Below are 110853 nucleotides of genomic sequence, written 5' to 3'. Positions count from 1 at the left end.
GACGCCTATCCGCACCAGCTCTCCGGCGGCCAGCGTCAGCGGATCATGATCGCGGCCGCGCTGATACTCGACCCTGCACTGCTGATTGCGGACGAGCCGACCACGGCGCTCGACGTCACCACGCAGGCTCAGATCCTCAAGCTCGTACGGGAAATGCAGGGGCGCACGAAAACCGGCGTACTGTTCATCACCCACGATTTCGGCGTCGTTTCCGAGATCGCCGACCGTGTCGTGGTGATGCAGATGGGCCGGATCGTGGAGCAGGGTCCCTGCGAGGAAGTGCTGCGGGCCCCGCGCGAGGAATATACCAGGATGCTGTTGCGCGCGGTGCCGAGCATGACGCCGCCGAAGCGATCTCCGGTGACCGGTCCGGTGGTCCTGCAGACCGAGAATCTCTTCAAGACCTATGGCAAGCGATCGCTGTTCCAGCCGAAAGCGCGCGTCGTGGCCGCGGTCAAGGACGTCTCGCTGACGGTCCGTCGCGGTGAAACGCTCGGCATTGTCGGCGAGTCCGGTTCAGGCAAGTCGACAGTGGCGCGTTGCGTCGCGCGGCTGGTCGATACCTCAAGCGGCGGCATCAAGATCGACGGCATCGATATCGCGGCAATGCGGGAGGCGAAATTTCGTCCGATGCGCCGGCGCGTTCAGTTCATCTTCCAGGATCCATATCGATCGCTCAATCCGCGCCGGACGGTCGGAGAGGCGATCATCGAGGGGCCGATGAATTTTGGCGTCAGCCGCAAGGAGGCGTTGCAGCGTGCGCGCGACCTGATGGCGATCGTGCACCTGCCTCCGGCCGCGATCGATCGCTTCCCGCACCAGTTCTCCGGCGGCCAGCGCCAAAGGATCTGCATTGCGCGGGCGCTGGCGATGGAGCCTGAATTGCTGATTGGCGACGAGCCGGTGTCGGCGCTCGACGTTTCCGTGCAGGATCAGGTGCTGAAGCTGCTGGACGAGGTGCGCCGAAAGTTTAACCTGGCGGTGCTGTTCATCACCCACGATTTGCGGGTCGCAGCCCAGGTCTGTGACCGGATCGCGGTCATGCAGCGCGGGGTAATCGTCGAACAGGGCACCACGGCGGAAGTCTTCGCCGCGCCCCAGCACGAATATACAAGGGCATTGTTCGACGCCGCGCCTGGCAGGCATCAGGAATTCGCCGCCAGCGCTTGATGGCTCTCCTAGCAGTTGCTGTCGCGCAGCAGTTCTGGCCCGTCGTTCGAGAGCGGAGACGGGATTTGCGGCCGTGGCGAAGGCGAGTGCGGATCCCTGGCCGGCTTGCACCCCGTGGCATCAGATTTTTCGGCAGGTTGTTCGCTGGCCATGTCGTCATGCTCCAATTGCTGCAGGACAACATTTTAGCGGGCATCAGGTTCCGTCAATCCGGGTGCGCTGCGATATGCGCCAGCAATAATTCGCTGACCCGTTCCGGCGCCTGATCGGCCGCGAAATGCCCGACGCCGGGCAGGACTTCGAATTGATAGGGCGCGGCGACGAAATCGCGGGTGCCTTCGGCGGCGATACGGCCGACGGTGTCGTCGGCGTCGCCCCAGATGTAGAGCGTGGGCACACGGATCGGACCGAGCGGCCCGCGGACCGCGCCGCGCGCGCGGTACCAGGCCAGCGCCGCTTCCATCGCGTCCTTGTTGCCAAGCACGTCCAGATGCCGTTCGATCGCCTCATTGGGAACGCCGTTGGCAATGAGCCGATCGCGCAGCCATTTGGCGTTGTCGGCGAGCACGATGTCGGCCGCGTCAGGTTCGAGGAACGCCTTGTGGTGTCGCGAGCGACTAGCCTGTTCGCCGTCGGGCATGTGCAGCGCGCGATTGAACGCGTTCGGATGGGGCCGCGAAAGAATGGTGAGCGAGGCCAGCCGCTCGTGGCAACGGTCGGCCAATCCCCAGGCGATGCTGCCGCCCCAGTCATGGCCGACCAGGTGAAAGCGCGCCTCGCCATAGCCCGAGGCCGCGGCGATGGCCAGCGCGTCGTCGATCAGGCGGTCGATCAGGTAGTGCGAGAACTCGCGGGGGTCAGGCCGCGCGCCCGGAGAGTAACCGCGCTGGCTCGGCGCAATCGCGCGGTAGCCCATATCGCCGAGCGCCGTGACCTGGGCGCGCCAGCAATGCATCGATTCGGCAAAGCCGTGCAGCAGCAACACCAGCGGCGCGCCTGTCTCGCCCGCGACGAGGGCGTCGAAGGTCAGGCGCGGGGAGATGGTGATCTGTTCCAGGGCGGGCACGCGACAATCCTAGATTGACAATGCCGGCCGGTCCACGGCGAAACGATTTTTCTTTGGGGCAGGTGGTCGTCTGGGCCCGTCCGGAATTATGCAAGGGCCGAAAAGTACTGTATTTGGGGCCCGTCAATCGCAGAAGCCTCAAGGGATATTATCGTTGCATTATCTGAGATCGGTCGCATTCGATACGTTGGTGGTGCTGTGGACGCTGGTGCTGTCGCCGGCGATACCCCTGTTGTGGGCTTTCGATGCGAGCAGCGCAAAGGTTCGCGCGGTGTCCCAATTGTGGTCGCACGGCATCGTGTTTCTTCTGAAATACGTGGTGGGGCTGGATTACAGGGAGCTAGGCCGCGACAACATTCCAGTTGGCCCGTGCATCATCGCCTGCAATCACCAATCGCTGTGGGAGACCGTCGCGCTCTGCGTGATTTTTCCCGATGCCAGCATCGTCGCCAAGAAAGAACTGCTCAACATCCCGGTCGTCGGCTGGTTCCTACACCGCTATCCGATGATCCTGGTCGACCGGTCAGCCGGCCGGCAGGCGCTCAAGCAGATGATCGCGGAAGCAAGGGCCGCGATCGGCGAAGGCCGCAAAGTCTTGATATTTCCGCAAGGCACGCGGCAGGCGGTCGGCGAGCCCATGACATTCCATGCGGCCGGCATCGCCGCGCTGTACACCAATCTCGATATCCCGGTGTTGCCGACGGCGCATAATTCCGGATTGTTCTGGGGCAAGAAGACGCTGATGATTCACAGCGGCAACATTTCGCTGTCCTATCTGCCGCCGATTCCGCCGGGCCTCGATCGGAAAGAGTTTCAAGCGAAAGTCGAGCAGGCGATTGCGGACGAGGCGGGCAGATTGCTCAAGGCAACCGGCGCCAACTAAAGCGTTTTCAAGCGAAGTGGATCCGGTTCGCGTAAAGAAAACGCGTCAAAACAAGAGTCTGGAGCTTCGGTTCTGATTTAATCAGAACCGAAGCTCTAATCGGCATCGACAACTCGGCCGTCGAAATCGGATTCTAATTCACCGCTGCGGGTTTCACACCCACAACCAGTCGGAGGCGAAGACCTGCACGGCCGGAAGCACGTCTGTCTGCACGGCGGGCAGGAAGTTGGTCTGCACCGCTGGCAGGGCGTTTACCTGCACCGCAGGAAGGAACTTCTGCACAGCCGGGAGGAGGTCGACGTGAGATGCATCGGCGTTGGCGAACGCCCGGGGCTCGAACGGATTGGGGATGTCCTCGCGGGCAAAAAGGAAATCAAAGTCCGGCATCGCGGACTGGCCGTCCAGACCGGCCGCGGTCTGGGAATCCTGCATCGTGAAATTGAAGTCGTGCATTGCCGGCGCGCCGGTTTCCGGCGTGCGGCCCAGGAAGCTGTTGAATTGGTCGAACACGAAGCCGCCATCCTGCGGCCCGAGGACCGGCGAGATTTCGGTACCTGACGTGGCGGTATGGGTTTGGGCGCCATTGAGGTCGGCTGAGTTCACACCGCCGGATGGTTGTCCGGATCGCGGCCCAAATAGCCACCGAACAGGCTCGAGACGAGCCCACCTTTGGGCAGCGCAGGAAGCTCCGACGCGATTAGGCTATCCGCGGTGTCGATGTTGGCTTGGAAATTGGTGGTAGCAGGCGTGCGGCCATAGGTGCTGATCATTCGCATGACATTGTTTCCTTCGCGCGGCGCCCCGGAGCTATTCCCTGGGCCGCGCCGGCGCGCGTTCACAGCCTTGGTCGCGGCGAGGCGGCGCCGGGAGGATGCTGGAACGACGAACCGTGTCTGCTGGAGCGACAGAATCCTCGTCTTGCGGGCTTTGAACCGAAAGGTACTCAGCTGCGACCAAGTCCAGTTGAGGATGCTGATAGCAGGTAGGGGACATGGATCACGCAACGGTCGCGCCAAACGGCGACCTGGCATTTCGCTTTCTGACCGACGAATGGCCGGAGCGGGATCGCATCGCTGTTATCCGGGACCTCTTCGCCCGCGCCATCTGTCGATTCGAGCTCGAGCCGTCGCCGGACCACCGCGTGTTCGGCGAAGCGAAGTTGCGCGCCATGCCGGGGCTGGGGCTGGCCCATCTGACTTCATCGCCCGCGCAAGTCTGGCGTGCGCCCACCGACAATGATCTGATATTCACCGTCTGGTTCGCCGGCGCGAACAGCCTGAAACATTGTGGCCGTGAAACCGCAATTGGCGAAGGCGACGCGTTCCTGACAATGTCGACCGAGCGGTCGGCGTGGACGTTTTCGGACGCGCAGTTCCTGTCGTTCCGCCTTCCCGCCAGGGAAATCGCGGCGCGGGTTCCTGACGTCGAAAACCGGGTGGGACGCAAAATTCGGCGCGACACTGCAGCCCTCAAGCTGCTCACCAGTTATGCCGCCACGCTGCAGGACGCGAGCGCGACCGCGACGCCGGAACTGCGGCAGCTGGCAGTGACGCACATATACGACCTCGTGTCGCTGACCCTCGGCGCGACGGGCGATGCCGCTGATGTCGCCAGGGAGCGCGGGGCGCGCGCGGCGCGGCTGAGCGCTATCAAGGCCGACATCGTCGAAAATATTTCCCGCGCGGATCTGTCGGTGGCCAGCATTGCGGCGCGCCATCGCCTACCGGTGCGCTACGTGCAGCGGCTGTTCGAAACCGAGGGCACCAGCTTCACGCAGTTCGTGCTGGAGCAGCGGCTCGCCCGAGCGCGGCAGATTCTAATCAATCCGCAGCTTGCCCATTTCAAGATGAGCATGGTCGCGATCGAGGCGGGGTTCTCCAACATGTCCTATTTCTACGAGACGTTCCGCCGCCGCTATGGCGCCTCGCCGTCGGACGTCCGGGCCGAGGCGCGGCGAGACAACTGAATATTCCTCGCGATGATTGCGAAAGCCGGGCGGCTGCTCGAAGCAGTAAATATTGAAGCGAACATCGGCAGCTGCGAACGAAGAGAGAGCACGCTAGCTCGCGCGTCGTCCGGCGAGCCAGCCTGCGACCGGCGAGAGAAAGGCCAGGCACCAGATGAACTGCGACACCTTCGGGGAGAAGGTGGCGACGGCTGTTCCGATCACGAACACCAAAATCGGGAATAGGACCGTCACCCGCAATGGCATGTCGCGGCGGCCCCTGAGGGCGATAACCCACAGCAGCCCGTTCAGCGTGGCGATCGTGGCGAGATGAAGTCCGTAGATCACGGCGACCACGCCGTCGAGCCGCCAGCTGCCGTAGAGGCCGTTGGTCACCGGCAGGATGATGATCGACAGAAGAAACAGCAGATTGAGGAACACGACGCCGCGGCTGGCTTCCGGCGCGACGGCGAGCCGCCGGTGATGGCTGAACCAGAACAGGCCGGCGACCACGAAGCTGATCGCCAGCGCGATGACCGGTTGCGCATAGACGCGAACGAGGTCGATCCAACCCGGCGCGCTCGCGAAACTGGCGGCCTTCGGCAGGTCGTAGGCGAGCAGCGTCATGGCAACGCCGAAGATCGTGTTGCTCAGCATCTCCAGCCGACGCATTTCGAAAAGGCTAGTCTGCTGCAAAGTTGCTCCCCCGCCACGCTTCGCGCCAATGATCGACGTGGCTGCCCCGGTTTTGGCCCATTAGGCTGTCCGTCTTCGCTTTCGCTGCGCTTCAGCTACGCCGGACACGCTTCGCCCCGACGGCCTCCGCGTGGCTGCGCCACGCGTAGCCCGTCAGGGCGAAGCGTGGTGCGGGCGGTGGGACTCGAACCCACACGACGTTGCCATCGAGGGATTTTAAGTCCCTTGCGTCTACCAATTCCGCCACGTCCGCTTTAGTCAGAAGATCAGGTACTTAGCGCGTTTGCCCGCGAAGTGGAAATGGGATAATCCGCCCCCGGAAACCGCGCCTTTCCTTAAGGGAACGCGGGGCCGGACGCAAAGCCTCAATGCGGACATCTGGTCCTGCTTTAGGCAATCTCAACGTTGTAGGCTTATGAAGGTCCGATGCCCGTATCCTCGTCCCATCGCCGGCGAATTTCGCGTGCCGTAGGCGTGTTGGCGCTGCTCGCGGCCGGGGCAGGGCTCTCCGGCTGTGCCAGCGTGGGCGACAACATGTCGACGGCTTTCGCCGATCCCGCCAAATATGACCTCTATGAATGCAAGCAACTCGAGACGGAACGCGCCCGGATTACCGGGCGCAAGGCGGAGCTGAACGGCCTGATGGCGAAGGCTGAAACCGGCGTCGGCGGGTCGGTGGTGTCGGAGCTTGCCTATCGCAACGAACTCATTGCGGTCCAGGGCCAATCGAAATTCGCCGAGGAGGCCTGGCGGCGCAACAAATGCCAAGAGTCGCCGCAATCGCCGCCGGAACCCAAACCTGCCGCGAGCGCTGCGGCGATACCGCCTGCGCCGTCTGCAGGCGTCAAGGGATCGCGTCCATCGTCGCGATGACGCGCCCTGCGGAAGTTCTCCCGCGCCATGCGCTCGCGTCGGATGTTCACACCCGCCAGTCGTAAATCCAGTCCTGCCGCGCCAGCATTCGCCTTGGACCAAGCGACTTGATGGCGAGATCGCGCGCGAGCGCCAATGGTCCGGTCAGATGATAGATTTGTCCCGACCGCCGGGCGGCGCGCTGAACCCTTAACACGCGGGCGCGGCGCAGCCGTCCGTAGCGCTTCAACGCCACCGGGATGCCGGCGGTATTTTCGCCGGCGCATTCGCTCAAGGCTTTCGCCAGTACCGCGGCGTCCTCGATCGCCATTCCCGCGCCTTGGGCTGCGAACGGCAGCATGGCGTGCGCGGCATCGCCGAGCAGCGCGATCGCGCCGTCACTCCAGCCGCCGATATCGGGCACCGTGAACAGCGCCCATCGCCGCCATTCGTCGACGGCGCCGATCAGCATTCGCGCGGTCGCCGGCCATTGCTGCGAGAACGCCGCCTTGATTTCGTTGGCCTCGCCCGGTGCGCTCCAGCCCGGCCTGTTCCACGTCCCCGGCACGATGGCGACGACATTGATGCGCCGCCCGCCCGAGATCGGATAGGCGACGAGATGCGCTCTTGGTCCCATCCAGAGTTGCACCCGGGGCGAGGTATATTCGCGCGGCAGCGCCGTCGCATCGAGCGTGCCGCGCCAGGCGATCAGACCGGAGAATTGCGGCTGGACCTCCGGGAACAAATGATGCCGGACCGCCGACCAGATGCCGTCGGCGCCGATCAGCGCCACCGCCAGTTCCTGTTGCCGCGCATTGCCGCGGCGCCCCACGACCGTCAGTCCCTTGGCGTGCGCGGTGACGTCCTCGAACTGGCAGCCAAGCCGCAATTCGATGTCGGGACTGTGGTCGACCTCGGCCTGCAGCGCCGCCTGCAGGTCGGCGCGATGCACCACCCAATAGGGTGCGCCGGCGCGAAAATTCGCGGCCTCGCCGAGCGGCAGGCGGGCGATCTCGCCGCCCTCCCGGGCGCTCATGATGTTGATGGATTCGGGCGTCACGGCGCGCGGCGCGAGCCGCGGTTGCAGACCGAGTTCAACCAGGATGCGGCTGGCGTTGGGCGACAGCTGCAGGCCGGCGCCGGCTTCCTCCAGCCGCTCGGCCTTCTCCAGAACGACGATGCGAAAGCCTTGCTTGGCGAGCGCCAGCGCCGCGGTCAGTCCTCCGATCCCGGCACCAGCTACAACGATGGTGCGCGTAACCGCCACGGCGGATCTGTCAGGCGACTTTGTCTTTCAGCACGCATTCCGGGGGGCGCGCTTCGCCGGCTTTGAGATCGGCGGCAAACCGGTACAGCGTGGAGCAATAGGGGCAGATGATCTCGTTGTCGTTGCCGAGGTCCAGGAAGACATGCGGATGGTCGAACGGCGGATTGGCGCCCACGCACATGAATTCCTGCGAGCCGATCTCGATTACCGAGACGCCGGCGTCGTTATGAAAGTGCGGGACGACATGATCGGACATCTTGTTTCACCTTGGATAGCAATGACGGACGGGCGCAACCAACGCGATGCGGCGGCCCGAAACGCCGCGCACCATACTGACGGGTTCCGTTGATTCCTATAGCCCAGATTCTTGAAGGTCGCCGCCGCACATTTGCTCATGCAAATTCGACACAATCTTGTCGTCCCAGAGAAGCCCTTCTTTCGTCGGGGACGTTGTGTCGCAAATGCGGCACATTATGTTGAGGGCAGTGAAAACCCGGGTTTTGCAGGATGAAGCGGGCGGGGCTCAGTTTGGCGGTGGCGGGCATGGCGGCAACTATCGCCGTGGGTGCGGCGCTATGGCCACACGCGCGCGACGCTTTTGCGATCCTGGCGGCGCAGGACGAACCGTCCGAACTGGCCGATCTGAGGATCAATTCTGCCCTGCGGAACAACCCGGCGCTGGTCGCAGAAAATATCGAGGCCGCACTGGCCTCAGGCGATGCCGATCTTGCCGGCAGCTTTGCCGAATTGGCGCGCGACAAGAATGTCGCCATTGGCGAAGAGCTGTCGCAGCGCGTGAACGAGGCCGTCACGGACGCGAACTCAACCTCGCATTTTGCTAAACGTTTCGCGGTCGGTCTCGTCACCGGCAACGCCGAGGATGTCGCGAGCCTGTCGGGCACGGTGGCCGGCGATCTCTTCGTGTTCGGCGATATCCGCGACGTGGTGCGCGAGAGCAAGCATCTGGCGATGGGCGAGGATACCGATCATCTGATACTTGGGCTTGCGACGGTGGGCCTGGCGGTGACGGCGGCGACCTATGTGTCGGTCGGTGGCGCGTTACCGGTGCGTGCCGGGCTGACCATGGTCAAGGATGCCCGCAAGGTCGGGCGCCTGGGCGAGGGGCTAACGCTATGGGCCGGCCGCTCGGCGCGCGAGGTCGTCGATGGGCCGATGCTGCAGAAGGCGGTCGCTTCCGGCTCGGTGCTGCGGCCCGGCGCAACCGTAAGCGCGATCAAGGCGGCGTTCCGCGCCGAGAAGGCCGGTGCGCTGGTTCGGCTGGCCAAGGACGTCGGCCGCATCGGAGAGAAGGCCGGTACGCGCGGTGCGCTCGACACGCTGCGCATCGCCGAGGGCCCGAAGGATATCGCACGCGCCGCCCGGCTCGCGGAATCCAAGGGTGGCCAGACGCGGGCGATCCTGAAACTGTTCGGCCGCGGCGCCCTGCTGCTGGCGGCCGGCGCATTCAATCTGTCGCTGTGGGTATTCAGTGCACTGCTGGCGCTGTTCGGCTTCTTGTCGTCGATCAAGGCGATCACCGAACGCGCCACCATCGCGTATCTGCGCCGCAAGAAGGCGAGGCGGCTGCGTGCGCAGGCGGCGGCCGCGGCGTTGCTTCCCGGCCCGGCTCTGGCGGGCGCCGCCGCCTGCGGCTAGAGTTGCGATCTTTCCGATCGCGCCTTTTGAACTCCCCAAAAAATGGAACTAGCGATGCCGAGTTTTCACAACGGCGATATCGAAATTGCCTATCTCGACGAAGGCGAGGGCGATCCGATCGTTCTCGTCCACGGCTTTGCCTCGAGCAAGAACGTCAACTGGGTCTATCCGACCTGGGTGTCCGAACTGAAGAAAGCCGGGCGCCGCGTGATCGCGCTCGACAACCGCGGTCATGGCGATTCCGGCAAGCTCTACGACTCCGCGCAATACGAGATCGCGATCATGGCCGGCGACGTCATCGCGCTGCTGGATCATTTGGCAATCGAGCGGGCCGACGTGATGGGCTATTCGCTGGGATCGCGGATGACCGCGGTAATGGCGCTCAGCCAGCCGCAGCGGCTGCGCTCGGCGATCCTGGGCGGCATCGGGATCGGGATGATCACGGGCGGTGGCCCCGGTGAGAACGTAGCCCTCGCACTCGAGGCGCCGTCGCTGGAGGACGTCACCGATCCGGTCGGGCGGACGTTTCGCGCTTTTGCCGACCAGACCCGTTCCGACCGCCGCGCGCTGGCGGCCTGCCTGCGCGGCTCGCGGCGCCTGATGACGCGGGATGAAGCCGCCGCTATCCGCGTGCCCGTGCTGATCGCGGTCGGCACGTCAGACGAAATCGCAGGTTCGGCGCAGGCGCTGGGCGAGATCATTCCGGACGCCGAGGTGCTGGATATTCCGAACCGCGATCACATGCGCGCGGTCGGCGACAAGGTCTACAAGGCCGGCGTCATCGATTTCCTGTCACGGCGAAGCTGAGCCTTCGCGTGGGTCCTCGGCGAAAAATTGCCGCGCCGTCGCGATCAGCACCACGAAGGTCGCGACCCACGCCATGCGCGCGCCATAGCGGTCATGCGGGCCTGATATCACGGCGCAGATAAAGGCGTTGCCGAGCACGGCGAGTGTAACGGTTCCCGCGAGCAGCGTGAGATCGTCGAACGGACGCCGCCACAGGCCGCGACCGAACACGATTACGGCCAGCAGCATCGAGACAAGCGCCACCGGCACGTGGAGACGGTTGATGGCGGCGAAGTCGAGCCGCCAGCGCTGCTGGTTCGCTGCGCGCATCGCCTTGACCTGCGTTGGGATATAACGCTCGATGATCCCGTAGGTGTGGCCGATCCATTCATTGGTGCCTTCGCCGGTCGCGACATGGACCAGTTGCCGCGCGGTTCCGGTGATCGCCGCCTCGATCTGCCGTGCCGGATATTCGGCCAGCGAACGCAGCACGATGAAGCTCATCTCGTCGCCGAGGCCCTTGAAGCGGCCAAGCGTGTTGAACATGCTGTTGCCCCACAGAAATTGATCGGCCGTTGCAGGCAACTGGTCGCGATAGGGACAGAGCTTCAACTGCTGCTGCGGACAATGCTCGTTCAGGTAACGCGCGACGATGCCGTCCTGCAGCATGCGTCCGAAGGCGACGCCATAGCCGCCGGGCGTCCACGCCACTTTCCCCGACAGTGCGAAATTCGCCGCCAGCAGCATCGCAGCACCCGCGACGAGGGTGAGACTGCCCTGCATCAGTCCGGAAACCGTAATCCGCCCGCGCGAAAACGGACGCACGATCCAGCCCACACAACAGAGCCCGAGCAGCACCGCCAGCGTCGCGCTGTGCGAGGCCGCGGCGAACGCCGTCAGCGCGAACAGCGAACATTTTTCGATTGTCGAAGTCCGCCCACCGAGCGCGACCAGGATGAAGAGCGACAGCACCGACAGGCCTGCGTAGAGGTCGGTCAGAAGCGTACTCGCGAGCCACGGCAGTGCGGTGGCCAGGGCCAGCACCAGGCTCATCGCCAGCAGCCGCAACGGTTGGGCGATTTCGAATGCGCGCAGCGTCAGCTGCAGGATCCACAACGTTGCCAGCGCCTGGATGCCGAGATTGATCCAGAATGCGGAGTCTTCGCCGAAATGCAGATAGAGGCCGAACACCGTGGAGCGGCTTGGCACGAGGTAGCCCTCATACCAGCGTGCCAGATAGCCGCCGGTATCCCATTGGAGCAGCGGATAGCCGTTCCACAGGGCAGGGGCGAGCAACATCAGGGGGATGGCAATGGCGGCGATCCAGACCAGCCGTGAGTCGGCCGTCCGCGCGCGCAAAATCTGCGTGTTGATGTGATTTACCCCCAGTTTCGGCCAGCTTGCCCGGAATGGCCGGGGGGCCGAAATTCACCAATAGTCGGACCTTATCCGGCTTGATTTCCTGAAATCGCCAACCACCTTGAACTGACCCTCACCGATCCTGGGGCGTTCGGCGGGGGTTTACTCTGCCGGCGCCCGCCCCGGGACAGCCATCCGTCCGCCGTGCTATAACGCCGGGCGAAACAAGTCACGAGAACAAGCCGAGAAACCCGAGAGAAGCCCGAGAGAAACCCATGGCAGTGCATCAGGTCAGTCCGCAGGGTTCGAAGCTGGCCGCGCTCGATCCGATCTGGGATCGCGTGCGGAACGAGGCGGAAGACATCGTTCGCCGCGAGCCGGAACTGGCGTCCTTCATCTACTCGACCGTGCTGCATCACGAGCGGCTGGAAGATGCGGTGATCCACCGCCTGGCCGAGCGGCTCGATCATTCGGCGCTGTCGGGCGATCTGATCCGCCAGACCTATGACGAGGCGCTGCGCGACGAACCCGATCTCGGCAATGCGTTCCGCGCCGATCTGGTCGCGGTGTATGACCGCGATCCTGCGACGTCGCGCTTCATCGATCCCTTGCTTTACTTCAAGGGCTTCCACGCCCTGCAGACTCATCGGCTGGCGCACTGGCTGTATAAGCGAGGGCGCAAGGATTTCGCCTACTACCTGCAGAGCCGGGCGTCCGCGGTGTTCCAGACCGACATCAACCCGGCGGCGACCATCGGCCGCGGAATCTTCCTCGATCATGCGACCGGTTTCGTCTGCGGTGAGACGGCTGTCATCGAGGACGACGTTTCGATCCTGCACGGTGTCACGCTCGGCGGCACCGGCAAGGAGAACGAGGATCGCCATCCCAAGATTCGCCACGGCGTGCTGATCGGGGCCGGCGCGAAAATTCTCGGCAATATCGAGATCGGTCACTGCGCGCGCATCGCCGCCGGCTCGGTGGTGGTCAAACCGGTGCCGCATAATGTCACCGTGGCGGGTGTTCCGGCCAAGATCGTTGGCGAAGCCGGCTGCGCCGAGCCATCGCGCACCATGGACCAGATGCTCAACGCGATCGGAATCTGATTTCTATAGCGTTTTCCAGCGAAGTGGACCCGGTTCGCGCTAAGAAAACGCGTCAAAACAAGGAATCTAGAGCCCCGTTTCGATTCAATCGAAACGGGGCTCTAGGGATTTTCTGACCTGTCGATCTCGTGAAGATACGGCTGGCGGTCTGTGCCGTCTCGGCCTAAAACTCCCCGGAAACCCCATATTATCCGATTGGAGACCACCGTGGACGTTCAGGAAGTCAGGAAGCTCGACGCCTATCTCAAGCGCGTATTCGGCAACCAGAAAATTCGCGTGGTGCCGCGCCCGAAAAAGGATGATTCCGCCGAGGTCTATATCGGTGAGGAGTTCATCGGCGTCCTGTTCGTCGACGACGAAGACGACGATCGTTCCTTCCAGTTCCAGATGGCGATCCTCGAGGAAGACCTGGTCGATCAGGGCTGACGCGGATGCGTAGGATGGGCAAAGGCGCGTAGCGCCGTGCCCACCACCTTTGTTCGACGAAAGAAATGGTGGGCACGCTGCGCTTTGCCCACCCTACAAAAGCCGGCGCTTGCGCCGCTATTTGTGTGGCCCCTGCAATTGCGCTGTCAAACGGTTCATCGCATTGGCGACGTCGCGCCATTGCGATAGCCAGCTCCGCGGAAATCTGAATGTCAGGTCGGCGCCGTCGACACGGCGCTCGCTCAGGCACATTCCGGGCGTCACCCCGTCGCGCGTGCAGCGCGCGTTGAGGCCTGGCGCGCCGGCGGTGAACAGATCCTCGTTGGAATAGGGCGAGCCGTCGCGAAACGCGCGCATCGTAAGTCCGTCGTCGATCGGCGTTGCAGCCTGCTCCAGATAGCGCGGATAGATGGTGCGGACGCGGACGTCGGGCGCCAGCGTGTCGTGGTGTGCCGAGATCGACAGGAAGATCCGGTCGATCGGCTGCACCTTTTCTTCGACCGTGTCGGCACTGACGTGCTTCGGCGACTCGGGCGCCTCGAGCGAAGGGAATGTGAAGCTGAGATCGACGCGTTCCTGTGGACCGGAATGGCGCTGGATTTTCCTGCGGATCGCCGACGTCGGCACGTTGAAGAGGGTGCCGCCCACGCTGACCGGTAACCGCGACGGCGCGTTGGCTGCGCCGTTGCCCCAGGTCGGCCACAACAGATAGGCCACGAGTCCGATTGCGCCGGCGGCGATGGTCGCTGCCACCACGATCAGGACCATGTGCGAGCGCGGGTCTTTCCGCGTGTCGCGGGCGATGTGCTGGGCCGTCGAAAGCAATGTCATGAAAGAAGTATCGGTCGAGTTCGAGGCTGAGGCCGAATCACCCGGCGAATATGCCACGGGCGGCGGGATTTCCGTATGATTTCACCGGCATCGGGCAAGCGCGAGCCATGCGCGAACGGGATTGTGGCCTTCAGCTGTTAACCTTTCCTTAAGGATGCTGTGGCGGCGGGTCCCCGATTTTGCGAAAGCAGGGCGCGGTTTGCTCTGTAGCGGATGTGTTCCATGTCGCCCGATGCGTTGAATTCCCTGTTTTCCCTTTGCATCGGTTTTGCGCTCGCGGGCGCGTTGACCAGCGGCTACCAGGCCATGGCGGCGCGGCCCGCCGGCTTCGGGCTGCTCGGCAATGGCGTGGCGCCGAAGACGTTTGCGGCGGTTCCGTTCCTGGTTTTTGCCGCCCCCTTCATCATCATGCGCAATACGCTGCGCGGCGCCAGGATCGAGCGCCGCCGCTTCGAATTCGTGATGATGGCGACCGTGCTCGCTGGCTTCTGGAGCCTGATGTCCGGCACGTTCTTCCTGATGACGCTGCGGGCCGCAGGCCTGTTCGCTTAAAGCCTGTTCGCCTGAGGCGTATCCGGCCGCTTGCTTGATCATGCGCTGGCGGCTGTGCCAAGGTCTCCGCAAATGGAGACCTGATCATCATGGCGATCTACGAACTTGACGGGCAGGGGCCCGATCTTCCCGCGGACGGAAACTATTTCATCGCCGATACCGCCACCGTCATTGGCAAGGTGCGTCTGAAGAACGGGGCCAGCGTGTGGTTCGGCGCCGTGCTCCGCGGCGACAATGAGTGGATCGAGATCGGCGAAGGCTCCAACGTGCAGGACAATTCGACCTGCCACACCGATCCCGGCTTTCCGCTGACGATCGGGAAAAACTGCACCGTCGGCCACAACGTCATCCTGCACGGCTGCACGCTCGAGGACGGCGCGCTGGTCGGGATGGGCTCGATCGTGATGAACGGCGCGAAGATCGGCCGCGGCAGTGTCGTCGGCGCGGGATCCGTTATCACCGAGGGCAAGGAATTTCCCGAGCATTCCCTGATCATCGGCTCGCCCGCGCGCGTGATCCGCACGCTTTCGCCCGAGCAGGCGACGGCGATGGGACGTGCGGCGAAGTCCTACGCCATCAACGGGCCGCGTTTCAAAAAAGGTTTGAAGAAGATCGGCTGAACGCAGCGTCAGGTATCTTCGGATTCGTTTGCCTCAGCCGCGCCGGCTACCTGCTCGTGCCCGGCGGCCCAGAGCGCATGCTGTTCGCTGCCGTCCTGATATGGATTGGCTTCCGCCGGAATGTTCTCGCGCGCGGCGCGCTGACCCTGCTCGAACGGATCGGGATCGGTCGTCATGATGTTGCCTTCCGGGCTTTTGATTTCTTCTGGTTTGCAATTTTCTCTGTTTTGGCGCTGGAAAGTTTTGCGCTCTTGCGAAGTGCGTCCCTGAGATCGATCGGGATGCCGTGCTTCTTCAAGACGTCAGCAAAGGCTTCATCGGCCAGTTCCTGAATCGTCGCCATCCGGTCGCGACCAAGCTGAGTCAGCTTGTCGAACGTGTCGTCGTCGAAAGCGATCAGTTTGCGCACGCGTCCTCGGCTCCGGCAACGTGGCGGATACGTTTGCATAATGGTCCGCGCCCGAAATCGTTCCGGCCGGAACAAGCCTGTTTCGCCGTCGTTGAACCTGGAAAGGAGTTCTCGATGACCAAACCAACCGCATTTGCAGCAATGATCGCGCTCACCATCCTGACCGTGCCTGCCATTTCGTTGGCGCAAAGCGCAGGCGGCGGCAGCGCAAGTGCTGGCGGCACAAGTGCCGGCGGCGCCGCGAGCGGCTCGACGACAGGAAGCAGCAGCGCGGTGGGTACGCCCAATGCGGGATCGGCGGGCGCCGGCTCGACCTCCATCAACGGCGTGCCACCCGGCCCGGCAAACGCGGCAGGTCTGAACAATTCGGGCAACGATCCGAGCGGCACAGGCAACGCGGCCAGGCTTCCCGCTGCGCCCGGCACCAACAGCGCCGGCACCGCCCAATCGTCGGGCCCGGCCGTGAACACCGGGGCCGGGGTCACGACCGGCGCTGCGGGCACAGGGTCGATGGAGCGACCGCATGCAGATGTCGATGCCGCTATCCAGCAGGAAAACAGGACCATCGATCGCAAGGTGAAGAGCATCTGCCGCGGCTGCTAGCTACAGCGGCTGCACGTTGCCCGGTCGCGCAGAAGTGCGAACACAGGCCGAGCGATTGAGCCGGTTCAGGTTGCAACTAATCCCGGTCCGGCGGGTTATCGGGATGATTTCCGCGGCCCCGGTGTTTAATCACCGAGGCCGCGTTTGGTTTGCTGGTAGGTCGTTTGCATCACTTTGGGGGTGCTGAACATGCTCTCAGTCCCGGCTTTGACGTTCGTGCTCCTGGGTATCGTCGTTACTCTGGGAGCGGCCGTCGTCTGGATACTCTGGGAAATCGAGCGGACGGCATCCAGGCCGCATCGCAACAGGGATCGCGCCGGATAGGCCGTCTGTTGGAATAGCGCGCAGCCCTTTGATGCGCGCTGTTGTTCACGTCTGTCGTTTGCCCGCCGGTATTCTTAGCCCAGCACGCCGTATTTCTTGAACCAGGCCTGCATCTGCGCCCACGCGTCGTCGGCCGCTTCCTTGCGATAGCTGGCGCGGTAGTCGGCGTGGAAGCCATGCGGGGCACCCGGATAAATCTTGAACTCGGCGGTCTTCTTGTTCGCCGCCAGGGCGGCCTTCAGGGCTTCGACGGTGGCGACGGGAATGCCGCTATCGGCTTCACCATAGAGGCCCAGCACCGGCGCCTTCATCTCGGGCGCGAGCTGCGTCGGGCTCTTCGGCCAGAGCGGGTTCGGCGGATCGACCGGCGGGCCGTAAAACGCGGCGCCTGCCTTCAGCGTGGGACTATGGGCGGCGTATTCCCAGACCGTCCGCCCGCCGCGGCAGAACCCGATGATGCCGAGCCGGGAAGTATCGCCGCCCTGCGACTTCGCCCACGCCACCGTGCTGTCGAGGTCGGACAGCAATTCGGCGTCCGGTTTCGAATTCACGATCGGCAGCAGTTGCGGGATGTCGGTGACCTTGGTGAGATCGGTGCCCTTGCGGAAATAATAATCCGGCGCCACCGCGAGCACGCCGAGCTTGGCGAGGCGCCGCGTCACGTCCTTGATGTATTCATGCAGCCCGAAAATCTCCATCGCCACCAGCACGACCGGCGGATTGGCGGCGCCTTCGGGACGGGCGAAATAGCCGGGCATCTCGCCGTCGGCCACCTTGATCCTGGCATCGCCGGCGTTGAGGCCGTTGGTGTCGGTCTTGATGACGTCCGCCCGCACCGGCCCGGCGGCGAGCGTATAGCCGGCCGTGACGGCGGCCGTCGCGGTCATGAAGCTGCGGCGGGAAAACGGCCCGACTTTGGTCAGTCCGATGACATCGGCGGTCGGCAGTGCTTCGGTGCTCATTAGGGAGGCCTCCTTGCGTGGCGTCTTCCGGCGCAAGGGGATCCCTCTGCATAGCAATCAAGTTTACGCAGATTGCGTAGACTTATCTGCGCCGAAAACGCATCAAAAACAAACGAGTAGGGCGCGGCTCTCATGTATCAGAACCGCTCGGGCTCAAGCGAAGCGCATTCAGCAAACAATACCGGCCAAAGGCAAATCACCTGCCTGCGAGGTTCAATTTGATCGTGGATTTCGGAAGCGCCGGGGCGAGGGATGAATGGGGGCCCAAAAAACAAGGCCGTCGACGCAGTATACCGTCAACGACCTTGCCAGCCCCGGATATTGAAATCGGCTCACGCCATCCGGTGAACTGCAGCATGCCGGAGATTCCCGCGGTCATATGTGAAGCAGTTCACACTCGGAACACAAAATTGGCGGGAAGGCGGGTTTTTGGTGGCAAGGAGAACTGCCGCGCGGTGGCCTTATAGCCGGGCACGACGTCCCGGGCTGAACGTCACAACCAGCCAAGGGCACTGATCGTGCGGGGAGCACCGCGATGGCGCCTATCCGTTCCTCTGGCTTTGAGGGATGCCCCGACCCCGTCCGGGGCCAGCGTCAGCCGTTCGACCTGCCGCGCTTGAGTTTGGCGCTCTTGCTCGCGCGCGGCTTTGCCGCGCTGGATTTCCTGACCGGCCGTTTGCGGGTAGAGGGCGGGGCGGCCGGTTCGGCCGCCTGCGCGCTCGCGAACGATTGCCGCAAGCCGTCGATCGATTCCGTCAGGGTGCCGACCTGTTCGGAGAGCTTTCTGGTATCGGCCTGCTGCGCGGCGAGCAGGCGGCGCACCGTCAGCAATTGATCCTGCACCACCTGGAGCTGGTCGATCGATTCCTGCTGGGTGGCTTCGAGGCCCTTGGTTTTCTCGACCAATTGTTCGGACGCCTGCGCGGTGCGTGCCTGCAATTGCCTGACCGCGACGACGCGGTCGGTTTCAGGCGCGCTGCCGGTATAGGCCCGCCATAGCGTGATCGAGCCTATTCCCAGTACGACGATGACGAGGGCAACAGCGCCGATTGCAATTGGCTGACCGCCGATACGCGCAAGCGCACTGGTATTCCCGGGGGCGGGCTCGATCATGAGATTCCAAATCCGGACGTAATTTCAATACCATCGCTTACCACAGGCTTGGCGGCCCCGAAACCCGAGATTAACCGAATCGAGGCGGGATTCCGGGTAAAACTTCAATATTTCCGGGGTTTTGCGCCGAAAAATGGTCTCGGACGGCCTCGCACGCTCTACGGCGGCCCTTGCAGATGCGCCCGGACAAATTGCCCCGCCTTGGCCAAGGCGCGGCGGCCATCTTCCAATCTCGCATTCCAGACCGGCCACGCATGGATCATGTGCGGCCAGATCTCGAGGCTCACTTCGACGTTGGCCGATCCGGCTGCGGCGGCCAGCCGTGTGGCGTCCGCCAGCAGCGTTTCCGCCGAGCCGACCTGGATCAGGAGTGGTGGAAAGCCTGCAAGATCCGCAAATAACGGCGAGATCAGCGGATCCCGGCGATCGAGCGGCGACGGCGCATAGGCGTCCGCGAGTTCGGCGAGATAAGCCCGGTGGATCAGCGGGTCGATCGCATCCTTGGTGTCGAGCGTGGCGCCCGACATTGTGAGGTCGGTCCAGGGCGAGACCAGCCAGGCGCAGCCCGGCAGCTGCTCGCCGGCCGCGCGCAACCGGCCGATCAGCCCGAGTGCAAGATTTCCGCCGGCGCTGTCGCCACCGACGGCGATGTTTGCCGCCGGCACGCCTTGCTTGCGCAGGAAGCGCCACGCCGTCAGCGCGTCCTCATGGGCGGCCGGGTAGGGATGCTCGGGCGCGCGGCGGTAATCGATCGCGAGCGAGCGCGACTGCGCCGCGCGGCCGGCCTCCGTCACCATCCGGCGATGGCTCACGATCGAACCGGAGCAATAACCGCCGCCGTGAAAATACAGCAGCACGCGCGACGGGTCGCTGCCTGATACAAGCGACCACTCGCCGGGCACGCCGTCGCAGTCGACGGCGTCACATTTCACATCGGCAGCCACCGGCCAGGTCGATCCGACTTCGTCGAGCCGCTGGCGCCGCTCCGACCATCCGACCGGTCGCGGTTTCGAACCCAGCAAGGCGCGGATAGCGTCGATCTCGTTGTGGGGCACGGTCGGTTCCTCCGAAGGGCGCCATCATCTCATATCTGGCGCGGCACAAAAAGTTGCGGCATGGCTTGGGCGAGGGCGACCGTAGCTCACTTGTAAAGCCGCTCGACGACGCGCAATCTTGCCGGCACCTCTCATGGGTCCGACGTTGCCCGATGGCCGGCATCCATCATGATCAGGAATGGAATCTATCTGGCGACCACAAGGTTTCAGGACGGCGTGGAAGCCTACAACCGACACGTGATGGTGCTGCGCGACGGCACGATGCGCGGTGGCGGTGGATTCTATTATACGGTCGGAAGCTACACCTGTTCTGACGGAAGGTGGAAAGGTGAAATGACCAGCCGGGAGCATACGCCGATTGACGGTACGTTTCCCTGGGCAGGAAAGGAAATCAGCATCGGATTTTCCGGAACCTATTCCGGGGAGGGTGCTGAGTTCGACGCCACTGCATTGGCTGGCAAGCGAAGCTTTCGCTTCAAATCGATCTACCGGCTGCTGCATGCCGATTGAGCGCTAGCTACTTCCTGAAATCAAATGCGGGCTCCCCAAAAAGGTTGCGGCCAGCCATTGGGGGATGGCTGGCCGCGCGCGAACCGGTCTGGGACGGGGAGGGGTGGGGATGTGACCGGGTCGCGGGTTCGTAAATTCCTTTGTCGTTAGCGATCGCGAGAACTGGCGGTGGCGACCGCGGGGCGGTTGTCACCGAGCGACACCCACAGATTAGGGTCGCTCTGCGACTGACGCTTGACGAAGCGGTAGCCGGTCTCCGTCCAGGCGAGGACGCTTTCGTTCTGGTTATCGAGCACGAATTCGCCCTTGTCGGTTTTGACCGTGAGCACCGCGTGGCCTTCGCCCTTCTTGTCGCGCACCACCGTGATCAGCAGCGCCTCGCGCGGCCAGCCGGCGTCGATCAGCATCTTGCGCTTCAACAGCACGTAGTCCTCGCAGTCGCCGTAGCCGTCTGTCGGCAACGACCATTTTTCGATCACACCCCAATGATCTATGTCGGTGATCGGCTTGATGGTCTCGTTGACCCACTTGTTGACTCTCAGCAAATCTCGCCATGCCGTCTGCGACAGCACGATGTCCCGCGGCTGTGATGCGCCGCCGCGGCAGTCGCCGGGATTCTCGGCGCAGAATTCAACCCAGCCGATCGGCGAACGCGTGGTGTCGCCGAGGCTGGCATAGAGCGCGTCGCCGGCTTTCGCCTGGAAACTCGTAGAGACGCTCATCCCCAGCAGGATGGCGGCAACCGCCAATCCCTTCCCCTGTCCCCTGAACAACATTGTGGCCCCCGTTTCTTGTTGGGACCATGTTTCGCACAAAGGATTTGCGCCGCCGCTAAGTCAGCCAAGTACATTTGACGTGAATACAAGTAAAAACAGACGCGAATTCGATCTATACTTGAATCGAATTCGACTAAAATTTGAAACAACTGCAATTGATTCAAATTTTACGCGTTAACGCGCCAGGCGCTGCCGCAGCTGCATTTGTGATTGCAAAAGCTGCTGGCGTTAACCTGCTCTGGCAGGCGCCAGAACGCACAAAGACGGTATCCGGCAACGCGGATACCGCCTCTTGAGGTCGATAAATCGGGGGTTTTGAGCGGCTGGCGCTTTACCGCGCGCTAACCGCGTCTTCGAGCGTTTCGGCGCTTTGTTCGTGGACGAACTCGAGCGCGAAGCCTTCTTCGAGATTTCGCACCACCCGGGACTGGACCTTGCCCAGCATGACGAGCGATTTCAGCGGCGGGCGGTTTTCCGCGGCAATCGCCGCACCCGACGCCGAGAGGTCGATGATCCGGCAGGTCATCTTGCTGCCGTCCTCGAGCGTGAGCAGCGCGATCGGGTTGCGCGGCACGATACGGTCGTGGCGGCGGTCTTCCGGCAGATTGAGGATATCGCGGTTGGCGAGCCAGGTGAGCTGGGCGGCAAGCTTGTCGCGCTTGCGCGCGGTCGCCCCCACGGTCATGGCAAAACCATTATCGATGATGCGGGTGATCTTGCCCTCAACCCGGCCGATATGGTCGAGATAGGCGATCACCCGGTCGCCGACATTGCCGATGCCGGGCGCCAGCAGGGCCAATCCGCCCGGCGACATATTGATGATCTGGCAGGGAAACTCGCGCCGGTCCGGCAGCATGTAGCGGCCGAGCAGGTGGACTTTCACGCGCTGGAAGCGCCGTCGCTCCTGGGCGACCGGTACAGCGGATTTTTTTTGCGCAAACGACATTCTTCGCCACCCGACGTCCGGTCCTTCGGCGTCAGGAAGACCCTAAGGCCGACAGGGTTAATGATGTGTTATCGCCGGTTGCATCAAGTGTGTGCATCAAGCTGTATGTGTCCGTGCCGTCGCGATCCGGTTGAACGTCCACAGCAGCAGCGGGCACAGCAAAACCATTACCGCGCCGAAGTCGAATGCGGTTGCGGCGGTCCCCGTCCATTTGGCGAGGCTGCCGCCGACAAACGGCCCCAGCATCATCGTGGCGTAATGGATGGTGTAGAACAGGCCCATGCCGATCGCGCGGGTGGAAGGCTGCAATACCTGCGCGGGCAGGCTCATGATCGGACCCGCCGGCAGCGCGCAGATGATGCCGAGCGCGACGACCGTCAGCAGCACGGCGCCGGAGCGTGGCAGCATCAGCATCAGCAGCGCGAACACGATGCAGCCGCCGACAAGAATGGTCTGCGGGCGCTTGGTTCGATCCGCCAGAAATCCGCCTGCCGGGCCCGCGAGCGCCGCCAGCCACAGCACGATGCTGATGGTCGATCCGGCTGACGCGATCGACCGGCCGCGTTCGACCAGCAACAACGGTCCGAAGCTGAAGATCATCGCAAAGCCGATATTGTAGATGCCCCAGAGCAGGCCCGCGACGATCACCGCGATCGTTGCCTTGTGGTCGAGGCGTGCGGGAGTGCCGGAGACCGCGGCCGCATTCGGCGGCGATCGATAGCCCGCGGCAAGAAGAACGATCCCCAATCCGATCAAGGCTGCGACCGCAAAATAGACCGCGCTGACACCCCAGGCGGTGCCGATCGCGGGCAAGGTCAACAACGAAATCGCAATGCCGGCCGGCCATGAATTGACAAAGATCGCCATCGCGGTTGCGATCTCGCGACCGGCGAACCAGTCGGCGACCATCTTCGTCATCTGGACGTTGAGCAGCACGCCGCCGGCGCCCGCGATCAGCCGCCCCGCCATCTGCACGTTCCAGGAATCCGACAGCGCCATCGCAAGACCGCCGATCAGCATCAGCGCGAGCGCGGCGAGCACGGTCGTCTTGTCGCCGAACCTTTGCCCGATTGCGCCGCCCGGCAGCGCAATCGCCACGCCCGGCGTGAGATAAAGGCCGATCAGCAGTCCGATATCAGCAAGGCTGACGCCGAAACTGCTGCCGAGCAGCGGCGCGACCGCGGCCACGCTCTGAAACTGGAAGGCCATCGTGAGGCGAACCACGAACAGGATCGCAAGAATGCCCCAGCGATTGCACAATGCCGCACTCCCGGAAAAACGCCTCACCTTCAAAAGTTGTCGCGCAAGCTCGGGCCGCGCGCGGCCTATGTCAATGCGCGCACGGATTTCAGGCTGGGCACGCCGACCGATGCGGTGCAGCTACTTCTGGACCAGCTGATTGAGATCCCGCTTGATCGAGCTCAGCAGCGACTCCAGCCGTTCCTGCCGGAAGGCGGGTTGCTCCGGCAAGACAGTTTGAACGGCCGGCTCCGCGATGGCGGCTTGAACGCGCTTCTCGGTGATGTCTGGCTTCGCGGTGATGACGGGTTTTGCGGGGAAGACGGGTTTTTCGGCGAAATTCTGCCGAGCCGTTTGAACTTTACGGGCAGGCCACTTGGGAAATACCGATCGAACGGGCTCTTCGGCCTGCGCACCGGCTTCGACGAACTCGCCGTGCAAAACGTCCTCGCGCCGTCCCATCAGCCACAGGACCGCCCAATAACAAACCGCCAGCAAAATGACGCAGGAAATAATGATCTCAAACATCGCTCGCGTCCAATCCGGTCAGTATCCCGGTAAAGGCGGTTTTCGGTCAAGACCGCTGAAAGCGATTGTTTGTCAGTGCGTTGTTTCGGTACCATCATGCTTAATGTCGGGCCCGGCAGGGCCGGCCAAATTTCTGGGAGGGATGCGATGCCGGGAGTGAAGCGGGACCGCGACGATACCGTCGGCGTGCTGACATTGGACGAGCCTGCGACGCTGAATGCGATGACGCCTGATCTGCTCGGCGATCTTGCGCTAGCGATCCCTGAGATGACCGAGGATCCCGGGGTACGGGCGCTGGTCCTGACCGGCGCCGGGCGCGGCTTCTGCTCCGGCCAAAATCTCAAGGCCGCCGCCGCCCTCGGCGACGACATTGTCGATGGGGTGATGAGGTTCTACTGGCCGGCCTTCAAGGCGCTGCGCGAATGCAACGTGCCGGTCGTGGTGGCGGTCAATGGTGTTGCGGCCGGCGGCGGCTTCAGCCTCGCGATGGCGGGAGACGTGATTGTCGCGGCGCGCTCGGCGAGCTTCATTCAGGTCTTCAGCCGGATCGCGCTGGTGCCTGATCTCGGTTCGACCTGGCTGTTGCCGCGCCTCGTCGGCCGGCAGCGTGCCCTCGAACTGATGTTGATGAACGAGCCGCTATCGGCCGAGACGGCCCGGGAATGGGGGCTGGTCCGGGAAGTGTTCGATGATGCCGCGCTTCAGGGCGGCGCGCTGGCGCTGGCGCGCAAGCTTGCAAGCGGTCCGACGCGGGCGCTGGTTGCGACGCGCCGCCTGATCGAGGAGAGCGAACACTCAAGCTATGCCGATCAGTTCCGGCGCGAAATCGAGACGCAGGCCGAGATACGAAAGAGTGCGGATGCGCTGGAAGGACGCAACGCGTTTCTGGAAAAACGCGCCGCGCGGTTCAGCGGCCGGTAATTCCTTCGTACACCATGAAGCCGCGCGCGATGGCGAGCTTGCGCAAGGCGCGGGGAACGAGTTTCTCCGGCCGGTGCAGATAGCGCCACGACGTCAGCTTGAAATCCTTCAGCGTGCCGAGATCGTCCTCGAACGGCGCCAGCAGGCCGGTGACGCTGATCGGCGCGTGCGCGCGGTTGTTGAACGGCAGCAGCAGCAATTCCAGATGCGCGGTCCGGCCGTCTTCCGACGTCGCGGTGATGCCGGCGACGGCGGCCAGCATTTCTTCGGCGACGTAAGTCACGATGTCCTGGACCTCGCGGCGGCTCTCTTCGCCGAACAGCGCCGAGAAGCTGCTGTCTTTTGCGTCGCGGCCGAGCAGGGCGCAGACCCGGGTTCCGGCGACGCGGAAGGGGAAGCCGGCTTCGGTTTCGTAACCCAGCACGAAGATGTCGCCGAGCAGCTCGCGTACGGCTGATGGCTCGATCTCGCTGCGGTCAGGTGCCCGCGCGTGGCCGCGTTTTGCGTCCCAATAGGCAAAAAACTGACGGCTCGATGGATGTTTCATACGTTGGCCTCGCCCCCGCCCGTGGCAGGGCGGCACATATCTGTCCCGATTTTGCTCACGTGCTGTCCCTTCTGTGTTGTGCAGGACAGGCTGTGCAGCGTCCATGCCGTGGACGCGGTTTGGCGGCTTTGGCGGCGGCTTTGCGTTGTTAACGTTAAATTTACCAAGGCGGGCCGTACAGGCTTTTAGCGCTAAAGCCACATAGGGTATGTAGTTGATTTTACTAGTTTTTGTTGTCCACGAACGGTGTTAAAGTCTTGCCGCTAAAACAACGTTTGGCGGCCCAAAGGCAAGGATTGCCTTATTGGGACGCCCCAGTCTGGGGAACCGGGCATGCCAACTACGAAGTTAACCCAAACCTTCGTTGACAAGTTACGCGCGCCGCATCCCAGCGGACTGCAGGTGGTCTATTTCGACACGGTCACGAAGGGCTTCGGTGTTCAGGTATCAGGCAAGACCACCGCGAAGGACTACATCGCGCAGCGTGACCTGCCCAACAAGGTTAAGGGCGCAAGGAAGCAGACCCGCCGCGTCAACATTGGACCGGCAGAGGCCTCGCTTCTAACAGTGGAGGTAGCGCGCGAGCGTGCCGAGGAGGCGCTGGACCAGATTCGGCGGGGCATCGATCCCAAGGCCAAGGCCGAGCCCGACCCCCAGGCGACGATGTACACGCTTCGCGAAGTGAAAGAGAAGTATTTCGTTGCCAATAAGAAACTGAGTGCAGGGAGCAAGCGCGCCTACGGTCAGATAGATCGCCACCTTGCAGACTGGATGGACAGACCACTGTCGTCGATTACCCCCGATATGGTCGAGGAGCAGCATCGGAAGATAGCGGCCGCAATCGCTGCGAAGGGCGGTCGGTATGACGGCAGAACGACGGCCAACGCCGCGATGGTGACGCTGCGCGTTCTGTGGCGTTGGGCCGCTAAGCGCATTGCTCTGACGGCATGTCCCGTAGGTCGAATGCAAGATGAGGATGCATGGTTTCCCGTTCAGCGACGGACCAGCCGGGTTCCCGCCGAAAAACTGCCTGCGTTCTACCGGGCGGTTTGCGGGCTTGAAAGCAGGACTCTGCGCGACTTACTGTTGCTGCTCATGTTCACGGGTTTTCGAAAGACCGAAGCATCGCGACTGAAGTGGACCGACATTGATCTTCTCCAGCGCATCATGACGCTTCCCGCGCCCAACACGAAGACGAAAAAGTCCGTCGAGATACCGATGAGTGATTTCATCTACGATCTGATGGTTTCGCGCCGTGCGCTCGGCGACACGTCCGACTACGTCTTTCCTGGCCGCCGCGCGGGAAAGCCGATCCGCGATACGCAGCGGCCGTTTTCGAAGCTGAACGAGTCGACGGGTGTCGCCGTCAGCGCCCACTCGTTACGTCGGGGTTTTCTCAAAGTCGGAGCGTCCGCTCGGGTAAACATCGTGTGGCTGAAAGTGTTGTGCAATCACGCGCTTCCGGCAGATGTTACTGCAGAGCACTATCTGGCTCCCGACATTGAGGATCTTCGCGAGCCCGCGCAGCAAGTGTGCGACAAGATGCTAGGGCTATGCAACGTTCAGCCGGTCGTAAGAGGCAACGTTGCAAAGCTGCGCTAAGCTAGAGGCTTAGGTAGCTGTCGGGGGTACTTAGACGCAGTTCGTACGAGTTATTGGCCAGCGTCGCGCGCAACGGTCGCCGATCGGCGGGCTTGCGCGGTGCCGCCAAGTCACCGGTGACTGCGGGTCAACGCATAAAGCAACGTTAGGTCATGGGGTTACGCACAGTTGCCCCGAAGGGTTACATTGTTGTATAATCAGGGTCACATAAGACTACCTTGCGGATGAGTTCGGCGAGACTCCCACAAGCTGGTGCATCCCATGAGCACACCCTTTGATCGCCGCTGCCAGAGGATCCAACCTCTTGCGGGACGTCAATCGGCCTACACTGCCGAGACGGGCTTTAGCACGGTGGCGCACCACAGCGCCTGATAGCCGCGCCAAAGTGAAGGGGTTCTACCAGAGACGCGTTGGGAGAGCGCGTCGATAGCGGGCTTACGCTCGCAAGGTAGGACCACGTGCATGATCAGACCAGAAGTTACGGGCAGGAAGACCAGCGCACCGCTGGGCAGGTTGCTCATTGATCGCCGCGCTCACCGTTTAATCGACGTCGATTTCCATCCAGAAGAGAGGCTGACGACCAGAGAGGTCGCGGCTTGGCTCGATGTCAGCGTGCAATTTTTGGAGATCGGAAGAACGCGCGGATACGGGCCAATGTTTGAGCGCCTTACGGGAAAGCTGATTCGATACAGAGTCGGCGACGTCCTGGAGTGGCTTAGGTCACGAACATACGCCTGTACGAGCAATTATACGGGGGGCGAGTGAGCCATGGCCCCCAAAAGCAAACAGGCCAAGGCGGTGGCTCGCCCGGCCAGTCCCGAATTCGTTGCACTCGCCAATGCCGCACTAGTGCGTTTACCACGCCAAGGCGGCAGGGGTATCGATGTAATCGAGCTACGTCGCAACCCGACATTCAACAGCGCCCGCTGTTGGGTGGTGAGAATCAATAGCCATCCGTCGTTCTCCATCTCGCATCGGCAGCTGATATCGCCGTCACGGTTTCGCGGGGTCGCTGTTTACCAGCTCTTGCGCCGAGACTTCCAACTTGATCATTTTCTTTGCGATATAGTCGGGCTGCCGGTGATCGGCTGGTGCGATATTGTCGAGCGCCTAATAGCTGCCCTAGAACGGGGGAGCGGCGAATGATGGATGCTCGCAACACCGCTATCCTACCGCCGCTGCTCGAGGTTGATGAAGCGACCGTTCACAAATTCGTATCGTTGATTCACGAGCAGGCGGCACGCGCGCTAAGGGACGTGGCGCGTCCTGGATTCTTGCAACTCACGCGTTTGCATCCGCTGGACAACAAATTGGTCCCGACTCGTTTTCAAATTGGCGACGTCGACGGCATGGTCCAGCAGGCGATCGCGGATGCAAGCGCTGGCCACAACGTCTATATAGAGGGCCGAACGATCGGTGAGCCTACGCCACGGGGCGCGCGAGGTAGGATAGAGCACACCGCGTTCGTCTTTGCGCTTGTCGACGACAGTGACGCCGACAAGGGCAAAGCGGCGAACCGCGATCTTGGCGGTCTCGCTTCGCTCGTCGTCGAGACCTCTCCCGGCAACGGGCACAACTGGTTTTTTCTTAAAGAGGCGGTTTCCGCCGTTGATGCCAAGCCCATCGGCGAGGCTATGCGCGCGTCGCTAGAGTCCGACAGCGATACCGGGACCGTCACGCAGCCTTACCGAGTCGCGGGCACGCCGAATTATCCGAGCAAGGCCAAGCAAAAGCGCGGCCGAACAATGGTCGAGAGAACGTCGATAGTCGATGCCCAACCGGAGCGGAGCTACACACTTGAAGAGTTGGGCTCGCTATTTTCTTCGCCAACGCGAAACGGCGCAAGGGGCAAGAGAGGCAGCAACTCGAAGGCTCCGGAGGACTTCCGTACGCTTCTTGACTGCACGGACGCCGCTGCATATGGGTCGGATCGCAGTCGTTTGCTTTTCGCAGCCCTTCGCGGGGCTATCCTCGCCGGGCTTGACGATACGGCGATCATCAAGAATTTCCTCGATCCGTGCTACACCGGCAAAGCTATCAACCAACACTGCCAAGACCATGGTAAGACCGATAGCGGAGCGCACGAGTATCTGGCGCGCCAGATTGAACGAGCCCGAAAGAAGATATACGAGTTCGAGGAGTACTTCGAGAAAGATGGCAGTATCTTCTGGAAGAAACTTGGCAAGGATGCGGTGCGGCTCAGCAACTTCACCGCTGCCATCATCGAAGATCTGAAGATTGACGATGGTTCGGAGCAGGTCAAGCGACAGTTCACAATCAAGTATACGGTTGCTGGGAGACAGAGCATCGCCAGAATACCGGCGGACCAGTTCGATTCACTGAACTGGGTCACGCGCGAGTTGGGCTCCGATGCGTGCATCACACCGGGGCCGCAGATCCGCTCGCATCTTGCGAATGCCATTAAGTCGATGGATTACGACAGCCGAATGAGGGACACCGCATACGCGCACCTCGGGTGGCGCAAGATCGAAGGCCGGTGGCTCTACCTGCACGCGGACGGCGCGATCGGAACCTCCGGGCCAGTCGAAGGCATCAGAGTCGAACTGAACGGTGAGCTGTCGCGGTTCACGCTGCCCACGGCGCCCGTCGCGGACCCGCTCAGTGCAATTGGCACCTCGCTTCGGATGCTCGATATGGCGCCGGGGCGGATCACGTGGCCGCTGCTGGGGGCCACATATCTCGCGCCTCTGGGCGAGTTCGTGCCGATCACTGTGACCCTGTTCTTTACGGGCGGCACGGGCACGCGCAAGTCCGCGATGCAGGCAATCGCTCAGGGTCACTGGTACTGGGAGCAGGACGGGAAGAAGTCTCCCGCGAACTGGTCGTCGACTGCCAATTCGCTTGAGGCGCTCGCATTCCGCGCCAAGGACGCGCTTCTCGTGATCGACGACTTCTGCCCCAAGGGTGCAGTGTCGGATGTCCAGCGGTATCATCAAACGGCGGAACGAATAATTCGCGCCCAAGGCAATCACGCTGGGCGCGGCCGCATGAATGCCGACGGCAGTCTTCGCACTGAAATGCATCCGCGCGGCCTGCTGGCGGGCTCGGGCGAGGATACACCAAGTGGGCATTCCCTCCGCGCGCGAAACATGATCTGCGAAATATCGGCAAGTGATGTCGATCTTCAAGTGCTCACCGAAATGCAGCGCGCGGCGGGCGAGAGCGTGTTGAAGGTAGCGATGGCGAGCTATGTCAGATTTGTCGCCACACAGGACAAGGGCTCATTCAAGCGGCGATTGAGCGAGCTGCGCGCTGAGGCGACGAAAAAGGTCAGCGGCGGCCACACCCGCACGCCAGAGAACGCCGCACTGCTTATGCTCGGCGTGGAGACCCTCCTTGCACACGCGGTGAGCATTGGTGCCGACATTGACATTGAAAAGATGAGGCGCGAGGCGTGGGAGGCGCTGCTGACGGTCGGGCAGGAGCAGGACCGACACCAAAGAGACGAGCAGCCCGCCGAGAGAGTCATGACTTTGCTTCAGGGCCTGCTATCGTCGGGTCGAGCGCACATCCGCAACGCGCGTTCGGATCACCCGCCCAAGGACGCGCGCATGCTCGGGTGGACCGAGAAGGAGTACAATGACAGATTGGTGTTGCATCCGGGCGGCCATTCAATCGGCTGGATAGATGCGGATGACCTTTTCCTCGATCCGAGTGCTACCTACGCAGAGATACAGCAGTTCGCACAAAAGCAAGGGCAGCCGTTGGCTCTCACCCAGGGGGCGCTGTGGAGGCGTCTCCGCGAGGCCGGGCTGTTGGAGCCGGGTGACGAGGGACGACATACGACAAAGAAAAGCATCGGCGGCCAGAGACTACGGGTGCTTCACTTGAAGATGATCAAGGTTCTCGAAATCGAAACAGCCACCGATGCTAGACGCCATGAGGAAGTCTTGTAGGCGCGCGGTGATCGTTTCGGCGGCGCACGTTGCCCAAGGGGCAGGGGTTAGCCAAACTTTAACTTCCGGAGACGCGATGTGCGCCCCACCTTGGTGGGGCACTGCCCCACCAGCGCCCCAGTTTGCGTTCGGTATTTCTCCCTACTCGAACATCTGCTTGGACCGAAAGTGCCCCAGTTGCCCCGGTTTGAATAATGGGAAGAGCTCAAACAACGACTAACTGGGGCTCGCTAGTGTCGACACTTTCATGTGTTGCAGCTCGGCCCTGTCTTGTTAAGCCGGGGCAAATGGGGCGGTTTTCCACAAGCTATGGCGCCCACTGGCGAATTGCGCCCCCACCCGTTTTATTTGGTTGGTGCATTGCCCCGGTTTGGTGGGGCACCTCGCTCCCTGAGCTAGCCTCACCCCGGAGCGGCGCCGCGCGGCCCCTCTAACGTGCGAAGCGGCGCGTCTCCCTGGCCGAGGGGCCCCAACGGGGCAGCCGTAGCAATTCCCTGCACCGGTGGCGCCCGCAACCGGGCTGACGGGCCTGCGCGGGGCGGGTCTATGTGGAGGCCTGCTTCACGCGGCATACCACCCGCCGCTGTCTTGGGTCACTGGGCAAACCGGCGGCAATGTGCTATCAAATGTGTAGCGCACAATAACCTAAACTAGGAAAAAAGTAGATCGGTCATGCCACGCGGAATGCCTCAGAACTTGCGCCCGATGCGTAAAGGCGAGCGCCGTGTGGGTCGTGCCAAGGGCACACCAAACAAATTCACCCGCGACGTGAAGGAAGCAATAATCAACGCTGCAGCACTCAGCAAGCATTCGAAGACCGATGACCTTGAAGGCTACATGGTGTATCTCGCGGACAACAAGCAGGAGGTCTTCGCAACTTTGCTCGGCAAGTTGATTCCGGTGCAAGCGAAGATACACGCAACAGGTCCGAGCGCGGTGAACCTGAATCTCAGTCTAAAAATGCCGCTGGCCGACATGGTCAGCACATTCGAGCAGCGCATCAAGGGCTCGTACATGCCTGCGCCGCAGCGCGCTCTCCCAATCACGATAGGCCACGACGAAGACAAGAATGCTTGAGCGTACACCAGCAGTGCAGTGGCCTCCGGACTATCAGCATGTAATGCTGGAGCGTGAACGTAAGTACAACATCATGTTCGAGTCCGCCGAGATGGTCGTGGCGGGAGTGAACTACTACAGGACGCACCCCGTCGAGTTCATAGAAGATTGGTGCTACACTTTCGACCCGCGCAATGCAGGCACAGACAAGCCGACCAAGATTCCATTCATACTGTTTACGCGTCAAGGCGAGTTCGTGGAGTTCTTGCACGAGTGCCTCAAGGGTGAGACCCACGGCCTCATCGAGAAGTCCCGCGACATGGGAGCTACTTGGCTGTGTGTTGCGTTTAGCGTCTGGCTGTTCTTGTTTCAGAAGGATGCGACGGTTGGCTGGGGCTCGCGCAAGGCGGCGAGCGTCGATCAGATCGGAGACATGAGTAGCATCTTCGAGAAGATACGTTGGCTCTTGCGAATGATGCCCCCGGCTTTCTGGCCCGTTGGCTTCGACGTCGATAAGACGATGTCTTACATGAAAATCACCTGCGCCGAGGGCGGCGCGAGCATAACCGGCGAATCCGGAGACGACATCGGACGCGGCGGCAGGACCCGCATCTACTTCAAAGACGAATCGGCGCACTACGAACACCCTGAGGCAATCGAAGCTGCTCTCGGCGACACCACGCGCGTGCAGATCGATATCTCCAGCGTCAATGGCCTCGGTAACGTCTTCCATCGCAAACGCGAAGGCGGCGTAGAGTGGGAGCCTGGCAAGCCACCACTGCGCGGCAAGACCAATGTCTTCATCATGGATTGGTCCGACCACCCCGACAAGACCCAGTCGTGGTACGACGAGCGCCGCAACTTGGCCGTCGACACTGGTCTGTTGCACGTGTTCGCGCAGGAAGTAGATCGAAACTATTCCGCATCGGTCGAGGGCGTGGTGATCCCTGCCGAGTGGGTACGGTCCGCGATAGACGCGCACGTGAAGCTAGGCTGGCAGGAAGCGGAAAATGACCCGTGCTACGCCGGACTGGACGTGGCCGACGGTGGCGGAGACAGAAACGCACTTGCGATCCGCGAGGCGACTGTCCTGCGATCCGTTGAGCAGTGGGGTGAGCGAGATACAGGCATTACAACCCGCCGTGCGCTCGACGGAGTTGCTTTTTATGGTCGAAAGCGTCGACGTGTCCGCCTTCAATACGACTCTGTTGGTGTAGGTGCTGGCGTGAAGGCTGAGGGCAATCGCCTGAACGACGACGACTTGATGCCAAAGTTCGTCAACCTCGTTTCTTGGAACGCTGGAGCTGCGGTGCTCAACCCCGACGACCGTGTGATCGCGGACGACGACCAGTCTCCACTTAACAAGGACTTCTATGGAAATTTGAAAGCGCAAGCGTGGTGGCAACTGCGTCTGCGCTTCGAGCGCACGCACCGTGCTGTCCGGGACGGCGTGAAATACGACCGCGACGAACTGATCAGCCTGCCTTCCACGCTTCGCCTGCTCCGCACGCTCGAAAAAGAATTGAGCCAGCCGACCATGAGCAAGAATACCCGGATGAAGTTGATCATCGATAAGCACCCCGAGGGCACGCGCTCGCCGAACCTCGCTGACGCAGTTGTCATGTGCTTCTGGCCCGTGGACGAGCTGGCCTACGACTCGAGTTTTGAGTGGGTGTAGCCGGCAGCCAGAACGGCGGGTCGCGGCAACGGCGTTTTTAAAACCTAACGACTCTAATATTATGCAAGCGCGCGGATGAACAAGTAAGGCTCCTAGGCGGCTACGGCAGCCCGTTTGGCCCCCGCTTGAGCCTGGCGCCCTTTCAGGGCAACCTTCGGATTCTTCGCGCCAGGTGCGCCAGGAACCGGCCTCCCGGCCCCGTCCAATTGGGGACGCCCCGGTGGCCGCCGCTCACGAGGACCCCCTTGTCGGGGCGCCAGCGGGCTGCAGGTGCAATTTTTGGGGCTACCGCTGAAATTTACCACCGAACCTCAAAGGCGTCCCAGCGCCCCCCGCGCCCACTAAATCTTTCACAAAAAATCGTTCATTTACAGTATGTTAAGTAGATTGTAACACGCCAACGCCGGTTGCCGTGTTGTATTTTTTTAGGATTATAGTCTCATGACCAAGACCGCAATTGCATATATCCGCGTATCGACGCAGCGCCAGGGGAAGTCAGGCCTTGGACTCGAGGCCCAGCAAGCGACGCTGGCGAGATTTGCTGAAGCCGAGGGCTACGACCTAATCCAGATCTTCAAGGAGGTTGAAACCGGTAAAGGTGCGGATGCCCTCGATCGACGACCGCAACTCGCGGCGGCGGTGAAGGTGGCCCGGAAGCTTAAATCCCCGATCATTGTTGCCAAACTCGATCGACTGAGCCGAGACGTCCATTTCATTAGCGGGTTGATGTCGCAGAAGACGCCGTTCATCGTCGCAGAGCTTGGCGCTGACGCCGACCCGTTCATGTTGCATTTGTACGCCGCGTTGGCAGAAAAAGAACGGGCTATGATCTCCCGACGCACTCGGGACGCGCTCGCTGCTAAAAAGGCCCAGGGCGTTAAACTGGGTGGGCTCAACGCAAGGGGCATTGCGAACCGCAACGAGGCGATGGAGCGCGCCGAGCAGTTGCGACCGATCCTGACTGAACTCGCGGGCCGGTCCGCGCGGGCCACGGCCGCGGTGCTAAATGAGCGCAAGATACCGACCCCAACCGGCGGGAAATGGCATGCTGCTACTGTAATCCGCGTTCAAAAGCGAATTGGAGAAGGGCACTCAGCCTGTTGCGACGCAGTTTAGTTCGGGCGCTCCGAACCTCGCTGACGACAACAATTGGTGGGCTCCGTGTAGGCGATCGCTGGCGACGGGGCACTTTGGCAACCTGGAGATTCGCAAAGCGCCCGAAGCACGAGCGACCGCCCCCCGAGCGCGCGAACGAAACATCCCGGTGCTTATCGTCCCGTCCTCGGTCACCGCTGAAACCTACTCTCGACTTGGGTTCAAAGCCGGACGCGATGCCGCGATGCCTTTATGGCGACGAACGCACGATCATCATGAAGCGACCGTTGGAGGTCCCTCCTTGCAAAGGCAATACCCTCGGAAATAGGCGTTTGTTGCTGCGGTGCGCCTAAAACACCGAACGTATGAGTTGGACGCATCGGTATATATCCATTGATCGCCACGAGAATTCCTGCATGACAGGAACGGAGCCTCAACAGCTTGCGTTATTCCATTTGTTTCCATTTGTTTGTGAGGCCGTCCATGCGCCTTATTATTGGAATAGTCGCGGTTATCACAGTCCCGGCTTGGTTGTGCATAGATGTCGATTCTGCTTCGGCACAGACCTTTCTTGATCGATGGTCTATCATTCCAAAAGCGCGCGCAGAACCGGCACCCGAGGCACAGGACCAGCCCAGACAGTATCCTCCACTTGAGCAACCTCCGACCGGAGGGGAGACGGCTCGTCGTCCGGAAGAGCGCTCAGCCCCTCGACCTTCAAACCGGGCTTTTTCTGGAAAAGCCTCTTACTATTCATATCCGACAGGAAAAACAGCCAGCGGTGCCCCGTTCATTCGGAATTCAATGACCGCTGCCCATCGCAGCCTACCGTTCGGTACAAGAGTTCTTGTAACTGATCTTGCAAACAGCAAGTCCGTAGTAGTTCGTATTAATGACCGGGGACCTTGGGTTCGCGGCCGCGTCCTCGATCTTTCACTCGGCGCTGCGCGCAGGTTGGGGATTACGGACCGCGGCGTGGCCCAGGTTCGCGCTGAAGTGCTTTAGCTTTTTGTCTGCTGAAGTCCTTCAAGGAATGTAGACATAACCTATCAGGAGGTGAGCCGCGTCGATGCGTCTCCTTCTTACGGTATCCATTTGTTGAGCGCACAGGATCGAGCATGTATCTTAAGGGTCATTCGCGTCGTTCCGGTCTAATCCGAACGGACGGAGCGCAACAAACTTCCAATAAGGGCCAATAAGCGCGACATCACTTGTTCACCTCGTCGGCACGGCCGAGCAGGGTCGGCGGTATGATCAGGGCGTGACTAAGCTCGATCTGGCGCGTTATTTCGAAGCGGTTGGCGAATGGATGATCGTGATCTCATGGGTCGGCCGTGCTCGGTGGTTCACGCGCGTGACGGCGTCAGGGGGCGACGTTGTCTCAGCGTCACAGGATGAAGTCGAGCTGCTCGAACCCGTCATTTTCGGCGTTTACCGAGCATGTCTCTCTGCCCGGGTGATGCAGACATCTACCTGCGGAGTCGCTAGACCCACTGGCGAATGGGGCAAATGAATGCAACAGATTGAAACCTAGGACGAACATGCGGGCGACAAATTCACAGCCCTCAACAGATCCGCAATAGGGCCAGGCCGGCTGCAAGGCTTCACCGGTTCAGATGGTTTGGATCGATCCGCGGCTTGATTGCGTTTGCGGTCGACATTCTGGCTCTTCTTTTTGGATTCGCTCCGTCGCGAATCTTTGAGCGAAGGTGAAAAGGCATGAGGATCGCGCCAATGTCGGCTTATGATTTTGGTTTCCACCGGCGGGCTAGGCGGAATTATGACAGGTGCGGTTGGCTCGATTGGCTGCAAGACAGCTTGGGGCGGGGTTTCCTGACGCGCGTAGTTGATCTCAAGTCGATCGGCCTTGCTGAGTGCGTGTTCAGCGTCAGCAATGCCGACCGTCGCCCCGTCTGCTGACATCTCTGCGGGTGTGGTGCCGGCAGGCGTCCTGAGCACCTGGCCGACAGCCAAGGCGCTGAGCAGCGCTAGACATACAATCGCAAGCCACACCGTCCTGATCATCTGCTACCCTAGACAGTATCAGCGGGTAGCCTCAGTATGGATTTTGGCGCTTAAAGGGCGGAATACACTCAATTGTGAGGAATGTATGGAAATCGCCGGCTAACGCTACGCAGGGCCGTTTGCGGCTGCTCAAGCTTCGGTTGGCATGCTCGGTTCTTACACGCCAAGCACCGAGCATAGCCCGCAAAGTTGAGGGAATACTCAGTTTAGATAGTTGCGAACCGTTTTGGCTTTTCGCTCCGCTATATTTCGTTTTTGGATGTTTTCGCTTGCACCACAATGCGTAATCCATTTCGTCTTCTGTGCAACTTCGATAAACCTGCGCAACGAGTAACGATTGTGGAGAGGTATCGTTGCCGGCGAAAGCTTCAACTACCAAGGCTGAGAGTGCGGGTCTTCTCCTGTTCAGAAAACGTGATAGTGACATCCAGTTCCTGCTCGGCCACCCGGGAGGCCCGTTCTGGAGCCGTAAGGATGCTGGTGCGTGGAGCATACCGAAAGGGTTGATTTCCCCCGGCGAGGAGCCACTTGCAGCCGCGCGGCGTGAGTTTGCCGAGGAGACCGGGCACCATCCGACGGGAGATTTCATCCCGCTCGGCGCGGTGAAGCAAGCGGGCGGGAAGGTGGTTCACGCTTGGGCTATTCAAGGCGACTGGGATCCTGCGGATCTGCGAAGCAATACGTTCGACATGGAATGGCCACCGCGATCCGGGCGGCGCCAGCCATTTCCCGAGCTCGATCGGGCAGCTTGGTTCAACGAGTACGAGGCGCGCCTAAAAATTCTGAAGGGTCAGGTCCTCTTTATCGATCGTCTGTTAGAGGGATTGGTCAGATTGACGAAAGCTGATCACTAGCGAGAGAGCGTGTTTTCCATGCCGCGCCCAGCGGCGTATCGTCAAAAATCACCATGTCCTGCCGCGTCGGCCGACTACTGCGCTCGGCTTCTAGATACGGCAAGGGTTGTCACTGACTACGCCCGCTTCTGTACGCGTCGAGCATTGGGCGTGGGGTCAATACCCGGCAGACGGTCCGCTACTCTTTAGGAACCATCGTACGATCGTTGCACTTAATCGGCATGGCGAAAACTCCCCTCAGTATCGAGATCGTTCAAGAGGGTGAGGAGCGCTTCATCGTCAAGACCTTTGGCGACGGTAGCGAGCAGCGAGTGCCGATTGTAAAGCTGCCGAGGAAGAAACGCTATCCCGACCGCCCTTATTGGACTTGGAAATTCGACAAATTCGACAAGAGTAAGAAAAAGGGGTTTTGAAAGTGGCAGGGGTGCTTAACGTTGCAAAAAAGCCGGCGTACGGGATCAACCCATACGTCCGGCCTCCAACGACCCAGGGTCGATAATTTACTTGTTGAGCACTTCGCGAGCCTTATCCTTGATGCCACCGACAGTATTCTGCACCTTGCCCTCAGCCTTGTCTGCAGTTCCTTCGGCTTCGGTCTTACTGTCGCCCGTCACCTTACCGACAGTTTCTTTAATCGTGCCCTTTGCCTGCTTTGCGGCACCTTCAATGCGGTCCTTATCCATGATCACTCTCCTTTGTGAGCGGATGTAACGAAGGGAGGGCGCCGGAGTTGCTTAACGATTCGGTTACCAGTCGTCGGTCTTGGACCAGTCGTGATGTTCACTCTGACTGTCGATTTTCTTTACGTAAACGGAGCTCGCTCTCTTTGCCGGGGATGTCGGCTCTCGAACACCAGTGCCGATAGTGGACGGTAGAAACGCAAAGCCTCGTGAGCCTCCGCTAGATCACTCGCGGGCTGCCGGAGGGGCAATCGCAACGGCTATGGGGATGAACAGAATTAGCAGGCATCATCTATTAGGCAACGCCATAGGAGGGGTGGGACGCATCGAGTAGCTCACCATCTTCTTCGGATCGAATTTGTCGGCGATGTGGGACCCGCTTGAAGAAAAAAGTAGAAAAAGCACCGCTAGTAAAACGGTTCCACCCATTCCCGCTAGCACTGTCGTACCCAGCCCAAGATCCGGACTAGGATTGCGCGCTTTTTGCATATCTTCTCCAAAACCCTGTACATCCAACATTCGCACTAGGGAGAACGTTCCTGCGTACGGGGCGCGAGACCGCAAGCGGGACGGGGCTATCCTTCAACCCTCTCGCGAGGGTTCGCGGTCGGCTATCCCCGTGCGTGCGCCCTGTTACGACGGATACGACGCACCTCGACTACCGCTCTTGCCGCAGTTGAGGCGTGGACGGCTTGGAGCAACTTTTAGACGATGTCTTAGTTGTCGTGCATGACAGACACCATGCAGGATAAACGAGCGTCCACTGCTTCCCCTCAAACTGGTCACAAGGTCGACCCAAAAAAGCCGATAGAGACTACTGAGCAATTGCGCATTGCAATCGACCAGGGCAGCGGCAAGGTCGACGCGACGGACCCCGCTGCCGCTCCCCTCGGAACCGACGATGAAGCCGGTGGAGCTCCTAACACCGCAGCGCAGGTCCGATTGGCCGCCGCTCACGAGATTCGCCCGACAAAAAAAAGCCAGCGCGCTACAGGGCTGGGGCATGCCTGGTGGCTCATCGGCTCTACTTTGTTCATTGGTATTTCGATCGTCGCTTCTATGCTTTTCGTCGCGCGGTGAGTACAGGACCAAGCCCCTTTCGCTCCGTTAAGCGCCAAAGGAGATACTTATGAGCGATTTTACAGACAGGCGCGGCGGCGCGTACGACCCAGTTACCAAGGCGGGCAATCCTCCACCCCATCAGGTTAAAGAGAACGCCACGCCGAGCCAGAAGGCACAGCGGGGCGCGGACGTACGGCCCAAGCCGATGCCGGGACCGGACGAAGGTAATTACCCGCTGCCTGAAGGACTACGGAAGGAACGCAAAAGCCCGCTCAATAAGGATACGGGACGGCGCTTGAAGACTTAGTTTGGATAACGCTGCCAATGTTCGTGATACACTGCATGAATACGCAGCATCAAAACATGTTCGAGTGGATGCATCAGCAGATCAAACGTTCACGCCTATAACTCTGCTAGGGGCGGTGGCACGAGATTGGCCGCGCAGAGTTCTTCTTTCGGCGAAGAAAAAGCCCGCATCGCTGCGGGCTTCTTATTTCTAGTACCAGCCCGGGCCACCGCCGAACCCGAACGAAACGCTCGGGCCACCATAACCATAGGCTCTGCCATAGTACGGTCCGCCGCCGTATCCGCCACCATAGTAGGGACGGGGGGCGTAATAGCCGTAGCTGTTGCCGTAATACGGACGATAGGCACGATGCCCGTAGTGACGATGATGCCGACGCTGAGAACCGATGTCGGTAGACGGCTGCGTTACGACGGTTGACGCTTTCGCCTTCGCCGTATTGTCCGCAGCATTTGCGGCAGAACCGCCGAGCAGCGCTGCTGCACCGACGGCAAATATGATACCTAACTTATTCATTTGAACACTCCAGTTACATGTGGAGTGCTAATTGATGCGCATATCTTACGTTCCGATGTGCGACATTAAATTGGCGTAAGTTATTGAACAGCCGTTCATATTCACGTCCAGCCGGCCCATTATCACTCTACTGGCATAGTTTTCGGAATCTCACGAGTTCCGGGCCAGGCGACGTCAGTTGAGCCGGTAAAGGGAATAGTTGAGAAGGGAAGCGAAGGCGACCCAACCCGCATAGGGAATAAACAAGGCAGCGGCCACTCGATTCTCATGCCATTGCACCCAGATAAAACTCACAATGACGGCCAATAGGGTCAGGATAATTGCAAGGGCGAACGTCATATGGTGAAGCGTGAAGAAAATTGGCGACCAAAGAAAATTCAAGATCATTTGCGCTAGCCAGAGCTGCATTGGCAGAGCGGTCGCATCGTCTTGCAGATAGGTTCGCCACCCCGCCACCGCGATCATCACATAGAGGACCGTCCAGGTCGGGGCGAAGATCCAATTTGGCGGATTGAAGGGTGGCTTATGCAGCCCGGCATACCATGCACCCGGCAAGTTGGTAGCGCCGACCGCCCAGCCGATACCGACAACCAAAACGATGAAAAGAGCGAGAGATCGGTGCCGTTTTGCCATGCCTCAGCCTTGGCTGCGCCGGAGTTAAAAGTCGATGGCAGAGCGTGGCAATTGCAGCCCAACCATGCAGGCGCCTGCCGATTAGGCGCAAATTTTACGTCCGCGCTTTGAGCAGAGAGTGTCAGATGACCCGAAAGCCACCTTGAAAAACAAGCCAACTCCGAAAGAAGCGGACTCGGTTAGCCATGGAGACAACCCTCCAAGGCCGGGCGGCGTAGGATTGCTCCTGTCCAAACGCCGCCCGGTTACTTTCTAAATCAATCCATCAGATCATCAGCGATTGGACTTCTTCTTCTTCGCCTTTTTTGTCTTCTTGGGCATCATTTTCTTGACAGCCTTCTTTGCCTTTTTAGCCATCGACTTCGCGGCCTTGACTACCTGCTTGGTAACGGATTTCTTAGCCTTCTTAGCCACAGCATTCTCCTTCAGCGTTTTGACTTTTTCGACGTCTTCTTCGTTTTCTTAGTGGCTGATTTCTTACCAGCCTTCTTACCAGCCTTCTTACTAGCCTTCTTGCCGGCTATCTTCGTACCTGATTTCGCTTTGGACCTATTTTTGCTCTTGGCGACCTTTGATGCGCGGGACGACTTTTTTGCCTTCTTCACGACCTTTGTTATGGCTTTTACCGGGGCGGTTTTCGCCGTCGCTTTCCTCACACGTTTGACCACGGCCTCGGCCGCTGTGTGAGCCAACACGGTGGCTCCGCTGACCACCAATTCGCCAACGATCTCGCCGATATCCTTCTTGGGCTCTTCCGTAGTCTGTTCGCTCGATTTCTTCTCGGTGTCCATGACGTACGCCCTCCAGAGTGCGTAGCAGCAACGTAACTGATTCTGACCGCCACGATGGGATCATGCGGTAGCCTAGCAGGGAACAAACGCGGCGGTTCGAGAACGTTTCCCCGACCTAGGACGCCGCACCTCTTTCATCTCTTCTAACGCGCGATTGCCCCTCAGGCACAGGAACGAAGGACAGTTTTGCTCGTTCAACCTGCGCTGCAACATCTCCCTAGTCTTTCAGGATATCGTGCATGCACTGTCGAGCGCCCCGATGACCATAGCCCGCCGCAGAGAGAGCACTTTCTCAACTTTCTTGAATCAAGGCCGGCAATTGGCCCGCATGGCTCACAGTATTCATTGGAGTTCTTGCAACGGACGTATGGTCCATCAAACGACAACCGGCCCAGTAACGTCAGCCATCAAAGACATTGTTCTGGCCGTCTCATCGGAAGAGTTCAGCGGGATAGAAGACGGTCCGAAGCCCGGACCAGTCTTCTGGCGTTAAACAGAGGTCAAGATGGCCAATCAGCCATTCAAAGCGCGCACCTCAGAGGAATTGATTGCACTGCAAAGTGCGGTAGCAACCGCGGTTCTGGCTGTAATCATCGTGATGACGCTCTATTTCGGACGCGACATCGTCATCCCGATTGCGCTGGCAATTCTGCTTAGTTTTGTCCTGGCCCCCCTTGTGGGACTGCTTCAACGAACGCGCGTTCCTCGCGCAATTGCGGTCGTAAGCGTCGTCGTCCTTGCCTTTGCGTTGCTCTTTGCAATAGGCAGCCTCCTTGCATCGCAATTAACGCAACTCGCTAGTGAGTTGCCGCGCTATCAATCTACGATAAGTGAGAAGATACAGCTGTTTCGAGACACCACGGCTGGCCGGGGCACACTCGAACGCGCCTCTGGGATGCTGAAGGACTTGAGCAAAGAACTCGATAAGCCGAAAGACGCCGGGTCCGCACTCGGTGCGAATACGATAGTCAACCCCAAAGCGCCACTTACTCCAGTGCCCGTAGAGGTGCGGCAACCGGATCCAGGCGCTCTGGAAAGTTTGCAGGCGTTAATCTCGCCACTCCTGCACCCACTCGCTACGACGGGTATCATTATCATTTTTGTGATTTTCATCTTGCTTCAACGGGAAGACCTCCGTAACCGGCTCATTCGGCTCGCAGGGTCGCATGACCTCCAACGCACAACGGCAGCACTCGACGACGCGGCCAGGCGCCTCAGTCGGCTTTTCCTAATCCAACTCCTATTGAACGGAGCGTTCGGCGTAGTCATTGGCGCTGGCCTATGGTTCATAGGTGTTCCAAGTGCCATCCTCTGGGGAATCTTAGCGGCTGTTTTGCGATTCGTGCCCTACATCGGCGCAGCTATCGCCGCGGCCTTTCCATTGGCTCTTGCCGTTGCCGTTGATCCGACGTGGTCGATGCTGCTTTGGACTCTTGGCCTCTTTCTAATAGTGGAGCCGATTGTTGGGCACGTGATCGAGCCAATGGTCTATGGTCACAGCACCGGGCTTTCCCCAGTGGCCGTTGTCGCGTCTGCCACGTTTTGGACCGCGCTTTGGGGTCCAATCGGGCTGGTGTTGGCGACTCCCTTAACTGTCTGCCTGGTGGTGCTCGGGCGGCATGTGGAACGCTTAGCATTTCTTGACGTGATGTTTGGTGACCGGCCCGCGCTTTCTCCACCTGAGATTTTCTATCAGCGGATGCTCGCGGGAGATCCAACCGAAGCTTCCGATAAGGCGGAAGAGTTCTTAAAAGAGAGATCACTTAGTTCCTATTACGATGAAGTAGCGTTGAAGGGCTTGCAATTGGCTCAAGCGGATGCAGAGCGCGGCGCTCTCGATCAGGAGCGTTTGACAAAAATTAGAGACGCGGCAATCGAGTTTGCTAACAACCTTGCTGATCAGGACGATCGTCCGGCGCCAAAAGTCCGCTCAACTTCGGACGCAGAAGCGACCTCGGCGGTAGAGAGCGTGGCTGAAGACGGGCCATACGCAGATCTGCCAATCGTCAGCAAGAAGGATCTGCCAGGCGAATGGCAGAGCGAATTGCCGATCTTATGCATAGGTGGGCGTAGTCTAATTGATGAAGCCGCCGCCATCATGCTGGCACAGCTCTCTACGGCACACGGGCTGACAGCTCGCGCCGAGGGACCCGAAGCGCTGACAACCTCCAATATCTTTCGGCTCCAGACCGACGGTGTTTCGATAGTATGCCTAGTCTACTTGGATGGGACTGGAGCCGCTCATATGCGCTATGCCGTTCGACGTCTTCGTCGAAAATTGCCGAAAGCAGCCATAATACTGTGTTGCTGGCTTAAGGACACTGATCAAGCAGAGTTAGAGCGGCTCCGCGAGGCAGCAAAGGCTGATCTGATCGCGAGCAACCTCGGCGAAGCGATCAAATTGGCAATTGAGGCCACTGGCTTGAACGTCGATAGTCTGAAAATGCACGACAAATTGCCTGCAACAACGGCGGCTTAACTCTGGCGACGTCATTCGCGCTTCTAACGGCGCTGTTCGCCGCCATTCACAAGGTCCTGCCCGAGATGTGCACACTGGCGCGCTTCTGACGGCGTTACCGCGGTCAAAGCCTAGTAGTGCCTGAGCACTACAGCGACCAGCCCGGGCCACGGCGCGGCAGGCGCGCTTTGAGCGTAAATTTGCTCCAGACTACTAGGAGTTAGTATTTAGGTTTGGGTAGGAGGACTAAAGCTCGCGACGCGCGGTCGCATAAGACCGAACCCGGGAGAGCTGCTCAGGCGTGAAACAGCGGAGTCCCCGGCGACTAGTCTTGGATTGCTTTGAAGAGGCGCGCTGTCGAGCTTTGCGACTGTGAATCTTCTTGCTGCATTTGGAACGTATGGAGCTTGAGCCTGTTGCGCTCAGACGACATGGACCGGGGTTGTGCATGCCGTTTCCGCAAAGGAGAACGACCATGCGTGCATTGTGTTGGCACGGCAAAGGCGACGTTCGCGTCGACACGGTGCCCGATCCCAAGATACAGCAGCCGCGAGATGCGGTGATCAAGATCACCGCTTGCGCAATTTGCGGCTCCGACCTCCATCTCCTTGATGGCTATCAGCCGACCATGGAAAGTGGGGATATTCTCGGCCACGAGAACATGGGCGAGGTGATTGAACTCGGCCCCGAAGTCAAAAATTTGAAAATCGGCGATCGCGTCGTCGTCCCTTTCACCATCAGCTGCGGCCAGTGCTGGTTTTGTCAGAAGGGCCTGTTCTCGTGCTGCGACCGGACCAACCCCAATGCCGAGATGGCCGCCAAGGCCATGGGCCAATCGCCCGCGGGGCTGTTCGGCTTCAGCCATATGCTGGGCGGATACGCCGGCGGGCAGGCCGAGTATCTTCGGGTTCCTATGGCTGATGTGGGCCCGATCAAGGTACCGGACAACGTGACAGATGAGCAGGCGCTTTTCCTGTCTGATATCTTCCCGACCGGCTATATGGCAGCCGTGAACGCCCAGATTGAGCCGGGCGACACCGTGGCAATCTGGGGCTGCGGTCCTGTAGGGCAGTTCGCGATCCGCTCCGCGCTACTGCTTGGAGCCGGACGCGTGATCGCAATCGACGAAGTCTCTGAGCGGCTGGCCATGGCAGAAGCCGGCGGTGCCGAGATTATCGATTTCTCGAAAACCGATGTCTACGATGAACTCATGAAACGGACCAACAAGCGTGGTCCGGACAGCTGCATCGATGCGGTCGGGTGCGAAGCCTCCGGTCACGGCGCGACCGACGCCGTGCTCGACAAAGTGAAGGCCGCAGCATTCCTGGCGACGGATAGGGTTCACGTTCTCCGCGAAGCAATCATGTGTTGCCGGAAGGCGGGTACGGTCTCAATACCCGGCGTTTACGTAGGCATGGGCGACAAGATACCTCTCGGCGCAGCTATGAACAAGGGACTCACGATCAAGACCGGCCAAACACACGTGCAGGCCTATACGAGGCCGCTTCTGAAGCTCATTGAAGCTGGCGATATCGATCCGAGCTTCGTCGTAACGCATCCTGCGAGCCTCGAAGAGGCGCCGGAAATGTATAAGAAGTTCCGGGACAAGAAGGATGGTGTGATCAAAGTCGTGTTGCGGCCGGGAATATAAGTTCCGGCTGGCGAACTGTACGATTTGAGGTTGGCGAAGTCACATGTTCTTTTTCTTTTCAAATCGGCTGGGCTGCTTCGGCTCGCTCATCCTCTCGGCCGTCGTTACCGTGGTCCTTCTCCTCATTTTCGGAGTTATTCGCATCTGACCCAATGTTGCTTGTGCATGATTGCTTCTATCCGGCCTTCCATGAATGGTCGACTTACGTCAGCTCTCGAACCTTTGTTCGCCCGATTTCCCCGGTCAGCCAAGGCTGCTTCGAGCAAGCGCAAAAATGGAGTTCGACCGAGCCAATCGTTACCGCAGACCTCGAGAATGGCGCAAAAAGTAGCCGTTAGCCAAAAGTTGCTCTGAGCAGATCGGTGACCACCCAAGCCAAAAACGTCGCTATCGCGGCCAAAATCATTGTTGGATGGCGAGTACTGGCAATTTGGCGCCTGACATTATTCCAAAAATTGATCAAGGTCCCTCCGCCCTACGTCAACTGTCCGGCCCGATCTGGAGCTCAAGCAACGCTAACCGCTGCAAAGCGAGTGGATCGCATTCGCCATCCCGGACGAGTCGAAGGATTGTTTCCGCCAAGCGATGGATGATGTGTGAACTGACCGGCTCCGGAAGTGCGTCGATGGCATCCTGGAGCGCGATATCCATCATCTGGATCGCTTCCGGAGAAAATGACGCATCCGCAAAGTCCTTCATTTTTCAGCACGGCAAGGGGTTGAAGCATGCCGGTAACGGGAAAAAATGGCAATCGTTCCAAATCATCGGCGGGACGGTGTGGGGGGCGCAAGACGAGGGGCTTCAAGGTCCTGGACAGGGACGCCGACATGCGACCAGCGCGACGATAGGGTAGTCTGGGCGAGCGGTTCCGATGCCGACAGGACGAAGCGGGGCAGTTGTCTCCGACAAGCTTGCGAACGGTCTTCCGTGCTTCGTCGACCATTTCAGCGAGCTCTTTGAAATGCCTTTCCGTGGAACCTGGGTCGTGTCGAAGGGTTTCTCAACTCTCTTGGACGGGTTGGACCGCTGTCCATGCTGGCGCTGAAGGGACAAAATGGACGCCCCCGTCAACAACCGAGACAAGCTGAAAAGGGGTACTGCTGGCGACTTTGTTCGTGTCTTTGGCGCCCGTGAGCACAATCTAAAGAACGTCTCGCTTGAAGTTCCTCGCAACGCCCTTGTGGTGTTCACAGGCGTTTCAGGATCCGGCAAGTCGTCTTTGGCGTTTGGAACGCTCTATGCGGAAGCGCAGCGCCGCTATCTTGAATCCGTTTCACCTTACGCCCGCCGGCTATTTCACCAGATGGCGGTGCCCGAGGTCGATGAGATTGAGGGCCTGCCCCCGGCGGTGGCGTTGCAGCAACAACGCGGATCGCCCACCACTAGGTCGTCGGTGGGAAGTGTCACGACATTGTCGAACTTGCTGCGAATGCTGTATTCGCGCGCTGGTGACTACCCGCCCAATCAGTCGCTGCTGTATGCGGAGGCGTTCTCGCCGAATACGCTTGAGGGGGCCTGTCCGAATTGCCATGGCATCGGCCGCGTCCACGAGGTCAGTGAGCGCTCGCTGGTGCCTGATGACAGGCTGACCATCCGGGAACGGGCCGTCGCAGCATGGCCGACTGCCTGGCAAGGGCAGAACCTGCGGGACATTCTGGTCACCCTCGGCTACGACGTCGATAGGCCATGGCGAGAGCTTCCGAAGAAGGATCGCAATTGGATCCTCTTTACCGACGAACAACCGACAGTGCCGGTCTACGCCGGATATACTCCAGCTGAGACAAAGCGAGCGCTCAAGCGCAAGGAGGAGCCCAGTTATCAGGGGACCTTCACCGGGGCCCGCAAGTATGTGCTGCAGACCTTCGCCACGACGCAAAGTGCGATGATGAAACGTCGTGTGACGCAGTTTCTGTCCAGTACCGACTGCCCGGTCTGCAACGGCAAGCGGTTACGGCCGGAGGCGCTATCGGTTAGCTTTGCCGGATTGGATATCGCCGAAATCTCACGGCTGACGCTGAAGCGACTTGGCGAACTTCTCAAACCCTATCTGAACAGCAGAAGAAGTGTTTCCCACGCTCATCCTGAGAAGGCTCTCGTCGTCCAGCGTATTACGGAGGACTTGCTCGGGCGTTTGGACGTGCTGCTCGATCTCGGGCTCGGCTATTTGACCCCAGAGCGCAGCACGCCGACGCTGTCTCCGGGCGAACTACAGCGACTTCGTCTAGCGACACAGGTTCGATCCAACCTGTTTGGGGTGGTGTACGTGTTGGACGAACCGTCGGCTGGACTTCATCCGGCCGACACCGAGGCATTGCTCCGCGCGCTGGAGCGTTTGAAAGCTGCCGGAAATTCGCTTTTCGTCGTCGAGCACGAACTCGACATCGTCCGACACGCGGACTGGATTGTCGACGTCGGGCCGCGAGCCGGAGAGCAGGGCGGTCAGATACTGTACAGCGGTCCATTACCTGGTCTCGCCGAAGTGCGAAACTCTCAGACGCGGCACTATTTGTTTGCGGAAGCTCAAGCGGCCGCCAGGTCGCTCCGGCGTCCTCACAAATGGCTCAAGCTTCGGGGAGTTACCCGCAACAACCTCGACCGTCTCGATGTCGACATTCCGCTGGCAGTATTTACCAGCGTCACCGGAATTTCGGGGTCCGGGAAGTCGAGCCTGATCAGTCAGTTTCTGGTGGAGGCCGTTGGCGACAAACTGGGGCAACGTAAGGGGCCCAGCGAAGATGATGACGCACTTGATGCGCGCGTAGAAACGCGAGGTGGCGACATTACCGAAGGTCTCGACAGCATAAAGCGGCTGGTGGTGGTCGATCAGAAGCCGATTGGCCGAACGCCGCGCTCGAACCTTGCGACCTATACCGGTCTCTTCGATCATGTCCGCAAGCTGTTCGCAGCCACGAAGCAGGCTCGCGCAAGGCGCTATGATGCTGGTCGTTTCTCGTTCAATGTTGCGAAGGGACGCTGCGAGACCTGCCAAGGGGAGGGATTCGTTTGCGTTGAACTGCTATTTCTCCCGAGCGTGTACGCACCTTGCCCGACCTGCAAGGGAGCCCGCTACAACGCCAAGACGCTGGAGATCAAGATTCGCGACAAGTCGATTGCTGACGTGCTTGCCATGACTGTGAATTCAGCGTTTGAGTTTTTCGCCGACGACGCATCTCTCCGTCGATCCTTGCGCGTTATTCAAGAGGTCGGGCTGGGATACATTCGGATCGGCCAATCAGCCACGGAACTATCAGGTGGCGAGGCACAGCGCATTAAACTCGCCACCGAACTGCAGCGCTTGCAACGTGGCGAGGTACTCTACGTGCTTGACGAACCCACCACGGGCTTGCACCCGTCGGACGTAGCGAAACTGCTGAAGCAGCTCGACGGCCTCGTCGAGTCTGGGAACACCGTAGTCGTTGTCGAGCATGATATGGGAGTTGCGGCAGCCAGCGACTGGATCATCGACATTGGGCCGGGAGCGGGCGACGAGGGCGGCCGGATCGTTGCATCAGGGCCGCCAGAACGGGTTGCGTCCACGCCTCAAAGTCGGACAGCTAAATATCTCGCCCGAGTTCGGTAAACGACCGTTGCCCGTGACGGCAAGTGGCAAAGGGCTGGTCATCGCAGAGCGTCCGCCACGCCGGTGCCAAGGGCGAGTATCACAGGAGCAGATGCCAAATGCTGAGTCCTTCCTCCAGTTTCATGATGCATCGATGAAAGTGCAATGTTCAGATTTGGTTCCGTTGAGGGTCAGCGGAGGAGCAACGAGGGCACCGACGATTACCACTTCGTCCCGGTGACTATTGCAGGCACCCAACATCTGTGGAGACGCATCGAGACAACGTCTCATGTTGTTGGCTATTGGAACCTTCCAATAGGATTTCCATTAAGTGGCTACGCGGCGCACTCCGTGCCGGGTTGATTCGCGCATCGGTAGATAGAGGTGTTGGTCCCAGCTGGCTTGGCATTTTCAAACTTCTTGATCGGCGCACTTGTCGTCGCCGCCCTCTATTTCACGCGTGAAATCCTCGTCCCGATCGCAGTCGCCATCCTCTTGAGTTTTGTCTTGTCGCCCCTTGTGAGGGCATTCCAGCGCATGAAAGTGCCGCGGTCGATAGCGGTGCTCAGTGCGGTCAGCCTGGCGCTGGCCATCGCCCTCAGTCTTGCGGCGATGGTGATGATCGAGGTCAACCAACTCGCGAGCGACCTGCCGCGCTATCAGTCCACGCTGGGCGAAAAAATCCATAACCTGCGGGACAGGATTGGCAGCGTTGGCGTGCTCAAGAACGCCTCCAGCCTGTTGAAGAACCTGGACAGGGAGCTGAAGTCGCCCGGAAGTGGTGATGCTGAAACCGCGAAGCCATCGTTGTCGGACGGCCCGGCAAAAACGCCTATCCCTGTCGAAGTTCATCAGCCAGACCCGGGTGCGTCTGAGGCACTGATCGCAATGTTGCGACCACTCGCAGCTCCCTTCACCACCACCGGAATCGTGGTGATCTTCCTCATCTTCTTCCTTTTTCAGCGGGAGGATCTGCGCGACCGGTTCATTCGGTTGCTCGGCAGCGAGGATTTGGAGCGCACCACGGCGGCGCTCGATGACGCAGGGCAACGGTTAGGCAGGCTGTTCCTGACGCAACTCATTCTGAATGCGACTTTCGGCGTCGTGATCGGACTGGGCCTGGCCGTCATCGGCGTCCCGAGTTCGCCGCTCTGGGGACTGCTGGCAATGATCCTTCGCTTCGTGCCCTACATCGGCGCGATCCTCGCTGCCGGCTTGCCAATTGCCTTGGCCGCCGCGGTCGGGAGCGACTGGACCATGACCTTGTGGACGATCGCCTTGTTCGCAGTGGTGGAACCGCTGACCGGCCATGTTGTAGAGCCGCTGGTCTGTGGGCGAAGTGCTGGTCTGTCCCCGGTCGCCGTGGTCGTGGCCGCGTCGTTCTGGACCTGGCTCTGGGGACCCTTGGGGCTTTTGCTCTCCACGCCGCTCACGCTGTGTCTGGTCGTCTTTGCCAGGCACGTCGACCGTCTCCAGTTCATCGACGTCATGCTGGGAGACCAGCCGGCGTTGACGCCGCAGCAGACCGCATACCAGCGCATGCTGACGGGCGATCCGATTGACGCGATCGAACAGGCGCGGTCGTTCCTGAAGAAGGGGATCGCTTTGGCCTATTACGAAGAAATCCTGCTGGGCGCCCTGAGATTGGCTGAGGCCGATGCCGCCCAGGGCCGGCTTGACGACGTCAGGCTCGAGAATATCCACGAGACGGTTTCCGAAATCATCGAGGATATCGCCTCGCACGAGACCGCTGAGGGGAGCGCGAGTGCCGAAGCGCCCGCCAGAAAGGGGAAGATTGTCAACATCGACGCTCGCAAGCTGGGCAAGCCGGTTTTCTGCATACCCGGGCTGGGTCGGCTCGACGATTGCGCCGCGCTGATTGTCGCAGATGCGTTGAAACGTGAAGGATTCAACGCCCGTGTTTCCGGTGCCGATACCGAGATTGACGCCGGCAACGCAGAGACGATCTGCGTCTGTTTTCTGGAGGAGGTATCCCAGGCGAGGTCGTCGTTCACGGTTCGCAAGTTCTCCCGACGGGCAGCTTCGGCCAGGATCATCGTTTGCCGGTTGGGAAATTTCGAAGCGGACAAGGAGCAGCGGAGTGATGATGTAGCGCCGCAGTCGCTCGCGACCGTGATCGCCGCCGTAGCCAAGAGTGCCAGCGTCAAAACGCGTCGGGAACAATAGGCAATGTCCGAGAGTTCAGGTTTGGCACAGCAAGGAATCAAGGTCATGCAACAGACGGCCAATCGATCGCTCCGAGAGCTACAGCGCGAGACCGAACAGACGCGCGAAGGTCTGACCCAAACGGTAGATCAGCTCAAAGCGAGCGTAACCGACACCGCGAGCGAAATTCGCCAGCGCATCAGTCCCGAAAACATAAAGGCGGAGGTCACGAGCTACGTCCGCTCCAAAGGCGAAAGCATGTTGGAGGACATAACGGCGGCCGCGCGCCGCAACCCGATGCAGGCGGTGGCCGTGGGCGCAAGCCTCGCCTATCCGCTTTTCAGGTTCGCAAGGGCTATTCCCTTGCCCGTGCTGATGGTCGGCGCGGGAATCTTTTTCGCCGGCACAAAGAGCGGCCAATCGATCACCCAAAAAGCCTCCGACATGGCCTCCGATCTCTCGGACGAACTCGGCCGGCGTGGCCAGGATATGTCGGCACAGGTTGGAGAGGCTGTCAGCTCGGCAACGGGTGCGGTTTCGGATGCCGCCGGACGCGTTAGCGACGTGCTGTCGGCGGGCGCGGACCAGGTTCGCCGCACCGCAACGTCCTCGACGCCAGAGCCCAGTCTGGCAGACCGGCTAAGGGACTCGGCCGCCTCGGCGGGCGACGCGATCAATACGAGTGTCTCCGATATGAAAGACAGTGCGTCTGAAGTGGCTGGTTCCGCGATGGATTCGTCGCGTGATATCGCCGCTGGTGCAGCCGCCGCCACGCGAAGCGCCGCCTCGTCGGCGGCGAATGCGGGGCTGGAAGCGGCCAGGGATGTTCGGGACAGGGCAGCGGATTATTCCAATCGCGCCGGAAAGACCATGTTGGATACGATCCAGCAGAATCCACTTCTGGTCGCCGGCGTCGGCCTGTTGGTCGGAGGTCTGATTGCGAGTGCGCTTCCCAAGAGTGAGTTGGAGGAAGATCTCGTCGGAGACGCAGCCGCGGCCGCCAGAAGGCGGGCGAGCGAGGCGGCTTCCAAAGGCTTCGACGCTGCCAAGGGCGTAGCGGGCGAAATTTTTGAAAACGTGGCGCGGCAGGCCGGCGCGGAAGGCCTGACCCCGGACAAGCTGGACGAGTCGGCAAGCGAGATCCTGCAACGCGTCAGGCGCGTGGCGGAAAGCGCGGTCACGACCGCCTTCGATCCGGACAAGACACCCCATTCACATACCGGCGGAGGAAACTGACATGGCTGACCTCATTGGAACTGCACATCAAGGCACGGCGTCTTCCGGCCAGGACTCCGCAAGAGCGAAGTTTGACGACGCGGTTGCGTCAACGAAAAGTTTGAGCGAGCAGGCCATGTCGGCTGGCCGAGACCTCACCGACAAGGCGAAGGATCTTGCTGAAAGCTCGACCGACGCCATCAAGGGCCAAGCCTCCGATCTCGTCGATGCGGCCAAGGATGTTGCATCTCAGGCTACTGACAAGCTCAAGGACGCGGTCAACAGTCAAAAATCGTCCGGCGCGGAATACGTCGGCAACCTGGCGGATACAATGCGGCGCGCGGCACGGGAGTTCGATACGGATCTCCCGCTCGCGGGCACCTACATCCGGAAGGCGGCCTCCCAGATCGAGGGAGTTTCTGATCACATCCGCAACGGCAACCTGAACGACGTGGTCCGGAAAGCGCAATCCTTTGCGCGCCGTCAACCCACGGCCTTCCTTGGGTTGGCGGTCCTGGCGGGTTTTGGAGCCGTTCGGTTCCTCAAGAGCTCCTCCAGTGACGACGGCCCGAGTTCGCAAGCCCTGAGAACGGACAGTCGCTCCTCCGCAGCAGACAACCGAGGGTACCGCGATGACTTCTCGAACTGATCGTTCGATCCCGGAACTGTTCAGCGATGCGGTCGGTCAGCTTGCAAAGCTGATCGGAAACGAATTCGCGCTGGCTCGCGCCGAACTGTCCGAAAAGGCCGGGCAGGCCGGGAGAGCTGCCGCAATGATGGGTGCTGGGGCAGTCATCATGATTCCAGCGCTTGTCCTGCTGTTGTTTGCCGCGGCGGCTGCCCTCATACAAGGCGGTTTTTCGGAGCCCATCGCATATCTCGTCGCCGGTGGCGGCGCAGCGGCCTTATCGATCGCCCTCATCGTGGTGGGCCTTAACCGCCTGTCGGGCGATGCGCTTGCGCCCACTGTGCTGATTGAAGAAGTCGAGCGAGACAAAGCGGCAGCGAGGGAGATGGTTCGATGACCGACGTTACTGAAAAAGGCTCGGACTTTATCAAGGACCTCGGCAACGCAGCGCGCCGTAATCCAATCTCTGCGGCTCTCATCGGAATGGGACTGGTCTGGCTGTTCGCCGGCAAATCCGGAGGTGCACCTGGCGATATTCTTCAGACGACCGGCCTCGATCGCCTGCCGGACGCGGCAAGGAATGCGATGAGCGCCACACAAGACCGCGTTGTATCTGCTGCCGACACGCTCCGTGAGACGGGCAGCGACGGTATTGAAACCGCGACCCGCATGGCCTCGGAATACGCAAAGGCCCTGCCGGATTCTGCCGATGTTCTTGGCACGGTGCGGGGCAATCTGACCGATCTGTTCAAGGCACAGCCCCTGGCATTGGGCGCCATTGGATTGGCCATCGGCGCCGGCATCGCCGCGGCCTTGCCGAACACCGAGATCGAAAAATCATACCTTGGCGAAACCAGCGACACCCTGAAAAGCAAGGCTGCCGAAATTGCCGGCCAGCAGATCGACAAGGCGGCCACGGTTGCAGCCACCGTCGTCGAAACCGCGTCGGACGAAGCGCGCAGGCAGGGCCTCACGATCGATGACGCAAAGGCGGCGATGGACGCCCTTTCAGGCAAGGTCAGCCGCATGGTCGATGCGGCGGGAAAGAGCGCGTCGCAAAGCGCAACATGAACTGCAAGTGCTCGGTGATCCTCGCGTTCTCCGTCGCCGCGGCTCTGTTGTTGGGTGCTGTCATCGCATGGGCAGCGGCCGGTATAGGCGGACGCCACCGTGACGGTGCGCCGATGCCGCATTGGATGGGCGCTCGCGGGTCTGGAGTTGCGTATCGACGCGAAGCCGTGTGAACGGGCGGGGTGAGGTGGAATCGGATGAGAACCCCCAACCTCGCCCCCGATGCCGTATTGATCCCATGTCCAAAATGCAAGGCGTGGCCGATGGCGTTGAACATCGTCAAGCCGTCCTGGTCGTCTCGGCCGATGATTCAGTTTATGTGTCCGAAATGCCATTTTACCTCCGAGTTAGAAAGGCGCCGATACGCGAGATTGGACTCCGACTAATCCTTGCGCCGCCCATTCTCATATCGCGCGGCGGCAAGGCACGAGACGAGGCACTCGAGAGCAAAGCCATGTCCGAGGTGTGCAAGATTAAGGCTGCCGCCCCCAAGTACACCGCCGAAGTGACGCACTTGCACAAAATGGAAGGTTCCAATTATGTTGCGGATTTAACGCGCTTGGGAAAAATCGGCAATCCGTCCCGTTTCTTGATCGTAACCAGATGGACCAGAAATCATCCTGCCCTTAGCTTTCACCACTATTCTCGGTCTCGGTTGCGGGGCGTAGCGTGAATTTTCAGATCACAGTCTTGAAGGTCTTAGCAGGACACCCTGAAGGGCGCGCCTCGCTTGCGGACCTTAAGAAATACGTTGCGGTTCTCACTTGTAGCGGCGCAGATTGGTCACAAAGGATGAAGAAGCTGGCCGCACGCGCGCCTGGATTGGATATTTTCTCCAGCGGCTACGTGCTACGAGAGCCCAGCGGGTGGCAGATATCGGAGAAAGGCCGTGATTTTCTAATCATGATTGAAACGCCATCGGCCGAACCGCTTATCGCGCCGGTCGCGTTTACGCCGCCGGTGGATTCCGAAGCGACGGACCTTCCGGCGAATGTTGTTCAATTGGTAGGTCATAAGATCCAACGCCGGCGCCGGCGCGCCGCTGCTTGAAATTGGGTAATTAGGTCGCCGCGTTCGGGTCGGTCTATGCGAAAGTGCTCGCGGACGAGTCCGCGACCGGCTCTGTAGAGTGCCTTTTCAATCCCGGTGTGTCGTTTCCCAATCTTTTGCAGCCATCACCGGCTCTTCGAAAGCTGCGCCGCTTTCAAGTAGCGCACGTTTGAGCGCAGGCTCGAGTGGCTGTTCGGCGCCGGTATCGCAGCGGCATCCTGGCCTCACGCGCCGGCGTTCATTAACCGTGCAATCTTGCCTACCGCGTGGGCCGGTGTGTGCATAAGCACCAAGCGGCGCAGCGGCATGAGGTTGTTCGGCCCACCAATTGTTCGGCGCACCGTTGTGTCAGTTCGCTCGGGATGCCGCCCCGCAAAGGGACGCGGCGGCACGCGGCCTGGCTAATGTCCCTTTCGGATGGGCTGAGCGAGGGAATAGATCGTTTTGTCGCCAGCTTCCGCTAGGCCGCTTTCGAACAGCGTCTTGCACCCGCGGAACTCTGGAGCTCTAGCGTTGTTCCCAATGGTTGCGCGGGCGATAGCTAAAGCGAGATGAAATGACTGCCTCTTACAAAGAGATGAATAGGTATTTCGAGATGATCAATCGGCGAGTGCCGGCCAGGATCTCTCGGTTCATTCAGTGGTTGCGTAAGCCGTCCTCATTCGCGGCTCGTCTAACTGTCGCTTTATTGCTGATTCTTGGCGGTGTCTTTAGCTTCTTACCTGTGTTGGGTATCTGGATGCTGCCCCTCGGTCTCCTTTTCATTGCGCAGGATGTCCCATTCTTGCAAAAACCTCTCGTTAGATCTCTGACCTGGATGGAAACAAAGTGGGAGCGGCTAAGGTTGGCATGGCAGAATCGCTAATGCTTTCGCAGCAATAGGTATGGCCGGTCGGCAGGACTGAAACAGTGCTCAGCGAACGTCTCGCCGTGGGCCTTTACGCCATGAAGACCGCCGGTTGGAGCCAGTGCGCCACTAACCCGTGCCCCCAATCTGAAATGAGGCTTTAGCAGGAGTCAAAACTGAAACGGATCAACGGAGACGGAAGTCTGGCCGTCGGACGACTGCTGGACGGTGAAAGTCACTTCTTTCGTCGCTTTAATATCGCCGACGGCGGCCGAAATCCCGCCACTGCATTTCACCGTCAGCTTGTCCTTGCTCGTTGAGGTCGTAACTATTCTCTGACCGAGCTGATACAGAGGCTTTTCGCTTTTTGAATGTTGCGAGGTCGCGTCAGCCGACGCCTTACCGGCCGTTGAATTCTTGGCCGCATAAGTAACCAGTGGATTGTTGCCGTCGCCCAAGACAAATTGGAGCACGGCCTTCCGGGTTTCGAGGGAGTCGCACTCTGGCGCAGCGATGCACTCGCTGGAAACAACAAGAAAGGGAAGAATCCAACAAACGAGTGACCGACTGGTTAGATAGCGCATCAGTATGCTTTCATTGCGTCAACCGTCACGCCAACCAGTCACGAGAAACATGGTTCCGGCTACCGCGTCTGAAAGCGGGCGTAAATTATCGAACCCAGTCAGCTTTACCGCGTGGGAGAGAGCGAACAATGTGTCCCGATTTGCGATTCCCACAAGAGCGAGCTTACAACGCATTGGCGTTTTAAGAGGCCGGCCATTGCCAACAAAACTCAACGAAAGGTTTCGAGGCCTTGGAGTATTTGCTTCCTAACGCCAACGTCTCGGCAGTCGGTGTAGGTGTCAGGTAGGCGGCCACTTCTGGATCGCCGGCATCGTCGAGCCGGTTTCCGTGGCGATCGACTTTTCCACTTGGCGCGCCGTTCGAAAATCGTCGAGATGATCGACGTTCGGGGCGACAGCCGCTTCCTTGGTCAAAAGCAGATAAATTCGCCCGACTGCTCGTTGAAGGCGCTTTGACTTGCCAATCGGCATCCGTCGCGCCTTACAGATGGCTCTTACGGCGTATGCGTGCAGATAGTCGACAGCATCGGACATTATGAAACTCCGGACGGTCAACTGCCCCAATCGGGTTCCGTTCCTAGTATCAGCAACGAAAGCTGGTTTCGCGGGTTGTCGAGCGAACGCTGGCACTCGATCTGAGTGCGTAAAGAGGAGGGCATTATGTCCAAGGAATTCAACCCGGCGCCTCACGACAAGCACGCAGACGATCCAAAGCACGCCGTGCAAGCCGACAAGGAGCAGAGAAAGCTTGAAAAGGGTCTGGAGGATACCTTTCCGGCATCTGATCCGGTCAGCGAAACTCAACCAAAGCCGTCTAAAGATTGACGCTCTTGCGCGCCGCAAGCCCGGCCTTAGGTCCAGCTATTCAGGCGGCAAGCTCAGTCGATTGGCCCGCGACTTTCTTGATCGCTGACATCACCTGATCGGTGGCAGTTGGATCATGTGGCCGTTCGCCGCGACTTTCTGAAACTTGCACTGGGTAACGTCGGAGTGCAGGCGGGCTGACTGAGTGTCGATATCGATGAGCTTGTCTTGCTCGCCAGCAATGATGACAACTAGCATTTTCAGGTCAGCATACTGATTGCGCAGCATGAACGCGTCCGGGATCATTAGCGCCGACTCAGATCGCGGCCAACGCTCCAATCGCAACCGAGGCAGCCGCGATGGAAGTTGAATTGGTCGTGCGCCGGCCTGGAACAGATCGGCGAAGGCGTTTAATAGTCTGGACTGCGGTCATAGATCATTCTCGTTCCGGCGCGTGCACGAAATCCGGATGATCCTAGGAAATGTTGCAGCGCAGAGTGAACCTGCGGTAGCGCGGATCGTTCCGAGGAATTTTTCTGGTCCTCGAGAGCAGTGGGATCGCATGAATTGGTTCACGATGCGGAACCGCGCGAATGGCGCCGAGTAGAGATTGCACGTTTAAGCTTCGCTTTTGGGATGGCGTGGCTGCCAGCTAAGCTGGAGCAACGTCGCCGAGGGGCGGCGCCCGGTCTTGGCGCACCTGCGGCAGCGCAGCCGACTTGCGAGATCGTGCACGAAAGTGGTCGGTGGGTGTCTAAGAGACGCTAGGTCGACATCGTTCCGCGCGCTGCACCTTGAGCAGCGGATTTCCAGCCAGGGAAAGCCGCCATTGATAGCTTGGTCGATGGTGGGTGACGGATCGATCGGCTCGCCATCGCTCCACATCCTTTCGTTCCAGCTTTCGCAGAGCAACCTGTCGGCCTGTTGAATCAGCGCAGCGCCCTTGGAACGCATTTCCAATGACTGCGCAGCCAGGATACCCGTCATCGCGCGCGCCTTGCCGAGCTCCTTTGTCAAAGCCTTTCGGTGACTTCCCGAAAGCGGCGTTGGGTGGTGTTTCGGCGCCATTCGGAAATCCAAGTGCAGACCAAATTGGGTGAAAGGCTAAGTCGCATCGAACGCCGGCCAGCAGCCGTCTTCTTCAAGCCGGCCGGTGCGCTGTTGGCAGATGTTGTCCAGCAGCCGCTGCGCGACATCCTTCCAGACCGCGTTGCCGCCATACGATCGGACCGCATCGGCGGTCTGGATTTCCACAGTCCGCTCGCAACGTCGGCAGGAGGCGCGCAGGACGTGGCGCTGGATTTCCGAGAGATGTCGTTGCGCCAATCGAAGCCCATTTGTCCCTGCTTGAGGATCCTTGAGGATCGCATCCCAGTATTCGGCAGGGGTCGCAAGGTCAGGAGCCGCACCGTGGCTCGCTGCTTTCCGGACCGCCTCTGCGGCCAGTTTTTCCATCTGTTTCGGGGTAGGCATGCGCCAGCTCGCAGGTCGGTCGATCATTCCTGCACTAGAACATAAAGAGAACGAAAGTCGAGTCCGCTTGTGCTGGGGTCTGAGAAAAAATCATCTTCTTGGGAAGCCACCCTGTCGGAACCAAGGCTGCCCGTTCGTCTTGAACCCAGCAACAGTATTTGGAGTTCCCAGCCATGGCCCCCCGCGCTAACTGGAAAGGCTTCTTGCGTCTTTCCCTCGTCACCTGTCCGGTAGCGCTCTATCCCGCCACGTCGGAATCCGAAAAGGTCTCCTTCAACCAGCTCAACCGAAAGACCGGCCACCGGATCAAGTACGCGAAGGTGGACGCGGACACGGGTGAGGAAGTTGAAAACGAAGACATCGTCAAGGGCTACAAGGTCGATACCGATACGTACATCGAGGTGACCAAGGAGGAGCTCGAGAATGTCGCGCTGGAATCGACACGAACCATCGAGATCGACGAGTTCGTCGACCGCAGCGAGATCGATCCGCGATATCTGATCCGTCCCTACTACTTGGTACCGGATGGGAAAGTCGGTCACGACGCCTTCGCCGTCATCCGTGAAACCATCCGTGAGATGAACAAGGTCGCGATCGGTCGCGTGGTGCTAACCAATCGGGAGCACATCATCGCGCTCGATCCGCTGGACAAGGGCTTGATGGGAACGCTGCTGCGCTATCCCTACGAAGTCCGGTCGGAAAAAGAGTACTTCGACGATATTCAGGACGTCAAAGTCACCAAGGACATGCTTGATCTCGCCAAGCACATCGTCAATCAGAAGGCGGGCCACTTCGAGCCGGACAAGTTCGAAGACCAGTATGAAACGGCCCTCATTGACCTCATCAACCAGAAGCGCGCCGGCAAACCGATCACTGCGAAAGAGCGCCCCCGTGGAGAGAACGTCGTCGACCTGATGGACGCGCTACGCAAGAGTATTGGCGGCGCACAGGCTTCAAAGGACTCCAAGCCGGCCAAAAAGCCGCGCAAGGTCGCAAGCGGTCAGAAGGAAATGCTCATGCCGATCGCCGGCAAGAAGTCGGCAAAGGAAGCTGCGGCGAAGAAGCCGGCGGCCAAACCGCAGCGGAAGTCAGCCTAGACCGCCTTTTGGCATGAAGCCCGAGGGAAGGTGCTATCCACCACTGGCTACACGCAGAATGCCATCGTCCACAATGGCGTGCTGGATGCCGGTACACATCTTTGCCGAAGCCGTTCAGCATAGAGGACTTGGCGGCCAAAGTGCGGTTCATAATAACGATACTGAGCGGGTAACTTGCCGTGCCACAGGAAGCGAACTCGCTCGCTTCGACTATGGAGGATTGCAAGTTGTCGAAAGCCGCTATCTTCGACCTGGACGGCACGCTTCTGGACTCGGTCGATCTCCACGCGCTCGCATGGCAGGAAGCCATGCTTAAGTTCGGCCATGATGTGAGTTTCGAGCAAGCTCGAAGCCAAATAGGCAAGGGAGGGGACAAGCTCATTCCCGTCTTCCTGTCCGCTGATGAACAACGGGACCACGGCAAAGAATTGGAAGAGTGGCGCGGCAATCGTTTCAAGACCGAGTATCTGCCGCTTGTACGTCCCTTTTCGGCGGTCCCGGACTTGCTACGACGCGTGCGCTACGCTGGACTTCGGATTGCCGTCGCCTCTTCCGCTAAGAAGGATGAAGTTGAGAAATATCTTGAAATCGCTGGCATTACCGAACTGGTGGAGGTGACGACGTCGTCTGACGACGTCGAGGAATCGAAACCTGCGCCGGACATCTTCGAGGTAGTTCTAGAGAAGCTCGGGATCCAAGGCGTTGAGGCCGTCGCGATCGGCGACACGCCCTACGACGCGATCGCTGCGGGGAAGGCGAAGATCGCAACCATCGGCGTGCTGTGCGGCGGGTTCACGGAGGGTTCGCTGCGGCGGGCCGGGGCGGCCGAGATCCATCATGGTCCGGCCTCGCTGTTCGCTTGTTTCGCAAATTCGCTACTTGCGAGATAACGATAAGGCTGACCATGGCAGTGGCCAGTGGAAGGTGCGGGGAAGCATTGGTTTATGGCGAGAAAACTGAAAACCTATCAGACTTCGCTGGGCTTTTTCGATCTGGCAATTGCCGCGCCGTCGATGAAAGCGGCTCTGGAAGCGTGGGGCGCCGACAGCAATCTCTTCCACCAGGGCGCGGCGAAGGAAACTGACGATCCGGACGTACTCTCGGCGACCATGGCGAAGCCGGGCGTCGTTCTCAGGCGGCCTGTCGGCTCCGACGGACCCTTTGGCGAGTATGCTGAACTACCCACCAATTTGGGTGACGGCGAAAGACCGAAGACTGTCCGCAAGTCGAAAAGCCACAAAGTGAAGAAGCCTTCCCCGCGTACGGTCGACAAGGCGACGGAGCGCAAGGGCTTAGTTGCCTTCGAAATGGAACAGAAGCGACGCGAGCGTGAACGGGCGAGGGAAGAGGCTGCCAAACAGAAGGAGCGTGAACGCCGGCGAGGGGCCGTTGATAAGGCGCAAGCGGCGCTGGACGCGGCCGAGCGGGAGCATGAGGAGAAAGTTGCGGCCATCCAGGCCGAGGCGGCCGCTCTCGAGAAGAGATCGCGAACCGAAAACGTCCGCTGGGATAAGGAGAGGGAGCGATTGGAAGCTGCGCTGCAGCGTGCGCGTGGCTAGGCACCCAAGATTGGTTCAAACAATCGACGTGGCGGCGGGCGACCGGGATCATTCTGGCGGGCACTCGGGGCACGTATCTCCTATCGAATCGAGAACTTGTGCGACGGCTCCAGCAGCCACCTGCGGTGATACTCCTGCGGCGGACTTTTGCGGGCGATTTCGAGCGCGCGCTCGCGGGCATGCGGATCTGCGCCGTCCTGCATCCATCCGTGCTCTCCGCACTCTCGAATGGCGCCGACTTCCTGCAGCACTTCGATAGCCCATCCCTGAAGTGTGCGGCTCGGTGGCCTTGGCATGTGAGTCATCAGCACCGGAAAATCTCCCTCGTCAGGGATGAATCCTCAGATCATCCAGTTGTTCCGGTTTGTGACTGTAATGGGAATGCAGGATCAGGCTGGATTGGCGTCACGTGTGTTATCCAAGAAGCGTTTGTTGTCCGGTCCCCGCACCCACTGCGCCGCGAGACCGATCCTGTTCCTGAATTGCGTCGCACTGCGAATCGGGTCGGCCTTCACCACGATGTCACCTTTGCGTCCTGCGGAATTGTCTGAAAACTTTCGCTGACTTTGATGTCGCGCGAGTCCTTGAAACGGCTCAGGGAACGATTCAGTTTTTGGCAACTTGGTACGCGCTCGCCCGGCGATCGGCCCCCAAGGCCGCCGGGCCGAACAAAGCGGCCCCAACGTCTCATCCCGAGACTGGGGCCGTTTCTTTTATCGCTAACTGAGCGGCGCGGCGATTCCCAACGCGAGCTTGCAGAAACGTTACAGAAGCCTCGCAAGGCGGCCCTGGATTGCGCGCTCCAGGGGCCGAGCTTTTGGATGGCCCGACGCACGACGTTCCTTCGTTGCGTGCCGTGGAAGACCTGACACATCCGATCCCGCTATCTTGGTTAGCTCAACCCCAATCGCACTTATCCGGTTGTTCGTTCATGGGATAAGTCCGCAGGCTCCATTGGCCAATGATCCCCCCAAAACGCGACCTAGATACTGAGGCTGTCGAAGCTCTGGAGACGGCGCGGTCAATGCCGAGCGGGCCTGAGAAGACTGAAGCCTAGAGAAAGGCAGGGCTGTTGCGCAAGGGGGGCGATGCTAAAGGGATTTTGTTCGCCAAGCGTGGAAGGCCACGGAAGTAAGCCGGCGCAGTGGAAGTCCAAGGTTCAAAGGGCGCCAGTGCCATTAGGCGACTCGGACTTCAAAGCGACCTTTGGGTCGCGGCCCGCGATATCACAGGGCTTCTTGTAGCGCCGCGTCTTTCAACCGGGCGGTCATCAGTTGGGCCGGGCCGGCTATGTGGGCGGCTTTTTCCCGGCATTCTTGAGCGTAGCGGAGCAGGGCTTCGCTGGTTCTCTCATCCAGGATCGATCGTGCCAAACGCTCGGCTCGGAAAGCTTGATCAAGAAGATTCATCGTTGCACCCCTCCGGCACAAGTTGAAGCAAATGCCTTCGTTCCGAGTATCCTCCCGTCAGGCTTAAAGCTCTGTGAATGAGATCACAGGACACTGGCTGAGCGCCCCTGGGAGATTGCCCTCCTTGCAAAGTCTCGGGATCGCGCCAGTGTCCGCAAATGACACCAAGGGGACTTGCGGCAAGGATGGGATAAGCTATGAGGGGTTGATTGTCCGGATTGCGAAGGGATCAGATTGGCGTGCGAGAACCACCCACATGTGGCTTGGTTCCTTGCAAGGTTGCTAGTGCGGTGCCGGAATGCCATGCCGGTGCATCCGGGTGGCGTTGAACAGCCTATAGGGCAACCACATGCAGATAGAGCGCGAGTAGAATCAGAGCACTGATCGCGATTATCGCGAGGAAGAAGCGGCTCATCTATTTTTCACGTCGGACGCCTTTGAATTTCATGGCGGTCTTCTTGACGGCCATGAACTGGCCGCCCTTCTTGTTGCGCTTGGTCGATGTCTTCGTGAGTGGATTTTTTAACTGAGTACGCTTCTTGACTGCGCCTCTACGAGCGTTGTCGCCTTTGGGTTTGTTAACGGCCATGGTGCCTCCAAAAGACACCAAGTTCTGAATCGAGAGGTTTGTTCCCCGCGGGCAACATGAAGGCGATTGAAAAGTGCACTCGCCGGAAACGGGTTAGTTGTCAGCGCGTACCGATGCGTTGATGTCGCGGGCAGAAACCGGAAAAATGCTCCGCGTCCAACATCCCCGTTGCGTCCGGTTGTCACCCGGCGGTGCGTGGTCTAACGCTGCTCCAGGCTGTTGGTTGCAAATTCACCGCCTGGTGCTGAAGACAAAGTTTGGAGGTGCCAGCGCTGAAGACGCGTACAGGAACGTTCAACGTCGTCGGGGATTTAGACTCCCTAAACGGAGGATTTGCAGATGGAAATTTTGCCTCGCGGCGTAGCGGCTACCTACCTATCCGGCACAGCCACGGGCATCTTCGGGTCGCTTTTCCTGCTTTACTTGCCGGAGCATGCCGTGGCTCAAGGATTACCGGTTGAGACTGGTTCGCATCTCCCGGTAGCGCTATGGCTTGGCGGTGCTGTTGTTCTGGGCATTGCTATCGCTTACGGAATCCTACGCACTCGCAGCCGCACCAGCGCGGAAAAGCGAATGACCGATCAGGCGACAAAAGACCTTTATGTGAAAGAGAACCGCGACGCCAACTAGCAAGGCTGGGGCAACTCGCAAACCGCGTCGGTTGATGCGATGACCGAGAAGAAGAACCAACCTTGGACCGATGAGTATGACCGCCGACTGCTGGTACTGGAAGCAGGCGGCCGCTCTGCTTCGATTTCCTCTGATCGTCGTCAATCACCGTACAACGCTCGAAAGATTTGGATCAGTTGATGTTAAGCAACCCTTTGAACGAGCTTCGATAGCAACGCGTGCGGTCGACCGGACAGGGTCGATCTCTTGAGATTTGATTTTGCGGTCCATGGGACGAAGGCTGGCAAGCGGCAGTTCAGGCTCTAATGCGAGGAAAACTTGGACAAATTACTCTTAATCGAATGGGCGGAGCTGATAATTCCGACCCATTCCGTTGCGGAGATGATGTTGAGGGGCACGGTGATGTACCTGTCGCTTTTCATTATCTTACGGTTTGTGATGGTGCGTCAGACCTCAACCATTGGGATTGCCGACATACTTGTTATCGTCGTCATAGCCGACGCTGCACAAAACGGATTTGCCAAAGAGTATAAGTCTATTACAGAGGGTGTAGTTCTGGTCCTCACTATCGTATTCTGGAACCTGTTCCTTAATTGGATCAGCTACCGCTTCAAAATATTTGAGCGGCTTTTATCTCCCCCGCCGCTTCCGCTTATAAAAAATGGCAAGATGAATCGCCGTAATATGCGCCAGGAGTTTATCACCGAAGAAGAGCTAAGGGGTCAGTTGCGACAACAAGGAGTTTCTGAACTCGCCGAGGTTCGAGAGGCTAGTCTGGAGGCAAACGGAGAATTGAGTGTGATCAAATCAGATTCAAAGGAAAGCTCGAAACATCCGAAATCAAGGGCAAAACCCGGTTGAATCATGCGATCGATATTTGCCACGCCGCGAGGATCGAAATGGATAGCCCGGCGGCGCTTTACGCTCGATCCGCGGCAATTTTCGTAGGTCGTAGCCATTGAGATAGAGCAGGTCGAAGGCAACCATCACGATGCGCGTCGACTTGCCCTTCACTTCGTTTTGCAGCACCGAAAAATCCGTGGTGCCGTCGGCGGCCGGAACGATGACTTCGCCGTCGATAATCGCGGATCCGGCGCTAATGTGCCAGGCGTCGTCGGCGAAGGGACGACGATAAAGCTTTATATGCCGCGCGCGCACGTGAGCGAGTCCTAGCCCATCCATAGTTCCGGGCATATCGACGGAAGGCGAGTCCGTCTGGAAAAGCGGATCTTCCGGACACAACCGCTTATGGCTCGCAGATCAGACCAATCTGCTGATGTAGTTGAGTCAGACAGCGGACTGCGAGCCACAAATGCGGCCGTCACCGCAATGCGCCCAAACCATTGCCGATGGTCGGGGGCGACGGCGCACAATCATTCAGCCGGCGCGCCCTTGAATACCGGCGCTTACCATCCATATACCATCCACAAAGATGGTATATGGATGGTGAGAAATGCCCCCTAATGTCCACGAACTGCGACCAAAGCCTGCCGAGACCGAAAAAATCACGATCAATCTCGGGTATGTCGATCTTGGGCACGTGGATTTGATGGTGCAGGAAGGTTTCTATTCGAACCGCACTGATTTTATCCGAACAGCGATCCGTAACCAACTCGAACGGCACGCAGACGTAGTCAAACAGTCCGCGGCCCGAAAAAGCCTGGAGCTCGGTCTGAGGAATTACAGCCGAGCGGATCTCGAAGCGGCGCGGCGGGCCGGCGAGATGGTGCACATCAATGTTCTGGGCCTTGCCAGCATCGCCCAAGACGTCACTGCCGATCTCGCCCGCGCCACCATTGGCTCAGTCTCCGTGCTCGGAGCTTTGCACGCCAGTCCGGCGGTCAAGGCCGCTCTCGCCGACAGAATAGGGTAAATTCGATGCTGGATCAGGACACGATTCGCGAAGCCACACGGCTGACGCATGCGGGCCAACTTGCGGAAGCCACGGCGCTCCTTCAGCGCATGCTCGGCGGCAAACGCACGCCGGACGCGACATGGCGCACGGCGGGGCGCGTCCCTCTTACAGGCCGCGAGCCGCTTACCATCGATGCGAAGGTCAATGACGTCGAAGAGACCGATAGCGCGCACTTGGCGCGGGCCCCTTCCGCTCCACCCCGCGGGCTCCGGCCGTTACTCGATCGAGCAAAGGTTGGCTCCTGGCTCGGAATGCGAGGCGTGAAGCGCACGCCGCCGTCGACATCGGAAATCGCGCCGGACGGGACGAAGTTCATCGAAGCCGCTTACAGCAATCCGGCGGGAAGCCGAGCTTACAAGCTCTTCGTCCCTAGTGGCTATCAGGGGCAGCCGATTCCCTTGGTCGTGATGCTTCACGGCTGCACCCAGTCGCCGGATGATTTCGCTGCCGGTACAAGAATGAACTTCATCGCAGAAGAACAAGCCTGTTTCGTGGTCTATCCGGCCCAGCGCAGCGACGCCAACCAATCGAAGTGCTGGAACTGGTTTCGCACAGCCGACCAGCAACGCGGCGGCGGTGAGCCCTCGCTTATCGCGGGCATTACCCGCCAGGTCATGCGCGATTATTCGGTCGATCCAAAACGCGTCTATGTCGCCGGACTGTCGGCCGGAGGGGCCGCTGCAGCTATCATGGGAGCAACGTACAGCGATCTGTATGCGGCGGTAGGGATCCATTCCGGCCTCGCCTGCGGGGCCGCTACTGACATGCCCTCCGCATTTGCCGCGATGCGGCAAGGCGGCGGATCCGGTCGCAGGGGCATTTCCGGCAACGGGCCGCCTGTACCGGCGGTTATTTTTCACGGTGATCGCGACACCACCGTGCATCCAAACAATGGCGGTCAAGTTCTTGAACAGGCCATAGGTACAACGAGCACGCAAAAAACGGTGCATCGCGGGCAGATACCTGGAGGGCATGAGTACACCCGCACGACCCACACCGACGCGGGCGGACGCGAAATCCTGGAGTATTGGAATATCCATGGCGCTGCCCACGCTTGGTCGGGCGGTAGTCCTGCGGGCTCGTACACCGATCCGCGGGGACCGGACGCAACGAGGGAAATATTGCGTTTTTTCCTCGGGCATTCGCTTCCTTGACAACCAGCGACGAGCGGCCTTTCGGCAATTGATATTAAGATGACTACCCTCATGTGAAGCATTGCGGCCAGCTAAAGCCGGCGGCCAATCTGCATGCATTCGGCTCGGAGGGCGGTAGGATAAGGATCCGCCTAGTAGGAGGCATCGGCTATGGCGAGGCCCGTTTGAGGGTATCCGACAATGGCCGCGGCATCCAGAATCTTAACGAAACGGATCTGGCCTCAAATTGATTGCCTCGCTTGCACGTCAGATCGGCGGCGCAGTTGATCAGGAAAGCAGCGATAGGGGACGACAACCTCGCTCACGTTTCCATTGATGACGTGATACTCAAAGCATCATTCGCAAGGCGATTACGCGATTGACTGCCACATCGTCAATCGAACATCGACCGCCCTCTACATATGTCCGTAAAGATGGAAGTGTCGCTGCTCGGATAAGTAGCCTTTGGGACTTCATCGCTTAATACTTAGTTCAACCATTTCATTCGAGAACTTGCGGAACATTGCGATCCGCTCTCTTGTGAGCTCTTCAATGACGCGGAGTAACTGAAAGGGCGACCTGATCGACGCAAGCCTCGGTCCGAATTCAAGCGCAAATTGCATGTTGGCTTGTGCCATTTCCAACAGCTTTGCTTGATAAGCCCGCGCTGTTGCCGTGGCTGAAGAAAAATCAAAACCTTTCTTTAATTCCGTTTCGCTCATGATCTGTTTGACGGAGTCCTGCAGTGCCATCGCTGGACTCTCAAGAATGGCAGCCTTTTGTTTCGGGGCGTGACCCTTGGGGGACAATCTAATCGGGTCGGCTGCAACCGAGCGCACGCGGCTGGGTTTAGAGCTTCTGATAACAGGCGAATTGGCCCGTTGGGCCTTCGCGGTTACTTTCGAACTGCGGGCGGGCTTTGACGCCGTTGGCGCTTTACGTTTGGTCATTTCAGCACTCCAAAGATTATTATTGACCAAAACGGTCATAATTGAAGAGCCAACATGCTGAGCAGTTCAACGTTCCATCGAATTACAGTGCGACGCGGACTAATGCCCACCACGTTGAGCTGTTTTGACCAGTATATCGGTTTCCGGATATGCCAGATTGTTCAGTGCATCGCGGCAGGTAATCCTTCCACGCTACTTCGAAGCTGGAGGCTTAGGATTAGATAGCCCCATGCGTCTCCGGGTGAAGATGCATTAAAGCCAAGTTTGGCTGGTCGCCATCCTATCAGCGCTGTTCAAATCTGCGATGCCTATCGCCGGTGCGTGCCGTCGAGAAAGCGGTCGCCGCGGCGGAGTAGGAAGCTCGGCAGTGCCTGGAACATCATCCCGTAATTGAGGTTTGATCTAACGACCATCGGCGCGCTGCGTGGATCGTGAGGAAGTAGTTTGATGTCGAGTGGCTGGGCTGTCAATGTGAAGGAGAGCCGTCGGATGACTTTGAGTCTTCCAAAACCTACTACGCCCGTGTTGCGGACAGGCACCATGCCGCAGAGGCCGTTCGGCGCCATCTTGTGGCGGCGCGGGGCAACACAATTGAAGCGCGGGTGCCCATACAGTCCACTGTATTCGATGCCCTTGGCATTCCCGACGGCGAGGTTGTTCTGAAGACTCGGGTCAGCACCCGGGGTGATTGAAGTGTGATCGGCCGTCGCAAGGAAGTAAATGCGGGCGCAGCTTAGGGGCCGCCTGCGCCTTCGAATTTTAAAACTACGGTCTAAATCCCTTGGCGCGCGGTAAGGGCGTTCCCTCTTTGCAATCGCCGTTTCTGTTCCGGACTACCCCCTTCGGGGGACGAACAGACCGCGGCAAGAACGCGGCGCTGGGGTGGACCAAAAAGGGCCACCTAAAAAATTAAAAGGGACCAACGACTAAGTGGATGATGAAAAGTGAGGGCCCGTAGTCTTACCCGGCACAAAGCCCGGCAAATTTTGGACATTTTCACAGCAATCTCCGGACCGGGACGCCGAGGCCGTGACGCGCGGGGGATGGAAGCCGTCCGCGCCACCGCCACAACACCTTCTCTCATAAGCGGGTAAAGTCCGGCCAATGCGTCATCGCGAGATCGGGGTGATAAAATCACGGTGCAGGCAAGTTGGTCTGTTGGCACCATCGAACAGAACGGTGACGCCTGTGTTGCTTCGGAAAACCTCGACCACGATCCCAGTCTTGCCGGCCAGCGAGCGGCATCGAGTGGCTCCGAGTTCACTCATCTTGAAGCGAGCGCCGACCGCCAGCCTGCTAAATTCTTGCGTGTCACTCACAATGCACTCCGTGACAAAAAACCACTTAGAAATGACGTTTGAACTTCTATCTCGGCTCAGGTTCCAATGAGGGCGTAAGCTCTGGAGCGCGGAAGTACTCCAAAGTAGCTCGGGGAACGATCCAACCAAGTTGCGTTAACTTTACTCGCCGTTGGCGCTTTTTTTTCAGGCGTTGCGGTTGGAATGGGCGGCCCCCAGCGCAGCCTCCCGGCCCCTGATAGGCCGCATTTCTGCGGCTCGCGAAATGAAAAAGGCCGCCAAACTGAGGCGGCCATACTAGCGATTGGAGCCAGAGGACAGCAGGAACTCGCTCATATCAAGTGCCGTTTCAATCTGGCGAAGCTTCTGGACTAATTCGTCGCGCTCGCTGCATGGCGCAAGCGTCTCCACATCTGACCGGACCCGTCGAGCCAAATTAATCAGGCGTTCTTCAAGTGTCGTGCTGGGGCTGACAAGGCGGCGCCGCACAGCCTCACTCCGGGGCTTTGAGGTTGCTGGATTGCCAGCCCGACTTATCCGACATCGGATCTCGCGCAACGGTGCGCGTCATCGTGTGATTGCAATTGGCGCACTCAAAGGTTCGGCTGTCATCGCGGTCAGACGCTGGGCTGATCACGGTCAGCATCATTCGTTTGGAACATTGGGGGCAGCGGGGCCGCTCAAATGGGATCAGCGACGGTTCTGGACGGGTATGAGGTTGGGGCATGTGATGCATCCCTTTTGGTCAGGCGGGAGCGCAACACTCTCAGTCACCGATGGAAGCCGAAGGCGGAGCGGTGATCGGGATAATCTGGCATGTCCGGCAGCCGACGTAGTGGTCAAAATTGCTCACACCGGAAAAGTTAATGGAGGAACTATTTAGGGTCGAAACAGGATCAGTACCGCCGGGTACCGGCCGAAATAGGCCACTCGCTTTTTCAAAACGTGATTAGGGAACGATGACGACCGCCAAAACTTGGGTCTGCAATGCGTCACTCAGCCCGACGTATGAGGCTATCTAATCCCTAGCCGACCCGGCCCCAGTTGCCTTTTACCTGAAGGCTGGGGCCGTTTCTTTAGCGCTAGTATCTTGAAGACCATCCGACCAGAGAGATTTGGTCTCACGACCATCGGCGGGTCGCGCGGCTTGTCAGAAAGTAGAGGTTAATGTTTTTTCCCGACGTTTTCGTTGTCACCACGAATGCGCGCTGCGGTTTGTTCAAGGAATGCCGCCATTTGCCCTACACTAGTTGGGCTGACGCCAGCATTGACGCCAAGAGTGCATCGACAATGTCGGCCGGATCCGCGCCGGATGTTTCCAGCTCTTCGATGAGTTCAAAAATTGGTTGATGCGGGGTTGGCAAGTCACCGTCCATCTATTGCAACGCTCCTTGCGTAGTGGCGATTTGCAGCAATGATCGGCCTTCCGAGGCACGAAAGCCGCCCCATCGGGAGTGGTCCCGAGGGAATAGCGGCGACGGTGCTGAGAACATCCAAAGCATAACGTCTAAGCCACCCGCAACGGAACTCGCTTGTTTAAGATGAATGTCCGAACCCGGCCGGATGATGCTGGAACCGGGTCGACCGTTGCTTAGAATCCCCAATCGCGCCGACATCATCGCGTGACAACCGAATCATTTTGACTGTGCGGCGCGCGGAGTTGCTTACTTAGTCTGTGCCCTAGGATCGTCACATGCTCGAGGCTATTGCAGCATTTTTGGTAATTCTCAGCGTCAGCATCCTTGCCGCTCACGCGCTGGATGCCTATCGATCGCGGAAATAGCTCCTCAGGGTCGCGGGAGGGGGCACGGCTTTGGTAGCGGGATACGACCGGTGACCGCTGGGGGCTCGTCGACCGACGCCTTCGCGTTCTGCGCTCGCTTTAGGATAGCCTCCACGGCTCGTTAGTAGGCGATCACCTCATCTTGCTGGGTGAATGTAAGTCGGACAAGCTCCGTTGCAACCGGTTCGGTGTGTGCCCGTGCGTGCCTGCCCGCCTAGTCGGTCCAAAGGCGCTCACTGCTGGCATTCAAACAAGGTTGCTAAAAAACATACTCTGAATATCGGGAACAAGTGGCAACGGTCGCCGTTGTGCGGGCGCCCGCCATGGGCAAACAGGAGTGGCCCGTTGATTTTCTCGATGTGGATGCGGCGTCTTGGATCGCCTCTATGCTGTTAGCGATTTCAAGCAGCTTTTGGGCGGCGATCGGAATAGGGGCGCAGTGGACGGGCGCGCTGTTTCTGTGGTGCCGCGATCGATATAGCGGTAACCGACCGTCACGTTCACAATGCATATTTTGGCTTATAGCCTCGTCTACATATCGTTCTGACGTTTTTGATCGCGGGGCGTTGCGTGAGTTTTCAGATCACGGTCCTGAAGGTTTTGGAGGGACACCCTGGCGGGTGTGCATCGCACACTGACGTCACGAGATCCGTTGCTATCCTGATATCCAGCGACGTGGACTGGTCGCAAAGGATGAAGCGCCTTGCCGCTCGCGCGCCAAACCTAGACATGTACTCCGGCGGCTACGTCATTCGAGATAACCAGCGGGTGGCGGATCAGCGACCTTGGCCGAGCTTTCCTGAAGTCGATCGAGGCGTCGGCGCTCAAGCCGGTGCTCAAACCCGCGGCTTCGCCAGGCCCGTCGTTTCTGTTCCGCCGGACCTGGAGCCAAATGTGGTCAAGCTCGTCGACCATCAGGACGCTGGCGCGCCGCTGCTTGACTATATTCGGGTCGCGCAGGCCGTCGCCGTGGGTCGCGACGTTTAACATCAACAGTATTAATAAGCGACGCCTGCCTAACATCCTCTATAGGCTGCAGTCATCGCGTCCCGAATAGCTACCTTTGAGGTGAACCAATCCATCAGGAAATCGTTACTGGTGGCCACTTCACCGGAGGAAAATCCATGCGCGCTCTTGTCCTCGCCAGCCTTTTATTGGCCTCGTCGAGCCTATTCTCCTTTGCCCAGGGCGAAGGGAAGCCGCCGATTTCGTCGCCGCAAAGCGTGCCTACTCCGCCCGCCCCATCCGACCAGAATGCCCAGCAACCGCGAGATCAACGAACCGACCGGGGCCAATCCAAGATCGAGGAGCGGGAAATGGGTCGGGACTGGCGGATGCGCCGGGGTGACGGCGACCGTATAAGCCGCGATGACCGTGAAATGGGTCCGGAGGTGCGTCGCAGTGACCGCGAAGAGTATCGCGAGCTCGACATGGAACGGCGTCGATACAGCGATCGAAACGACCGCGACAATCGCGGTTGGGACCGTGCGGACCGACACAGGGACTATCTAAGCTACGACGATGATCGCCCTCGGCGGCGCGTGAAGATCTGCATCGAATACGACAACGGCGATGAGTACTGCCGTTATCGGCAAGGACCCTGAGGCGGTTCTTATCGAACGATGGAAGTTGCTGTTGCTTTGACCGGCCTCGGTGGGGATTCGCGCCTCTCAGCGGGCTTCGTCTTGCAGAATTCCTCACCTCGACTGGCGATCCGCAGCCCGCCCTAACGTCGACGGAACGTCCGGGCTCGCCGAAACTAGAGCCCGACGTCGTCAACCATGCGCTTCACAGCGATCTTTTCGGCTGGCTTATCGGAGGTTGGCGGCGAACGAGCCGCACCGTTTCAACTGCTTGGCAAATAGCGCACCGGTAGTGAATGAGATCGTTGCCGTTGTCGTCCGGGTCGGCCTTCTCGATCTTCATCGTCTGCATGCAAATAGTGCAGGTCATCAAATCCAGCAGTGGGCTACGATCGTCGTTCAGGGGAGGACGATGATTTCTCATTTGCGTGCTGTGACGGCTTTCACCTGTTTCGCTTCCTCGAACTCGGTTACCACGCACGAAAGGCGGCCGGCGCGCTTGCATGGCGCGCCGGCCGGCAGTCCTTATTCGACTTCGATACGCTCGACGGCCGCCGGCATCTGGGCAACCGACATCAAGCTCCGGGCCACCTGATTCAGCAGTTGATCGGAGTTTTCCTCCTCCGCCAGAGATTTTGACAGCAATTCCACCACGGCGCTGTGGCGCAGTTGCTGGGCAAGGTTCTTAGCGGTCGTGTACGCGGAAATCTCGTAGTGCTCGACCCGCTGCGCCGCCCCGATTAGGGCGAGATCGGCAAGCGCGTCCTCCTTGTCCGCGCCTTGCTCCATGACTTCCTGGCCTTCCTCCACCAGACCCATCATGCCCTTGCACGGCTTGGCGCGGGCGGTCTCGCCGAGCAGCGAGAAACATTCGTCGAGCCGCTCGATCTGCTCCTCGGTTTCGATCAGGTGCTGTTCGAAAAGCTCTCGCAGGCGATCGAACCGCGCCGCCTTGGCCATTTTGGGCAGCGCCTTGGTCAGTTGCTTCTCCGCGTGCAGGATGTCCCGCAATTCGTCGACCAGAAGCTCGGCCATGCCCTCTGGCGCGAGGGGAGGCGAACTTTCAGTCTTGATCGGTTGCGCGCCGCCATTGATGCCGGCCTCAGACTGCGAGAAGGCGGGCGCTTCCACGAATTCCCAGTCGCCGCCCTGGTTCCAGGGACCACGCGTGTCGATCTCGCCTTCGTCGCCGGCTCCGGTGGAATCGTTAAAGAACTGATTTACCAGCCCCGGCGTCGGGGCGAGCTTGCCGATGCTGAACGCCGGCTTTTTCATGCTTTCCAGGGCTGCGGCAAAAGCCTTCATGTGGGTGATTTCCCGAGTCATGAGGAACTGAAGCGCATCCTTGGTGCCGGCGTCGTCGCAGAAATTGATGAGCCGCTCGTAGACGATCTTTGCCCGAGCTTCCGCCGCGATGTTGCTGCGCAGGTCGACGTCGAGTTCGCCGGTGATCTTGAGGTAGTCCGCGGTCCACGGATTGCCTTGCGAGTTGAACAGATTGACGCCGCCGCCGCCGGCGATCGCAATCAGCGGGTCGGTTTCGGCTGCCTGGCGGTCGAACTTCGAGGGTTTGAGGTGCATGCGCGCCAGACATCCGACGATTTCGAGATGGCTGAGCTCTTCGGTCCCGATATCCATCAGGAGGTCCTTGCGGTCAGGGTCTTCGCAATTCAATCCCTGGATCGAGTACTGCATCGCTGCAGCCAGTTCGCCGTTGGCGCCGCCGAACTGCTCCAGCAGCATGTTGCCAAATCGAACGTCCGGCTCGTCGACGCGCACGGTGAACATCAGTTTCTTGACGTGATGATACATGATTATGCCGCCTTCTGTTCGATCGCGAGATACTGTTGGGTCACCTTTGCAACGTTGGCATCAATCCAGGCTGCCATGCGCTCCTCTTCCTTGAGGTTCTGCTCCAGCAGGGAGCGGGAGCTGCCTTGACCGGCGCTGTCGCATAGCGTCAGGAGCGATTTATATGCGGCGATCTCGAAATGCTCAAAAGCGTTGTTGGCAAAGGTGTTCTTGAGAATTTCGTCTCCAGCCATGGCATGGGTCATTGCCATCATGTTGGCCATCACGGATTGCGCAGTGTCCTTGAGGGTGGAGTTGCTTTCTCCGCACGCTTGCAGGCATTGCTCAAGACGACTGAGCTGGTTGTTGGTTTCTGCCAGATGTTCCTTCACCCGCGCCCTTACCTCAGGATAGTCGGTCAGTCGTTCCGATTGACGCTCCATCAGTTCTCTCGCCTGTACTTCCATCGCGTGCGCATTGCGCAGGCCGACGACGTATACGTCCTTTGCTGTGGTGGTCATTGCCGTCTCCATTGTTCGTAGGAGACCGTCCAACGAGACGCGCCGCTCATCGTTCCTATTGTATCCGCGCGCTTCTTTAGGACGAGGATGTACCCGCTCATCCCACACGCGGTACTGATGCCGCCCGGCACTAGGTAAGCCGCGTCGCATTAGCTGCCACTTGCTTGCGATAGAAGTCGATGACCTCGCCGGTGGTCTTGCCACCCATCAGCATCGTGCTGGCTTCCACTGCGGCATCGATCTTTTCGGAGACCATCAGTTGTGTCTCTTTCCCAGCATGCACGGCGCAGGTGGCGATCTTCCATAGGCGCATGTCGATGACGTTCTGAGATTCGACCGCTAACATGAGGGCCGGATAGAAGGGGTAAAATAGCATCTCGCTGTCTCCTCACAGCGGGAGCGCTGCAACTGCCCAACAGTCTGGCAACTCAATGGTTGCTAAGTGCGGGTCGGAGGCCGACGAGCGCCGTTGGTGGTCCATTGGCCGGCTATGTACACTTTTGTACTGACTTGCCTTACCCGCGCCAGCAATGCGCTTCTCTTTGGGTTCGAAGGTCGTAATCCGACGCGCCTCTTGCCATCAACTAACAGCTCAGTTTGAAATTTGGCTTCCTTATCATTATCGCAAGGAATCTCGATGCGGTTGCGGATATGGCCGGCGTCATGGCAACTAGGTGGGCCGCTGTAGTCCGGGCGACTTTAGCCAATCACTCATGTGAGAAGCCGCTTCAGCCTGCCGAGCCCGCTTGAGAAGAAGTTCCCGGGCCAAACCCGGCGGAGCGTTCTCTGCGGCCTCCCTGAAACGCTCAGCTTCCTCGGCTAGTCGTTCTTCAAATGTCTGAGTGTGCTTGAAACGTCGGCGTTGCTGCGGCATCGCGTCTTCTTCCGTTGGAGTAAGGCGGGAGCGCAGTTCGGCGTCCTCACCACCGAAAGATGCTTAAGGTCTTGCGGTGGTGATCAGCTTAGGCTCTGTGGTTCGAAACTCTATAACAACGGTTAACTTTCGGGAGATTGTTGCCATAGGAACAACGCTGCCCCGCGGCTGTTCGGATTGGCATGACGCGCTATTCCTTTCAGATTACGAACGGCGAGAATTTTCTACACTCGGAAGAGCTCGCCAGTGACGCGGCGGCATGGCACGAAGCCATTCTCACTGTCAGGGACATTGAATCCACGCTCTCGTCAGAAGGCGGGGATTGGTCGCTTGAGGTCAAACGGAACGAAAAACCCATTTTCAGGATCGACGTTACCGCCCGAAGGATGAAGGATTGAACCTTAGTTCCCCGGATGCAGATGCAAGTAAGATGGGTCGAACTCAGCCAACTTCTCCAGTTCCTGTGGATCGACCAAGCGGAAATTCGTTCTTTGAACCTCAATCAGACCGTCTCTTCGAAGCTGCTGCAGTACCCGGTTGACGTGCACAGTCGAAAGACCCAGGCAGTCGCCTAGATCGGTTTGGGTAACGGGCAACTCGAATTCCAACTCCCGCGCACGACCGATAGCGTTAAGCCTTCGATGGAGTTCGAGCAGCAGATGCGCCATTCGAGCATCCGCAGATCTACGACCCAGACTCAGGAGCCATTCTCTGAATATCGCAGCATCGATCAGTGTTTCTCTCCAGAGGGCGGCAGCAACGTTCGGGCGCTCCCTGTTCAGCCCCATCACCGCCGCGTGAGGGATGAAGCCGAGCGTGCATGGCGTTAGCGTTGTAAGATCGTGATCCATGACCTTCAGATGAAGGCTTTGGAGATCTGGTACGTCGCCGGGAATATGAAGTGAAAGAACCTGCCGCTGGCCTTCGAAGGTTGTTTTGGAGCGAAAGGCAAAACCTTCTGCGATCAAACAACACTAGTGAGGGCGCTGTCCGTCGGCCACGATAGCCTCTCTCGCGTTGAACTCGCGTTGGTGTATGGGCAGACTCCGGAGCGCCTCGATGTCTTCCTCATCGAGTACGTTGGAGACGGTAAGTTTTGTTATCAACGCAGCCGCTAGATCTGCCGTCATCGATCGTCCTTGCCCGGAACCCGAAACCGGAGTCCTACGACGTCCAATGTCGGTATCCGAATAACAGCAGCGAGCGAGTTGAGTTCCGGAACTTCCGGCTAGGAAGAGTAGACGGCCGTGGTCGTTCAGATAGAGCAGGTCGAAGGCAACCAGATCGACGGCGTCTAATTGGACGTAAGCATACACCCGCTCCACGCAACAGAACCGGGATTCAAGCGCCTCAGAAGATTCGTTCCCGGGGCGGGATATGCCGGATAAGACGGGCGACGTTTATGTTCAAAAGTATACTTAGCTCGTGCGCAGAGAGTTAGGTGAGCGCTTAGACGGCCTTAATTCCTTTGCGTCATCCTCGGGAAAAAATGGCAATGGGCTGGCCGGTGAGTGGCATGGGAACACCAAAGGAAATCGAACGTCGGGTGAAGTTCGAACACGGGCTGAACGCGCACATGATGGCCATTGACGGCACCTGGCGCCGGGACTGCGTGATCAATGATGTATCCGACGGGGACGCGACATTGACGGTGAATGTCTCGATTGAAGGCTTACAGCTGAAGGAGTTTTTCCTTCTGCTTTCCTCCACCGGTCTCGCTTATCGGCGCTGCTCGCTCAAATGGGTAAATGGAGACCAGATCGGCGTCTTGTTTCATCGACAGAAGGGCAAAAAGGCTAACCGATCTTCGAAGGATCCTGAGTTTGTTGAGTGACCACATTGGGTCAGTTTGAATGTGGCAATGCAGACGTCTAGCAATCCGCTATTTTTGCGCCGGGTTGCTGGCCAATGAAAGAGGCCACAGTGCGTCGCGCGCTGCGGCCTTGCCGGGAAAATTGAATGTCAGTGCAATGCGGACTCCCAGTCCCGATAACGCCGAGGCTGCCGCAAGATTTTCGATCGCGGAAGTTACATTTAGTGTTCCAAGAAGCGGAACATTCTCCATGTTGCAAGGGGGAGACAGTTCTTGCCCTCCATTTGCACGCATGCGGGACAAGTATGCAAGAAAAGCGATCGACTGTGCCGGCTATGTTATTAAGGTGTCAGCAGCCTCACTCGGGCTAAAAAAGCAATGATACCCCGACTTAGCCCCGCCCTAACCGGCGGGGTTTTTCGTCTGCCAAGCGTTGGATGAAAAAAAGGGCCAGCCTGACGGCTGACCCTTTTAATCTTCATCTTAGTAAGCCTCAGTAGCGAGAAGCCGCCGCGTTGCCCCAACCGAACCGGTAGTTCAGGCCGGCCTTGATCGTGTGCTCGTCGTTGCGGAACCCGACAGCGGTGACCACGCCAGCAGCGCTGGTGAAGAGAGCGTTCCGGGTACCGAAATCGTAGTACTGGTATTCGATTTTGCCCGACCAATTCTGGGTGAACAGGTATTCGAGACCGCCGCCGACGGTGTAGCCGTCGCGACCGCCGCCGTCGTTTGAAAAGGTGCCGCCGCCGAAACCGTTGGTGAGGCGGGAGTCAGCCCAGGCATAACCGCCCTTGACGTACACCAGCGCCGGACCCCACGTGTAGCCAAGGCGGCCGGTGACCGAACCTAATCCGCGGTTGACGAAGGGATTGTTGTTGGTGTCGAGGAAGCTGTAGTTCGCTTCAAGGCCGAGTACCCAGTTCGGTGCGAACTGGTGGTCGTAACCAACCTGCACGCCGCCCATGAACACACCGTCGTTGCCGTTGGTGCCGGTGAAGCCGGGAGCCAGAATGTTGTTGTCGCCACCGAACGCGCCGCCGACGTGACCACCGATGTAAAAGCCAGTCCAGTTGTAAATCGGGGAGGCTTGCATCATTGGGGCTTTAGTGTAGGGACGGGCGGCCATGTCAGCTGCCGATGCTGTACCTGCCAAGGCGGCAAAGGCGACAGTAGCAAGGAGGAACTTTTTCATTTCTGTTCTTTCAGGTTTCATACTTTGTCTCTGCAGCTAGCGCGCAATGCGCAAAATTTGCTGTAGCGCGGATGACACACAGCGCGCCATATTGATTGAATCAGTGCCAGGCACGGTCCGAACTTTAACGGTGCGGGGGGCCGCTCACTGTCGCCACGTCTTCCTGTTGGAAAAGCCGATCGCATCCGTCGCGTAAGGCTGTCAGTTCGCTACGACACTGCGCGACAAAAATCGGAACAAGTGGCAATGATCGGTGTTGGTGGTCATCTGTTAAGACAGATACGGACACCTCGGCCGGCCTCGGCGCGCTTCCCCCTAGAGCGCCGGTGCCGCCTTTTTTGCGTCTGCGGCCATGTGGTCGGCCAAGGTCATCGACCCCATCATTGCGGCGAGGGTCACCAGGCCGCAGAGTGTTGCGACAACCGCGAGCATGGCCGCCTCCTTTAGTTTGGCGAATGCAGCTCCTCAGACGCGAGCCATTCGTCAACGCGGGGCGGGGTTTGTAGGCCTTCGGCCGTTTCAATTCAGCAAGCCTGAACAGGCCAAGCACGTCGACTGTCGGGATCAACACGGCGGCGGTTGCCAACGCTAGTAGCTCCAACATGATGGCCACGCGCTCTTGGTTCCACCCTACAACGTTCTTAGGCGTGCTCGTTCCTCCATTGGAACCTTTTGCCCGGTCGCGTGCTTTTCCCGCGGCGGTCAAGGAGACGAAGAATGGCAGTCAACAAGCCCAAAGGCGACAATGGACGCAAGGGTGCAGTGAAGAAGCGATCGCAGGTGAAACCACGCTCGGCGGCGCCACCGCATGGACCAAGCGCAGCAAGAAGGGCGGCGAGTTCATGGCAGTGAAGAAGCCGGCAAAGAAGGCTAAGGCGGCGAAAAAATTCAAGGGAGTGTGGGTCGAGAAAAAGCGGGCGCGAGCGGCCCGATAGCCCGCGATATTGCGAGGTGTGTGATAACACGCAATCGGACAAGGCCATCGACTTCATTGGAAATGCGCCTTCTGAAGTTTGCGGAAGACGCGCGAGCTGCGGCCGGCCGCATCAAGCCTGGTCGAGAACAGGGCGTTTTGATTCAGAAGGCGCGGAAGGCGGAGGCGATGGCCGATGCCGAGAACCGGCTCAAGACGTTGCCATATGAGACGGCCCCAGCGCGGGAGGCAAGCTGAGGCCGTCGGCTTCGAGAGGTCGTGCCGGAGGAGCTGTCCGGCACAGGTTTACAATTTCGAAGGCCGGCGCCCGTTCCAACCACAACGGATTGGCAAGATGCCCGCCTTATGTGACTTCAGGCGCGCTGGGCGGTGGCAAGCCAAAATCCTTAGCCTGCTTAGCTGCTAGCTTCCGGTAGGCCGACGCTTGCTCCAGCAAGCTGCGTTCGCCGCACTGACATTCAAACATTCGTACTGTGAGGCCACGCGTTGAGTCCATTATCTTGCGGACCACTTTGGGCTGTGCTCCACACCGGCACCTGCGCTCCTCGGGCGTCTCCGGTCCTGATAGTTTTTCGCTGCACTCGGCGGACAAGGCGCCTCACCCAAATGGGTTAGCGGTATGACGCCAAGGGGAGGCCGCACCGTTGCAACGTTTCCCCGGTCTCCCCCGCGGAGCTTTATGAATCCAACCGATAGTGCGAAGTGTCCCCTCGATGCGGGCTCTCGAGACGTCTTGAGGCGTCCGTTGGGGCTTCAACTCAAATGAAGTCCGAACAGATGTCGGCACTCTCATGCACATCAAATCAAGTTCTCGTTCGATCCAAAGAATGAACTGAATTGGCGGCCGAAATGGGCCGTCCAAGCACAACGCCACCAAGCTGAATAATGCTTGGCGGCGCTGCACCAGTCTGGGAATTGCAATGCCCCAGTCGGAGAATACGTCCGTGAGAGGACAAGGTTGCTTGGAATGTCGGGAACAAGTGGCAATGACCGAGTTTCGCTTTATTTCGCGGCAAGGCGGCACACGGAACCCCATGCTGGGCCTTCCCATTTTTGGTGGCCGGTAAGGAACGCGCTGGCGATCTCGTCGCGGTGACGGCGATCTGGCGGGCCGAATGGAATTAGATGCGCCCGCGGACGCCATCAAGACAGCAAACGACCTCCGTGACGAGGTTCGAAGCCGCCGGCCATATCTATACGGCAGGAGAATTCCACCATGTCGACCGCAAGAATTAGCGGCCACTGGCAGACGTTACCGCTTAAGATCAGCGAAGAAATGCGCCACAGATGATGACCAGAATGACGAGTGCAAACGCCATCAAAAGCCAGGGCATGTCTTTTCGTTCGCGGGGTGTCATTACTGATATCCGAGATCACATTAGTGGTGTTCATTTCGGGAACAAGTGGCAATGGCAGCGTTTTTGAAGGTTCGGTCTGGGTGGACTGCCGCTTTGAACCTGTAGGCTCTAGCTGCCCGCTCGCGCGGGTTTTTGGATGCTTATCTCGACTTAGCCCCGCCTAACCGGCGGGCTTTCTTCCTGACGCTAGGAACGATCCGGCGCGGCAGGAATCGACTCCGCGCTCCCGGAAGACTCCTCAGCCTCCGACCGGGAGAAAACCCCCATTGGGTTGGCGGCCTTGGTGCAGCGTTGCGTATCAGCGCTGGGGCCGTTTGCGCGTGGGTGAAGCTCATCACGGCCCCGCGGCCGGTCAGTATTCGCATTTGGAAATGCCAGTCGTCATCATCGCCGGCGAGGAAGGCAGTTGATCGACATCGAAAGTCAGTCGACCCGACTTCACTCCGACCTTGCTCAGAGCAAGTTCCATAGGCTCGGGGGGAACGGCCACATGATCCAACAGACCGCGACGGATCAAGTAATGTCAGCCATACGGGAAGTAGCCGGGGCATCAACGCATCTTGCAGCCGCCGAATAACCATGTAGCCGCGCGTGCAGCTTGTCCGCTAGCGGTGGCCCTTCCGCATCGATCGGCGCCGCCCCCTTGGGGAACAATGATGCGTCACCGGCATTACGTATCGATGCCGCACTATCATTTTGAATTAGCGAATGGACATCGAATTCCTGACCCGCGGGGCCTCAACTGTAAAGATAACGAGGATGCGATCGCCAAGGCGCGCCAAATTGCGAAGTCGATGGCCGTAGAAGTCGGGGAAACTCCTCGTTGCCTTGTCGTGGTAGACGATGAAGGAAACGATCTATGTAAAGTGCCGATCGCCCCAGCGCGCTGAATTAGGTCAATTTAGTCGGCTTATTCGGAACTCCAGTTTAGCGTGCATTACCTCGCCTATCTCGTCTCTGACCCAAATCGTGATCTCCGATACCGTCTGCCCAGTGTGCATCAAATCCCGCCCTAAGTTGCAAAGTGCCAAGCCGGCTTCCACACGAGCGGCATCGAGGTCGGGAAAGCGCTCGCCTTCCTCATCAACGGACCGAGGTGCGTCCCCTATTTGAATGTCGAAATAATATAGACCCATGCAAGGCAAGACCCCGACCCAGGAATTCGTTCCGGCGCTTGCCTCCCTTTGGAACGGAGCCCTGCGCCTTGAATTAACGCCACGTCGTATCGCCCTGACGTCGTGAAACTTGCGATGGTTGGAAGTAGGAACAGGCCTTGGACGGAGGAGGATGATCGCCGGCTGCTTGAATTACGAGCCAGCGGCAGATCTTATCTTTCGATAGCGGTGGCCATGAGACGCTCGGCCTCTGCGATTAGAGGTCGTCTGTGTATTGTCCGGGCCCGGGCGAGATCCACCCCAAGCTCGCTGAAGACCGATGCGTAGCGCCTTACCGCTCCGGCCGCTCACCCATTTGGGCGAAAAACCCGTGGCTCCCGCGATGCTACAGGCCAAGGGTGCGTTTTCATGAGCCATCCGTGATCGGGAACAAGTGGCAATGCCCTGCGTTGATGGTTTGTCTGAAAGGACATTAGGACACGGGCAACTTAACCGGCCCCAGCGCGCTTCCCCCTTAGCGCTGGGGCCGTTTCTTTTGCATCAAGCTTGAGACCTTCCGCACTGCCTGGCCTTTGGATCCAGAATTGCAATGGCTCATCTGCGTTCGCCGCTTCTTGGACTTCAATCCTGCTCTTCGATCATTCTGACGGTGTTTAATCGGACGGCAATTCATCTCCAACGATAAGGGACGACCGCACGTTTCGCTTCTCAAATCATTGGTCTGTTTTTTCCATTAAATGAGCGCCGGCCCTACACCATGATTTGTCGGGAAGCGAACACATCTGTCCGAACCATTTGATGTCGGCGGAGTTGGTTCCAATGCTACGATTTCCCAGATCATCAACTCGGCCTGTTTAGCTGGATCGCTGTTGCTACCGGCCTAATCGTCCGCGCCCGGTAAGTTCAGATCGCTTAGGAAAAAACATGGAAGCGCAAGGTGACAGCCTGTTTGAGGCGGCTCCTGTTCCGAAGATTTCCGCAAGGCCCCTGGGGAAGTCGGGCATGCCAGTCTGGGATGCGGAACAGTTACGTTTGGCGATTGCTGCTGCGGGAGTCGCACTGTGGTCGTGGAACGTAGACACCAATCGCTTCACGATGGACGAAAGAGCCTTCCATCTTTGGGGCGTGCCGCTCAGCGGATCCGTGACGTTCGATGACCTTTCTTCGCATATTCATCCCGCGGACCGCGACCGCGTGAAAGCCGCTTTTGCGGCCACACGCGCTATCATCGGCGCCTATGAAATCGACTTCCGAATCATGGTCGGCGAGGAGGTGAGGTGGGTGTCGGCTCGAGGCCAGGGCAACGATGCGGATATCGTCGGTCGTATCATGTACGGGATTTTCCTCGACGTCACCGGACGTAAGCAGGCTGAGGAAGGTCACGAGCTACTGGCGGGTGAAATGAGCCATCGGGTGAAAAATCTGCTAGCCATTGCATCCGGTCTCACGGCCATTACTTCGCGGTCCGCAAAGACAACGGCCGAAATGGCGAAAGAACTAACACATCGGCTCGCCGCGTTGGGTCGCGCCCATGATCTTGTCCGTCCGCTTCCAGGTCAGGGAGGAAAAGCTGCCCTTCTCGGCGATCTGTTGACGGTACTGCTTGCACCATATGACGACATGGGGGCGTTTAGCGGTCGCGTCCGAGTGTCAGTCCCTCGCATGGGCGTGGGCGAGCAAGCAGCCACAACGCTCGCGCTCGTTATTCATGAACTAGCCACCAATTCTCTAAAGTATGGCGCGCTATCTTCACCGACTGGCACATTGGATATATCCTGCGCTGCTCATGACACTGAGGTGGTGGTAGTCTGGACTGAGCGCGGTGGCCCGCCGGTTGCGTCTCCGATTGGTGAAGGCGGTTATGGAAGCAAGCTGCTCAACCGCGGCATGACGGTCCACCTTGGCGGATCAATTTCATGCGATTGGAGCGCGGAGGGTGTCATTGTGACGCTTCATATGACCAAAGATCAGCTCGCCAAGTAGAGACGGGACGATGCCGCCGGTCCCAAACCGAGCCAGTTCTTATTTGCACTTTCGATGCCGGCTATAGGGGTAGCAGCGCAGCTCGGAATAGTCCTTGCCTCGCATGTAACGCTCGAGAAAGCCGGTTTCACCGGCCTTACCGAGGGCGAAGGCGAGCTACGAAGTCGTCGCGAACCGGGGCAAGGAATCCACGAAAAAATTTGAAAGTACGATGAGTAGCCGGGAACGCTTCTGCTTGTTCCGCAAGTATTTAGCCGGTGACGAAATCCTTGCGAGGAGCGGGACAGTCCCTGCTAAAGGCCATGCGGTGTAACGCCCGTGTGGCCTTAGTCTTGAGATGAGGCGGCCCGACGGTGAGCTGAGGAGATACCGCATACGCGCCCAACAGCGCGACTACAAATCCAACGCGCCGGTTCCATCATTGTGCCTAGGCCTCGGTCGGTTCGATGTATTCGCGGTGGAGAGAGGTTGAATTCCGATTACCATCGAAACGAACAATTACGATGCTGCTGTCGGGCCGTCGATTGATGACCCTACCTACCTTGCCTGCGAGCCCCGGGCAACGCTCAGCACCAAGCGTGCTTAAACGAAAGCGATCGCCAACCTGGGGTTTCTGTTCGGTGTCGGCCAACGGATCGCTTTCTGCAATCGATTGATTAGGTTGATTCATTCCGGCCCTGTCGGTTCCAATCGTCTGTAGGTTCGAACGAGGAGTTCGCATCATTTCTCAGTATGGCTGGAGGTGGATTTTGCCTGGGCTACCCGGGGCTCGGACGATACACGGGCGATTTCTAATTGCAGAGACCGGACGTCTCATGGCCACTGCTATCGAAAGATAAGATCTGCCGCTGTTTCGTAATTCAAGCAGCCGGTGATCGTCTTGCTGTCCAAGGCCTGTTATTATCGCCCGTCATCGGCAAAGGCACCAAACAACAATAGGAACAGAGAAAGCGAGCAGAGAAACCGGCGTCAGTTTGATTTTTCATTCGCCAACCGCCCGCGGTTCAGGGCGACTCGCGCTTCGGTATGAGCTTCAAACAAAAATCGCCCGGCCTCTGTTGTGGCCGATGGATTTCGGTCGATATGCGACCCGTTCAGCGTGACTGTGCCGTTTGATAGAATTGGAAATTTGAAGACGTGGCCGTGCCTCACATGAACAACCACGACCTCTTTTTCGGAAACTGATGTGGTAAATTCAGGATCGGGCATGGTCCGCTGGCCCTGCGAACTCGGCCGAGAACAACTGATGGTAGGAGTTGGCGGCGTCGCGAAGCTGGGCTGCCTTCTTGAGAGCGCAAGTTGTTGGGGACCGGAAGGCAAGCACCGGGCGTCCATTAGGGCCTTGATTGCCTTTGCGCTCAATTCCTTGTCGGGAAACGTCCTCTTGGCCATAGTCCTTCTCCTCAAAGACACGCTGGACGCGCCGAAAAGTTCCAGTGCTAGAGCGAATATGGAGATCAGGCGTTTTTTCGCGTGCGGACGGAAGCCAGCCTTCGCACGGCGCATGGCAGGTGAGGCGGGATTCTTCACTTTGATCCAGTGTGGCGATCAGCCAGCCCGATGCGGGCGAACGAGGTCGCCAGCACCCGAGGGAAGGTACTGCCCTTCTAGTGGCGCGAAGAAACGGGTCTCCACGCGTCTGGCAGCGCCACCCCATTTCGCGCAACCCGGTTCCTGCGTTCACAAGTGTACAGACGCTTGCGAACTTTGAGGTCCATATTTGACGCGCGTTAAGTCTTTACGGCTCCAGTTGCTTCCCCGCGCTGGGGCCGTTTTTTTTCAGCAAGCACGTCAGCGACGCGGCCGCATAGGAAGCTAGTTTCCCCTCGTGCGCACGGTTGACCTGCCTAGCTGAACGCGAGCACCAGCCAACCTGAGCACAACATCACAAGGGCGGTTACGATTAGTGCGAGGAAACCGTCAGACACGAAGTCATGATTACGCATGATACACCTCCTGCCGCTGACGGGAGGCTGGTCCGAATTTATTAAAAATTTCGGAATCACTTGCAGCCGAACTTCCCGAACTAAAGCCCGGCCCGAGACCACTCGTTCATGTGGGCTGCGGTATCAAGCTGCCGGAGGTCGCCGACCGATCTCGCCGGTATAACCTTCGGATGGGTCGGTGCGACGTGCGTGTTCGGCACGGTCAGACTGGCGCTGGGGCGTTCAGCGCTCAACTAAAGACTTCATGTGAACCGCAAAGCGGACACTCGCGGCCTATCCATCGAGATCCACAAGATACACAACGTTAGTGTCACTTGATGACTCGGTCGATTGCGTTGCTCGCCGATAAAGAGCAGCTTCTTCGGCGGTAGCCAACCTGACCTTCATCGTGGCCGTGGCGTCGCACAACGGCGTCCCATGAGACGTGATTGTGCTCAACGTTGTGCGTAACCTGCCATGTTCGCAAAGACGTTCCGCGTCCGCGTGCCTCTTAGCCTGCAACGCAAGCGTTGGCCTGTCGTTGATCTCAATCGTGAATATCGAGATTGTGAAGCGGTGGTCCATTTGATCTCCGGCTTCCATTTATAGACCTACAGATCAATCCATCAGCAGATCATAGTCCCGGCGCAAAACAGTTTGGACGTGAACCGCGGCGCGCGCGGCGGTATTGGCATCTGCCGCGCCCGCTGCGAGCGCACAGAGCGACCAGTTATTTTCAGCGTGACTTGCAACACGATTGATCACTATTTCCTGGACGTTATGACAGCCGGGCTGCTTTCTCACTTCTAACAACGCTCGACGCTGCAATTCCGGCATTGAAACGAGGACCTTGGGCATAGGTTGGCTCGGCTGTTTGGGGGCCGCTCGGCCCATATCTAACAAAACAAGGCCAACTCAGGTTCCTCTTGCGAGAGGCGTGACCCGGTGAGACATGATAGCAGGACGATCTTGCCACCGAGCCGGCCGGCCTATCCTGGAAATGCCCGTTCTCCGGTTAGTTTGGAAGTCGGCATGATCGGGCCAGCCGCGCTCGGTACGCCACGTAAAAACTCACCGTCGGCCCAAGCCTGGAGTTGATTGAGCCGGTCAGAAGACAAAAACGCGCTACGAGTTATGGAGAAGCACCGGGTATCTAGCACTCTTCAACATTGGACCGCTTGTCGACATGTTGCCGATTTATCGCATCTGGGAAAAACCGGCATACGGCGGCGCCCCTCGCATGTTTGGCGGATGGACTTAGTCTTCCCCATGACCCAGCCTTCGCTCCTGTTGGTCTGCGGTAGCGGGGCGGGGCGTCGTGAGTTTTCAGATCACCATTTTGAAGGTGCTCGCGGGCCATCCGGACGGTCGTGCTTCGCATCCTGACGTCACGAGATCCGTCGCCATCCTGATGACCAGCGGTGCAGATTGGTCCGAACGGATGAAGCGCCTTGCAGCGCGCGCGCCGGGCCTGAGTATCTTTTCGAGTGGCTATGTCATTCGGGACGCCGGTGGGTGGCAAATCACCGATCGTGGCAGGGCGTTCCTATCATCAATCGAGACGCCGAAGTCAGAGCCGTCGTCGGTCGAGTTCGAGGCGCCTCAGCCGGTTGCCGCAGCTGCGCCCGATCGTCCGGCGAACGTTATCAAGATGGCGGACCACGCGAAGCGGCGCCGCCGGCGCGAGGCCGCTTAAGGAGACATCGTAACGCGTGTCGCACTGATGGTTAGTATATCCCTGTTGCTGGCCTCGGAATGTCGCGCCGGTGCCATTCATCCGTGCATCCCCAAAGCAACAGATGCGCTACCACGCACGGCAGGACTGATGGTCAACAAACGCGCGTGCTTACATCGCACGTAGCGCTCCAGCTCGTGCACGGGCGTTGTTTTCGGACGGCGAATGATGTCTAGCGTCACCGTCTAATGAGTGTTGCAGCCGAGGCAAAAGCGCGGCTGTGCGGTTACCGCAAATTTATCAATGACTGGGGGACAAGGGCCCGACGGTACTGGCCCTCGTAGGTGTGGACAAAGATTGGTTTTCTGACCGAGGAACGAAGGTCGATGCCGCAAATTATCCACCGCTGGCACGCAAGAGAATATGCGGTAGCCAGCGATCTGAGCTGGGCTCGCACATCTGATGGAGAAGCGCTGGATATGAAAACGGCGTCGGTAGTTGTGGCCCTTTACCTCGGTACCTGTTCGCTCGCCTGCGCGCAAAGTTCGGCCGGCAGCGCCGGATCGACCGGGGCGGGCGGCGCGGCCGGCTCCACGCTTTCGAACGGAAGCACCATCAGCGGGACCGGCGGATCGCCTGGCCCGAATACGTCAAATGCGCTCAACCGCGGGACGACCGGAAATAACCTCGGCGCGCCGCCAAACCGTCCTTCGGCTGGGCCGCACGGCAATGCCGTTGATACTCCCGCAGCAAAAGCGGCCACGCAAAATCTTGGCAATACAGACGCGGGCGTTCTCAAGAAATAAGCGCAGGACCGACAGTGTCACCGCAGCCACCGCACATACCGCGAGCCAATGAGCGCGGCGTATTGCAGAAGGTGAGCCTCACCCGTGGTCTTCCTCTAGAAAAGCTGTATCCCGCGGGCAAGGTCCTTATCGCCAACATGGTGGTGAAGGGCTGGATAAAGAAGCAGCCTGACGGGCGAACGTATTGCAGAACAGCGGCAGGCGACGAGGCGTTGAAGGCGATTATTCCTGTGAAATGATAAGCCGGGATTTCTAAGCATCGAGTACGCTCGACGAGGCGCGAAGCACTGGAGGCAAAAAACGCAACCTCTGGCTTTAATTTTGGCAAAGTTCCGCCCAGATTTCTGACCAACATTTTCGCGCTAACAAAACAGGGGGACGAAATGAAAGCAGCTGATTACGCGCGCATGGCGGAAGAGTGCTCTCAACAAGCCGACGCGATGCCACCATGCCCAGAGCGCGATGCTCTGATTGAGAAAGTTCGTCAATATCGGTCCTACGCCAAAATGGACAACTGGGTCGCTTCTAAGGAGTTACAGCCACCGGCTTAACCCGGGGCTTGATTCTAGTTTGTCTTAAACTCACTTCGCTTCCGCATGTAATAGCCCTGTCTCTGAACGGTAGACTTAATCTCGTCGCTGACGCTGGCGACCCGCCGCTTTCTCTTTTGCCATCTTCCCGACGTGTCACCGAGAGGTATCGACGATCCCTGCCTCACCACCAGCAGATCACGTTTATAGTTTAGGTACACGTCGAACATGTGCCACCTCCGATCCAAAGCCAAAACACTATCGTTTCGGTTCAGAAAGAAGGTTGCGTTAATGCAACAGCCCGAGCGGTATTTTGGTGACTTCACTGCGCACCCTGCAACCGCGTTGACGATGGACAGCTCGTCGATGTTATCGTAGACCGCTGCGCCATCAGACGGGCTGCGAATCTATGCGCGGCGCCGTAGTCAAACGCCAATGCGCAGCTAGGCAACACGCTCGCCGGTCCCCATCGTTGATTCATCAATTAGAAACCATCTCAAATGATCCGAAAACTTTAACGAAACATCTTAGCCGTCTCGGCGTAAGTTTGTCGGAGGGCACAACCCATGACAAATCGACAGCTCAGAGAGCAGGAAGTTCAGATTGCGCGTTATCAGGTTCTATCGCGTGAGGTAACTGATCCGCTTGCGGCGTGTTTGCTTCGGGTCATTGTCGAAGAACTTGAAGCCGACCTGCGAAGGGATCGCGACGTGATTAGTACAGTTCCGGCTTCTTTTTGATTTTTTCCAATGCTTTTAGCGCTGGCCGTAGCTGGGGCGTGCAATTTGTCTTGAGTTCTTTCAGCGGTAGCGGCAGCTGCACGCCGATCTTGCGGCTCGAGGGCCGTCGATGAAATCCTACAGACTTCGGACACCTCACGGCCTTCAGCACCAAGCGACCGAGACAATGCGACCAATGCATGCCAGTTTTTCTATGACTGCGCCGGTTGCGGCACTCGCCTGAAACCCAACGCGTTCGACTGTTGCGTATTCTGCTCCTACGGAACCGTGCCGTGCCCGCAGGCGAACGGCAATTGGCTGCTAAGATCCCCACTGGAACCTTAACCGCCCCGTTTCGTTGCCCTCGGCATCACCGGCCAGAGGGAGCGCGCGTGCCGTGATGGAACAACCAAGTCTCACTTCGTGCTCACTCGCAGCACGCATCTGTCTTACCGTTGCGATCCTCAGTACCGCTCTGCTCGCCACGGTGATTACGCGCGGCCTCGTCATGTAAGTAACTACACAACGGGTATAGACCCGTTCTAAGTGGCCCCGGAACATCGGGGCGCAAGATGCAAGAATACAGGGCCTACATCAATGACGGCCGCATTCAACAACGCTTCGACCTGACAGCCACCGACGAAGGCACGGCCTGGGAGCAGGCCAAGCGGTTAGTGGACGGCCATGACGTAGAGCTATGGCAAGGCACCGTGAAGGTCGCGAAGCTCACCCGCCAACACTAGTCGCAAGTTCTTCGACCGGGAAAGATGTTCCCATGCGGAGAATGCAATCCGCCATGGTCGGAACAAAGCAGCGATCCGAGCATAAACATCGCATGGACAATTTGAACCAGCGCAAGGACGAGGCTCTCGTCTATCGCTAAGCACAGCAACGTTGATTGCGTGCTTCGCCATTGCGCTTGCGTTGTGTTGAGGTCGCCTCAGTTGGCGGCCTCGCTTGTTTAATCGAAAGCGTTGGTCGGCTGCACTGTCGGTTGCTACGACTGCAACCGCATTGAATTGAAGACACGCTAGAGCCTCCTTTGTCGGCGGCCACTTTCATTCGTTGTTTTGCTTGTCACCATCATAATCGGGGACATTGCCAATGAGAACATTTTGGATTGTTGCCGTTGCGGCTGGAGTCGCTTTTTTGGTCGATTACGAATTTTATAATGGCCACTACTGGCATTTGGTATCAACGATGCTGCGCCAAATTGGCCGATCCTTTGGTTGGCGTTGATGAATGGCGTAGTCTGCAATGGTCGAACATCGAGCGCGAGGTCGTCCAGCCGATCATGACGCTAGTCCAGGCCGGGTTTGTATTCGACCGGGCTGACGCTTTCTTTGAACAGAAATGGCCCGTTGATTGAAGCGCAGGTGACCGCGTCAGTTGGTTTAGGCCAACAGATCAGCACCCGCTTCAGTGAACTTTTTCGATATGTATGTGAGCTGACGCACAGTGCTCGGTCGCGATTGGTCAGACAACGCGGTTTCCCGTGGATGGAGGGTTTAGCCATGACTGAATCTGCCAAGCGACGCATAACAGTTGATGTGATAATCCTAGCGGTCGGAGCGGCAATCTTGATCGTTTCTGCCTTTGTGGGCGTGCTATAACTGAAAGGGCGGCTTTTCGCGTTCTCAGGCAAACAGCTCGGCACCGCCCGGTGTAAACTTCACATAGGTGCCACTCTCGTGCAGCCGTAATCATCCACGCGCGATCGCGAGATCTAAGGGCGTGTACTCATAAAATCGCCAGCCAGATTTGTGATTGCCATCACAACAGTGTCGATTTGCCCTCCGCCAGTGATTTGCCTCACGGTACTGCGGGGACTGTTGAGCGAGCGTTCACCAGCGACGGATGGCCCGGCGCTGGCCTCTATGGAGAAGATCATGAGCAACACTAAGCGTACCGAGAGCCGCGGAGTTAGTGAAAGTGGCGAACTGACGGACGACAATATCGCGGTTGTGGCTGGTGGTCGTCCAGGCGCCGCGAATCTAACAGCAGCTAGGGACAGTTTCAAAAAAGGAGACTTTGCTGGCGCTTTTGCTCATATGACCGCCTATCTTACCAACAGCGGGGGCGGGGGCGGCTATATCTAAGAACCGGGAAACCGGAACATCCTTACCTAGCGATAGCCTCCAGAAGCCGCAGCCGCGGCTTCCGGGGGGCCGCTGCCGATGACGCGTACACCGCGTTAGAGATCCTCTCTCAAGCCCTTGAAGAACGGGTGTCGAACCTTGCCTTCGGCAGATTTTGCTCGGTATTCGATTTCGGCCAGTAGCTCCGGCTCAACCCAGATGCCTCGATGCGCGATGCGCTTGGCATAGGGCTGGGTTTTGCGGATCAGCGGCGTGAGACGTCGGCGCAACTCTGCCGCGGATGTCTTGTCAAAGCCGTGGTCGACCTTGCCGGCGTAGAGGAGGTCGTTGCCCTTGCACCGACCAAGATAGATACCGTCCCAATCGTTACCGTCGAGTGCAAAGCCGGCAATCGTCAGCGTCTCGCGCTGGGCGCAAGCCTTCTTGACCCAGTCGTTACCGCGGCCGGACGAATAGCGGCTGTCGCGCACTTTTGACACGATGCCTTCGAGGCCGACCTTGCAGCCGTGCGCTAAGATCTCGGGGCCGTCGGTTTCGAAGCTCTCGCTGAACTGAATCGACGTATTGGTAACCAGCTTCTTGAGATGCGTCTTGCGTTCGATCAGCGGCAGCTTCCGGAGATCGTAGCCATTGAGATAGAGCAAGTCGAACGCGACGAAAACGATTTTGTCGGACTTGCCCTTGAGTTCGTTCTGCAGAACGGAAAAGTCGGTCGTGCCATCGGCGGCCGGCACAACGATCTCGCCGTCGATGACCGCAGAGCCTGCACTGATATGCCATGCGTCGTTGGCAACTTTCTTAAACCGATCAGTCCAATCGTGGCCGCGGCGCGTGAAGACCTTCACCGCTTCGTTTGCGAGATGGACTTGAACGCGATAACCGTCGAACTTGATTTCGTGAATCCAGCGCTCGCCGGATGGCACCTTGTCGATCAAGGTCGCGAGCGCGGGCTCGATGAACCCCGGAAAAGGAGCCTTGACGCCGATCGCCGCTGGCTTCTTGCGTGGGGCCATCTCAAGTCCGCCGCCGATCAAGCAGCTCCTTCAAACCCATTGCCGTGAGCTTGAAGAGGTCCCCATCTCTTTCGATATAACCGCGCGCGACTAGGTCCATGACCTCCGTTTTCTTCGCCTGATTGAATGACGAAGCGGGGCCGATATCGCGTAGAACTGCAATTTGCTGGTCGGTTAGCATCGTCAGACCATGCGCATCGGCAGCGGCAGCTGGACGTCGCGGTAACGGCCTTCATAGCGGTCAGTGAAGTCCTGCAGCGGCACGGGAATATCCCGCATCTGCAGATCGCATCGACGGCGCAGCTCATGAGCGACGTCCACGGAAACGTCCTCTGACCAGTGTTCGGCGGTATTAAAGGCGACGACCCGGATCGGATTGGCGTATTGGCCGCTGAGTAAGTCCTGAATGACCGTTTCGAGGTCAGCGGTCTCGCAATCGGTTTCGTGCCAGGCGCTGCCGTTTTTGCCGAAATCGTCAGCTACCAAATAGACCGTCTGATCGCCGCCGTTAGGCACAATCGAAGGCGTCCAATTCGACTTACGCATGAAAGCAACTCCTACGCTACAGAACCGGGATTCAAGCGAAACGCTGTTGATTCGTTCCCCACACTGGAACGGGATGCTGGCTAAGCGATTAAATTAGCAGGAGGAACCATGAGCAAAGAAACCCCGAAAGATGACCCTCGCCAACGCGCCGATCAAGGCTCGCATGCACAGACGGACAAGCCCTGGAAGGGCAACCCGGAGAAAGAGCAGCGCAACGACGGAGCCAAGATCGACCTTGAGAAATGGCAAAAGTCCGGAACACATTAGGAGCTGAACAATGGGATTGGCGTCTTACGAAATCGTTGGCGACGCGGGGGAGTGGCGAGTGAGCCATGACGGCAAGGCAGAGAATGTCTATCAAACCAAGGAATCGGCGTTCGAGGCCGCGGTTGCCGCAGCTTCATTGGCGCTCCGGCAGGGTCATGAGGTAATCGTCAAAGCTCCCGGCCACGGGACGGCTACGGGTGCGGCAAACCCGGGGTGAAGCTCGCAACGCTCCGAACGTGCTAGTGCGTCAGGGTGACGAAGTGGTCGCCCGTGAAGAAACGCTTTGGAACGTAAACGGCGGCCAATGCTGACGATCAGCCATGGGTCGGTGGACCAGCGTTCAGCGAATCCCTGAGGGCTTCAGCGGCCGAGAATGCCAGCTTCACAAGCTCCTCGCCCTTAAGCCTGGCTGGTCGCTTTAATAGTCGGTCCCACACCATCCAATTTGTGCCGCTGCCGTCTTGCCTAACAAGGAAGCGGGGTAGTGAGGAGTCAACCATAACAGCCTTCCGTGGCAAGGCGCGGCCCACCAGGCGTTATCCCGGCCGCCCAATCAATCGCGACAGGATGAAATGGTTCCTAGCCGAACAGGTCGGCACCGGCTGGGGTGAACTTCACGAACGTTCCCGACTCGTGCAGCAACAGCCAACCACGCGAAATTGCCAAATCAAGCCCGGCTTTTGTATTCGGCCGGAGTGGCGCGTTCCAGGTACAGCATCGGCGCGTTTATCTTCTCGATGTAAATCTTTCCGTCTAACGGCTCGGTCGCATTGGCGATATCCAGCAGCTTGCGCGCGGCCTTTTCAGGATCGGAATAGGGGCGGTCAGTGCTGAACTTCATGCGTGCTGCGAATCCATATGTGCATCCTGAACGTGACGGTCGATTACCGCCATATCGATCGTGGCGCCACAGAAACAGCGCGCCCGTCCACTGGTTGATTGTGTCGGCAGCGGGAGGCCAGCGGCATGCATGGCGTATTTCCAAGCCGTGAAGGCTCGCTGGCGGCGGTGCTCAGGTGAGGTCAGCTTCTGTACCGTGCGGGAGGTAGTCCTTCTAGGCGGCTTCGAAGCCGGCCCGCGCCTGATCGAAAGTCGCAGCGTAGCCCGAGCGAGACCGTCCGCGGTGTGACAGCGGATAGAAGCCGCAATCCCAGCGCCATTGCCTAGCGTGCGTCGGCAAGCCCGATTGGACTGCGATCGTGCCGACCTGCACGTCACCGTAGTAGACGTGCCAGGTGTCGGAGCGTTCGGGGTGCGGGCGGCGGGTGAGGGCGTGCATGCCCCATTGAAGCGCGGCGGTGCGCCTTTGGGAAGCCGCTACGGATTGAGGTCCGCAGGCGCGGTCGCCACAATGAAAGAGGCCGCCAACTGAGGCGGCCTGATATCGGAACAATGCTATGTACAGGAGCTTGGTGATCTGGAGGTTGCCATGCCCCGGTACTTTTTTGACGTCGAGGACGGCCACCGGCTTTTTGATGCATCGGGGTTTGTTTGCGATGACGATACCGACGCAATCAACAAGGCGTCGGTCCTTGCCATAGGCGTTTCACTCGACAAGCCTGCAGACGATCCTGAGCGCCGGATCGCTGTCATCAACGATGCAGGGCGCGAAATTGGCACCGTGCCCGTGTATTCCAAACCCTCATACAAGAACCCGGCCGCCGACTGAGGCGGCCTTTATTCTCCGGTCTGAGCAAAATTGAACATCCGGGATCGTCGAAGGGGGCCATATTTATGCCATGGCCCCAGAACCGAAATTGCTCAACCCCGATGAGTTCGACTCCCTGCTTGCGGTCGGCAAAACGCCGATAAATCGCTGTGCGCCCGCAATCCCCGCCGCACATAGCGCGCGGTTGATTGCACTCGGCTACATGGTCGATCTTGAGGGCAGGCTGCGCATGACCACGCCGGGGCGCATCCGGATTTATGCCGGGCAACTCGGCAACTGATGCGGTTTCAGTCTTTGGGCTGAAAGGTCGCTACCCGACGCGCCTCTTGCCATAGCTCTATGGCCTGTCCATCCAGCAGTTGTTGGGCGCAGCGTTTGGCTTCCTCGTCGTTGTCGCAGACAACGTTAATGCGGTTCCGAACATGGCCGTCCTCACCGATGACGTAGGCGTAATACCCGATGGTCATGGTGATTACTTTGGTCGCTGTAGGCCGGGGGACGAAAGCCATTGCTGCATGTGGGCGGCAGTTTCGGCCTGCCGGGCTTTGCGGATTAACCGCTCCCGCTCGATACCTAGCCGGGTGCCTTTCGCCATTTTCCGGAGGCGCTCCGCTTCTTCGACTAGGCGCTGCTCTAGTGGTACATGGTGTTGGATACGGCGTCGCTGCATGGCGCTGCTCCATTCCTGAGGAAGGCGGGAGCGCTACGGTGCGTTCTCATCACAGATAAGAGCCAATGACCGGGCTGTGATTGGGTCAGTTTGGCATGTCCGGCATTCGACATACTGGTCAAAACAGCTCACATCGCCAATTCGTTGACAACTTTTCAACAGGCCAGTAGAGCGCCGTGAGGGCCGCCAACTGAGGCTGCCTTACAATGCGCTCGTAAGCACGGTGGCGAGCAGCGCGGTACTGAGAATGGCAACGCCAAGACAGATGCGTGCTGCGGTTGAATACGAATGGAGACGGGGTAGTTTGGTCACAACTCGCTCCCTTATGGGCAGGCGGGAGCGCGATCGTCTCTCAGCCACCGACGCCTACGGACAAAGCCCCGGCCAGTGATGCGGGGTTAATGAAGCGGGGAGGTCCGGGTTCCTATGCCCATGGTCGTCCAGGCGCGCCGAAGGAAAGCCGCTACGGATTGCGGCTTGACGACGTCGCCGACGCAAGGAAGCCTATGACAGCCGCCAACGTGAGGCGTTGAATGCCCGTCAAGCACGAGAAAGCCCAAATAACCGCCGGTGCCATTACCGCCGTCGCTATCGTCGGGTTGCTTGCGGTGATAGCGCTCGGCTTTCTGATGGTGCCACCGCCGTAAGGAAGAGGCCTCACGTCGCGGGCGTGCTTGTTCAGCCGAATTGCCGGGCCGCCGCCAAGAGTAGGGCTGCAGCGACAGCGAGCGCTACGGCAGCGAGCACGCCCTTCAAGAGCCCTTGGCCCGAGGTGGGAACAATGAAGGCAATAGCCAACAGCGCTAGGCCAGCCGCCGCAGCGGCAGCATGAGCAAAAGTCAAAAACTATCTCCCTTGGCGGCCGATCGCCCAGGACCATTCAATCAGGCCAACAATTTCAAACTAGACCGCTAGGGCTGCGGACATCCGGGCCGGGTTCACCGAGCAGGATACGACTCATCGATACGCCGAGACCAGCGCCGAAGCGCTGGCCCGTTTGCGAGGCTGCGTTAAGGGGCTGCCCTAACTGATCTTCGCATCTCGACCTGTGCCGTCGCAGGCTTTGCAGGCCGGTGGGGGCGCAATCCATTGGCCAAACTTCATCGGCTTCACTTCAATTTCTTGGCCTGTTCCGAAGCAGGTTTCGCAGCGGTGTTCGATGGTGTCTTTGGTATCCATTTTCGTCACTCCTGAAGCTCAGAATCGAGCGCTTGGAGTAGGACGACACCGGAGATTGCTAGCAACGCACCAGCATCGACGCGCTGCAATCTAATTGCAATCTATCTAGTATCTATAGTTGCATGCAATCAGTTTGGCTACTTTGCCAAATTTAGAAGTCGTTGCAGCAGTGGGGATTCATGGTGAGCGCGGAGGGACTCGAACCCTCGACCCCATGATTAAAAGTCACGTGCTCATGCCTTATGAGAGCAAACGACAATGCCTCTTTCGGATACTGCAGTCGGCAGACAATCCGGAAAGAGCTTCCAAACGATGCTGATCCCGACTTCTTCGCAGCGATCGGGCACGGGAAAAAGACGATACGTGGTCGCGCGCATCCAAGGAAACAAATCCGAGGCCACGCGGTAGCTGGCCGCCCCGTCAGCCGAGGCGTGCCTTAAGCCGGACCGGAGCGACGGACAGGGGCGCTTGTAGGCCTCCTGGTGCCCCGCCGCGGCTGGCTGTCCCTTTGGCAAGCATTACGCATCCAAGTGGCTATGCGGTGAGCCTGAAAAGGCGGCCTGAATTGCCTTATTGAGAGCGATTGCCAATAAGGTTGGGCCAAAAATCTTTAAAGATCATAGTACGTTGGCGAGCAGTGCGGCCCATTGCCGTGTTAACGTTAAATTAACTATGAGATTGGCGATCCCGCTGCTGCCCGCGTAGAGTGGAACGCATCGGGCGCGGCCGGCTTGTCTCCGACTTGCCGGCTCGGTTGGTACACAGGTGGCGTCAAACAGTTTGGTCGTCGCGCGGGGAGGGGTGGGGATGTTCCCCCAAGCTCCAGGGGCGCGAAAAGATCGGCGACGAGGGAGGATGTTCTCAGCATCCTCCCTTTTTCTTTTTTGGCACAGCGACCCAGTCTCGTGTCCCGGACGCAGTGCAGCGCTTCTTAGCGGTGCACTTGCAGAGCCGGGACCCACACTCGGCCGCTACGAGTTCAACTGGTCCGCCAGATCCCGCCAGTCCGGATTGAGTTTCTCGATCAACTCGATTTTCCAAGCCCGCCGCCAGCGCTTCATCGCGTGTTCCCTCGCGCGAGCTTCAAGGACGGAATCGAACGCCTCGAAATAAACCAGCAGATCGACGCCGTATTTCCGGGTGAAACCGGGGACGAGCTTGGCTTTGTGCTCGGCGACGCGGCGGGCGAGATTATTGGTGACGCCGACGTACAGCGTTCCGTTTCGCTTGCTTGCGAGGATGTAGACGAAGAAGGGGGCGTCCATGCGCAACCTGGAGAAGGGTTCTACGACGGGCGTCGTTTCAGATAGTATACCGCAAATTGTGGGTCCCGGCTCTGCGGAGCAGCGTTGCACGCTGCACCGCGTCCGGGACACGAGTGATGATGTCCACCACGGCCGTTTGTGCACTTGCACAGCGCGGGCAAAGCCGCCTATCTGGGCCGAATGCTCCCCAAAGCCGCTCTAAAGGTCCCTGGCCCCTTGGAATCCCAGCCTGAAACCCAGCTTGAAGCCCCGGAAGGTCCGCGCGAGCCGATCCTGACCCTGCCGGGTGCGCTGACGGCCTATGTCGCGCTGATCGCGGTCATTCACCTGCGCGTGCTGCTGCCGCCGGAACTCGAGAACTGGACCATCGACGTCTTCGGTTTCATTCCGAAACGCTACGATTCGACGCTGCTCAACATCGATTTTCCCGGCGGCACGGGCGCCAAGGTCTGGACCTTCGTCACCTATTCGCTGCTGCACGCCAATCTCACCCATATCGGCTTCAACGTGCTGTGGCTGTTGCCGTTCGGCAGCGCGCTGGCGCGGCGGTTCGGGGCGGTCAGGTTTTACGTGTTCATGGCCGTGACGGCCGCGGCCGGGGCGCTCGCGCATCTGCTCACGCATGAACACGCGATCGCGCCGATGATCGGCGCGTCGGCGTCGGTGTCCGGCACCATGGCGGCCGCCATGCGCTTTGCCTTTGTGAAGGGAAGCTTTCTGTCGTTCAGCCGCGGCGACGCGGATGAAGCGGCGAGGGTGCCGGCGCTGTCGCTCGGACAGGCCTTTCGCGACACCCGCGTGCTGGCATTTCTGGCGGTGTGGTTCGGCGTCAACATCATCTTTGGCGTCGGATCGATTTCGATCGGCGCCGACGGCGGCAGTGTGGCGTGGCAAGCGCATATCGGCGGATTTGTCGCCGGCCTGATGCTGTTTTCGCTGTTCGATCCGGTGCCACGGGCGGCAACGCATGCTGCAGATGCGTCATCGCAGGACGAGGCTGACCGCGTCTGATCGTCGCTTGCGGCGCACCGCGATTTCATTCATCATCTTCATATGTCGTGATGCAAAGACAAAGCCCGCTGCCGTGCAAGACAGCCGTGCTACGTAACCGCGCCTGAATGGAACTGGCGCAAAACTTTTGATTGAAGACTCGCGAACAAGTCGAACCCCCAAAAGGGGTGCGCACCGATTCAGGAGGCGGCAATGACGGTACGTGCAATTCTCGATTCCAAAGGCCATCACATCCTGAGCGTCGAGCCGGACGCCAAGCTCTCGGCCGCGGTCAAACTCCTCGGCGAGCGCAAGATCGGCGCCGTGCTGGTCATGAACCAGGGGCGCCTCGAAGGCATCTTGTCGGAACGCGACATCGTCCGTGTGCTCGGCGAGCGCGGCGCCAAGGTGCTGGATGAGCCGGTCGGCGCCGTGATGACGCGCAAAGTTGTCAGTTGCCGGGAGTCGGACACGGTCAGCGGCATCATGGAAATGATGACGCTGGGCAAGTTCAGGCATTTGCCTGTCGTCGAGGAGGGCAAGGTGGTCGGCCTGATCTCGATCGGCGACATCGTCAAGCGCCGTGTCCACGAGTATGAAGCCGAGCAGGAAGCGCTGCGCGACTACATCAAGACCGCCTGAGCACTATTCCTTCTCTGGTCCGGCCTTTTCGGCGGCCTTTTCGCCGGCCTTGGCGGCACCGGCCGCTGGCGGCGCCAGAATGTGGATCGCTTCCTGGATGGAATCGATCGCGCGCTCGGCGGCGCGCACGCCATGGGCGATCAGATCGTCGGCGCGGTGAAAATCGAACAAGCCGATCTTGCCAACCCGGGGCGAGATCAGCAAATCCGGCGGATCGCCGGCCAGCCGCGCGCGGGTGATGCGGTCCTGCATGATGTTGAAGGCGTCCACCATGACGGTGGAGATTCCCGGCCGTCCGCCGCCGCCGAAGAATTCACGCTTCATGGTGCGCTCGGCCGAGAAAAACCTGCCGAAGCCGCGCTTTGCGGGCTCGGCTTCAGGTGCTGATTCAGGCGCGACCGAGACGTTAAGGTCCGCCGCGGCGCCGTGGGAATAGATCGTCGTCGAATGGGTGAAGACGTCGCTGGAGAGATTGGCGGCGATGACGATCTCGGCGCCGAGAGCACGCGCCGCCGACACCGGAACCGGGTTGACCAGCGCACCATCGACCAGCCAGCGGTCGCCGATCAGGACCGGCGAGAATATTCCCGGCAGCGCGTATGAGGCCTGCATCGCGTCGATCATGCGGCCATGGGTCAGCCAGATCTCGTGGCCGGTGCGCACTTCGGTCGCAACAGTGGCGAATTTCACCGGCAGGTCCTCGATCAGGCCCTGGCCCATCGTCGCCTCGAGTTGGGCGGCAAGCCTGCTGCCGCCGATCAGGCCGGAGCCGTTGAGGCGGATATCGAGATAGCCGAAAATATTGCGCGGCTGCAGGCCGCGCGCCCATTCTTCCACCTTTTCGAGATTTCCGGAGGCGTAGCCGCCGCCGATCACCGCACCCATCGACGTTCCCACCACGACATTGGGGTGGATACCGTGGGCGACCAGGGTCTTGATGATACCGATATGGGCGAATCCGCGTGCGGCGCCGCCGCCCAGCGCCAGCCCGATCACCGGCCGGCGGATACTGCCGAGCCCTACCTCGTCACGGCCGTCGGAGCCCTTTTGGCCGCGACCCATCCAGTTATCCAACACGAAAAACTCTCCTGCGGCTCAAGCATATTCGCCGCGGCATGGCCCTGCCAGAATCACGTCAATCAATTCCAGATGCATGGTTTATGCCCGGCCCAAGCGGCCTAGGCGGGGATTATGACTGGACCACGACCGCGGGATCAACTGCCGGTTCCTAGGCCAAGGGGGGCTTCGGGCTACTCTTTCGGGCTACTCTGCAGGCTTGAATTTGCCGCGTTTTCAGTGAAAAGCATGGCCATGGCTTGGCGAGGCAATGGCATCGGCGGGGACGGGGGCGCATGGCGGCTTTTCCCGCGGCTTCTGCTTGCCCCAATGCTTGCCTTGGTGTTGCTGGCACCTGGCCCCGCTTCGGCCCAGATGTTCTCCGATCGCCCGCCGCCGGTGCCGCCGGGTTCTATACCGGATGCGCCGTCCGGCCCTGCGATGAACCTGGCGCCGCCCGGTTCGATTCCAACCCTGCCGCCGACGCTGACGCAGCCGACCCTGGTGCCGCCGTCGATCGCCACCGTCCCGCCGGCGGCGCCGCCGCCGGGCGCCTCGCCGCCCGGCCAGGCCGTGCTGTCATTGACGGCGCGCTACGGCAAGGATTTGCCGGTCATCAACAGCGGGTTGGTGTGGCGGGTATTCGCGGACAAGCCGGACGATAACGGCACCTTCCGCCTGATCCGCGAGGACCGCGGTGCGACCCCGAACATCGTGCTGCCGCCGGGCAATTATGTCGTGCATGTCGCGCTCGGCCTCGTCAGCGCGGTGCGGGCGGTGAGCCTGAAATCGGAGACCGATCGCGAGTCTTTCGTGCTTCCGGCCGGCGGCCTGCGCATCGAAGGCCGCGTCGGCACCTCCAAGATTCCGCCGAACCAGATTTCGTTCGCGATTTATAAGGGCAGCCAGTTCGACGGCGCCGAGCGCACCTCGCTGTTGCCCAACGTCGCCGGCGGCGACGTCGCGCTGCTGCCGGAGGGAACGTATTACATCATCTCCAATTACGGCGACGCCAATTCCGTGGTCCGTTCCGACATCCGCGTGCAGGCCGGCAAGCTGACCGACGTGATCGTTACCCATCGCGCCGCCGTCATCACACTGAAGCTGGTCAGCGACAGGGGCGGCGAGGCGCTCGCCAACACCGCCTGGTCCGTCATCACGCCGGGCGGCGACGTCATCAAGGAATCGATCGGCGCGTTCCCCCGCGTCGTGCTGTCCGAAGGCGAATACCGCGCCATCGCCAAGAACGAAGGCAAGGTGTTCGAGCGCCCGTTCAACGTGGTGAACGGTGTTGATGGCGAGGTCGAGGTGGTGGCGCGGTAAAGCAGGCCGGCTTGCGGCCAATCGGCACTGCCTTTAAGGCAGTCAGTCCCGGCCTATGAGACACCACGATGGGGCCCCCCGCCAAGACGCTTCGCGTCAGCATTGTGCAATGCCGCGGTACGCCTTACGAGGTCGGCCGCGCTCAGGCTGAGGCCTTTGCATTGACGCGCAGGGGTAAGGCGTTTCTCCGCAAGAAGCTGCGGCTGCCGGGGTGGTTCAATATTTCCAGAGAGGAGCGCGCGTTCAGACGCTACGCGCCGGCACTATGGGAGGAGATCGGCGGGATCGCCGAGGGGCTGAACATCCCGATGGAGCAAGCGGTCACCTATTTCGGCAACGACAGCTTGCGGATGCCGACCGGCGGCTGCTCGGCGGTCATGAGCGGTGGCGTGTATGGCCGCAACTATGACTTCTGGCCGCGAGGCTACGAGTCACGCTTCGCGCTCGTGCAGCCGAGCGGCAGCTACGCCAGCATCGGCGGCAGTCACCAGTTGACGGGGCGGCTGGATGGCATGAATGAGCATGGGCTCACGATCGGCCTGCATCTGGTGAAGGCGCACCCGCGCTTTCCCGGCCTGACCAGCACCTTGCTGGTCAGGCGGGTACTCGACAACTGTGCGACCACCGCGGAGGCAATTGGCCTTCTGCGACATCTGCCCCACGCCATGAAGTACAACTATTCGCTGCTCGATGCCGGCGGTGTGGCTGCGGTGGTCGAGGCAGGGGCCGGAGCCGTGATAGCCCGCCATGGCGATTGGCTCGCTTGCACGAACCATTTCCAGTCGCCGCAACTGCAGCGTTTGAACCGCCGCGTCGCGCACTCGATCGAGCGGTTGCCGCCGCTGGAAGGTTGGGCCGCGCGAGGGCTCAGTGCCGAACAGACATTCAGCGCACTGAACTTCTCCGCCTCGCCGGCCTTCCATAACTACGGCAACGCCCCGACGCTGCACACCATCGTCACCGAGCCAATCAAGCGACGGCTTCTCGTCGGCATCGGTGGCGACGCTGCAGCGCTCGAGGAGGATATGCTGGACGTTGATTTCAAAGTTTGGGTCGCCGGTGAAAATCTGCCGACGAAGCATTTGAAGGGCGAACTCGGCTTAGGTCGGCAACGATTCTTGCGGACGAGAGCGAAGCTTTGATTACGATGACAGCTCGTAGGATGGGTAGAGCGTAGCGAAACCCATCGTTGTCCATCAACGACGACGGTTGATGGGTATCGCTGCGCTCCACCCATCCTACAGCCTGACTGAAGCTGGTTAGCGACAAGGGCGGCGAGGCGCTCGCCAACACCGCCTGGTCCGTCATCACGCCGGGCGGCGACGTCATCAAGGAATCGATCGGCGCGTTCCCGCGCGTCGTGCTGTCCGAAGGCGAATACCGCGCCATCGCCAAGGACGAAGGCAAGGTGTTCGAGCGCCCGTTCAACGTGGTGAACGGCGTTGATGGCGAGGTCGAGGTCGTGGCGCGGTAGGGATTGCTTCGTAGAAAGCGTAATCCGCCATTTGGAGCCTACTGGTTTGGCTCGTCAGCTCTTTCCAGGTGAGGTTTTTCATACAAGACTGCGTTCAGCAAAGAACGATGCACCTCGATCTTTCCGTTGTAGCTGATAAATCCCAGCTTGCGAAATTTGTTCAGGAAAAAGCTCGTCCGGGATCGGGTCGTTCCGATCATCTCCGCCAAGGTTGCTTGATTGATCGAAGCATCGATTGGCGTTGGCTTTCCAGTTTTCCCGAAATTGGCCAGCAGCAGCAGAAGGCGCGCGAGCCGCTTCTCGCTGGAATTGAATAACTGGTCGATCAAATCTTCTTCAACGCGATTGCTCCGGGTCACCAAGTAAGTCACGAATAGTTCTGAAAACTTTGGCTCCTTGCGGAGCGCCGCCAGCATGGCCTTCCGCGTTATCGAGGTGATAACGCACTCCTCCATCGCCCTCGCGGTTCCAACGCGAACCGCCTGGCCATTCAGGCACCCCTCGCCGAAAAATTGCGCAGTCTCCAATATGCCGACGACGGCTTCTTTGCCCTGCTCCGAAACAACGGTGACCTTGACCTTGCCCGATTGGACGTAAAAAATCCTATCAGCCTCTTCGCCCTGGGCGAAAATGATCCGGCCTTTACGGTACTTCAGTATCGTTTTGCCGGTCCCGACTTTGGCTAGAAAAGCCTGAGGATTGAACGATCGCTTTGCTGACTTCACAAGTCTCTCCTTTGGACCAGCGAAACCTAAAATATTAAAAATGGTGTGTTGTGGTCAATATTGACCAGCGGACCCGTTTTCCAGGTGAGAAAATCACCCGGTCAGTAGCCGGTGTCCGGCAGCATGTTGTGCACCCGCCTGATCCAAAAGGGGTGCCTGCATGCCCGGCTCTCATGCGTTACCAACCGGCCCGCCGCTTAGCGTCTTGGAGCGCCCGCGCTGTCAGCACTGCCAGACCCGCACGCTGCTGGCTGGCATTGCGCACGGCCCAGCGGGATACGAACTCCGCACTTTCGAGTGCCCTAGATGTGATCGCGCCCAACGAACCCTCGTGGTGAGCGATCCCATGAGCGGCGACGCGACAGGATGGCTTTGCGGCGAGCTTAAATCCCCGGACTAGATTTTGGCAATCGCCTGGGAGATTAACAATGTCCGACCAATTGGCCCCCTCGAAACCTCGGGTCCGGTCGAGTTCGCGATGCGACCGTTGCCGGGGCGCTACCATGCTGCAGCGGATCACGCCTTCGCAACGAGGGTACGAGCATTGGACGCTGCGCTGCACAAGCTGCGGCCATATCCATCAAAGGCAAGTTATCTCCAGCCCCTCACAATCCGACCCTCTCGCTTGGTTTGAGAGCAATTTGTACTCCCCGAAATGAGGACCGGCATGCGTAACAAGACCAAAGTTACATTCTTGACGGCGGACCATCTGGATGAGCAGGCAAACGCGCGCGCCAGTGAGGCGACGCAATTGCCCGAAGGAGAAGCGAGACAGAATGCGCTTCGTAACGCCGCACAATTGAGGGTGTATGCTTCCATGAAGCGCGCACTCACACCACAAGCCGCCAAATCGAAATAACAGACGCGGATCCGGAGAGTTGCAGAATGTCGAATTGTAACCCCGAGATAGTCCAAATCCTGAATTCGGAGCGAGTTAAAGCACAATGAGCGATGCATCTTCCGACGCGCTACGTTTCTTCCGGCGCAAACCCGTGAGAACCTCCATCGAGGTGGGCGGGGTTGCGAACGCAGCCGGCGTCGTCCTTGATATGCGTGATGCGGAACAGGCCTTCGAATTGCCCGGGCGACTGTTCGAACAACTGCCGTTTGCCGTTTATGTTTGTGACCGGGACGGTCTGGTTCTTCGATACAATCGCCGCGCTGCCGCACTATGGGGCCGGTCGCCCAAACTCAGCGATCCCAATGAAAGGTTTTGCGGATCCTATCGAATGTTCCGCCCCGACGGCAGTCTGCTCCCGCACCACGAATGTCCCATGGCAGAGGTGCTGCGCACCGGCATTTCCGTGCGCGAACAGGAAGTCCACATCGAGCGACCGGACGGCTCGCGCGGCATCGCGCTCGTCGACATCGAGGCAATCAAGGATAGCGGTGGAAACGTTGTCGGCGCCGTCAACTGCTTTCAGGATATAACGGAGCGCAAACGTAGTGAGGAGACCGCGCTACGGCTCGCCGCCATCATCCAATCCAGCGACGACGCAATCGTCAGCAAGGACCTCGATGGCATCATCACGAGTTGGAACGGCGGCGCGGAGCGCATTTTTGGCTATCTCGCCGAGGAAATCATCGGAAAGCCGATTACGCTTCTGATTCCGCCCGAATGCCAAAAAGAGGAAGAAACGATCATGGCGCGAATTCGGCGCGGCCAGCGCGTCGAACACTACCAAACCGTTCGGCGGCGCAAGCATGGGAGTTTGATTGACATTTCGCTGACCATCTCACCGGTCCGAAACACGCAAGGCAAGGTCATCGGCGCATCGAAAATCGCTCGCGACATAACGGAGCACAAGCGCAACGAAGCTCAAATGGTCAATCTCGCGCGTGAGGCCGAGCATCGAACAAAGAACATCCTGGCCACTGTGCTGGCGACGGTGCGTCTTTCCAGTTCCGATACGTCTGATGATCTGAAGCATCTGATCGAAGGGCGTATCGACGCCCTCGCAAAGGTCCATACGCTGTTCGTGGAGTCCCGCTGGGCGGGAGCCGAGCTTCACCGTCTGGCCACGCAGGAGCTTTTGGCTTACGGCGGGGACAGAGAAGCGAGGGTGCGAATTGGCGGGCCAGCCGTTATGCTGGAGCCGAGTACGGCTCAGGCTGCTGCAATCTCCTTGCACGAACTTGCGACCAACGCGGCAAAATACGGATCGCTATCGGCAGCGGGTGGCCGGGTTGAAATCTCATGGTCCCTTACAGCAGATGGAAGGCTCAGCTTGCGCTGGATCGAGTCGGGTGGGCCGACCGTTACGCCGCCCACGCACCGCGGGTTCGGCACGCGCATTGTAGAAAACATGATTGGCCAACTCAGGGGTGAGGTACGTTTTGATTGGCGCGACCAAGGGCTAACCTGCGAAATCGTCCTACCGCTTGCATAAGCCCGGCAGCCCAAAGTGCGGATCGCTTCCATTGGCGGCGGCCTTCAGTTCAAGCCAAGCCTGCAATGTCGCCAAAGGCGTCGCGCAATTGAGGATCGTTTTCACACGGTCAGGACCCAAAGCTGACATCAAGCCTTGAGCCGATCTTTGGTCATATGAAGCGTCACGATAACGCCCTCCGCGCTCCAATCGCAGGAAACTGAGCCGCCAAGCTGGATTGTCATGGCACGGTTGAGCAGTTTGCTTCCATATCCCCCCTCACCAGCGGGGGCGGCGACTGGCGGGCCGCCACGTTCAGTCCAGACCACTAGCACCTCAGTATCATGGGCGGCGCAGGCTATATCCAGTGTGCCGGATGGTGACGACAGAGCGCCATACTTCAGCGAATTGGTGGCGAGTTCATGGACAACGAGCGCGAGGGTTGTAGCCGCTTGCTCGCCCACGCCCATGCGAGGGACTGAGACCCGGATGCGACCGCTGAATGCTCCCATGTCGTCATATGGCGCAAGCAGTACTGTCAACAGATCACCGAGAAGGGCGGCTTTTCCTCCCTGACCCGGAAGCGGACGGACAAGATCATGGGCGCGACCTAACGCGGTCAGCCGATGCGTCAATTCTTTCGCCATTTCGGCCGTCGTCTTGGCGGACCGCGAAGTAATAGCTGTGAGACCGGATGCAATGGCTAGTAGATTTTTCACCCGATGGCTCATCTCCCCCGCTAGCAACTCATGGCCTTCCTCAGCCTGCTTACGTCCGGTGACGTCCAGGAAAATCCCGTACATGATACGACCTGCGATATCCGCATCGTTGCCCTGGCCTCGGGCCGACACCCACCGGACCTCCTCGCCGACCATGATGCGGAAGTCGATTTCGTAGGCGCCGATGATGGCGCGCGTGGCCGCGAACGCGGCTTTCACCCGGTCGCGGTCCGCCGGATGAATATGCGAAGAAAGGTCGTCGAACGTCACGGATCCGCTGAGCGGCACGCCCCAAAGATGGAAAGCTCTCTCGTCCATCGTGAATCGATTGGTATCCACGTTCCAGGACCACAGCGCGACCCCCGCAGCAGCAACAGCCAAACGTAATTGTTCCACATCCCAAACTGGTATGCCCGACTTCTCCGGCCGCCTTGCGGAGATCGTCGGAATAGGAACCGCCTCAACCAGGCTATCACCTTGCGCTTCCATGTTTTTTCCTAAGCGATATGAACTTTATCGGGATCGGTCGATTAGACCGGCACCAACGACGGTTCCGGCTGAACATGCCGAGTTAGAAATTTCGGGATGACCTGCGAAATCGCAGCCATCGGAACCAACTCCGCCGACCTCAAATGGTTCGAACAGATGTGTTCGGCTCCCGACATATAATCATGGTGTAACGCCGGCGCTCATTCAGTGGAAAAAACAGACCGATGATTTCAGAAGCGAAACGTGCGGTCATCCTTATCGTTGAAGATGAATTGTTGATCCGGTTAAACGCTGTCGAAATGATCGAAGAGGCAGGATTTGAAGTCCTCGAAGCGGCGAATGCAGATGAAGCCATCGCAATTCTTGAACGTCGTTGGGACATCACTGTCGTATTCACCGATATCCAAATGCCGGGCAGTATGGATGGTCTCAAGCTTGCTGCTGCGGTTCGAGACCTCTGGCCTCCGATTATGATCGTGGTCACTTCGGGACGCGTCAAACTTGGTCCCGGCGATTTGCCGGAGGGCGGCCGTTTTTTGCCAAAACCCTACAGCCCCGCTGAGATCACGAAGATACTTCGTGAATTGATTGTGGCCTAGGGTCGTTGCCCGCAACTTCGTTTATCGCCGCCATCACTTCGCCCGTCGCTGTCTGGTGAATCATGTGGCCGGTTTGAGGAACGCGGTGAAACGCGCTCTGCGAAACGTCGGAATGCAACCGGGCCGATTGCTTGTCGATGTCGATCAGTCGGTCGTTTTCGCCGGCGATGATGACGACAGGCATTTTGAGCTCGGCATACTTGTCCTCGAAATGGAAGGCATCGGGAATCATGAGCGCCGACTCGGCGGCCGAAGCGCGGATCTGCGAAGGACGAAGCGCCATCTCCTTCGGGAACCGCTGGAACTTGGCAGGCGCCGACTTGGGTCCGAAGATCTTCGCCATCATGAGCGGCCACATCAATCTGCTGATCATGGGCGACAGCGTGTGGCCCATGATATCGCCCACAACGGGGACAGCCGGGGCGGACAGGGCCACGACGTCGGGACGCAGGGTGGGATAGTAGTAGCCCGAGGCGAGAACCAGGCCGCTCACCATGTCGGGAAACTTGAGAGCCAGGGCGACCGCCACCGATGCGCCCCAGGAGTGCCCGAGTATGATCGCCTGTGAAACGCCGAGCCGCTTGAGCGCGCGCTCGATCAATTGAGCCTGGGCATCGGGCGTCCACACGACATTGCGCGGTCGGCTGCTATGGCCGAACCCGGGTCGGTCGATGATAATGACCCGGTAGCTCCTGGCGGCCAGGTCGACCAGCCCACTGGATTCGAAATCCTGGATCATGCTGCCGTTGCCATGCAGAAGCACCAGCGGCTCACCCGAGCCTCTTTCCACGTAGTGCAGACGGACACCGTCCACATCAAGGAACCGGCCCGCTGGCGGATTGTCGTGCTCTGCCTTTTTCGCCAGATGACGGTTCAGAAGTGCCGTCGCTGCCAGCGCTCCTGCTGCAACTACTGCGGCGACCGCATAGGAGTGGCCCGCTGCAACGTTCCGGTTTCGCCTGACGGAGGTCGGAAGCCGGCTTAATCGGTTCATTGGGGTCATGCTCACACCATGGGTGCCTGCACGAAACGTCGGCCACCCGACAAATGTTGCAGTGTGCGTTAAACCGCCCGCGGCACGGATCGTTCCTCAACCGTTTGAGAAGTCGCGGCCTCAGGCGATATGCAGCCGACCGTTAACATCAACCATGTAGCCCAGTGCAATCAACCGGGAGCTAAGTGCGGCGGGCATAGTCGGCACAGAGCTATTTACAGCCGTGTTACCGACCGGAAGCGGGGAGGGAAACTCTTCACGGTCGAGCAGTGTTGCGTCGAAGGCCATGGTCTGAAGTATGGACCGCTTCGCCGACCCCGCACGATCAATTTTGCTCGTATCCACCCACGCACTGCGAACTGCGTCGCCTGACACGCAAGGGCAATCTCGCAGCCGCGCGTGCGACAAATCAACCCGACGGGCAAATCAGTTCTGATTTACGGAAAATCATGTCAACCCCAAGACGCAAAAATATTTCTGTTTACCGGAAGATAAAATCAAGGCATATCTATCGCCATCCCGTCCTATCAAGAGGGGCGTCGGCCGTCGTCACGACGAGGGGCGGGTTGCGGTGGACGTAACAGTTGCGATGGACGGTCGCGGCTGAAGCGTACGCCGAAAGCGTGTGGTCCTGGCGCCCGTAACGGCGTCAAGTCTTTCGGGAGCTAACGCTTCCGAGGGGCGACGGTGGCAATAGAGGCCGTCTCACCGGGGAGAGC

118 protein-coding genes, 1 tRNA gene and 4 pseudogenes (1 of these 123 only partly in view) are annotated in these 110853 nt (G+C 59.3%); 68 read left to right on the top strand and 55 right to left on the bottom strand.

Annotated features, from left to right (window positions below; all coding sequences use genetic code 11):
- A protein-coding gene (locus JQ641_RS12290) for an ABC transporter ATP-binding protein (RefSeq protein ID WP_211996239.1) crosses the window boundary here: on the top strand, positions 1 to 1170 show its 3' portion. Its footprint begins 447 nt before the window's first position; 1170 of the gene's 1617 nt are visible here — the last part of the coding sequence; the start codon falls outside the window, past its left edge; it ends in the stop codon at positions 1168 to 1170.
- A gap of 205 nt (positions 1171 to 1375) precedes the next feature.
- Here the strand turns inward: JQ641_RS12290 and JQ641_RS12285 are convergent, their stop codons facing one another.
- A complete protein-coding gene (locus tag JQ641_RS12285; protein ID WP_211996238.1) occupies positions 1376 to 2236 on the bottom strand; it encodes an alpha/beta fold hydrolase in 861 nt (286 codons plus the stop codon).
- Positions 2237 to 2390: 154 nt separating this feature from the next.
- Between JQ641_RS12285 and JQ641_RS12280 the strand changes: the two genes are divergently transcribed.
- A complete protein-coding gene (locus JQ641_RS12280; RefSeq protein ID WP_211996237.1) occupies positions 2391 to 3119 on the top strand; it encodes a lysophospholipid acyltransferase family protein in 729 nt (242 codons plus the stop codon).
- 153 nt (positions 3120 to 3272) lie between these two features.
- On the opposite strand, the gene JQ641_RS12275 is transcribed toward JQ641_RS12280, so the two are convergent.
- Together JQ641_RS12275 and JQ641_RS12270 are read right to left on the bottom strand one after the other, a co-directional pair.
- Positions 3273 to 3722 (bottom strand): hypothetical protein, encoded by a 450-nt coding sequence (locus JQ641_RS12275; RefSeq protein ID WP_211996236.1) that lies wholly within the window; start codon positions 3720 to 3722, stop codon positions 3273 to 3275.
- Positions 3719 to 3895 carry a hypothetical protein gene (locus JQ641_RS12270; RefSeq protein WP_211996235.1) on the bottom strand — a complete coding sequence of 59 codons (177 nt, stop codon included), beginning with the start codon at positions 3893 to 3895 and terminating at the stop codon, positions 3719 to 3721. The genes JQ641_RS12275 and JQ641_RS12270 overlap by 4 nt, the downstream gene beginning before the upstream one ends.
- A gap of 215 nt (positions 3896 to 4110) precedes the next feature.
- Here JQ641_RS12270 and JQ641_RS12265 point away from each other — a divergent pair, with 215 nt between their 5' ends.
- Entirely contained in the window at positions 4111 to 5085 is a 975-nt protein-coding gene (locus JQ641_RS12265) for an AraC family transcriptional regulator (RefSeq protein WP_211996234.1), read from the top strand.
- A gap of 93 nt (positions 5086 to 5178) precedes the next feature.
- Here JQ641_RS12265 and JQ641_RS12260 read toward each other — a convergent pair whose 3' ends face one another.
- Complete coding sequence (locus JQ641_RS12260) at positions 5179 to 5736, bottom strand: TMEM175 family protein (protein ID WP_211996404.1); 558 nt, start codon at positions 5734 to 5736, stop codon at positions 5179 to 5181.
- Between the two features lie 190 nt (positions 5737 to 5926).
- Positions 5927 to 6013 (bottom strand) — tRNA-Leu (locus JQ641_RS12255).
- A gap of 173 nt (positions 6014 to 6186) precedes the next feature.
- Between JQ641_RS12255 and JQ641_RS12250 the strand changes: the two genes are divergently transcribed.
- Complete coding sequence (locus tag JQ641_RS12250) at positions 6187 to 6633, top strand: twin-arginine translocation pathway signal (protein ID WP_211996233.1); 447 nt, start codon at positions 6187 to 6189, stop codon at positions 6631 to 6633.
- Between the two features lie 46 nt (positions 6634 to 6679).
- Here the strand turns inward: JQ641_RS12250 and JQ641_RS12245 are convergent, their stop codons facing one another.
- Both JQ641_RS12245 and JQ641_RS12240 read right to left on the bottom strand, forming a co-directional pair.
- Positions 6680 to 7879 (bottom strand): FAD-dependent monooxygenase, encoded by a 1200-nt coding sequence (locus JQ641_RS12245; RefSeq protein WP_211996232.1) that lies wholly within the window; start codon positions 7877 to 7879, stop codon positions 6680 to 6682.
- A gap of 10 nt (positions 7880 to 7889) precedes the next feature.
- Positions 7890 to 8135, bottom strand: coding sequence for a zinc-finger domain-containing protein (locus JQ641_RS12240; protein ID WP_192734038.1), 246 nt, complete (start codon positions 8133 to 8135; stop codon positions 7890 to 7892).
- 251 nt (positions 8136 to 8386) lie between these two features.
- Between JQ641_RS12240 and JQ641_RS12235 the strand changes: the two genes are divergently transcribed.
- Together JQ641_RS12235 and JQ641_RS12230 are read left to right on the top strand one after the other, a co-directional pair.
- Positions 8387 to 9535 carry a hypothetical protein gene (locus tag JQ641_RS12235; protein ID WP_211996231.1) on the top strand — a complete coding sequence of 383 codons (1149 nt, stop codon included), beginning with the start codon at positions 8387 to 8389 and terminating at the stop codon, positions 9533 to 9535.
- A gap of 54 nt (positions 9536 to 9589) precedes the next feature.
- Positions 9590 to 10342 (top strand): alpha/beta fold hydrolase, encoded by a 753-nt coding sequence (locus JQ641_RS12230; RefSeq protein ID WP_211996230.1) that lies wholly within the window; start codon positions 9590 to 9592, stop codon positions 10340 to 10342.
- On the opposite strand, the gene JQ641_RS12225 is transcribed toward JQ641_RS12230, so the two are convergent.
- Positions 10328 to 11680, bottom strand: coding sequence for a hypothetical protein (locus JQ641_RS12225; protein ID WP_249150376.1), 1353 nt, complete (start codon positions 11678 to 11680; stop codon positions 10328 to 10330). The two genes, JQ641_RS12230 and JQ641_RS12225, sit on opposite strands and share 15 nt — an antisense overlap.
- A gap of 275 nt (positions 11681 to 11955) precedes the next feature.
- Here JQ641_RS12225 and cysE point away from each other — a divergent pair, with 275 nt between their 5' ends.
- Both cysE and JQ641_RS12215 read left to right on the top strand, forming a co-directional pair.
- Positions 11956 to 12783 carry a serine O-acetyltransferase gene (gene cysE, locus JQ641_RS12220; protein ID WP_192734034.1) on the top strand — a complete coding sequence of 276 codons (828 nt, stop codon included), beginning with the start codon at positions 11956 to 11958 and terminating at the stop codon, positions 12781 to 12783.
- A 207-nt stretch (positions 12784 to 12990) separates the two neighbouring features.
- Positions 12991 to 13209, top strand: coding sequence for a DUF3126 family protein (locus JQ641_RS12215; protein ID WP_192734033.1), 219 nt, complete (start codon positions 12991 to 12993; stop codon positions 13207 to 13209).
- A gap of 117 nt (positions 13210 to 13326) precedes the next feature.
- Here the strand turns inward: JQ641_RS12215 and JQ641_RS12210 are convergent, their stop codons facing one another.
- On the bottom strand, positions 13327 to 14040 hold the full coding sequence (locus JQ641_RS12210; protein ID WP_211996229.1) for a hypothetical protein: 714 nt from the start codon (positions 14038 to 14040) through the stop codon (positions 13327 to 13329).
- Between the two features lie 222 nt (positions 14041 to 14262).
- On the opposite strand from JQ641_RS12210, the gene JQ641_RS12205 reads away from it, so the two are divergent.
- Positions 14263 to 14592, top strand: coding sequence for a DUF6949 family protein (locus JQ641_RS12205; RefSeq protein ID WP_211996228.1), 330 nt, complete (start codon positions 14263 to 14265; stop codon positions 14590 to 14592).
- An 89-nt stretch (positions 14593 to 14681) separates the two neighbouring features.
- Positions 14682 to 15212: a gamma carbonic anhydrase family protein gene (locus JQ641_RS12200; protein WP_211996227.1), complete on the top strand. Its 531-nt coding sequence runs from the start codon at positions 14682 to 14684 to the stop codon at positions 15210 to 15212.
- Between the two features lie 8 nt (positions 15213 to 15220).
- On the opposite strand, the gene JQ641_RS12195 is transcribed toward JQ641_RS12200, so the two are convergent.
- Both JQ641_RS12195 and JQ641_RS12190 read right to left on the bottom strand, forming a co-directional pair.
- Positions 15221 to 15388 (bottom strand): ribosome modulation factor, encoded by a 168-nt coding sequence (locus JQ641_RS12195; RefSeq protein WP_211996226.1) that lies wholly within the window; start codon positions 15386 to 15388, stop codon positions 15221 to 15223.
- Positions 15385 to 15621 carry a hypothetical protein gene (locus JQ641_RS12190; RefSeq protein WP_211996225.1) on the bottom strand — a complete coding sequence of 79 codons (237 nt, stop codon included), beginning with the start codon at positions 15619 to 15621 and terminating at the stop codon, positions 15385 to 15387. The genes JQ641_RS12195 and JQ641_RS12190 overlap by 4 nt, the downstream gene beginning before the upstream one ends.
- 114 nt (positions 15622 to 15735) lie before the next feature.
- On the opposite strand from JQ641_RS12190, the gene JQ641_RS37885 reads away from it, so the two are divergent.
- Positions 15736 to 16224, top strand: a complete 489-nt coding sequence (locus JQ641_RS37885) for a hypothetical protein (protein ID WP_249150375.1) — start codon at positions 15736 to 15738, stop codon at positions 16222 to 16224.
- A gap of 398 nt (positions 16225 to 16622) precedes the next feature.
- Here the strand turns inward: JQ641_RS37885 and JQ641_RS12180 are convergent, their stop codons facing one another.
- From JQ641_RS12180 to JQ641_RS12170, 3 genes are all read right to left on the bottom strand, one after another.
- On the bottom strand, positions 16623 to 17435 hold the full coding sequence (locus JQ641_RS12180; RefSeq protein ID WP_249150395.1) for a dienelactone hydrolase family protein: 813 nt from the start codon (positions 17433 to 17435) through the stop codon (positions 16623 to 16625).
- Between the two features lie 669 nt (positions 17436 to 18104).
- Positions 18105 to 18623, bottom strand: a complete 519-nt coding sequence (locus JQ641_RS12175; RefSeq protein ID WP_211996223.1) for a hypothetical protein — start codon at positions 18621 to 18623, stop codon at positions 18105 to 18107.
- A gap of 158 nt (positions 18624 to 18781) precedes the next feature.
- A complete protein-coding gene (locus JQ641_RS12170) occupies positions 18782 to 19678 on the bottom strand; it encodes an alpha/beta hydrolase (protein WP_211996222.1) in 897 nt (298 codons plus the stop codon).
- A gap of 168 nt (positions 19679 to 19846) precedes the next feature.
- Between JQ641_RS12170 and JQ641_RS12165 the strand changes: the two genes are divergently transcribed.
- Complete coding sequence (locus JQ641_RS12165) at positions 19847 to 20188, top strand: hypothetical protein (protein WP_192734025.1); 342 nt, start codon at positions 19847 to 19849, stop codon at positions 20186 to 20188.
- Positions 20189 to 20334: 146 nt separating this feature from the next.
- On the opposite strand, the gene JQ641_RS12160 is transcribed toward JQ641_RS12165, so the two are convergent.
- The 4 genes from JQ641_RS12160 to JQ641_RS12145 all read right to left on the bottom strand — a co-directional run bounded on the left by JQ641_RS12160 (position 20335) and on the right by JQ641_RS12145 (position 23677).
- Positions 20335 to 20964 (bottom strand): transglutaminase-like cysteine peptidase, encoded by a 630-nt coding sequence (locus JQ641_RS12160; RefSeq protein WP_211996221.1) that lies wholly within the window; start codon positions 20962 to 20964, stop codon positions 20335 to 20337.
- A 331-nt stretch (positions 20965 to 21295) separates the two neighbouring features.
- On the bottom strand, positions 21296 to 21910 hold the full coding sequence (locus JQ641_RS12155; RefSeq protein ID WP_211996220.1) for a PilZ domain-containing protein: 615 nt from the start codon (positions 21908 to 21910) through the stop codon (positions 21296 to 21298).
- Positions 21911 to 22006: 96 nt separating this feature from the next.
- Positions 22007 to 23170, bottom strand: a complete 1164-nt coding sequence (locus tag JQ641_RS12150; protein ID WP_211996219.1) for an MFS transporter — start codon at positions 23168 to 23170, stop codon at positions 22007 to 22009.
- Between the two features lie 120 nt (positions 23171 to 23290).
- Positions 23291 to 23677, bottom strand: coding sequence for a hypothetical protein (locus JQ641_RS12145; RefSeq protein ID WP_211996218.1), 387 nt, complete (start codon positions 23675 to 23677; stop codon positions 23291 to 23293).
- Between the two features lie 147 nt (positions 23678 to 23824).
- Between JQ641_RS12145 and JQ641_RS12140 the strand changes: the two genes are divergently transcribed.
- Positions 23825 to 24598 carry an enoyl-CoA hydratase-related protein gene (locus JQ641_RS12140; protein ID WP_211996217.1) on the top strand — a complete coding sequence of 258 codons (774 nt, stop codon included), beginning with the start codon at positions 23825 to 23827 and terminating at the stop codon, positions 24596 to 24598.
- Here the strand turns inward: JQ641_RS12140 and JQ641_RS12135 are convergent.
- Entirely contained in the window at positions 24585 to 25145 is a 561-nt protein-coding gene (locus tag JQ641_RS12135) for a PAS domain-containing protein (RefSeq protein ID WP_211996216.1), read from the bottom strand. The genes JQ641_RS12140 and JQ641_RS12135 overlap by 14 nt on opposite strands.
- A gap of 333 nt (positions 25146 to 25478) precedes the next feature.
- On the opposite strand from JQ641_RS12135, the gene JQ641_RS12130 reads away from it, so the two are divergent.
- The 9 genes from JQ641_RS12130 (at position 25479) to JQ641_RS12090 (ending at position 37785) form a co-directional block, all read left to right on the top strand.
- Positions 25479 to 26747, top strand: coding sequence for a tyrosine-type recombinase/integrase (locus tag JQ641_RS12130; RefSeq protein ID WP_211996215.1), 1269 nt, complete (start codon positions 25479 to 25481; stop codon positions 26745 to 26747).
- 768 nt (positions 26748 to 27515) lie between these two features.
- Entirely contained in the window at positions 27516 to 27893 is a 378-nt protein-coding gene (locus tag JQ641_RS12125; protein WP_211996214.1) for a hypothetical protein, read from the top strand.
- Positions 27890 to 30664: a DNA-primase RepB domain-containing protein gene (locus JQ641_RS12120; RefSeq protein WP_211996213.1), complete on the top strand. Its 2775-nt coding sequence runs from the start codon at positions 27890 to 27892 to the stop codon at positions 30662 to 30664. The genes JQ641_RS12125 and JQ641_RS12120 overlap by 4 nt, the downstream gene beginning before the upstream one ends.
- 705 nt (positions 30665 to 31369) lie before the next feature.
- Complete coding sequence (locus JQ641_RS12115) at positions 31370 to 31741, top strand: hypothetical protein (protein WP_211996212.1); 372 nt, start codon at positions 31370 to 31372, stop codon at positions 31739 to 31741.
- Positions 31734 to 33398: a hypothetical protein gene (locus JQ641_RS12110; RefSeq protein WP_211996211.1), complete on the top strand. Its 1665-nt coding sequence runs from the start codon at positions 31734 to 31736 to the stop codon at positions 33396 to 33398. The genes JQ641_RS12115 and JQ641_RS12110 overlap by 8 nt, the downstream gene beginning before the upstream one ends.
- Positions 33399 to 33839: 441 nt before the next feature.
- Complete coding sequence (locus tag JQ641_RS12105) at positions 33840 to 34514, top strand: recombinase family protein (RefSeq protein WP_211996210.1); 675 nt, start codon at positions 33840 to 33842, stop codon at positions 34512 to 34514.
- 462 nt (positions 34515 to 34976) lie between these two features.
- On the top strand, positions 34977 to 35498 hold the full coding sequence (locus tag JQ641_RS38860) for a septal ring lytic transglycosylase RlpA family protein (RefSeq protein ID WP_211996209.1): 522 nt from the start codon (positions 34977 to 34979) through the stop codon (positions 35496 to 35498).
- Between the two features lie 1373 nt (positions 35499 to 36871).
- Positions 36872 to 37372, top strand: a complete 501-nt coding sequence (locus JQ641_RS12095) for an NUDIX hydrolase (RefSeq protein WP_211996208.1) — start codon at positions 36872 to 36874, stop codon at positions 37370 to 37372.
- A gap of 221 nt (positions 37373 to 37593) precedes the next feature.
- Positions 37594 to 37785 carry a hypothetical protein gene (locus JQ641_RS12090; protein WP_211996207.1) on the top strand — a complete coding sequence of 64 codons (192 nt, stop codon included), beginning with the start codon at positions 37594 to 37596 and terminating at the stop codon, positions 37783 to 37785.
- Positions 37786 to 37872: 87 nt separating this feature from the next.
- On the opposite strand, the gene JQ641_RS12085 is transcribed toward JQ641_RS12090, so the two are convergent.
- Entirely contained in the window at positions 37873 to 38055 is a 183-nt protein-coding gene (locus tag JQ641_RS12085) for a CsbD family protein (protein ID WP_211996206.1), read from the bottom strand.
- 726 nt (positions 38056 to 38781) lie between these two features.
- Between JQ641_RS12085 and JQ641_RS12080 the strand changes: the two genes are divergently transcribed.
- Entirely contained in the window at positions 38782 to 39132 is a 351-nt protein-coding gene (locus JQ641_RS12080; RefSeq protein ID WP_211996205.1) for a hypothetical protein, read from the top strand.
- Between the two features lie 478 nt (positions 39133 to 39610).
- Here the strand turns inward: JQ641_RS12080 and JQ641_RS12075 are convergent, their stop codons facing one another.
- The 4 genes from JQ641_RS12075 to JQ641_RS12060 form a co-directional block, all read right to left on the bottom strand.
- The gene (locus tag JQ641_RS12075) at positions 39611 to 39934 is read right to left on the bottom strand and encodes a hypothetical protein (protein ID WP_211996204.1); all 324 of its coding nucleotides are present in this window, start codon (positions 39932 to 39934) and stop codon (positions 39611 to 39613) included.
- A gap of 174 nt (positions 39935 to 40108) precedes the next feature.
- The gene (locus JQ641_RS12070; RefSeq protein WP_211996203.1) at positions 40109 to 40567 is read right to left on the bottom strand and encodes a TspO/MBR family protein; all 459 of its coding nucleotides are present in this window, start codon (positions 40565 to 40567) and stop codon (positions 40109 to 40111) included.
- 273 nt (positions 40568 to 40840) lie between these two features.
- A complete protein-coding gene (locus tag JQ641_RS12065) occupies positions 40841 to 40981 on the bottom strand; it encodes a hypothetical protein (RefSeq protein WP_211996202.1) in 141 nt (46 codons plus the stop codon).
- An 11-nt stretch (positions 40982 to 40992) separates the two neighbouring features.
- Complete coding sequence (locus tag JQ641_RS12060; protein WP_211996201.1) at positions 40993 to 41358, bottom strand: hypothetical protein; 366 nt, start codon at positions 41356 to 41358, stop codon at positions 40993 to 40995.
- A 505-nt stretch (positions 41359 to 41863) separates the two neighbouring features.
- Here JQ641_RS12060 and JQ641_RS12055 point away from each other — a divergent pair.
- Positions 41864 to 43837 carry an AI-2E family transporter gene (locus JQ641_RS12055; protein WP_211996200.1) on the top strand — a complete coding sequence of 658 codons (1974 nt, stop codon included), beginning with the start codon at positions 41864 to 41866 and terminating at the stop codon, positions 43835 to 43837.
- Positions 43838 to 44291: 454 nt separating this feature from the next.
- Complete coding sequence (locus tag JQ641_RS12050) at positions 44292 to 45467, top strand: zinc-dependent alcohol dehydrogenase (RefSeq protein WP_211996199.1); 1176 nt, start codon at positions 44292 to 44294, stop codon at positions 45465 to 45467.
- A 480-nt stretch (positions 45468 to 45947) separates the two neighbouring features.
- On the opposite strand, the gene JQ641_RS12045 is transcribed toward JQ641_RS12050, so the two are convergent.
- Positions 45948 to 46166 carry a hypothetical protein gene (locus tag JQ641_RS12045; protein ID WP_211996198.1) on the bottom strand — a complete coding sequence of 73 codons (219 nt, stop codon included), beginning with the start codon at positions 46164 to 46166 and terminating at the stop codon, positions 45948 to 45950.
- Positions 46167 to 46521: 355 nt separating this feature from the next.
- Here JQ641_RS12045 and JQ641_RS12040 point away from each other — a divergent pair, with 355 nt between their 5' ends.
- The 7 genes from JQ641_RS12040 (at position 46522) to JQ641_RS12010 (ending at position 55156) form a co-directional block, all read left to right on the top strand.
- Complete coding sequence (locus JQ641_RS12040) at positions 46522 to 49047, top strand: excinuclease ABC subunit UvrA (RefSeq protein ID WP_211996197.1); 2526 nt, start codon at positions 46522 to 46524, stop codon at positions 49045 to 49047.
- 381 nt (positions 49048 to 49428) lie between these two features.
- On the top strand, positions 49429 to 51213 hold the full coding sequence (locus tag JQ641_RS12035) for an AI-2E family transporter (protein WP_211996196.1): 1785 nt from the start codon (positions 49429 to 49431) through the stop codon (positions 51211 to 51213).
- A gap of 3 nt (positions 51214 to 51216) precedes the next feature.
- Positions 51217 to 52428, top strand: coding sequence for a DUF3618 domain-containing protein (locus JQ641_RS12030; RefSeq protein ID WP_211996195.1), 1212 nt, complete (start codon positions 51217 to 51219; stop codon positions 52426 to 52428).
- A 1-nt stretch (position 52429) separates the two neighbouring features.
- Entirely contained in the window at positions 52430 to 53056 is a 627-nt protein-coding gene (locus tag JQ641_RS12025) for a YtxH domain-containing protein (protein ID WP_211996194.1), read from the top strand.
- Positions 53040 to 53432, top strand: a complete 393-nt coding sequence (locus tag JQ641_RS12020; protein WP_211996193.1) for a phage holin family protein — start codon at positions 53040 to 53042, stop codon at positions 53430 to 53432. The genes JQ641_RS12025 and JQ641_RS12020 overlap by 17 nt, the downstream gene beginning before the upstream one ends.
- A complete protein-coding gene (locus tag JQ641_RS12015) occupies positions 53429 to 54106 on the top strand; it encodes a hypothetical protein (RefSeq protein ID WP_211996192.1) in 678 nt (225 codons plus the stop codon). Before JQ641_RS12020 ends, JQ641_RS12015 begins: the two co-directional genes overlap by 4 nt.
- 792 nt (positions 54107 to 54898) lie before the next feature.
- Positions 54899 to 55156 (top strand): hypothetical protein, encoded by a 258-nt coding sequence (locus tag JQ641_RS12010; protein ID WP_249150374.1) that lies wholly within the window; start codon positions 54899 to 54901, stop codon positions 55154 to 55156.
- 1017 nt (positions 55157 to 56173) lie between these two features.
- Here JQ641_RS12010 and JQ641_RS12005 read toward each other — a convergent pair.
- Positions 56174 to 56587 carry a hypothetical protein gene (locus tag JQ641_RS12005; protein WP_211996190.1) on the bottom strand — a complete coding sequence of 138 codons (414 nt, stop codon included), beginning with the start codon at positions 56585 to 56587 and terminating at the stop codon, positions 56174 to 56176.
- Between the two features lie 111 nt (positions 56588 to 56698).
- Between JQ641_RS12005 and JQ641_RS38855 the strand changes: the two genes are divergently transcribed.
- Positions 56699 to 56863 (top strand): DUF4385 family protein, encoded by a 165-nt coding sequence (locus JQ641_RS38855; RefSeq protein WP_211996189.1) that lies wholly within the window; start codon positions 56699 to 56701, stop codon positions 56861 to 56863.
- 3 nt (positions 56864 to 56866) lie between these two features.
- Here JQ641_RS38855 and JQ641_RS11995 read toward each other — a convergent pair whose 3' ends face one another.
- A complete protein-coding gene (locus JQ641_RS11995) occupies positions 56867 to 57121 on the bottom strand; it encodes a hypothetical protein (protein WP_211996188.1) in 255 nt (84 codons plus the stop codon).
- 126 nt (positions 57122 to 57247) lie between these two features.
- Here JQ641_RS11995 and JQ641_RS11990 point away from each other — a divergent pair, with 126 nt between their 5' ends.
- Complete coding sequence (locus JQ641_RS11990; RefSeq protein ID WP_211996187.1) at positions 57248 to 57412, top strand: hypothetical protein; 165 nt, start codon at positions 57248 to 57250, stop codon at positions 57410 to 57412.
- Positions 57413 to 57502: 90 nt separating this feature from the next.
- Here the strand turns inward: JQ641_RS11990 and JQ641_RS11985 are convergent, their stop codons facing one another.
- The 3 genes from JQ641_RS11985 to JQ641_RS11975 form a co-directional block, all read right to left on the bottom strand.
- Complete coding sequence (locus JQ641_RS11985) at positions 57503 to 57679, bottom strand: hypothetical protein (RefSeq protein WP_211996186.1); 177 nt, start codon at positions 57677 to 57679, stop codon at positions 57503 to 57505.
- Positions 57680 to 58009: 330 nt separating this feature from the next.
- Entirely contained in the window at positions 58010 to 58459 is a 450-nt protein-coding gene (locus JQ641_RS11980; protein WP_211996185.1) for a hypothetical protein, read from the bottom strand.
- A gap of 36 nt (positions 58460 to 58495) precedes the next feature.
- Positions 58496 to 58891: a hypothetical protein gene (locus JQ641_RS11975; protein WP_211996184.1), complete on the bottom strand. Its 396-nt coding sequence runs from the start codon at positions 58889 to 58891 to the stop codon at positions 58496 to 58498.
- Between the two features lie 146 nt (positions 58892 to 59037).
- Between JQ641_RS11975 and ku the strand changes: the two genes are divergently transcribed.
- The 3 genes from ku to JQ641_RS11960 all read left to right on the top strand — a co-directional run bounded on the left by ku (position 59038) and on the right by JQ641_RS11960 (position 61520).
- A complete protein-coding gene (ku, locus tag JQ641_RS11970) occupies positions 59038 to 59961 on the top strand; it encodes a non-homologous end joining protein Ku (protein WP_211996183.1) in 924 nt (307 codons plus the stop codon).
- A 212-nt stretch (positions 59962 to 60173) separates the two neighbouring features.
- The gene (locus JQ641_RS11965; RefSeq protein WP_211996402.1) at positions 60174 to 60851 is read left to right on the top strand and encodes an HAD family hydrolase; all 678 of its coding nucleotides are present in this window, start codon (positions 60174 to 60176) and stop codon (positions 60849 to 60851) included.
- A 54-nt stretch (positions 60852 to 60905) separates the two neighbouring features.
- On the top strand, positions 60906 to 61520 hold the full coding sequence (locus tag JQ641_RS11960; protein WP_211996182.1) for a cell envelope biogenesis protein TolA: 615 nt from the start codon (positions 60906 to 60908) through the stop codon (positions 61518 to 61520).
- Positions 61521 to 61568: 48 nt separating this feature from the next.
- Here the strand turns inward: JQ641_RS11960 and JQ641_RS11955 are convergent.
- From JQ641_RS11955 to JQ641_RS11945, 3 genes and pseudogenes are all read right to left on the bottom strand, one after another.
- Positions 61569 to 61831, bottom strand: a pseudogene (locus tag JQ641_RS11955) (hypothetical protein).
- Positions 61832 to 62746: 915 nt separating this feature from the next.
- Positions 62747 to 62929 carry a hypothetical protein gene (locus tag JQ641_RS11950; RefSeq protein ID WP_211996181.1) on the bottom strand — a complete coding sequence of 61 codons (183 nt, stop codon included), beginning with the start codon at positions 62927 to 62929 and terminating at the stop codon, positions 62747 to 62749.
- 415 nt (positions 62930 to 63344) lie between these two features.
- Positions 63345 to 63518 (bottom strand): hypothetical protein, encoded by a 174-nt coding sequence (locus JQ641_RS11945; protein WP_211996180.1) that lies wholly within the window; start codon positions 63516 to 63518, stop codon positions 63345 to 63347.
- Positions 63519 to 63857: 339 nt separating this feature from the next.
- Between JQ641_RS11945 and JQ641_RS11940 the strand changes: the two genes are divergently transcribed.
- Complete coding sequence (locus JQ641_RS11940) at positions 63858 to 64148, top strand: hypothetical protein (RefSeq protein WP_211996423.1); 291 nt, start codon at positions 63858 to 63860, stop codon at positions 64146 to 64148.
- A gap of 318 nt (positions 64149 to 64466) precedes the next feature.
- Positions 64467 to 65009 (top strand): DUF421 domain-containing protein, encoded by a 543-nt coding sequence (locus JQ641_RS11935; protein ID WP_249150373.1) that lies wholly within the window; start codon positions 64467 to 64469, stop codon positions 65007 to 65009.
- Between the two features lie 54 nt (positions 65010 to 65063).
- On the opposite strand, the pseudogene JQ641_RS11930 reads toward JQ641_RS11935, so the two are convergent.
- Positions 65064 to 65267, bottom strand: a pseudogene (locus JQ641_RS11930) (ATP-dependent DNA ligase); the annotation flags it as partial.
- A gap of 334 nt (positions 65268 to 65601) precedes the next feature.
- Between JQ641_RS11930 and JQ641_RS11925 the strand changes: the two are divergent.
- Complete coding sequence (locus JQ641_RS11925; RefSeq protein ID WP_211996179.1) at positions 65602 to 66021, top strand: ribbon-helix-helix domain-containing protein; 420 nt, start codon at positions 65602 to 65604, stop codon at positions 66019 to 66021.
- Between the two features lie 5 nt (positions 66022 to 66026).
- A complete protein-coding gene (locus JQ641_RS11920; RefSeq protein ID WP_211996178.1) occupies positions 66027 to 67217 on the top strand; it encodes an extracellular catalytic domain type 1 short-chain-length polyhydroxyalkanoate depolymerase in 1191 nt (396 codons plus the stop codon).
- A gap of 452 nt (positions 67218 to 67669) precedes the next feature.
- On the opposite strand, the gene JQ641_RS11915 is transcribed toward JQ641_RS11920, so the two are convergent.
- Together JQ641_RS11915 and JQ641_RS38465 are read right to left on the bottom strand one after the other, a co-directional pair.
- Positions 67670 to 68146 carry a Phasin protein gene (locus JQ641_RS11915; protein WP_211996177.1) on the bottom strand — a complete coding sequence of 159 codons (477 nt, stop codon included), beginning with the start codon at positions 68144 to 68146 and terminating at the stop codon, positions 67670 to 67672.
- Between the two features lie 2539 nt (positions 68147 to 70685).
- On the bottom strand, positions 70686 to 70820 hold the full coding sequence (locus JQ641_RS38465) for a hypothetical protein (protein ID WP_283815188.1): 135 nt from the start codon (positions 70818 to 70820) through the stop codon (positions 70686 to 70688).
- Positions 70821 to 71797: 977 nt separating this feature from the next.
- Between JQ641_RS38465 and JQ641_RS11910 the strand changes: the two genes are divergently transcribed.
- On the top strand, positions 71798 to 72214 hold the full coding sequence (locus JQ641_RS11910) for a hypothetical protein (RefSeq protein WP_211996176.1): 417 nt from the start codon (positions 71798 to 71800) through the stop codon (positions 72212 to 72214).
- 137 nt (positions 72215 to 72351) lie between these two features.
- Positions 72352 to 72831 carry a hypothetical protein gene (locus tag JQ641_RS11905; protein WP_211996175.1) on the top strand — a complete coding sequence of 160 codons (480 nt, stop codon included), beginning with the start codon at positions 72352 to 72354 and terminating at the stop codon, positions 72829 to 72831.
- Positions 72832 to 73335: 504 nt separating this feature from the next.
- On the opposite strand, the gene JQ641_RS11900 is transcribed toward JQ641_RS11905, so the two are convergent.
- The 3 genes from JQ641_RS11900 to JQ641_RS11890 form a co-directional block, all read right to left on the bottom strand.
- A complete protein-coding gene (locus tag JQ641_RS11900) occupies positions 73336 to 74622 on the bottom strand; it encodes a DUF892 family protein (protein ID WP_211996174.1) in 1287 nt (428 codons plus the stop codon).
- Between the two features lie 2 nt (positions 74623 to 74624).
- Positions 74625 to 75122: a ferritin-like domain-containing protein gene (locus JQ641_RS11895; protein ID WP_211996173.1), complete on the bottom strand. Its 498-nt coding sequence runs from the start codon at positions 75120 to 75122 to the stop codon at positions 74625 to 74627.
- Positions 75123 to 75252: 130 nt separating this feature from the next.
- Positions 75253 to 75498: a hypothetical protein gene (locus JQ641_RS11890; RefSeq protein ID WP_211996172.1), complete on the bottom strand. Its 246-nt coding sequence runs from the start codon at positions 75496 to 75498 to the stop codon at positions 75253 to 75255.
- 680 nt (positions 75499 to 76178) lie between these two features.
- Here JQ641_RS11890 and JQ641_RS38850 point away from each other — a divergent pair.
- On the top strand, positions 76179 to 76394 hold the full coding sequence (locus JQ641_RS38850) for a DUF6894 family protein (RefSeq protein ID WP_502754952.1): 216 nt from the start codon (positions 76179 to 76181) through the stop codon (positions 76392 to 76394).
- Positions 76395 to 76397: 3 nt separating this feature from the next.
- Here JQ641_RS38850 and JQ641_RS11885 read toward each other — a convergent pair whose 3' ends face one another.
- Positions 76398 to 76964 carry a Crp/Fnr family transcriptional regulator gene (locus JQ641_RS11885; RefSeq protein WP_349628542.1) on the bottom strand — a complete coding sequence of 189 codons (567 nt, stop codon included), beginning with the start codon at positions 76962 to 76964 and terminating at the stop codon, positions 76398 to 76400.
- A 548-nt stretch (positions 76965 to 77512) separates the two neighbouring features.
- Here JQ641_RS11885 and JQ641_RS11880 point away from each other — a divergent pair.
- Entirely contained in the window at positions 77513 to 77830 is a 318-nt protein-coding gene (locus tag JQ641_RS11880; protein ID WP_211996400.1) for a PilZ domain-containing protein, read from the top strand.
- A gap of 472 nt (positions 77831 to 78302) precedes the next feature.
- On the opposite strand, the gene JQ641_RS11875 is transcribed toward JQ641_RS11880, so the two are convergent.
- A complete protein-coding gene (locus tag JQ641_RS11875) occupies positions 78303 to 79001 on the bottom strand; it encodes an outer membrane protein (RefSeq protein ID WP_211996171.1) in 699 nt (232 codons plus the stop codon).
- Between the two features lie 602 nt (positions 79002 to 79603).
- Here JQ641_RS11875 and JQ641_RS11870 point away from each other — a divergent pair.
- Both JQ641_RS11870 and JQ641_RS38845 read left to right on the top strand, forming a co-directional pair.
- Complete coding sequence (locus JQ641_RS11870) at positions 79604 to 79936, top strand: hypothetical protein (protein WP_211996170.1); 333 nt, start codon at positions 79604 to 79606, stop codon at positions 79934 to 79936.
- A gap of 2010 nt (positions 79937 to 81946) precedes the next feature.
- Positions 81947 to 82183 carry a DUF6894 family protein gene (locus JQ641_RS38845; RefSeq protein WP_502754951.1) on the top strand — a complete coding sequence of 79 codons (237 nt, stop codon included), beginning with the start codon at positions 81947 to 81949 and terminating at the stop codon, positions 82181 to 82183.
- Positions 82184 to 82189: 6 nt separating this feature from the next.
- Here the strand turns inward: JQ641_RS38845 and JQ641_RS38840 are convergent, their stop codons facing one another.
- Positions 82190 to 82429 (bottom strand): DUF6894 family protein, encoded by a 240-nt coding sequence (locus JQ641_RS38840; protein ID WP_502754950.1) that lies wholly within the window; start codon positions 82427 to 82429, stop codon positions 82190 to 82192.
- Positions 82430 to 83410: 981 nt separating this feature from the next.
- Here JQ641_RS38840 and JQ641_RS11865 point away from each other — a divergent pair.
- Positions 83411 to 84391 carry a sensor histidine kinase gene (locus JQ641_RS11865; protein ID WP_211996399.1) on the top strand — a complete coding sequence of 327 codons (981 nt, stop codon included), beginning with the start codon at positions 83411 to 83413 and terminating at the stop codon, positions 84389 to 84391.
- Positions 84392 to 85360: 969 nt separating this feature from the next.
- Here the strand turns inward: JQ641_RS11865 and JQ641_RS11860 are convergent.
- Both JQ641_RS11860 and JQ641_RS11855 read right to left on the bottom strand, forming a co-directional pair.
- Positions 85361 to 85783, bottom strand: coding sequence for a hypothetical protein (locus JQ641_RS11860; protein WP_211996169.1), 423 nt, complete (start codon positions 85781 to 85783; stop codon positions 85361 to 85363).
- A gap of 1151 nt (positions 85784 to 86934) precedes the next feature.
- Positions 86935 to 87174: a hypothetical protein gene (locus tag JQ641_RS11855; RefSeq protein ID WP_211996168.1), complete on the bottom strand. Its 240-nt coding sequence runs from the start codon at positions 87172 to 87174 to the stop codon at positions 86935 to 86937.
- A 460-nt stretch (positions 87175 to 87634) separates the two neighbouring features.
- Here JQ641_RS11855 and JQ641_RS11850 point away from each other — a divergent pair, with 460 nt between their 5' ends.
- From JQ641_RS11850 to JQ641_RS11820, 8 genes and pseudogenes are all read left to right on the top strand, one after another.
- On the top strand, positions 87635 to 88012 hold the full coding sequence (locus tag JQ641_RS11850) for a hypothetical protein (protein WP_211996167.1): 378 nt from the start codon (positions 87635 to 87637) through the stop codon (positions 88010 to 88012).
- 365 nt (positions 88013 to 88377) lie between these two features.
- A complete protein-coding gene (locus JQ641_RS11845) occupies positions 88378 to 88797 on the top strand; it encodes a hypothetical protein (protein WP_211996166.1) in 420 nt (139 codons plus the stop codon).
- Positions 88798 to 88859: 62 nt separating this feature from the next.
- Positions 88860 to 89036 (top strand): hypothetical protein, encoded by a 177-nt coding sequence (locus tag JQ641_RS11840; RefSeq protein ID WP_211996165.1) that lies wholly within the window; start codon positions 88860 to 88862, stop codon positions 89034 to 89036.
- 857 nt (positions 89037 to 89893) lie between these two features.
- Positions 89894 to 90067, top strand: a complete 174-nt coding sequence (locus JQ641_RS11835) for a hypothetical protein (RefSeq protein WP_211996164.1) — start codon at positions 89894 to 89896, stop codon at positions 90065 to 90067.
- A gap of 166 nt (positions 90068 to 90233) precedes the next feature.
- Positions 90234 to 90391 (top strand): annotated as a pseudogene (locus JQ641_RS38460) (GDCCVxC domain-containing (seleno)protein).
- Positions 90392 to 90618: 227 nt separating this feature from the next.
- Positions 90619 to 90789: a hypothetical protein gene (locus JQ641_RS11830; RefSeq protein WP_211996163.1), complete on the top strand. Its 171-nt coding sequence runs from the start codon at positions 90619 to 90621 to the stop codon at positions 90787 to 90789.
- A 428-nt stretch (positions 90790 to 91217) separates the two neighbouring features.
- Positions 91218 to 91415 (top strand): hypothetical protein, encoded by a 198-nt coding sequence (locus JQ641_RS11825; protein WP_211996162.1) that lies wholly within the window; start codon positions 91218 to 91220, stop codon positions 91413 to 91415.
- A gap of 520 nt (positions 91416 to 91935) precedes the next feature.
- Positions 91936 to 92145, top strand: a complete 210-nt coding sequence (locus JQ641_RS11820; protein WP_211996161.1) for a hypothetical protein — start codon at positions 91936 to 91938, stop codon at positions 92143 to 92145.
- A 95-nt stretch (positions 92146 to 92240) separates the two neighbouring features.
- On the opposite strand, the gene ligD is transcribed toward JQ641_RS11820, so the two are convergent.
- Both ligD and JQ641_RS11810 read right to left on the bottom strand, forming a co-directional pair.
- Positions 92241 to 93158, bottom strand: a complete 918-nt coding sequence (gene ligD, locus JQ641_RS11815; protein ID WP_211996398.1) for a non-homologous end-joining DNA ligase — start codon at positions 93156 to 93158, stop codon at positions 92241 to 92243.
- Positions 93159 to 93341: 183 nt separating this feature from the next.
- The gene (locus tag JQ641_RS11810; RefSeq protein ID WP_211996160.1) at positions 93342 to 93704 is read right to left on the bottom strand and encodes a hypothetical protein; all 363 of its coding nucleotides are present in this window, start codon (positions 93702 to 93704) and stop codon (positions 93342 to 93344) included.
- A gap of 108 nt (positions 93705 to 93812) precedes the next feature.
- Here JQ641_RS11810 and JQ641_RS11805 point away from each other — a divergent pair, with 108 nt between their 5' ends.
- Together JQ641_RS11805 and JQ641_RS37860 are read left to right on the top strand one after the other, a co-directional pair.
- Positions 93813 to 93971 (top strand): hypothetical protein, encoded by a 159-nt coding sequence (locus JQ641_RS11805; protein ID WP_211996159.1) that lies wholly within the window; start codon positions 93813 to 93815, stop codon positions 93969 to 93971.
- Positions 93972 to 93981: 10 nt separating this feature from the next.
- Positions 93982 to 94188 carry a DUF2188 domain-containing protein gene (locus JQ641_RS37860; protein WP_212039285.1) on the top strand — a complete coding sequence of 69 codons (207 nt, stop codon included), beginning with the start codon at positions 93982 to 93984 and terminating at the stop codon, positions 94186 to 94188.
- A 450-nt stretch (positions 94189 to 94638) separates the two neighbouring features.
- On the opposite strand, the gene JQ641_RS11800 is transcribed toward JQ641_RS37860, so the two are convergent.
- Together JQ641_RS11800 and JQ641_RS11795 are read right to left on the bottom strand one after the other, a co-directional pair.
- A complete protein-coding gene (locus JQ641_RS11800) occupies positions 94639 to 94812 on the bottom strand; it encodes a hypothetical protein (protein WP_249150369.1) in 174 nt (57 codons plus the stop codon).
- A 213-nt stretch (positions 94813 to 95025) separates the two neighbouring features.
- A complete protein-coding gene (locus JQ641_RS11795; protein ID WP_211996158.1) occupies positions 95026 to 95250 on the bottom strand; it encodes a hypothetical protein in 225 nt (74 codons plus the stop codon).
- A gap of 150 nt (positions 95251 to 95400) precedes the next feature.
- Here JQ641_RS11795 and JQ641_RS11790 point away from each other — a divergent pair, with 150 nt between their 5' ends.
- Positions 95401 to 95640, top strand: coding sequence for a DUF6894 family protein (locus tag JQ641_RS11790; protein ID WP_211996157.1), 240 nt, complete (start codon positions 95401 to 95403; stop codon positions 95638 to 95640).
- Positions 95641 to 95710: 70 nt separating this feature from the next.
- A complete protein-coding gene (locus JQ641_RS11785; protein WP_211996156.1) occupies positions 95711 to 95920 on the top strand; it encodes a hypothetical protein in 210 nt (69 codons plus the stop codon).
- A gap of 7 nt (positions 95921 to 95927) precedes the next feature.
- Here the strand turns inward: JQ641_RS11785 and JQ641_RS11780 are convergent, their stop codons facing one another.
- The 3 genes from JQ641_RS11780 to JQ641_RS11770 form a co-directional block, all read right to left on the bottom strand.
- Positions 95928 to 96107 (bottom strand): hypothetical protein, encoded by a 180-nt coding sequence (locus JQ641_RS11780; protein ID WP_211996155.1) that lies wholly within the window; start codon positions 96105 to 96107, stop codon positions 95928 to 95930.
- A 1226-nt stretch (positions 96108 to 97333) separates the two neighbouring features.
- Positions 97334 to 97489, bottom strand: a complete 156-nt coding sequence (locus JQ641_RS11775) for a hypothetical protein (RefSeq protein WP_211996154.1) — start codon at positions 97487 to 97489, stop codon at positions 97334 to 97336.
- 971 nt (positions 97490 to 98460) lie between these two features.
- Positions 98461 to 98754: a GIY-YIG nuclease family protein gene (locus JQ641_RS11770; RefSeq protein WP_211996153.1), complete on the bottom strand. Its 294-nt coding sequence runs from the start codon at positions 98752 to 98754 to the stop codon at positions 98461 to 98463.
- A 216-nt stretch (positions 98755 to 98970) separates the two neighbouring features.
- Here JQ641_RS11770 and JQ641_RS11765 point away from each other — a divergent pair, with 216 nt between their 5' ends.
- Positions 98971 to 99765, top strand: coding sequence for a rhomboid family intramembrane serine protease (locus tag JQ641_RS11765; RefSeq protein ID WP_249150367.1), 795 nt, complete (start codon positions 98971 to 98973; stop codon positions 99763 to 99765).
- 192 nt (positions 99766 to 99957) lie between these two features.
- Complete coding sequence (locus JQ641_RS11760) at positions 99958 to 100386, top strand: CBS domain-containing protein (protein WP_211996151.1); 429 nt, start codon at positions 99958 to 99960, stop codon at positions 100384 to 100386.
- 3 nt (positions 100387 to 100389) lie between these two features.
- On the opposite strand, the gene JQ641_RS11755 is transcribed toward JQ641_RS11760, so the two are convergent.
- Positions 100390 to 101463, bottom strand: a complete 1074-nt coding sequence (locus JQ641_RS11755) for a patatin-like phospholipase family protein (RefSeq protein WP_211996150.1) — start codon at positions 101461 to 101463, stop codon at positions 100390 to 100392.
- A gap of 234 nt (positions 101464 to 101697) precedes the next feature.
- On the opposite strand from JQ641_RS11755, the gene JQ641_RS11750 reads away from it, so the two are divergent.
- The 3 genes and pseudogenes from JQ641_RS11750 to JQ641_RS11740 all read left to right on the top strand — a co-directional run.
- Positions 101698 to 102765: an RgsD C-terminal domain-containing protein gene (locus JQ641_RS11750; RefSeq protein ID WP_211996149.1), complete on the top strand. Its 1068-nt coding sequence runs from the start codon at positions 101698 to 101700 to the stop codon at positions 102763 to 102765.
- Between the two features lie 68 nt (positions 102766 to 102833).
- A complete protein-coding gene (locus JQ641_RS11745; RefSeq protein WP_211996148.1) occupies positions 102834 to 103907 on the top strand; it encodes a C45 family autoproteolytic acyltransferase/hydrolase in 1074 nt (357 codons plus the stop codon).
- Between the two features lie 107 nt (positions 103908 to 104014).
- Positions 104015 to 104239, top strand: a pseudogene (locus JQ641_RS11740) (RgsD C-terminal domain-containing protein); the annotation flags it as partial.
- A 38-nt stretch (positions 104240 to 104277) separates the two neighbouring features.
- On the opposite strand, the gene JQ641_RS11735 reads toward JQ641_RS11740, so the two are convergent.
- Positions 104278 to 104964: a Crp/Fnr family transcriptional regulator gene (locus JQ641_RS11735; protein ID WP_349628541.1), complete on the bottom strand. Its 687-nt coding sequence runs from the start codon at positions 104962 to 104964 to the stop codon at positions 104278 to 104280.
- Positions 104965 to 105631: 667 nt separating this feature from the next.
- Between JQ641_RS11735 and JQ641_RS11730 the strand changes: the two genes are divergently transcribed.
- Positions 105632 to 105823: a hypothetical protein gene (locus JQ641_RS11730; RefSeq protein WP_211996147.1), complete on the top strand. Its 192-nt coding sequence runs from the start codon at positions 105632 to 105634 to the stop codon at positions 105821 to 105823.
- A gap of 85 nt (positions 105824 to 105908) precedes the next feature.
- On the top strand, positions 105909 to 107354 hold the full coding sequence (locus JQ641_RS11725) for a sensor histidine kinase (RefSeq protein ID WP_211996146.1): 1446 nt from the start codon (positions 105909 to 105911) through the stop codon (positions 107352 to 107354).
- A 128-nt stretch (positions 107355 to 107482) separates the two neighbouring features.
- Here the strand turns inward: JQ641_RS11725 and JQ641_RS11720 are convergent, their stop codons facing one another.
- Positions 107483 to 108541 carry a sensor histidine kinase gene (locus JQ641_RS11720; protein WP_211996145.1) on the bottom strand — a complete coding sequence of 353 codons (1059 nt, stop codon included), beginning with the start codon at positions 108539 to 108541 and terminating at the stop codon, positions 107483 to 107485.
- Positions 108542 to 108765: 224 nt separating this feature from the next.
- On the opposite strand from JQ641_RS11720, the gene JQ641_RS11715 reads away from it, so the two are divergent.
- Positions 108766 to 109140 carry a response regulator gene (locus tag JQ641_RS11715; RefSeq protein WP_211996144.1) on the top strand — a complete coding sequence of 125 codons (375 nt, stop codon included), beginning with the start codon at positions 108766 to 108768 and terminating at the stop codon, positions 109138 to 109140.
- Here JQ641_RS11715 and JQ641_RS11710 read toward each other — a convergent pair.
- The gene (locus JQ641_RS11710; protein WP_211996143.1) at positions 109106 to 110134 is read right to left on the bottom strand and encodes an alpha/beta fold hydrolase; all 1029 of its coding nucleotides are present in this window, start codon (positions 110132 to 110134) and stop codon (positions 109106 to 109108) included. The two genes, JQ641_RS11715 and JQ641_RS11710, sit on opposite strands and share 35 nt — an antisense overlap.
- Positions 110135 to 110853 lie beyond the last annotated feature (719 nt).

The organism is Bradyrhizobium sp. JYMT SZCCT0180 (assembly GCF_018130165.1).
Lineage (GTDB): Bacteria > Pseudomonadota > Alphaproteobacteria > Rhizobiales > Xanthobacteraceae > Bradyrhizobium.
Note: the sequence above shows the minus strand (reverse complement) of the source record. Positions and strands in the feature narration are given on the sequence as shown.

Excerpts from the sequence above, each read along its gene's own strand:
- JQ641_RS12270 (WP_211996235.1), bottom strand. The coding sequence starts at position 3,895 with ATGCGAATGATCAGCACCTATGGCCGCACGCCTGCTACCACCAATTTC.
- JQ641_RS12265 (WP_211996234.1), top strand. The coding sequence starts at position 4,111 with ATGGATCACGCAACGGTCGCGCCAAACGGCGACCTGGCATTTCGCTTT.
- JQ641_RS12260 (WP_211996404.1), bottom strand. The coding sequence starts at position 5,736 with ATGCGTCGGCTGGAGATGCTGAGCAACACGATCTTCGGCGTTGCCATG.
- JQ641_RS12250 (WP_211996233.1), top strand. The coding sequence starts at position 6,187 with ATGCCCGTATCCTCGTCCCATCGCCGGCGAATTTCGCGTGCCGTAGGC.
- JQ641_RS12240 (WP_192734038.1), bottom strand. The coding sequence starts at position 8,135 with ATGTCCGATCATGTCGTCCCGCACTTTCATAACGACGCCGGCGTCTCG.
- JQ641_RS12235 (WP_211996231.1), top strand. The coding sequence starts at position 8,387 with ATGAAGCGGGCGGGGCTCAGTTTGGCGGTGGCGGGCATGGCGGCAACT.
- JQ641_RS12230 (WP_211996230.1), top strand. The coding sequence starts at position 9,590 with ATGCCGAGTTTTCACAACGGCGATATCGAAATTGCCTATCTCGACGAA.
- cysE (WP_192734034.1), top strand. The coding sequence starts at position 11,956 with ATGGCAGTGCATCAGGTCAGTCCGCAGGGTTCGAAGCTGGCCGCGCTC.
- JQ641_RS12210 (WP_211996229.1), bottom strand. The coding sequence starts at position 14,040 with ATGACATTGCTTTCGACGGCCCAGCACATCGCCCGCGACACGCGGAAA.
- JQ641_RS12205 (WP_211996228.1), top strand. The coding sequence starts at position 14,263 with ATGTCGCCCGATGCGTTGAATTCCCTGTTTTCCCTTTGCATCGGTTTT.
- JQ641_RS12200 (WP_211996227.1), top strand. The coding sequence starts at position 14,682 with ATGGCGATCTACGAACTTGACGGGCAGGGGCCCGATCTTCCCGCGGAC.
- JQ641_RS12195 (WP_211996226.1), bottom strand. The coding sequence starts at position 15,388 with ATGACGACCGATCCCGATCCGTTCGAGCAGGGTCAGCGCGCCGCGCGC.
- JQ641_RS37885 (WP_249150375.1), top strand. The coding sequence starts at position 15,736 with ATGACCAAACCAACCGCATTTGCAGCAATGATCGCGCTCACCATCCTG.
- JQ641_RS12180 (WP_249150395.1), bottom strand. The coding sequence starts at position 17,435 with ATGACCGCGACGGCCGCCGTCACGGCCGGCTATACGCTCGCCGCCGGG.
- JQ641_RS12175 (WP_211996223.1), bottom strand. The coding sequence starts at position 18,623 with ATGATCGAGCCCGCCCCCGGGAATACCAGTGCGCTTGCGCGTATCGGC.
- JQ641_RS12165 (WP_192734025.1), top strand. The coding sequence starts at position 19,847 with ATGATCAGGAATGGAATCTATCTGGCGACCACAAGGTTTCAGGACGGC.
- JQ641_RS12160 (WP_211996221.1), bottom strand. The coding sequence starts at position 20,964 with ATGTTGTTCAGGGGACAGGGGAAGGGATTGGCGGTTGCCGCCATCCTG.
- JQ641_RS12155 (WP_211996220.1), bottom strand. The coding sequence starts at position 21,910 with ATGTCGTTTGCGCAAAAAAAATCCGCTGTACCGGTCGCCCAGGAGCGA.
- JQ641_RS12145 (WP_211996218.1), bottom strand. The coding sequence starts at position 23,677 with ATGTTTGAGATCATTATTTCCTGCGTCATTTTGCTGGCGGTTTGTTAT.
- JQ641_RS12140 (WP_211996217.1), top strand. The coding sequence starts at position 23,825 with ATGCCGGGAGTGAAGCGGGACCGCGACGATACCGTCGGCGTGCTGACA.
- JQ641_RS12135 (WP_211996216.1), bottom strand. The coding sequence starts at position 25,145 with ATGAAACATCCATCGAGCCGTCAGTTTTTTGCCTATTGGGACGCAAAA.
- JQ641_RS12130 (WP_211996215.1), top strand. The coding sequence starts at position 25,479 with ATGCCAACTACGAAGTTAACCCAAACCTTCGTTGACAAGTTACGCGCG.
- JQ641_RS12125 (WP_211996214.1), top strand. The coding sequence starts at position 27,516 with ATGGCCCCCAAAAGCAAACAGGCCAAGGCGGTGGCTCGCCCGGCCAGT.
- JQ641_RS12120 (WP_211996213.1), top strand. The coding sequence starts at position 27,890 with ATGATGGATGCTCGCAACACCGCTATCCTACCGCCGCTGCTCGAGGTT.
- JQ641_RS12115 (WP_211996212.1), top strand. The coding sequence starts at position 31,370 with ATGCGTAAAGGCGAGCGCCGTGTGGGTCGTGCCAAGGGCACACCAAAC.
- JQ641_RS12110 (WP_211996211.1), top strand. The coding sequence starts at position 31,734 with ATGCTTGAGCGTACACCAGCAGTGCAGTGGCCTCCGGACTATCAGCAT.
- JQ641_RS12105 (WP_211996210.1), top strand. The coding sequence starts at position 33,840 with ATGACCAAGACCGCAATTGCATATATCCGCGTATCGACGCAGCGCCAG.
- JQ641_RS38860 (WP_211996209.1), top strand. The coding sequence starts at position 34,977 with ATGCGCCTTATTATTGGAATAGTCGCGGTTATCACAGTCCCGGCTTGG.
- JQ641_RS12090 (WP_211996207.1), top strand. The coding sequence starts at position 37,594 with ATGGCGAAAACTCCCCTCAGTATCGAGATCGTTCAAGAGGGTGAGGAG.
- JQ641_RS12085 (WP_211996206.1), bottom strand. The coding sequence starts at position 38,055 with ATGGATAAGGACCGCATTGAAGGTGCCGCAAAGCAGGCAAAGGGCACG.
- JQ641_RS12080 (WP_211996205.1), top strand. The coding sequence starts at position 38,782 with ATGACAGACACCATGCAGGATAAACGAGCGTCCACTGCTTCCCCTCAA.
- JQ641_RS12075 (WP_211996204.1), bottom strand. The coding sequence starts at position 39,934 with ATGAATAAGTTAGGTATCATATTTGCCGTCGGTGCAGCAGCGCTGCTC.
- JQ641_RS12070 (WP_211996203.1), bottom strand. The coding sequence starts at position 40,567 with ATGGCAAAACGGCACCGATCTCTCGCTCTTTTCATCGTTTTGGTTGTC.
- JQ641_RS12060 (WP_211996201.1), bottom strand. The coding sequence starts at position 41,358 with ATGGACACCGAGAAGAAATCGAGCGAACAGACTACGGAAGAGCCCAAG.
- JQ641_RS12055 (WP_211996200.1), top strand. The coding sequence starts at position 41,864 with ATGGCCAATCAGCCATTCAAAGCGCGCACCTCAGAGGAATTGATTGCA.
- JQ641_RS12050 (WP_211996199.1), top strand. The coding sequence starts at position 44,292 with ATGCGTGCATTGTGTTGGCACGGCAAAGGCGACGTTCGCGTCGACACG.
- JQ641_RS12045 (WP_211996198.1), bottom strand. The coding sequence starts at position 46,166 with ATGAAGGACTTTGCGGATGCGTCATTTTCTCCGGAAGCGATCCAGATG.
- JQ641_RS12040 (WP_211996197.1), top strand. The coding sequence starts at position 46,522 with ATGGACGCCCCCGTCAACAACCGAGACAAGCTGAAAAGGGGTACTGCT.
- JQ641_RS12030 (WP_211996195.1), top strand. The coding sequence starts at position 51,217 with ATGTCCGAGAGTTCAGGTTTGGCACAGCAAGGAATCAAGGTCATGCAA.
- JQ641_RS12025 (WP_211996194.1), top strand. The coding sequence starts at position 52,430 with ATGGCTGACCTCATTGGAACTGCACATCAAGGCACGGCGTCTTCCGGC.
- JQ641_RS12020 (WP_211996193.1), top strand. The coding sequence starts at position 53,040 with ATGACTTCTCGAACTGATCGTTCGATCCCGGAACTGTTCAGCGATGCG.
- JQ641_RS12015 (WP_211996192.1), top strand. The coding sequence starts at position 53,429 with ATGACCGACGTTACTGAAAAAGGCTCGGACTTTATCAAGGACCTCGGC.
- JQ641_RS12010 (WP_249150374.1), top strand. The coding sequence starts at position 54,899 with ATGAAGAAGCTGGCCGCACGCGCGCCTGGATTGGATATTTTCTCCAGC.
- JQ641_RS12005 (WP_211996190.1), bottom strand. The coding sequence starts at position 56,587 with ATGCGCTATCTAACCAGTCGGTCACTCGTTTGTTGGATTCTTCCCTTT.
- JQ641_RS11995 (WP_211996188.1), bottom strand. The coding sequence starts at position 57,121 with ATGTCCGATGCTGTCGACTATCTGCACGCATACGCCGTAAGAGCCATC.
- JQ641_RS11990 (WP_211996187.1), top strand. The coding sequence starts at position 57,248 with ATGTCCAAGGAATTCAACCCGGCGCCTCACGACAAGCACGCAGACGAT.
- JQ641_RS11985 (WP_211996186.1), bottom strand. The coding sequence starts at position 57,679 with ATGCTGCGCAATCAGTATGCTGACCTGAAAATGCTAGTTGTCATCATT.
- JQ641_RS11980 (WP_211996185.1), bottom strand. The coding sequence starts at position 58,459 with ATGGCGCCGAAACACCACCCAACGCCGCTTTCGGGAAGTCACCGAAAG.
- JQ641_RS11975 (WP_211996184.1), bottom strand. The coding sequence starts at position 58,891 with ATGATCGACCGACCTGCGAGCTGGCGCATGCCTACCCCGAAACAGATG.
- ku (WP_211996183.1), top strand. The coding sequence starts at position 59,038 with ATGGCCCCCCGCGCTAACTGGAAAGGCTTCTTGCGTCTTTCCCTCGTC.
- JQ641_RS11965 (WP_211996402.1), top strand. The coding sequence starts at position 60,174 with ATGGAGGATTGCAAGTTGTCGAAAGCCGCTATCTTCGACCTGGACGGC.
- JQ641_RS11960 (WP_211996182.1), top strand. The coding sequence starts at position 60,906 with ATGGCGAGAAAACTGAAAACCTATCAGACTTCGCTGGGCTTTTTCGAT.
- JQ641_RS11950 (WP_211996181.1), bottom strand. The coding sequence starts at position 62,929 with ATGAATCTTCTTGATCAAGCTTTCCGAGCCGAGCGTTTGGCACGATCG.
- JQ641_RS11945 (WP_211996180.1), bottom strand. The coding sequence starts at position 63,518 with ATGGCCGTTAACAAACCCAAAGGCGACAACGCTCGTAGAGGCGCAGTC.
- JQ641_RS11940 (WP_211996423.1), top strand. The coding sequence starts at position 63,858 with ATGGAAATTTTGCCTCGCGGCGTAGCGGCTACCTACCTATCCGGCACA.
- JQ641_RS11925 (WP_211996179.1), top strand. The coding sequence starts at position 65,602 with ATGCCCCCTAATGTCCACGAACTGCGACCAAAGCCTGCCGAGACCGAA.
- JQ641_RS11920 (WP_211996178.1), top strand. The coding sequence starts at position 66,027 with ATGCTGGATCAGGACACGATTCGCGAAGCCACACGGCTGACGCATGCG.
- JQ641_RS11915 (WP_211996177.1), bottom strand. The coding sequence starts at position 68,146 with ATGACCAAACGTAAAGCGCCAACGGCGTCAAAGCCCGCCCGCAGTTCG.
- JQ641_RS38465 (WP_283815188.1), bottom strand. The coding sequence starts at position 70,820 with ATGGACGGTGACTTGCCAACCCCGCATCAACCAATTTTTGAACTCATC.
- JQ641_RS11905 (WP_211996175.1), top strand. The coding sequence starts at position 72,352 with ATGCGCGCTCTTGTCCTCGCCAGCCTTTTATTGGCCTCGTCGAGCCTA.
- JQ641_RS11900 (WP_211996174.1), bottom strand. The coding sequence starts at position 74,622 with ATGTATCATCACGTCAAGAAACTGATGTTCACCGTGCGCGTCGACGAG.
- JQ641_RS11895 (WP_211996173.1), bottom strand. The coding sequence starts at position 75,122 with ATGACCACCACAGCAAAGGACGTATACGTCGTCGGCCTGCGCAATGCG.
- JQ641_RS11890 (WP_211996172.1), bottom strand. The coding sequence starts at position 75,498 with ATGCTATTTTACCCCTTCTATCCGGCCCTCATGTTAGCGGTCGAATCT.
- JQ641_RS38850 (WP_502754952.1), top strand. The coding sequence starts at position 76,179 with ATGACGCGCTATTCCTTTCAGATTACGAACGGCGAGAATTTTCTACAC.
- JQ641_RS11880 (WP_211996400.1), top strand. The coding sequence starts at position 77,513 with ATGGGAACACCAAAGGAAATCGAACGTCGGGTGAAGTTCGAACACGGG.
- JQ641_RS11875 (WP_211996171.1), bottom strand. The coding sequence starts at position 79,001 with ATGAAAAAGTTCCTCCTTGCTACTGTCGCCTTTGCCGCCTTGGCAGGT.
- JQ641_RS11870 (WP_211996170.1), top strand. The coding sequence starts at position 79,604 with ATGATGGCCACGCGCTCTTGGTTCCACCCTACAACGTTCTTAGGCGTG.
- JQ641_RS38845 (WP_502754951.1), top strand. The coding sequence starts at position 81,947 with ATGATGCGTCACCGGCATTACGTATCGATGCCGCACTATCATTTTGAA.
- JQ641_RS38840 (WP_502754950.1), bottom strand. The coding sequence starts at position 82,429 with ATGGGTCTATATTATTTCGACATTCAAATAGGGGACGCACCTCGGTCC.
- JQ641_RS11865 (WP_211996399.1), top strand. The coding sequence starts at position 83,411 with ATGCCAGTCTGGGATGCGGAACAGTTACGTTTGGCGATTGCTGCTGCG.
- JQ641_RS11860 (WP_211996169.1), bottom strand. The coding sequence starts at position 85,783 with ATGGCCAAGAGGACGTTTCCCGACAAGGAATTGAGCGCAAAGGCAATC.
- JQ641_RS11855 (WP_211996168.1), bottom strand. The coding sequence starts at position 87,174 with ATGCCCAAGGTCCTCGTTTCAATGCCGGAATTGCAGCGTCGAGCGTTG.
- JQ641_RS11845 (WP_211996166.1), top strand. The coding sequence starts at position 88,378 with ATGCCGCAAATTATCCACCGCTGGCACGCAAGAGAATATGCGGTAGCC.
- JQ641_RS11835 (WP_211996164.1), top strand. The coding sequence starts at position 89,894 with ATGACAAATCGACAGCTCAGAGAGCAGGAAGTTCAGATTGCGCGTTAT.
- JQ641_RS11830 (WP_211996163.1), top strand. The coding sequence starts at position 90,619 with ATGCAAGAATACAGGGCCTACATCAATGACGGCCGCATTCAACAACGC.
- JQ641_RS11825 (WP_211996162.1), top strand. The coding sequence starts at position 91,218 with ATGGCCACTACTGGCATTTGGTATCAACGATGCTGCGCCAAATTGGCC.
- JQ641_RS11820 (WP_211996161.1), top strand. The coding sequence starts at position 91,936 with ATGAGCAACACTAAGCGTACCGAGAGCCGCGGAGTTAGTGAAAGTGGC.
- ligD (WP_211996398.1), bottom strand. The coding sequence starts at position 93,158 with ATGGCCCCACGCAAGAAGCCAGCGGCGATCGGCGTCAAGGCTCCTTTT.
- JQ641_RS11810 (WP_211996160.1), bottom strand. The coding sequence starts at position 93,704 with ATGCGTAAGTCGAATTGGACGCCTTCGATTGTGCCTAACGGCGGCGAT.
- JQ641_RS11805 (WP_211996159.1), top strand. The coding sequence starts at position 93,813 with ATGAGCAAAGAAACCCCGAAAGATGACCCTCGCCAACGCGCCGATCAA.
- JQ641_RS37860 (WP_212039285.1), top strand. The coding sequence starts at position 93,982 with ATGGGATTGGCGTCTTACGAAATCGTTGGCGACGCGGGGGAGTGGCGA.
- JQ641_RS11800 (WP_249150369.1), bottom strand. The coding sequence starts at position 94,812 with ATGAAGTTCAGCACTGACCGCCCCTATTCCGATCCTGAAAAGGCCGCG.
- JQ641_RS11795 (WP_211996158.1), bottom strand. The coding sequence starts at position 95,250 with ATGCACGCCCTCACCCGCCGCCCGCACCCCGAACGCTCCGACACCTGG.
- JQ641_RS11790 (WP_211996157.1), top strand. The coding sequence starts at position 95,401 with ATGCCCCGGTACTTTTTTGACGTCGAGGACGGCCACCGGCTTTTTGAT.
- JQ641_RS11785 (WP_211996156.1), top strand. The coding sequence starts at position 95,711 with ATGGCCCCAGAACCGAAATTGCTCAACCCCGATGAGTTCGACTCCCTG.
- JQ641_RS11780 (WP_211996155.1), bottom strand. The coding sequence starts at position 96,107 with ATGACCATCGGGTATTACGCCTACGTCATCGGTGAGGACGGCCATGTT.
- JQ641_RS11775 (WP_211996154.1), bottom strand. The coding sequence starts at position 97,489 with ATGGATACCAAAGACACCATCGAACACCGCTGCGAAACCTGCTTCGGA.
- JQ641_RS11770 (WP_211996153.1), bottom strand. The coding sequence starts at position 98,754 with ATGGACGCCCCCTTCTTCGTCTACATCCTCGCAAGCAAGCGAAACGGA.
- JQ641_RS11760 (WP_211996151.1), top strand. The coding sequence starts at position 99,958 with ATGACGGTACGTGCAATTCTCGATTCCAAAGGCCATCACATCCTGAGC.
- JQ641_RS11750 (WP_211996149.1), top strand. The coding sequence starts at position 101,698 with ATGGCTTGGCGAGGCAATGGCATCGGCGGGGACGGGGGCGCATGGCGG.
- JQ641_RS11745 (WP_211996148.1), top strand. The coding sequence starts at position 102,834 with ATGGGGCCCCCCGCCAAGACGCTTCGCGTCAGCATTGTGCAATGCCGC.
- JQ641_RS11730 (WP_211996147.1), top strand. The coding sequence starts at position 105,632 with ATGCGTAACAAGACCAAAGTTACATTCTTGACGGCGGACCATCTGGAT.
- JQ641_RS11725 (WP_211996146.1), top strand. The coding sequence starts at position 105,909 with ATGAGCGATGCATCTTCCGACGCGCTACGTTTCTTCCGGCGCAAACCC.
- JQ641_RS11720 (WP_211996145.1), bottom strand. The coding sequence starts at position 108,541 with ATGGAAGCGCAAGGTGATAGCCTGGTTGAGGCGGTTCCTATTCCGACG.
- JQ641_RS11715 (WP_211996144.1), top strand. The coding sequence starts at position 108,766 with ATGATTTCAGAAGCGAAACGTGCGGTCATCCTTATCGTTGAAGATGAA.
- JQ641_RS11710 (WP_211996143.1), bottom strand. The coding sequence starts at position 110,134 with ATGAACCGATTAAGCCGGCTTCCGACCTCCGTCAGGCGAAACCGGAAC.